The 110,851-nt window shown below is 63.1% G+C and carries 111 protein-coding genes and 5 pseudogenes; 65 read left to right on the top strand and 51 right to left on the bottom strand.

The genetic code is table 11. The annotated features are described in order from the left end of the window. The first annotated feature begins 33 nt into the window (after window positions 1-33). The 14 genes and pseudogenes from ACWTU7_RS00580 to ACWTU7_RS00515 all read left to right on the top strand — a co-directional run bounded on the left by ACWTU7_RS00580 (window position 34) and on the right by ACWTU7_RS00515 (window position 12,678). Window positions 34-414 carry a VOC family protein gene (locus ACWTU7_RS00580; RefSeq protein WP_065009813.1) on the top strand — a complete coding sequence of 127 codons (381 nt, stop codon included), beginning with the start codon at window positions 34-36 and terminating at the stop codon, window positions 412-414. A 223-nt stretch (window positions 415-637) separates the two neighbouring features. Next, window positions 638-727: pseudogene (locus tag ACWTU7_RS00575) on the top strand (DUF2062 domain-containing protein); the annotation flags it as partial. A 44-nt stretch (window positions 728-771) separates the two neighbouring features. Beyond that, window positions 772-1,185, top strand: a complete 414-nt coding sequence (acpS, locus tag ACWTU7_RS00570) for a holo-ACP synthase (RefSeq protein WP_127313546.1) — start codon at window positions 772-774, stop codon at window positions 1,183-1,185. Window positions 1,186-1,262: 77 nt separating this feature from the next. After that, window positions 1,263-2,012, top strand: coding sequence for a signal peptidase I (gene lepB / locus ACWTU7_RS00565; protein ID WP_455837314.1), 750 nt, complete (start codon window positions 1,263-1,265; stop codon window positions 2,010-2,012). Between the two features lie 4 nt (window positions 2,013-2,016). Further along, the gene (gene rnc / locus ACWTU7_RS00560; RefSeq protein ID WP_455837313.1) at window positions 2,017-2,742 is read left to right on the top strand and encodes a ribonuclease III; all 726 of its coding nucleotides are present in this window, start codon (window positions 2,017-2,019) and stop codon (window positions 2,740-2,742) included. Beyond that, window positions 2,739-3,671: a GTPase Era gene (era, locus tag ACWTU7_RS00555; protein WP_455837312.1), complete on the top strand. Its 933-nt coding sequence runs from the start codon at window positions 2,739-2,741 to the stop codon at window positions 3,669-3,671. Before rnc ends, era begins: the two co-directional genes overlap by 4 nt. A 221-nt stretch (window positions 3,672-3,892) precedes the next feature. Beyond that, window positions 3,893-4,666 (top strand): DNA repair protein RecO, encoded by a 774-nt coding sequence (gene recO / locus ACWTU7_RS00550; protein ID WP_455837311.1) that lies wholly within the window; start codon window positions 3,893-3,895, stop codon window positions 4,664-4,666. Next, a pseudogene (locus ACWTU7_RS00545) lies at window positions 4,663-5,178 on the top strand (PaaI family thioesterase). The gene recO and the pseudogene ACWTU7_RS00545 overlap by 4 nt, the downstream one beginning before the upstream one ends. Window positions 5,179-5,343: 165 nt before the next feature. Continuing rightward, the gene (locus ACWTU7_RS00540) at window positions 5,344-8,097 is read left to right on the top strand and encodes a DUF2339 domain-containing protein (protein WP_455837310.1); all 2,754 of its coding nucleotides are present in this window, start codon (window positions 5,344-5,346) and stop codon (window positions 8,095-8,097) included. Window positions 8,098-8,251: 154 nt separating this feature from the next. Next, window positions 8,252-8,770, top strand: coding sequence for an RNA polymerase sigma factor (locus ACWTU7_RS00535; protein WP_065009856.1), 519 nt, complete (start codon window positions 8,252-8,254; stop codon window positions 8,768-8,770). Beyond that, window positions 8,767-9,558 (top strand): anti-sigma factor family protein, encoded by a 792-nt coding sequence (locus ACWTU7_RS00530; protein ID WP_455837309.1) that lies wholly within the window; start codon window positions 8,767-8,769, stop codon window positions 9,556-9,558. Before ACWTU7_RS00535 ends, ACWTU7_RS00530 begins: the two co-directional genes overlap by 4 nt. Window positions 9,559-9,817: 259 nt before the next feature. Then, window positions 9,818-10,924, top strand: a complete 1,107-nt coding sequence (locus tag ACWTU7_RS00525; RefSeq protein ID WP_029354463.1) for a peptidase C39 family protein — start codon at window positions 9,818-9,820, stop codon at window positions 10,922-10,924. Continuing rightward, on the top strand, window positions 10,921-12,384 hold the full coding sequence (locus ACWTU7_RS00520; RefSeq protein ID WP_455837308.1) for a RimK family protein: 1,464 nt from the start codon (window positions 10,921-10,923) through the stop codon (window positions 12,382-12,384). Before ACWTU7_RS00525 ends, ACWTU7_RS00520 begins: the two co-directional genes overlap by 4 nt. A gap of 21 nt (window positions 12,385-12,405) precedes the next feature. Continuing rightward, window positions 12,406-12,678 carry a DUF3303 domain-containing protein gene (locus ACWTU7_RS00515; RefSeq protein ID WP_455846481.1) on the top strand — a complete coding sequence of 91 codons (273 nt, stop codon included), beginning with the start codon at window positions 12,406-12,408 and terminating at the stop codon, window positions 12,676-12,678. Window positions 12,679-12,701: 23 nt separating this feature from the next. On the opposite strand, the gene ACWTU7_RS00510 is transcribed toward ACWTU7_RS00515, so the two are convergent. The 4 genes from ACWTU7_RS00510 to ygfZ all read right to left on the bottom strand — a co-directional run bounded on the left by ACWTU7_RS00510 (window position 12,702) and on the right by ygfZ (window position 16,206). Continuing rightward, window positions 12,702-13,889, bottom strand: coding sequence for a putative bifunctional diguanylate cyclase/phosphodiesterase (locus ACWTU7_RS00510; protein WP_455837627.1), 1,188 nt, complete (start codon window positions 13,887-13,889; stop codon window positions 12,702-12,704). After that, window positions 13,814-14,647 carry a PAS-domain containing protein gene (locus ACWTU7_RS00505; RefSeq protein ID WP_455837306.1) on the bottom strand — a complete coding sequence of 278 codons (834 nt, stop codon included), beginning with the start codon at window positions 14,645-14,647 and terminating at the stop codon, window positions 13,814-13,816. The genes ACWTU7_RS00510 and ACWTU7_RS00505 overlap by 76 nt, the downstream gene beginning before the upstream one ends. Before the next feature lie 66 nt (window positions 14,648-14,713). Continuing rightward, entirely contained in the window at window positions 14,714-15,346 is a 633-nt protein-coding gene (locus ACWTU7_RS00500) for a hydrolase (RefSeq protein ID WP_455837305.1), read from the bottom strand. Then, window positions 15,346-16,206 (bottom strand): CAF17-like 4Fe-4S cluster assembly/insertion protein YgfZ, encoded by an 861-nt coding sequence (ygfZ, locus tag ACWTU7_RS00495; protein ID WP_455837304.1) that lies wholly within the window; start codon window positions 16,204-16,206, stop codon window positions 15,346-15,348. The genes ACWTU7_RS00500 and ygfZ overlap by 1 nt, the downstream gene beginning before the upstream one ends. A gap of 83 nt (window positions 16,207-16,289) precedes the next feature. On the opposite strand from ygfZ, the gene ACWTU7_RS00490 reads away from it, so the two are divergent. Beyond that, window positions 16,290-17,621 carry a dihydroorotase gene (locus ACWTU7_RS00490; protein WP_455837303.1) on the top strand — a complete coding sequence of 444 codons (1,332 nt, stop codon included), beginning with the start codon at window positions 16,290-16,292 and terminating at the stop codon, window positions 17,619-17,621. Window positions 17,622-17,745: 124 nt separating this feature from the next. Here ACWTU7_RS00490 and ACWTU7_RS00485 read toward each other — a convergent pair whose 3' ends face one another. From ACWTU7_RS00485 to ACWTU7_RS00470, 4 genes are all read right to left on the bottom strand, one after another. Then, on the bottom strand, window positions 17,746-18,549 hold the full coding sequence (locus tag ACWTU7_RS00485; protein WP_455837302.1) for a hypothetical protein: 804 nt from the start codon (window positions 18,547-18,549) through the stop codon (window positions 17,746-17,748). A 102-nt stretch (window positions 18,550-18,651) separates the two neighbouring features. Beyond that, window positions 18,652-18,909, bottom strand: a complete 258-nt coding sequence (locus tag ACWTU7_RS00480; protein WP_029354447.1) for a hypothetical protein — start codon at window positions 18,907-18,909, stop codon at window positions 18,652-18,654. A 307-nt stretch (window positions 18,910-19,216) separates the two neighbouring features. Beyond that, window positions 19,217-19,594, bottom strand: a complete 378-nt coding sequence (locus ACWTU7_RS00475) for a TIGR02301 family protein (RefSeq protein WP_029354446.1) — start codon at window positions 19,592-19,594, stop codon at window positions 19,217-19,219. A gap of 48 nt (window positions 19,595-19,642) precedes the next feature. Further along, entirely contained in the window at window positions 19,643-20,062 is a 420-nt protein-coding gene (locus ACWTU7_RS00470) for an NUDIX hydrolase (RefSeq protein WP_455837301.1), read from the bottom strand. Between the two features lie 117 nt (window positions 20,063-20,179). Between ACWTU7_RS00470 and ACWTU7_RS00465 the strand changes: the two are divergent. After that, a pseudogene (locus ACWTU7_RS00465) lies at window positions 20,180-20,941 on the top strand (SOS response-associated peptidase). A 62-nt stretch (window positions 20,942-21,003) separates the two neighbouring features. Here ACWTU7_RS00465 and ACWTU7_RS00460 read toward each other — a convergent pair. After that, a complete protein-coding gene (locus ACWTU7_RS00460; protein WP_082982528.1) occupies window positions 21,004-21,159 on the bottom strand; it encodes a hypothetical protein in 156 nt (51 codons plus the stop codon). Window positions 21,160-21,546: 387 nt separating this feature from the next. Here ACWTU7_RS00460 and cysS point away from each other — a divergent pair, with 387 nt between their 5' ends. The 7 genes from cysS to rarD all read left to right on the top strand — a co-directional run bounded on the left by cysS (window position 21,547) and on the right by rarD (window position 27,962). Further along, window positions 21,547-23,019 carry a cysteine--tRNA ligase gene (gene cysS / locus ACWTU7_RS00455; protein ID WP_455837300.1) on the top strand — a complete coding sequence of 491 codons (1,473 nt, stop codon included), beginning with the start codon at window positions 21,547-21,549 and terminating at the stop codon, window positions 23,017-23,019. Further along, complete coding sequence (locus ACWTU7_RS00450; protein WP_128342453.1) at window positions 23,016-23,402, top strand: VOC family protein; 387 nt, start codon at window positions 23,016-23,018, stop codon at window positions 23,400-23,402. The genes cysS and ACWTU7_RS00450 overlap by 4 nt, the downstream gene beginning before the upstream one ends. Window positions 23,403-23,406: 4 nt before the next feature. Beyond that, a complete protein-coding gene (locus ACWTU7_RS00445) occupies window positions 23,407-23,898 on the top strand; it encodes a GFA family protein (protein ID WP_287091640.1) in 492 nt (163 codons plus the stop codon). Continuing rightward, the gene (locus ACWTU7_RS00440) at window positions 23,895-24,371 is read left to right on the top strand and encodes a GFA family protein (RefSeq protein ID WP_082982530.1); all 477 of its coding nucleotides are present in this window, start codon (window positions 23,895-23,897) and stop codon (window positions 24,369-24,371) included. Before ACWTU7_RS00445 ends, ACWTU7_RS00440 begins: the two co-directional genes overlap by 4 nt. Next, a complete protein-coding gene (gene pip, locus ACWTU7_RS00435) occupies window positions 24,368-25,324 on the top strand; it encodes a prolyl aminopeptidase (RefSeq protein ID WP_455837299.1) in 957 nt (318 codons plus the stop codon). The genes ACWTU7_RS00440 and pip overlap by 4 nt, the downstream gene beginning before the upstream one ends. A 2-nt stretch (window positions 25,325-25,326) precedes the next feature. Continuing rightward, on the top strand, window positions 25,327-26,943 hold the full coding sequence (gene cimA, locus ACWTU7_RS00430) for a citramalate synthase (RefSeq protein WP_455837298.1): 1,617 nt from the start codon (window positions 25,327-25,329) through the stop codon (window positions 26,941-26,943). Window positions 26,944-27,026: 83 nt separating this feature from the next. Continuing rightward, a complete protein-coding gene (gene rarD, locus ACWTU7_RS00425; RefSeq protein WP_455837297.1) occupies window positions 27,027-27,962 on the top strand; it encodes an EamA family transporter RarD in 936 nt (311 codons plus the stop codon). Here the strand turns inward: rarD and ACWTU7_RS00420 are convergent. Then, window positions 27,937-28,338 (bottom strand): hypothetical protein, encoded by a 402-nt coding sequence (locus ACWTU7_RS00420; RefSeq protein WP_455837296.1) that lies wholly within the window; start codon window positions 28,336-28,338, stop codon window positions 27,937-27,939. The genes rarD and ACWTU7_RS00420 overlap by 26 nt on opposite strands. A gap of 386 nt (window positions 28,339-28,724) precedes the next feature. Between ACWTU7_RS00420 and ACWTU7_RS00415 the strand changes: the two genes are divergently transcribed. Next, the gene (locus ACWTU7_RS00415) at window positions 28,725-30,077 is read left to right on the top strand and encodes a PQQ-dependent sugar dehydrogenase (protein WP_455837295.1); all 1,353 of its coding nucleotides are present in this window, start codon (window positions 28,725-28,727) and stop codon (window positions 30,075-30,077) included. A 56-nt stretch (window positions 30,078-30,133) separates the two neighbouring features. Here the strand turns inward: ACWTU7_RS00415 and ACWTU7_RS00410 are convergent, their stop codons facing one another. Next, entirely contained in the window at window positions 30,134-30,745 is a 612-nt protein-coding gene (locus ACWTU7_RS00410) for an LOG family protein (protein WP_029354434.1), read from the bottom strand. Window positions 30,746-30,892: 147 nt separating this feature from the next. Between ACWTU7_RS00410 and ACWTU7_RS00405 the strand changes: the two genes are divergently transcribed. The 3 genes from ACWTU7_RS00405 to ACWTU7_RS00395 all read left to right on the top strand — a co-directional run bounded on the left by ACWTU7_RS00405 (window position 30,893) and on the right by ACWTU7_RS00395 (window position 34,680). Continuing rightward, entirely contained in the window at window positions 30,893-32,302 is a 1,410-nt protein-coding gene (locus ACWTU7_RS00405) for an Ig-like domain-containing protein (protein ID WP_455837294.1), read from the top strand. Between the two features lie 63 nt (window positions 32,303-32,365). Further along, a complete protein-coding gene (locus tag ACWTU7_RS00400; protein ID WP_029354431.1) occupies window positions 32,366-32,692 on the top strand; it encodes an ArsR/SmtB family transcription factor in 327 nt (108 codons plus the stop codon). A 101-nt stretch (window positions 32,693-32,793) separates the two neighbouring features. Then, window positions 32,794-34,680, top strand: a complete 1,887-nt coding sequence (locus ACWTU7_RS00395; protein WP_455837293.1) for an ABCB family ABC transporter ATP-binding protein/permease — start codon at window positions 32,794-32,796, stop codon at window positions 34,678-34,680. A gap of 3 nt (window positions 34,681-34,683) precedes the next feature. Here ACWTU7_RS00395 and ACWTU7_RS00390 read toward each other — a convergent pair whose 3' ends face one another. Beyond that, window positions 34,684-35,550, bottom strand: coding sequence for an SMP-30/gluconolactonase/LRE family protein (locus ACWTU7_RS00390; protein WP_029354427.1), 867 nt, complete (start codon window positions 35,548-35,550; stop codon window positions 34,684-34,686). Between the two features lie 337 nt (window positions 35,551-35,887). Between ACWTU7_RS00390 and ACWTU7_RS00385 the strand changes: the two genes are divergently transcribed. The 3 genes from ACWTU7_RS00385 (at window position 35,888) to ACWTU7_RS00375 (ending at window position 37,920) form a co-directional block, all read left to right on the top strand. Then, window positions 35,888-36,586, top strand: coding sequence for a phosphatidylserine decarboxylase (locus ACWTU7_RS00385; RefSeq protein WP_287330597.1), 699 nt, complete (start codon window positions 35,888-35,890; stop codon window positions 36,584-36,586). 3 nt (window positions 36,587-36,589) lie between these two features. Next, the gene (locus tag ACWTU7_RS00380) at window positions 36,590-37,405 is read left to right on the top strand and encodes a CDP-alcohol phosphatidyltransferase family protein (RefSeq protein ID WP_455837292.1); all 816 of its coding nucleotides are present in this window, start codon (window positions 36,590-36,592) and stop codon (window positions 37,403-37,405) included. Window positions 37,406-37,656: 251 nt separating this feature from the next. Further along, window positions 37,657-37,920 (top strand): hypothetical protein, encoded by a 264-nt coding sequence (locus ACWTU7_RS00375; protein ID WP_095519623.1) that lies wholly within the window; start codon window positions 37,657-37,659, stop codon window positions 37,918-37,920. Between the two features lie 105 nt (window positions 37,921-38,025). On the opposite strand, the gene ACWTU7_RS00370 is transcribed toward ACWTU7_RS00375, so the two are convergent. Then, window positions 38,026-40,248 (bottom strand): AMP-binding protein, encoded by a 2,223-nt coding sequence (locus ACWTU7_RS00370; RefSeq protein ID WP_455837291.1) that lies wholly within the window; start codon window positions 40,246-40,248, stop codon window positions 38,026-38,028. Window positions 40,249-40,541: 293 nt separating this feature from the next. Next, on the bottom strand, window positions 40,542-41,456 hold the full coding sequence (locus ACWTU7_RS00365; RefSeq protein ID WP_095519621.1) for a DMT family transporter: 915 nt from the start codon (window positions 41,454-41,456) through the stop codon (window positions 40,542-40,544). Window positions 41,457-42,220: 764 nt separating this feature from the next. On the opposite strand from ACWTU7_RS00365, the gene ACWTU7_RS00360 reads away from it, so the two are divergent. Beyond that, window positions 42,221-42,727 carry an OsmC family protein gene (locus ACWTU7_RS00360; protein ID WP_029354416.1) on the top strand — a complete coding sequence of 169 codons (507 nt, stop codon included), beginning with the start codon at window positions 42,221-42,223 and terminating at the stop codon, window positions 42,725-42,727. A 15-nt stretch (window positions 42,728-42,742) separates the two neighbouring features. Here the strand turns inward: ACWTU7_RS00360 and ACWTU7_RS00355 are convergent, their stop codons facing one another. The 14 genes from ACWTU7_RS00355 to ACWTU7_RS00290 all read right to left on the bottom strand — a co-directional run bounded on the left by ACWTU7_RS00355 (window position 42,743) and on the right by ACWTU7_RS00290 (window position 57,002). Further along, complete coding sequence (locus ACWTU7_RS00355) at window positions 42,743-42,946, bottom strand: hypothetical protein (protein WP_029354411.1); 204 nt, start codon at window positions 42,944-42,946, stop codon at window positions 42,743-42,745. Window positions 42,947-43,069: 123 nt separating this feature from the next. Further along, window positions 43,070-43,699, bottom strand: a complete 630-nt coding sequence (locus tag ACWTU7_RS00350; protein ID WP_455837290.1) for a hypothetical protein — start codon at window positions 43,697-43,699, stop codon at window positions 43,070-43,072. Window positions 43,700-43,780: 81 nt separating this feature from the next. After that, complete coding sequence (locus ACWTU7_RS00345; RefSeq protein ID WP_455837289.1) at window positions 43,781-44,527, bottom strand: SDR family NAD(P)-dependent oxidoreductase; 747 nt, start codon at window positions 44,525-44,527, stop codon at window positions 43,781-43,783. Window positions 44,528-44,637: 110 nt separating this feature from the next. Then, complete coding sequence (purF, locus tag ACWTU7_RS00340) at window positions 44,638-46,107, bottom strand: amidophosphoribosyltransferase (RefSeq protein ID WP_029354408.1); 1,470 nt, start codon at window positions 46,105-46,107, stop codon at window positions 44,638-44,640. Window positions 46,108-46,185: 78 nt separating this feature from the next. Further along, window positions 46,186-46,839 (bottom strand): CvpA family protein, encoded by a 654-nt coding sequence (locus ACWTU7_RS00335; RefSeq protein ID WP_455837288.1) that lies wholly within the window; start codon window positions 46,837-46,839, stop codon window positions 46,186-46,188. 27 nt (window positions 46,840-46,866) lie between these two features. Then, window positions 46,867-48,270, bottom strand: coding sequence for a DNA repair protein RadA (gene radA, locus ACWTU7_RS00330; protein ID WP_455837287.1), 1,404 nt, complete (start codon window positions 48,268-48,270; stop codon window positions 46,867-46,869). Window positions 48,271-48,500: 230 nt separating this feature from the next. Continuing rightward, the gene (locus tag ACWTU7_RS00325) at window positions 48,501-49,991 is read right to left on the bottom strand and encodes a replicative DNA helicase (protein WP_065009846.1); all 1,491 of its coding nucleotides are present in this window, start codon (window positions 49,989-49,991) and stop codon (window positions 48,501-48,503) included. A gap of 248 nt (window positions 49,992-50,239) precedes the next feature. Beyond that, window positions 50,240-51,202, bottom strand: a complete 963-nt coding sequence (locus ACWTU7_RS00320) for a small ribosomal subunit Rsm22 family protein (protein ID WP_455837286.1) — start codon at window positions 51,200-51,202, stop codon at window positions 50,240-50,242. Between the two features lie 3 nt (window positions 51,203-51,205). After that, window positions 51,206-51,529 (bottom strand): YnfA family protein, encoded by a 324-nt coding sequence (locus tag ACWTU7_RS00315; protein WP_455837285.1) that lies wholly within the window; start codon window positions 51,527-51,529, stop codon window positions 51,206-51,208. A gap of 85 nt (window positions 51,530-51,614) precedes the next feature. Next, window positions 51,615-52,904: an SAM-dependent methyltransferase gene (locus ACWTU7_RS00310; protein WP_095519615.1), complete on the bottom strand. Its 1,290-nt coding sequence runs from the start codon at window positions 52,902-52,904 to the stop codon at window positions 51,615-51,617. Window positions 52,905-53,181: 277 nt separating this feature from the next. After that, window positions 53,182-53,766 carry a 50S ribosomal protein L9 gene (gene rplI, locus ACWTU7_RS00305; protein ID WP_127313498.1) on the bottom strand — a complete coding sequence of 195 codons (585 nt, stop codon included), beginning with the start codon at window positions 53,764-53,766 and terminating at the stop codon, window positions 53,182-53,184. A 266-nt stretch (window positions 53,767-54,032) separates the two neighbouring features. Then, on the bottom strand, window positions 54,033-54,281 hold the full coding sequence (gene rpsR, locus ACWTU7_RS00300) for a 30S ribosomal protein S18 (RefSeq protein WP_006203718.1): 249 nt from the start codon (window positions 54,279-54,281) through the stop codon (window positions 54,033-54,035). Then, window positions 54,281-54,775, bottom strand: a complete 495-nt coding sequence (gene rpsF, locus ACWTU7_RS00295; protein ID WP_029354402.1) for a 30S ribosomal protein S6 — start codon at window positions 54,773-54,775, stop codon at window positions 54,281-54,283. The genes rpsR and rpsF overlap by 1 nt, the downstream gene beginning before the upstream one ends. 301 nt (window positions 54,776-55,076) lie before the next feature. Next, window positions 55,077-57,002, bottom strand: coding sequence for an LTA synthase family protein (locus ACWTU7_RS00290; RefSeq protein WP_455837284.1), 1,926 nt, complete (start codon window positions 57,000-57,002; stop codon window positions 55,077-55,079). A gap of 267 nt (window positions 57,003-57,269) precedes the next feature. Between ACWTU7_RS00290 and fabD the strand changes: the two genes are divergently transcribed. The 7 genes from fabD to gmk all read left to right on the top strand — a co-directional run bounded on the left by fabD (window position 57,270) and on the right by gmk (window position 63,819). Next, on the top strand, window positions 57,270-58,211 hold the full coding sequence (fabD, locus tag ACWTU7_RS00285) for an ACP S-malonyltransferase (RefSeq protein WP_455837283.1): 942 nt from the start codon (window positions 57,270-57,272) through the stop codon (window positions 58,209-58,211). A 59-nt stretch (window positions 58,212-58,270) separates the two neighbouring features. After that, window positions 58,271-59,008: a 3-oxoacyl-[acyl-carrier-protein] reductase gene (gene fabG / locus ACWTU7_RS00280; protein WP_352955456.1), complete on the top strand. Its 738-nt coding sequence runs from the start codon at window positions 58,271-58,273 to the stop codon at window positions 59,006-59,008. Between the two features lie 189 nt (window positions 59,009-59,197). Beyond that, window positions 59,198-59,434, top strand: a complete 237-nt coding sequence (locus ACWTU7_RS00275) for an acyl carrier protein (RefSeq protein ID WP_006203723.1) — start codon at window positions 59,198-59,200, stop codon at window positions 59,432-59,434. A 34-nt stretch (window positions 59,435-59,468) separates the two neighbouring features. Continuing rightward, window positions 59,469-60,731, top strand: coding sequence for a beta-ketoacyl-ACP synthase II (gene fabF, locus ACWTU7_RS00270; RefSeq protein WP_455837282.1), 1,263 nt, complete (start codon window positions 59,469-59,471; stop codon window positions 60,729-60,731). 102 nt (window positions 60,732-60,833) lie between these two features. Next, window positions 60,834-62,072: an endolytic transglycosylase MltG gene (gene mltG, locus ACWTU7_RS00265; RefSeq protein ID WP_287338161.1), complete on the top strand. Its 1,239-nt coding sequence runs from the start codon at window positions 60,834-60,836 to the stop codon at window positions 62,070-62,072. Window positions 62,073-62,248: 176 nt separating this feature from the next. Next, window positions 62,249-63,139 carry a YicC/YloC family endoribonuclease gene (locus tag ACWTU7_RS00260; protein ID WP_455837281.1) on the top strand — a complete coding sequence of 297 codons (891 nt, stop codon included), beginning with the start codon at window positions 62,249-62,251 and terminating at the stop codon, window positions 63,137-63,139. A 5-nt stretch (window positions 63,140-63,144) separates the two neighbouring features. Further along, complete coding sequence (gene gmk / locus ACWTU7_RS00255; protein WP_029354386.1) at window positions 63,145-63,819, top strand: guanylate kinase; 675 nt, start codon at window positions 63,145-63,147, stop codon at window positions 63,817-63,819. A 16-nt stretch (window positions 63,820-63,835) separates the two neighbouring features. On the opposite strand, the gene rsmA is transcribed toward gmk, so the two are convergent. From rsmA to lptF, 6 genes are all read right to left on the bottom strand, one after another. Next, window positions 63,836-64,675: a 16S rRNA (adenine(1518)-N(6)/adenine(1519)-N(6))-dimethyltransferase RsmA gene (gene rsmA / locus ACWTU7_RS00250; protein WP_455837280.1), complete on the bottom strand. Its 840-nt coding sequence runs from the start codon at window positions 64,673-64,675 to the stop codon at window positions 63,836-63,838. 22 nt (window positions 64,676-64,697) lie between these two features. After that, a complete protein-coding gene (gene pdxA, locus ACWTU7_RS00245) occupies window positions 64,698-65,732 on the bottom strand; it encodes a 4-hydroxythreonine-4-phosphate dehydrogenase PdxA (RefSeq protein WP_455837626.1) in 1,035 nt (344 codons plus the stop codon). Beyond that, window positions 65,729-66,661 (bottom strand): peptidylprolyl isomerase, encoded by a 933-nt coding sequence (locus ACWTU7_RS00240; protein ID WP_455837279.1) that lies wholly within the window; start codon window positions 66,659-66,661, stop codon window positions 65,729-65,731. The genes pdxA and ACWTU7_RS00240 overlap by 4 nt, the downstream gene beginning before the upstream one ends. A 235-nt stretch (window positions 66,662-66,896) precedes the next feature. Next, complete coding sequence (locus tag ACWTU7_RS00235) at window positions 66,897-69,185, bottom strand: LPS-assembly protein LptD (protein ID WP_455837278.1); 2,289 nt, start codon at window positions 69,183-69,185, stop codon at window positions 66,897-66,899. A 128-nt stretch (window positions 69,186-69,313) separates the two neighbouring features. Continuing rightward, the gene (lptG, locus tag ACWTU7_RS00230; protein WP_029354377.1) at window positions 69,314-70,396 is read right to left on the bottom strand and encodes an LPS export ABC transporter permease LptG; all 1,083 of its coding nucleotides are present in this window, start codon (window positions 70,394-70,396) and stop codon (window positions 69,314-69,316) included. A 16-nt stretch (window positions 70,397-70,412) separates the two neighbouring features. Next, a complete protein-coding gene (gene lptF, locus ACWTU7_RS00225) occupies window positions 70,413-71,615 on the bottom strand; it encodes an LPS export ABC transporter permease LptF (RefSeq protein WP_455837277.1) in 1,203 nt (400 codons plus the stop codon). Between the two features lie 338 nt (window positions 71,616-71,953). On the opposite strand from lptF, the pseudogene ACWTU7_RS00220 reads away from it, so the two are divergent. The 3 genes and pseudogenes from ACWTU7_RS00220 to ACWTU7_RS00210 all read left to right on the top strand — a co-directional run bounded on the left by ACWTU7_RS00220 (window position 71,954) and on the right by ACWTU7_RS00210 (window position 74,950). Continuing rightward, window positions 71,954-72,868: pseudogene (locus ACWTU7_RS00220) on the top strand (NAD(P)-binding domain-containing protein). Window positions 72,869-72,969: 101 nt separating this feature from the next. Next, complete coding sequence (locus tag ACWTU7_RS00215) at window positions 72,970-74,481, top strand: leucyl aminopeptidase (protein ID WP_455837625.1); 1,512 nt, start codon at window positions 72,970-72,972, stop codon at window positions 74,479-74,481. A 19-nt stretch (window positions 74,482-74,500) separates the two neighbouring features. After that, entirely contained in the window at window positions 74,501-74,950 is a 450-nt protein-coding gene (locus ACWTU7_RS00210; protein ID WP_065008935.1) for a DNA polymerase III subunit chi, read from the top strand. A gap of 129 nt (window positions 74,951-75,079) precedes the next feature. On the opposite strand, the gene ACWTU7_RS00205 is transcribed toward ACWTU7_RS00210, so the two are convergent. Next, window positions 75,080-75,802, bottom strand: a complete 723-nt coding sequence (locus ACWTU7_RS00205) for a haloacid dehalogenase type II (RefSeq protein WP_455846489.1) — start codon at window positions 75,800-75,802, stop codon at window positions 75,080-75,082. A 193-nt stretch (window positions 75,803-75,995) separates the two neighbouring features. Then, window positions 75,996-76,484 (bottom strand): RidA family protein, encoded by a 489-nt coding sequence (locus ACWTU7_RS00200; protein ID WP_287113472.1) that lies wholly within the window; start codon window positions 76,482-76,484, stop codon window positions 75,996-75,998. A gap of 196 nt (window positions 76,485-76,680) precedes the next feature. On the opposite strand from ACWTU7_RS00200, the gene ACWTU7_RS00195 reads away from it, so the two are divergent. The 10 genes from ACWTU7_RS00195 to ACWTU7_RS00150 all read left to right on the top strand — a co-directional run bounded on the left by ACWTU7_RS00195 (window position 76,681) and on the right by ACWTU7_RS00150 (window position 86,060). After that, window positions 76,681-77,373, top strand: a complete 693-nt coding sequence (locus ACWTU7_RS00195) for a TetR/AcrR family transcriptional regulator (protein ID WP_455837275.1) — start codon at window positions 76,681-76,683, stop codon at window positions 77,371-77,373. A 232-nt stretch (window positions 77,374-77,605) separates the two neighbouring features. Continuing rightward, window positions 77,606-78,346, top strand: a complete 741-nt coding sequence (locus ACWTU7_RS00190) for a FadR/GntR family transcriptional regulator (RefSeq protein ID WP_455837274.1) — start codon at window positions 77,606-77,608, stop codon at window positions 78,344-78,346. Further along, the gene (locus ACWTU7_RS00185; RefSeq protein ID WP_455837273.1) at window positions 78,343-79,518 is read left to right on the top strand and encodes a PLP-dependent transferase; all 1,176 of its coding nucleotides are present in this window, start codon (window positions 78,343-78,345) and stop codon (window positions 79,516-79,518) included. Before ACWTU7_RS00190 ends, ACWTU7_RS00185 begins: the two co-directional genes overlap by 4 nt. A 27-nt stretch (window positions 79,519-79,545) precedes the next feature. Further along, window positions 79,546-80,805, top strand: coding sequence for an ABC transporter substrate-binding protein (locus tag ACWTU7_RS00180; RefSeq protein ID WP_455837272.1), 1,260 nt, complete (start codon window positions 79,546-79,548; stop codon window positions 80,803-80,805). Window positions 80,806-80,908: 103 nt separating this feature from the next. Then, complete coding sequence (locus tag ACWTU7_RS00175; protein WP_455837271.1) at window positions 80,909-81,844, top strand: carbohydrate ABC transporter permease; 936 nt, start codon at window positions 80,909-80,911, stop codon at window positions 81,842-81,844. Between the two features lie 19 nt (window positions 81,845-81,863). Next, window positions 81,864-82,697 (top strand): carbohydrate ABC transporter permease, encoded by an 834-nt coding sequence (locus ACWTU7_RS00170; RefSeq protein WP_455837270.1) that lies wholly within the window; start codon window positions 81,864-81,866, stop codon window positions 82,695-82,697. A gap of 10 nt (window positions 82,698-82,707) precedes the next feature. After that, a complete protein-coding gene (locus tag ACWTU7_RS00165) occupies window positions 82,708-83,808 on the top strand; it encodes an ABC transporter ATP-binding protein (RefSeq protein WP_455837269.1) in 1,101 nt (366 codons plus the stop codon). Window positions 83,809-83,999: 191 nt separating this feature from the next. Continuing rightward, entirely contained in the window at window positions 84,000-84,623 is a 624-nt protein-coding gene (locus ACWTU7_RS00160) for a hypothetical protein (protein WP_029354356.1), read from the top strand. 7 nt (window positions 84,624-84,630) lie between these two features. Next, window positions 84,631-85,476: a 23S rRNA (adenine(2030)-N(6))-methyltransferase RlmJ gene (locus tag ACWTU7_RS00155; RefSeq protein ID WP_455837268.1), complete on the top strand. Its 846-nt coding sequence runs from the start codon at window positions 84,631-84,633 to the stop codon at window positions 85,474-85,476. Between the two features lie 131 nt (window positions 85,477-85,607). Further along, a complete protein-coding gene (locus ACWTU7_RS00150) occupies window positions 85,608-86,060 on the top strand; it encodes a hypothetical protein (protein WP_095519595.1) in 453 nt (150 codons plus the stop codon). Here ACWTU7_RS00150 and ACWTU7_RS00145 read toward each other — a convergent pair. The 3 genes from ACWTU7_RS00145 to ACWTU7_RS00135 form a co-directional block, all read right to left on the bottom strand. Continuing rightward, window positions 86,030-86,371, bottom strand: a complete 342-nt coding sequence (locus ACWTU7_RS00145; RefSeq protein ID WP_029354350.1) for a transcriptional regulator — start codon at window positions 86,369-86,371, stop codon at window positions 86,030-86,032. The genes ACWTU7_RS00150 and ACWTU7_RS00145 overlap by 31 nt on opposite strands. A 122-nt stretch (window positions 86,372-86,493) precedes the next feature. Then, window positions 86,494-86,754 carry a hypothetical protein gene (locus tag ACWTU7_RS00140; RefSeq protein ID WP_455837267.1) on the bottom strand — a complete coding sequence of 87 codons (261 nt, stop codon included), beginning with the start codon at window positions 86,752-86,754 and terminating at the stop codon, window positions 86,494-86,496. A gap of 56 nt (window positions 86,755-86,810) precedes the next feature. Next, entirely contained in the window at window positions 86,811-87,326 is a 516-nt protein-coding gene (locus ACWTU7_RS00135; RefSeq protein WP_455837266.1) for a hypothetical protein, read from the bottom strand. A 452-nt stretch (window positions 87,327-87,778) separates the two neighbouring features. Here ACWTU7_RS00135 and ACWTU7_RS00130 point away from each other — a divergent pair, with 452 nt between their 5' ends. Continuing rightward, window positions 87,779-88,375: a glutathione S-transferase family protein gene (locus ACWTU7_RS00130; protein ID WP_128343046.1), complete on the top strand. Its 597-nt coding sequence runs from the start codon at window positions 87,779-87,781 to the stop codon at window positions 88,373-88,375. A 157-nt stretch (window positions 88,376-88,532) separates the two neighbouring features. Here ACWTU7_RS00130 and ACWTU7_RS00125 read toward each other — a convergent pair whose 3' ends face one another. Beyond that, window positions 88,533-89,183, bottom strand: coding sequence for an outer membrane protein (locus ACWTU7_RS00125; RefSeq protein WP_455837265.1), 651 nt, complete (start codon window positions 89,181-89,183; stop codon window positions 88,533-88,535). Window positions 89,184-89,590: 407 nt separating this feature from the next. On the opposite strand from ACWTU7_RS00125, the gene ACWTU7_RS00120 reads away from it, so the two are divergent. The 5 genes from ACWTU7_RS00120 (at window position 89,591) to ACWTU7_RS00100 (ending at window position 93,894) form a co-directional block, all read left to right on the top strand. Continuing rightward, window positions 89,591-90,367: an SDR family oxidoreductase gene (locus ACWTU7_RS00120; protein WP_455837264.1), complete on the top strand. Its 777-nt coding sequence runs from the start codon at window positions 89,591-89,593 to the stop codon at window positions 90,365-90,367. Then, entirely contained in the window at window positions 90,364-92,451 is a 2,088-nt protein-coding gene (gene uvrC / locus ACWTU7_RS00115; protein ID WP_455837263.1) for an excinuclease ABC subunit UvrC, read from the top strand. The genes ACWTU7_RS00120 and uvrC overlap by 4 nt, the downstream gene beginning before the upstream one ends. A gap of 97 nt (window positions 92,452-92,548) precedes the next feature. Beyond that, window positions 92,549-93,145 (top strand): CDP-diacylglycerol--glycerol-3-phosphate 3-phosphatidyltransferase, encoded by a 597-nt coding sequence (gene pgsA, locus ACWTU7_RS00110; RefSeq protein ID WP_455837262.1) that lies wholly within the window; start codon window positions 92,549-92,551, stop codon window positions 93,143-93,145. A gap of 1 nt (window position 93,146) precedes the next feature. Beyond that, the gene (gene moaD / locus ACWTU7_RS00105) at window positions 93,147-93,404 is read left to right on the top strand and encodes a molybdopterin converting factor subunit 1 (RefSeq protein ID WP_292482847.1); all 258 of its coding nucleotides are present in this window, start codon (window positions 93,147-93,149) and stop codon (window positions 93,402-93,404) included. Window position 93,405: 1 nt separating this feature from the next. Further along, complete coding sequence (locus ACWTU7_RS00100; protein WP_455837624.1) at window positions 93,406-93,894, top strand: molybdenum cofactor biosynthesis protein MoaE; 489 nt, start codon at window positions 93,406-93,408, stop codon at window positions 93,892-93,894. Window positions 93,895-93,956: 62 nt separating this feature from the next. Here ACWTU7_RS00100 and ACWTU7_RS00095 read toward each other — a convergent pair whose 3' ends face one another. From ACWTU7_RS00095 to ACWTU7_RS00080, 4 genes are read right to left on the bottom strand one after another with little or no spacing between them, the layout of a single operon-like run. Beyond that, window positions 93,957-94,454: a DoxX family protein gene (locus ACWTU7_RS00095; protein ID WP_455837261.1), complete on the bottom strand. Its 498-nt coding sequence runs from the start codon at window positions 94,452-94,454 to the stop codon at window positions 93,957-93,959. A gap of 2 nt (window positions 94,455-94,456) precedes the next feature. After that, a complete protein-coding gene (locus ACWTU7_RS00090; RefSeq protein WP_455837260.1) occupies window positions 94,457-95,257 on the bottom strand; it encodes an HvfC/BufC N-terminal domain-containing protein in 801 nt (266 codons plus the stop codon). Then, on the bottom strand, window positions 95,244-96,167 hold the full coding sequence (gene bufB, locus ACWTU7_RS00085) for an MNIO family bufferin maturase (protein ID WP_455837259.1): 924 nt from the start codon (window positions 96,165-96,167) through the stop codon (window positions 95,244-95,246). The genes ACWTU7_RS00090 and bufB overlap by 14 nt, the downstream gene beginning before the upstream one ends. 32 nt (window positions 96,168-96,199) lie before the next feature. Then, window positions 96,200-96,523: a BufA1 family periplasmic bufferin-type metallophore gene (locus ACWTU7_RS00080; protein ID WP_164759703.1), complete on the bottom strand. Its 324-nt coding sequence runs from the start codon at window positions 96,521-96,523 to the stop codon at window positions 96,200-96,202. Between the two features lie 281 nt (window positions 96,524-96,804). Here ACWTU7_RS00080 and ACWTU7_RS00075 point away from each other — a divergent pair, with 281 nt between their 5' ends. Further along, window positions 96,805-97,569, top strand: coding sequence for a YbaY family lipoprotein (locus ACWTU7_RS00075; RefSeq protein ID WP_455837258.1), 765 nt, complete (start codon window positions 96,805-96,807; stop codon window positions 97,567-97,569). 136 nt (window positions 97,570-97,705) lie between these two features. Here ACWTU7_RS00075 and ndk read toward each other — a convergent pair whose 3' ends face one another. The 4 genes from ndk to ACWTU7_RS00055 all read right to left on the bottom strand — a co-directional run bounded on the left by ndk (window position 97,706) and on the right by ACWTU7_RS00055 (window position 100,040). Beyond that, window positions 97,706-98,128 carry a nucleoside-diphosphate kinase gene (gene ndk, locus ACWTU7_RS00070; RefSeq protein ID WP_029354318.1) on the bottom strand — a complete coding sequence of 141 codons (423 nt, stop codon included), beginning with the start codon at window positions 98,126-98,128 and terminating at the stop codon, window positions 97,706-97,708. 129 nt (window positions 98,129-98,257) lie between these two features. Further along, a complete protein-coding gene (locus tag ACWTU7_RS00065) occupies window positions 98,258-98,554 on the bottom strand; it encodes a DUF1905 domain-containing protein (RefSeq protein WP_029354315.1) in 297 nt (98 codons plus the stop codon). A gap of 57 nt (window positions 98,555-98,611) precedes the next feature. Continuing rightward, on the bottom strand, window positions 98,612-99,247 hold the full coding sequence (gene bluB / locus ACWTU7_RS00060) for a 5,6-dimethylbenzimidazole synthase (RefSeq protein WP_455837257.1): 636 nt from the start codon (window positions 99,245-99,247) through the stop codon (window positions 98,612-98,614). Between the two features lie 97 nt (window positions 99,248-99,344). Then, the gene (locus ACWTU7_RS00055) at window positions 99,345-100,040 is read right to left on the bottom strand and encodes a glutathione S-transferase family protein (protein WP_455837256.1); all 696 of its coding nucleotides are present in this window, start codon (window positions 100,038-100,040) and stop codon (window positions 99,345-99,347) included. A gap of 91 nt (window positions 100,041-100,131) precedes the next feature. On the opposite strand from ACWTU7_RS00055, the gene ACWTU7_RS00050 reads away from it, so the two are divergent. Next, the gene (locus tag ACWTU7_RS00050; protein WP_455837255.1) at window positions 100,132-100,644 is read left to right on the top strand and encodes a DinB family protein; all 513 of its coding nucleotides are present in this window, start codon (window positions 100,132-100,134) and stop codon (window positions 100,642-100,644) included. Window positions 100,645-100,744: 100 nt separating this feature from the next. Next, a complete protein-coding gene (locus ACWTU7_RS00045) occupies window positions 100,745-101,533 on the top strand; it encodes a GGDEF domain-containing protein (protein ID WP_455837254.1) in 789 nt (262 codons plus the stop codon). 86 nt (window positions 101,534-101,619) lie between these two features. Here the strand turns inward: ACWTU7_RS00045 and ACWTU7_RS00040 are convergent, their stop codons facing one another. From ACWTU7_RS00040 to ACWTU7_RS00030, 3 genes are all read right to left on the bottom strand, one after another. Continuing rightward, window positions 101,620-101,922, bottom strand: a complete 303-nt coding sequence (locus ACWTU7_RS00040; protein WP_029354304.1) for a DUF982 domain-containing protein — start codon at window positions 101,920-101,922, stop codon at window positions 101,620-101,622. 157 nt (window positions 101,923-102,079) lie between these two features. Then, a complete protein-coding gene (locus tag ACWTU7_RS00035; RefSeq protein WP_455837253.1) occupies window positions 102,080-104,161 on the bottom strand; it encodes an ATP-dependent helicase in 2,082 nt (693 codons plus the stop codon). A 101-nt stretch (window positions 104,162-104,262) separates the two neighbouring features. Then, window positions 104,263-104,433, bottom strand: coding sequence for a hypothetical protein (locus ACWTU7_RS00030; RefSeq protein WP_084831665.1), 171 nt, complete (start codon window positions 104,431-104,433; stop codon window positions 104,263-104,265). A 150-nt stretch (window positions 104,434-104,583) separates the two neighbouring features. Here ACWTU7_RS00030 and ACWTU7_RS00025 point away from each other — a divergent pair, with 150 nt between their 5' ends. From ACWTU7_RS00025 to ACWTU7_RS00005, 5 genes and pseudogenes are all read left to right on the top strand, one after another. Beyond that, window positions 104,584-104,769, top strand: a complete 186-nt coding sequence (locus tag ACWTU7_RS00025; protein WP_029354302.1) for a hypothetical protein — start codon at window positions 104,584-104,586, stop codon at window positions 104,767-104,769. Window positions 104,770-105,164: 395 nt separating this feature from the next. After that, complete coding sequence (locus ACWTU7_RS00020) at window positions 105,165-107,042, top strand: ATP-binding cassette domain-containing protein (protein ID WP_455837252.1); 1,878 nt, start codon at window positions 105,165-105,167, stop codon at window positions 107,040-107,042. A gap of 48 nt (window positions 107,043-107,090) precedes the next feature. After that, the gene (locus ACWTU7_RS00015) at window positions 107,091-109,199 is read left to right on the top strand and encodes a molybdopterin-containing oxidoreductase family protein (protein ID WP_455837251.1); all 2,109 of its coding nucleotides are present in this window, start codon (window positions 107,091-107,093) and stop codon (window positions 109,197-109,199) included. Window positions 109,200-109,325: 126 nt separating this feature from the next. Then, window positions 109,326-109,954, top strand: a pseudogene (locus ACWTU7_RS00010) (DUF2270 domain-containing protein). Window positions 109,955-110,318: 364 nt separating this feature from the next. Further along, complete coding sequence (locus ACWTU7_RS00005) at window positions 110,319-110,588, top strand: DUF680 domain-containing protein (RefSeq protein WP_128344974.1); 270 nt, start codon at window positions 110,319-110,321, stop codon at window positions 110,586-110,588. Window positions 110,589-110,851: the final 263 nt, after the last annotated feature.

The raw sequence follows: 110,851 nt of genomic DNA, 5'->3' as shown, positions 1-110,851 counted from the left end.
CATGCATAAAACAACGTTAACTGAGGCGCAGCCGTGATTGCAGGCATCGATCATTTCGTGCTGACGGTTCGCTCCGTCGAAGACACCTGCGCCTTCTATCAGCGCGTGCTCGGCTTCAGGCGCCTCGACGAGCCGGACCGGCCGACGGCGCTGCTGTTTGGAACGCAAAAGATCAATGTGCATGACGTCGGGCGCACCTTCGAGCCCAAGGCCAAGGCGCCGACTCCGGGCTCCGCGGATTTCTGCCTGGTCGCCGCTCGTCCGCTCTCGGAGATATGCGCCAGCCTGGCGGCCAATGGCGTTGGCGTTGAAGTCGGGCCGGTCGAGCGGATCGGCGCCCGTGGCCCGATGATGTCGGTCTATTTCCGCGACCCGGACGGCAATCTCGTCGAGGTCAGCGAGTATGGGCCGTAGATAGCTGGAGTTGCTGCCGATTCTGCGGCGAACTCTCCTCCTCAAATCCGTCGCGATTACACTGTGTCCGGAGTGGCGAAACGCCGGTCCCGCAGGCGACAGCAGCGGACGGCATGCAGCTACGGTTGTTCTGCGGCCAGCGTATCGCTATATCAAGGTCGTTATTGCCTTTCGACGGCCCGGTGGTCGGAGCGGCAGCTTTGGATATCAGGACAGGAACAGAGTGCTTTTTCGACGCCGCAAGCCTGATGGTTTTCTCGAGCGGATGCGTATCTATCTGTGGCCACGCCGCTCTTTCTCGCGCTCGCTGCGTCTGGCGGACAGAGCTGGAACCGCCGGACGGGAAGTTCCCGCCGAATGATCATTGGCATCGGCAGCGACCTGATCGATATCAGACGCATCGAAAAATCGCTGGAGCGCCATGGCCAGCGCTTCATCCAGCGCATCTACACCGAGGTCGAACAGGCCCGCTCCGAAAGCCGCGGCGCCCGCGCCGCCTCCTATGCCAAGCGCTTCGCCGCCAAGGAAGCCTGCGCCAAGGCGCTGGGCACCGGTATGGCGCAAGGGGTGTTCTGGCGCGACATGGGCGTCGTCAACCTGGCCAGCGGCAAGCCGACCATAGCGTTGACCGGCGGGGCGGCGGCGCAGCTGGACAAAATCCTGCCTGAAGGCCACAGAGCGGCGATCCACCTCACCATCACCGACGATTTTCCGCTTGCTCAAGCCTTTGTGATCATCGAGGCGTTGCCCGTCGAAGAAGCGCCATATTGATTGCATCTGACCACCGGCATGACGTTGCCCAGCGCGCGCCGAGACTCTATACCAACCAACGCATAATCGAGGACGACATGAGCGTGGCTGAAAAATCTCAGAAGAAATCCGGCGGGCTTGGCGAAACCGTCAGCGTCATCGTCCAGGCGCTTTTGCTCGCTCTGGTCATCCGCACGCTCCTTTTTCAGCCATTCTCTATCCCGTCAGGGTCGATGCGGCCGACCTTGCTCGAAGGCGACTACCTCTTCGTCACCAAGTGGTCCTATGGCTTCTCGCGCTATTCGCTGCCGTTCGGGCCGGACCTCTTTTCGGGCCGCATCTGGGGCGCCGAGCCGAAGCGCGGCGACGTGGCGGTGTTCAAGTTCCCGCCGGACCCTTCGGTCGACTACATCAAGCGCGTCATCGGCCTGCCGGGTGACAAGATCCAGGTCAAGGATGGCCAGCTCTTCATCAACGGCGTCGGCGTGCCGCGCCAGAAGGTCGGGCAGATCGACAATCGCGACATCACCGAGGAGAGCGGGCCGGTCGACGTCTATCGCGAGACATTGCCGAACGGCGTCAGCTATGACACGCTCGACCTGACACCCAGCTCGATCGGTGACAACACCCGTGAATTCGACGTGCCGCCCGGCCACTATTTCATGATGGGCGATAACAGAGACAATTCCTCGGACAGCCGCTTCACCGTCGGTTTCGTGCCCGACGAGAATCTGGTCGGCCGCGCCAACCTCATCTTCTTCTCGATCGGTGGCAGTGCCAGCCCGCTCGAAATCTGGAAATGGCCGTCGCTGATGCGCGCGTCGCGCCTGTTCCATTTCGTCAATTAGGATCATGGCGGCGACAAAACGGCTGACCGTCGACGCGCTCGCCGAAGCGCTCATGGAGCGCACCGGCCACGCCTTTGCCGACCGCCAGCGCCTGCAGCGTGCGCTGACCCATGCCAGCGCCCGCAGCAGCCATGCCGGCATCGACTATGAGCGTTTCGAATTCCTGGGCGACCGCGTCCTCGGCCTGGTCGTCGCCGACATGCTTCTGGCGGCGTATCCGGACGCTGCCGAAGGTGAGCTGTCGCTCCGGCTCAACGCGCTGGTCAACGCAGAGGTGCTGGCGGAGATCGCCGAGGAGATCGGCCTGCCGGAGCTGATCCGTGCCGGCTCGGACGTGCGCGGCCTCGACGGGCGCAAGCGCGTCAATCTGCGGGCTGATGCGCTGGAATCGCTGATCGCCGTGCTCTATCTCGACGGCGGGCTGGAGGCGGCCCGCGCCTTCATCCACAAGTACTGGCGGCCGCGCTCGCAGGCCATCGGTGCCGCCCGCCGCGATGCCAAGACCGAACTGCAGGAATGGGCGCATCAGGCCGCAGGCGCCGTGCCGGTCTACATAATTGACGGCCGCGAGGGACCGGACCACGATCCGCTGTTCACCGTCAGCGTCAAGGTCGGCGCCTATCCGCCGGCGACCGGCAGCGGGCGCTCCAAGCGCGAGGCCGAGCAAGCCGCCGCTACTGCACTGCTGTTGCGCGAAGGCGTCTGGCTAAATAAGGGGAGCGCGACATGACCGCCACCGAAGACGTCCCGCCGGCAACAGAAGCCGCCACCACGCATTCTGGCTTCGTCGCGTTGATCGGCGCGCCCAATGCGGGGAAATCGACGCTGGTCAACCAACTGGTCGGCGCCAAGGTGTCGATCGTCACCCACAAGGTGCAGACGACGCGCGCCATCGTGCGCGGCATCGCCATCCACAATAACGCACAGATCGTCTTCGTCGACACGCCGGGCATCTTCAAGCCGAAGCGGCGGCTGGACACGGCGATGGTGACCACCGCCTGGGGCGGCGCCAAGGACGCCGACATCGTGCTGTTGCTGATCGACGCCGAGCGCGGCATCAGGGGCGACGCCGACGCGATCCTCGAACGGCTGAAGGATGTCCGCCAGCCGATGGTGCTGATCCTCAACAAGGTCGACCGGGTCAAGCCCGAGGCGCTGCTGGCCCTGTCGGCGGCAGCCAACGAAAAAGTGCCCTTCGAGCGCACTTTCATGGTCTCGGCGCTAACCGGGTCGGGCTGCAAGGACCTGCTCGACTATCTCTCGGAAACCCTGCCTACCGGCCCCTGGTATTACCCGGAAGACCAGATCTCCGATCTGCCGATGCGTCAGCTGGCGGCCGAGATCACCCGCGAAAAGCTCTATCTCAGGCTGCATCAGGAACTGCCCTATTCCTCCCACATCGAGACCGAGAAGTGGGAAGAGAAGAAGGACGGCTCGGTCCGCATCGACCAGACCATCTATGTCGAACGCGACAGCCAGAAGAAGATCGTGCTCGGCCACAAGGGCGAGACGATCCGTGCCATCGGCCAGGCCGCACGCATGGAGATATCAGGTATCCTCGATCAGAAGGTGCACCTGTTTCTGTTCGTCAAGGTGCGCGAGAACTGGGGCGACGACCCCGAGCGCTACCGCGAGATGGGGCTGGAGTTTCCACATTAACGTCACTATCGACACAGCTCTCGTGAGTCAGTTGGTCGCCACCCAATTCCTTGCTGGAAGGATCTGGCCGTCAGGCCGGTAGCATCAGGCGGATGGGACAACAGGACCTTTCGCCTCGGAGACCACATGCTCGTGAGGTTTCCGAGTGCTTGCCGATCACCAGCGCGCGGCCCAAAAACCCAATCTTGATTTCGCCACCGAACCGGTGACAAGCTCCGTTGATGGAGTGGCGCGACGAGGGAATCATTCTCGGCACCCGCAAGCATGGCGAAACCAGCGCCATTCTTGAGGTCATGACTCGTGCGCATGGCCGCCACCTCGGCCTTGTGCGCGGCGGCCGCTCGCGCAAGCAGCAGCCCGTTCTGCAGCCCGGTAACCGTGTCGACCTGTTGTGGCGGGCGCGGCTCGACGAACATCTTGGCACCTTTCAGGCCGAGGCGCTCGAGATGAACGCCGCCCGGCTGATGGACAGCGCCGTCGCCATCTATGGGCTGCAAACCATGGCTGCGCATCTGCGCCTGCTGCCCGAGCGCGACGCTCATGGCGGCCTCTACGAGACGTTGGCCGTGATGATCGCCCACCTCGACGATACGGACGCCGCTGGCGAGCTGGTGGCGCGCTTCGAGTTGCTGATTCTCGACGAACTCGGCTTCGGCCTCGATCTCAGCCAGTGTGCTGCGACCGGCGCCAGGCAGGACCTTGCCTATGTCTCGCCGAAATCCGGGCGCGCCGTGTCACGCGCCGCAGGCGCGCCATGGCGCGACAAGATGCTGGTGCTCCCCGCATTCCTGCAGCGCGGCTCCGGGCTGCGCGCCGATCCGGCGGCGATCGAGGATGCCTTCCGGCTGACCGGCTTCTTTTTTACCCGCCATGTCTACGAGCCGCGCGGGATCGAGGCGCCCGGTGCCCGCGCCGGCTTCCTCGCCGCCGTGCGCAAGCACCACGCGGCGGGCAAGGAGATTGGCGCCGAGGCCGCCGGAGAAAACATTACATGAGCGAAGTGGAACTCTATCCCGGCCGGGTCTCGCCGCTCGGCCTCGGCACCATTCCGCACGGCGACACCTCTAGATATACCGGCCTGGAATTGCTCCAGCGCATCATCGACAACAAATACCCGGCGCCGCCGATTTCGTTCCAGCTCAGTTTCGACCTGACCGAAGTGTCGAAGGACGCGCGGTGTTCCGCGGCCTGCCGAGCGAGCGCTATCTCAATCCGCTGGGTGGGTGCATGGCGGCTGGGCCGCGACGCTGCTGGATTCGGCTCTTGCCTGCGCGGTGCAAACGCTGCTCGACAAGGGCGAGGCCTATACGACGGCGGAGTTCAAGGTGAACCTGACACGGCCGATCACGCGAAGACCGGCGAGGTGGTGTGCGAGGGCAGGGTGGTGCACAAGGGCCGCACATTGGCGGTTTCGGAAGCAACGCTGAAGGATGCCAACGGCAAGCTGCTGGCTTTCGGCACCGAAACGTGCTCGATCTTTCCGGCCGCCAATCTGGCGGCGCGCTGACTGCCGCATGACCCCGAAAATCGAATAGATTTTCGGAAAGGATCATGCGGAAAATTAAGGCGCTACAGCGTCCTTTGCGCGTCCGAAAGGATGCGCGGCGCTGTAGTGTGGCCGTCTGGCCGCCGTATTTGTCAGTAACTACTGGCTTGGTTTGGGGGAACCGCCATGTTCGAAAGCCTGATCGGCCTGGTCGCGATCATCGCGCTGTTCGTCATTATCTCGCGCCAGCAGAGCCGCATCGGCCTGATCGAGCGCGAACTTGGTGCGCTGCGCAGCCTCGTGCTTTCGGGCGCGCATGTGGCCCCACCGCAGGCCAAGCCGGTAGAACCGGCCGCAAACGACAGCAAGCCAGCAGACGCGGCAGTTGTGGCCGTGACCGATATTGTGCCGTCATCGGCGGGCGAGCCTGAGAAAAAGCCGTCCACAGAGGTTGAGGCCGCGGAGATTGCATCCGGACCGTGGGCTGCGGGCGAAGCGGCGCCGGCTGGATCTGCACCTGCGCAACCGGCCGCCGTGACGGCGAAAGCGACGCAAAAGCCTGATATTGAAACGGCGCTCGGCACCCGATGGGCGGTCTGGGTCGGCGGCATCGCGCTAGCGCTGGGCGGCCTGTTCCTGATTCGCTATACCATCGAGGCCGGCATTTTCGGTCCTGGCGTGCGGCTGAGCATGGCAGCAATGCTCGGGCTGGTGCTGGTAGCCGTTGGCGAGTTCATCCGCCGCACCGGCTTCAGGGTGCCGGTGCAGGGCGTCGCCGGCGCCTATATTCCGGCGATCCTGACGGCGGCCGGTGCTTTCATCCTGTTCGGCACGGTTTATGCCGCGCATGGCGTTTACGGCTTCATCGGGCCGGCGCTCGCCTTCACGCTGCTCGGCGCCATCGGTGTGGCGACCATCGCGGCCGCCCTCGTCCACGGCCAGGCGCTGGCCGGCATCGGCCTGCTCGGCGCGGTGGTGACGCCGATGCTGGTCGCCTCGCAGGCGCCGAATCCTTGGGCGCTGTTCGGCTATTTGGCGATCGTGCTCGCCGCCACCGGCGTCATCGCCCGCCTGCGCGACTGGAAATTGCTGATGGCGGCAGCGTTCGTCGGCACCGGCCTCTGGACCATTCTTTACATGACTGATGCGCCGGGCACGAACCTGCCTGTCATCCTCTTCATCAATGCGGTGACCCTGGCCGTGCTCGCCTTCGTCTGGCTCGGCCGTCGCGGTGGCGAAGCAGAGCCCGCCAGGGGCTTCGACTGGCCGTCGATCGCACCTGGCTTCTTCGTCGGCCTTTCGGCGATGGCGCTGTTCGTCGACCCGGCATTCGCTGCCGGCGATGCTCTGCCGGGAGCAGCCCTTATCGCAGCCCTGGTCGCGATAGCGCTCTACCGGCCGCTGGCGCTGGCGCTTCTGCACGCCGCAGGGCTGGCGACGGTGCTGGTCTATCTCGGCATCATTCCGCCAGCCTCCGTCGCTTCAGACTTTTCAGGTGGCGTTCTCGACGTCGAAGGTCTGCCGGCTGCAGTTGCCGATACGCTGATGCTCAGGATCGGTATCTTTCTTGGACTTATGTTTATCGGCGCCGGATTCTGGGCTGCGCGCAAATCTGCCGCATCGGCTCACATCCGAGCCGCCTCATGGGCGGCATGGGGCATTGTCGCACCGCTGGTCATTCTGTTGGCGCTCTGGTTCACTTTCGGCAATCTCGACCGCGATCCTGTCTACGCGGCGTTTGCAGCCCTTCTGGTCGTGGTCTTCGCCACCGGCGGCGAGTGGATCGCGCGCGGTGAGGAGCCGCCGCTAAGGGGCGGTGCTGCCGTCTCGTTCGCGCTTGGTGGGGCAGCAGTCGCCGCCTTGCTGATGGTCTATATGGCCTTCGGATCCGGCTGGACCACCATCCTCCTGGGTGCCGCGGCCATTGTGCCGGCGCTGGCCACCCGCTGGCGCGCCTATCCGGTGCTCGGCTGGATTTCGGTCGGCGCGGTCATTGCCGTACTCGGCCGCGTCGCCTTCGATCCGACAATCGTCGGCGCCGAATTCCTGTCGACGACGCCGGTATTCAACTGGCTGATGCCGGGATACGGCGTGCCGGCGCTCGCCTTTGGCTTTGCAGCGTGGCAGCTCGCCCGCACCACCAATGGCCGGCCGCGCCTCGCCATGGAAGCGGGCGCAGCACTGTTTGCGCTGCTCACGATTGCCATATTGGTGCGCCACGCCATGCATGGCGGCGTCATCGACACGGGTGCTGCGACCCTCGCCGAACAGGCGATCTACACGCTGATCGCCATCGGCGCCGGCGCGATCCTGGTCGCCATCGACATGCGCTCGCCAAGCTCGGTGCTGCGCTATGGTTCGCTTGCCGCGGGTGTTGTCTCGGTCGCCTTCATCGTCATCCAGCATTTCCTGGCGCTGAACCCGCTGTTTACGGACGAATCGACCGGCGAGATCTCGGTGTTCAACCTTTTGTTTCTCGCCTATCTCTTGCCGGCCGTGGCTGCTGGGGGGCTCGCGCTCTATGCCAGAGACGTCAGGCCGAAATGGTATGCCGCGATGCTGGCGCTGGTGGCGGCACTGCTCGCTTTCGTCTATGCGACGCTGTCGGTGAGGCGGCTGTTCAAGGGCGAGTTCATCGGCCTGTGGAGCGGCCTTGGCCAGCTTGAAACCTACACCTATTCCGCGCTGTGGCTGATCATTGGTGTGGCCCTGCTTACCGCCGGCGTCTGGCTCAAGTCGCAGGTGCTGCGCATCGCGTCGGCCGCGCTGATCTCGGTCGCCGTGTTGAAGGTCTTCCTCTTCGACATGTCGGAACTGGAAGGCGTGCTGAGGGCGCTGTCCTTCATCGGCCTCGGCGCGGTGCTGATCGGCATCGGCCTGTTCTATCAGCGGCTGCTGACAAGAGCGGCGAGGGAAAAGCTTCAGACGAGCAATAGCTAACAGTTTTCAATTTAACCGGGAATAAATCGCCCGCCGGCCGCGTTATCTTGTTGCTTGGGTGACCAGGGCGGCGGACCGCTTCGCGCTGGCCGCTTGCGCCGCGCCGCGAAGGCGCGTTCAATCGGATGAACAAGGCACCTCAGAACCAGCGGTCATGGACGAAAAGAAGGCAGCAATCCTGGGCGAAATACCGCGCCTGCGCCGATATGCGCGCTCGCTGCTGCGTGACCGCGATTCCGCCGACGATCTCGTTCAGGACTGTCTCGAGCGGGCGCTTGTGCGGCTCGACAACTGGCAGACTGGAGAAAGCCCCAGGAGGTGGCTGTTTACGATCATGCATCATTTATTCATCGACCAGATGCGCAAGGTGAACCGGCGTGGCGAAGCCGCGATGCTGCCGCTGGAAGCGGGCGAAGCGCAGGCAGCACCCGCCGAGCAAGTGGAGAGCATCGCCTCGCGCGAGATTATCGACGCATTGCAGGCGATCAGCCCCGACCGGCGCGCGGCACTGGTCATGGTCGCCATCGAAGGCTTTTCCTATGCCGAGGCCGCGACCATCCTCGGCGTGCCGGCCGGCACGCTGATGTCGCGCATCGCGCGCGGGCGTGATGAGTTGCGCGGCCTGCTGGATGACGCCGCGCGCCGTCGGGCGATAAGGATCGTCGAGAAATGACCCGGCGCGATTTTTCCGAACGCGACATCCACATGGCGCTCGACAGCGAGTTGCCGGGCGATGAGCGCGTGGCGTATGACGCCTGGCTCGATGCCAATCCTGAATTGAAGGCGAGAAGCGCCCGCTACGTCGCCGACCGCGCAGCCCTTCGTGCCGCTTTCGCCGGCGTGCTCGACGAGCCGGTGCCGGCGCGGTTGCAAAAGATCGTGTTCGGCGAGGCGCCGGTCAAGACGGCGGCATCGCGCTCGCGCTGGTGGCTGGCGGCTGCGGCGGCGGCGGTGCTGGCCATCGGCGGTGTTGGCGGTTATGTCGCCGGCATCGACCATCTCGGTCTGGAAGAGCCGGCCGAGGACCAACTCGCCGAGCAGGCGATCGCAGCCCATGTCATCTATGCCGCCGAGCAGCGGCATGCGGTGGAAGTGCCCGCCAGCGACAAGGATCATCTGCAGACCTGGCTGTCCAATAGGGTCGGCCTGAAGCTGGTCGCACCGGATCTGGCGGCGGAAGGGTTCCAACTCGTCGGCGGCCGGCTGCTGCCTGCTGGCGAGAGCAAGGCTGCGATGCTGCTTTATGAGGACGACAAGGGCGAGCGCATCTCGCTGTTCGTCACGGCTGAATCGGCCGAGAAGGCCAAGGGCACCTACGGGTCGGAAGAGAACGGCCCCGAGGCCGTCTACTGGCTGGATAAGGGCTATGGCTGCGCCGTCGTCGGCTCGCTACCGCGCGCGCAGCTGACTGCGGTGGCGAAGAGCGCCTACAGCCAGCTTCTGGCCGGGCTGGCCAGCTGAAGACCCAAATTTTCAAAGCTTGCGTCTACAGCGGCGCGCGTCCTTTGGACGCGCAAAGGACCACTGTAGCACTTTAATTTTGCGCATGATCCTTCCGAAAATCGATTTCGATTTCGGCGTCATGCGCCCGCCGAAACTGTCACAATTCGGCCCGAATCGAAGTGCGATAGCGCTTGACGGATGCTGGCGCTTCGGCTGTGTTGTCGACACTTCTGACCAGGGTCTTTTCCACAACCCAATCGAGGTTTTCCGAGCCCGCATGCCTGCCGAGATTCGCAAGGCCCGCGCGTCAGACGTCGATGACCTCGCCGTCATCGAGAAGGCTGTTTTCTCGAGCGACCGCATATCCCGCCGCTCCTTTCGCCAGCTGATCGAACGCGAAAGTGCCGAGCTGCTGGTTGCCGAAAGCGACGGCCGCGTCGCCGGCTATGCGGTCGTGCTGTTTCGCAAAGGCAGCGGCGTCGCGCGGCTCTATTCCATCGCCATCGGTCCCTTTTTCGGCGGGCTCGGCATTGGCCGCATGCTGCTGGCATCGGCGGAGGAGACCGCCTTCGAACACAACCGCATGATGCTGCGCCTCGAGGTGCGCGAGGACAACAGCCGAGCCATTCGCATCTACGAGCAGAGCGGCTACCGCAAGATCGGCCGCGAACCGGGCTATTACGAGGACGGCGCCACGGCGCTGCGCTACGAAAAGACTTTGCGCGGCGACATTCCAGTCGCCACCAAGGTGCCGTTCTACCAGCAGACCTGCGAATTCACCTGCGGCCCGTGCTGCCTGATGATGGCAATGGCCAATTTCGAGCCCGGCTTCGTGCCCGACCCGGTCATGGAAATCCGTTTGTGGCGCGAGGCGACCACCGTTTTCATGATGTCGGGGCCTGGCGGCTGTGAGCCGTTCGGCCTCGCCGTTGCCGGCCACGAAAGCGGGCTCTCTGCCGAGATATATGTCTCCTTCCATGGCGCGCTGTTCCTGCAGTCGGTGCGCAGCCAGGACAAGCGCCGGGTGATGGAACTGGCGCAGGTCGACTTTCGCCGGCGCGCGGAACTTTACGGCATCCCGGTGAATTACCGTCCATTCGCCATAGACGATATCCGCACCGCGATCGCCGAGGGGAAACTGGTGTTGGTCCTGATCAGCGGCTTCCTGATGTTCGGCAAGAAGGTTCCGCACTGGGTGCTGGCCATCGGCGACGACGGCGACCATATCCTGATCCACGATCCCTGGGTCGAAGACGAGAGACAGGAGACCATTCTTGATGCCGCCAATATTCCCGTGCCTTACGGCATCTTTATGAACATGGCGCAGTTCGGCCGCGACGGATTGCGTGCCGCCATTACCCTCGGAAAGCGCGACAGACAATGACCTGGGTCATCCTTACCGGCCGGCAGAACGATCTCGATCAGGTGGCGACACCGCACAAGATCATCACCAATCGCGACTACCTTGCCCATCCGGCGCTGTTTCGCGGCCAGCGGCCGAAGGTCATCAACCTGTCGAACAATTACGGCTATCAAAGCCGCGGCTACTATGCCTCGCTGCTCGCCGGCTCGCGCGGACACAAGGTCATCCCGACGGTCGAGACGATGATCGACCTGTCCGAGCGCAAGCTCTACGATCACGCGCTGCCGGAGCTGGAACTCGCGCTCAACAAGTGCCGCAAGGATCTGGGCGGCGCCTTTCCGCAAAAAGTCTGCATCTTCTTCGGTATCGGCCCGTCGAGGATATGGGATCGCTTTGCCAAGCTTTTGTTCGATTGGTTTCGCGCGCCGGCACTGGAAGTCCACATCACGGACAGCTCCGAATGGGCGTCGATCCGCAAGATCGGCTTCCATCCGCTGGCCAGGATGACCGAGGAGGAAGAAAAGCGCTTCCTTCAGTGCCTCGAGACCTACACCAACCGCGAGTGGCGTGACACCAAAGGCCGCACGCCGGCGCGCTACACCTTCGCCACGCTGGTCGATCCGCACGAGGAGTTGCCGCCATCGGAGATCTCGTCGCTGCGCTACTGGGCCAAGATCGCCGAAAAGATGGGCGTCGAAATCGAGCCGATCACCAAAAAGGATTTGGCCAAACTCGCCAACTACGACGCGCTGTTCATCCGCGAGACCACTTCGATCTCCAACCACACTTATCGCTTCGCGCGCCGCGCCCAGCAGGAAGGCATGCCTGTCATCGATGATCCGCTGTCGATGATCCGCTGTACCAACAAGGTCTATCTTAACGAGCTGATGACCTACAACAAGGTTCCGGTGCCACCGACGGTGATGATCGCCGGCACCTCGGATCTCGAAGTCGCGGCGCAGACGCTGGGCTTTCCGCTGGTGCTGAAGATCCCGGACTCGTCGTTTTCACGCGGCGTCAAGAAATGCGCCACCTTCGAGGAGCTGAAGACGCTAGCCACCGAATGGCTGGAGGATTCCGATCTCTTGATCGCGCAGAAATTCATTCCGACCGATTATGACTGGCGCGTCGGCGTGCTCGGCGGCCAGCCTCTGTTTGCCGTCCACTATCTGATGGCCAAAAAGCACTGGCAGATCGTCAACCACAAGGCCAACGGCAAGCCCGACCAGGGCGGCATCAAGACCTTTACCTTGAAAGAGGCGCCGGCCCATGTCATCGAGACGGCGGTGAGCGCCGCGCGCTGTATCGGCGATGGCCTCTACGGGGTGGACCTCAAGGAGACCAAGGACGGTGTCTTCGTCATCGAGGTCAACGACAATCCCAACCTCGACCATGGCTGGGAGGATTCCGGCGAAAAAGATGAGGTCTGGGTGCGGCTGACGCAGTGGTTCCTGGAGCGGCTCGACCGGCCGGGGCGATAATCATCCGAGAGGGGGGCAGAGATGCTGTTTTTTGTGACCGAGGATTTTCGCGGCTGTGATCGCAAGGAGGTCTACCGTCGCTTCCGCGACCAGGGCCGCCTGAAGCCGGACGCGCTTCTTGTGCACCACAGCTGGATCGCGGCGGATATGAGCCGCTGCTTCCTGCTGGTGGAGGCCGATGACGTCACGCTCCTGCAACAGTGGGTCGTCGAATGGGCGGATCTGGTCGAATTCGAGATCGTTCCTGTGGCGACGAACAAGGACATGGTGGAGGCATTGAGCGGACACCTTTGACTGGCTCGTCTGGCCTGTCGCACTTAGCCGGATTGCCTGATCGCGGCGCGCGACTTCGGCAGGGGATTGATGTCCGCCGCCTTCGACGGTGCGCCGATCAAATAGCCCTGGGCCTCGACGCAGCCTTCCCTGCTCAGGAACTCCAGCTGGGCTTCGGTTTCGACGCCCTCGGCGGTGACGGTGATCCCAAGTTGGGCACCGAGGCCGATGACCGTCAGCACGATCGCGGCCGTGTCGCGCTTGTCGATGTCGCGAATAAAGGAGCGGTCGATCTTGATCTTGTCGACCGGGAAGCGGCGGAGATAGCTGAGCGACGAATAACCGATGCCGAAATCGTCCAGCGCGATACGGATGCCGAGGTCGCGCAACTGGCTGAGCGTCTTGAGCACGGTATCGCTCTCATCCATCAGCACCGTTTCGGTGATTTCCAGTTCAAGCCGATCGGCCGGCACGCCGGAAAATGCCAGCGCGGAGATCACGCTGCGGGCAAAGGTGCCGCTTTTGATCTGCACAGCCGAGACATTGACCGCGATACGCAGCCCATGCGGCCAGCCCGCCGCAACTGTGCAGGCGTTCCTCAGCGCCCATTCTCCCAGCGGCACGATCAGCCCAATCTCTTCGGCGACCGGGATGAAGTCGTCTGGCGGCACCAAGCCGCGTGCCGGCGAGTGCCACCGCATCAGGGCTTCGGCGCCGACGATTTCGCTGGAAGCGATGTTCATGATTGGTTGGAAGTCGAGCTCGAATTCCTGCCGCCGCAGCGCTGCTTCCAGATCGGTTTCGAGTGCGCGTCGTGCCCGCACCATCGCATCCATGCCTGGCTCGAAGAAGCGATAGACGTTGCGTCCTTCGCTTTTCGCCCTGTAGAGGGCCATGTCGGCGTTTTTCAGCAGCGTGTCGGCATCCCTGCCGTCATTGGGGAAAAGGGCGATGCCAAGGCTGATGCCGATATGCATGTCGCGACTTTTGTCGCGAAACGGCCTTCCGATGATGTCGACAATGCGTCTTGCCAGTTTTTCCGCGTCGCCGGCACCTTTGGTATTGGACTGGATGATGACGAACTCATCGCCGCCGAAACGAGCGACTACGTCCGTTTCGTTGCGTAGGCAACGTTGCAGCCGCTCGGCCACGCATTTCAGCAGCCAGTCGCCGGCCGGATGCCCCCAGGTGTCGTTGACGGCCTTGAAGCGATCGAGGTCGAGCGAGAATATCGCCAGGTCCGTGGCCTCATCCGGTAGGTCGACCGCATTTCTCCGGCTTGAAGGCAGGCCGCGGTTTTCGAGATTTCGCTGTCGATGTCGATCTCTGCATAGAGACCCAGGCGGACGAGTTGCTCGAGCGCGTCGCGGTGGCCCATGCCAAGTGGAATGTCGGCCGGCGTCACGTGGTAGAGTTCCAGGAAACGTTCGTTGCGTACGATCAGCCTGCCGTCCGAGTCATACATCAAAAGGCCTTGCGACATGTTGGCGAGTGCTGCGTCGAAACGGCGGTGCTGCTCCTTCAGTTCCTGTTCGGCACGCCGTTGCTCGGTGATGTCCTCATAGATCGACACCCAGCCCCCTGAAGCAAGCGGCCGGTGCGAGATGTTAACTATGCGCCCATCCGACAGCGTTTCCTCATAGGTCGAAGGTTTCGCCTGGTCGATATAGGGCTTGCGGATGGCATAAAGTTCTTCGGCGCTGTGCGAGGCGACGCCGATGTCGACGCTGTGCTGGAGAATGTCGAAAAACCGGATGCCGGGCCGCACGATCTCGGCGTCGAGGCAGAAGATGCTGATATAATTGCCGTTGCAGATGATCATGTGCTCGTCGGCATCGAACATGGCCAAGCCATGCGACATGTTCTCGACGGCGGCCGAAAAACGATCATTCTGTTTGCGCAGTTCGTTTTCTATCCGTCGCGGCAGGCCTATGCCTTCGGCCCTCCGTCCGCGGACGGGCGAACCAGCCTTGGCATGAGTGACGGACATGAGGCGCGCCTGCAGACCGTGATCGAACACGGTACTGTTGTCCTTTCCGGTTAATTTACCGTTTTTTCAGTCGGCCGGCTGCACCGTTTGGCGCCGCGATTTCTCGATCGCCGCATACCGTTCGAGGAACGCGTTTTGCGCCCAGGTCACCGAACGCGGTGTGAGGTCGAAGCGGTCGGCATTGAAGCCGCGCGGCCGGCCGAAGAATTCGGTCGCCTCGGCGGTCGAAAAGCCGGCAAGCAGCGTCGCCTCGAAATAGGCGGCGATCTGGTCGGCGCGCTTGATCTCCTTGCGCAGGCCCGCGCTAGGTTCGACCGGCAGCGAAAACCGCAGATGGATGGCGCGCTGCAGCCTCAGCTCGCACTCCTTGTAGCTGCCGCCCATCACCGATTTGAACGGTGAGATCATGTCGCCGATGACATATTCCGGCGCGTCGTGCAGCAAAGCCGCCAGCCGCGCGTCGGCCGGGGCGTCTGGCACCAGCTCGCCGAAAAGCGCCTCGACCAGCAGCGAATGCTGGGCGACGGAAAAGGCGTGGTCGCCGCTGGTCTGGCCGTTCCAGCGGGCGACGCGGGCAAGCCCATGGGCGATGTCCGAAATCTCGATGTCGAGCGGCGAGGGGTCGAGCAGATCGAGCCGCCGGCCCGACAGCATGCGCTGCCAAGCGCGCGGCGGCGCGCCGGCACGGTCGGCCGCCATCAGGTCTCCTCCGCGCCGACAGGTTGCTGCGGGAAGGTGAACTTCGCCCAGGCAGGGATGGCGAGCGACACAGGGACGTCTTCCGCCATGATCGGCTGGCCGGCGTCGAGCGCTGCCTTGACGCGGTCGATACGGGCTATGGCGAGGCCTGCCGTGCCGGCGGCAGTGCCAAGCGTGCCGACCGGTCGCCCGGAAACTGTCAGTTCGGCGCCAGGAGCGGGCAGGGGCCGTTCGGCCGAAACGATCAGCACCCGCCGTCTGGCGGTGCCGCGATGCTGCATGCGCGAGACCACCTCCTGGCCGACATAGCAGCCCTTCCTGAAGCCGACGCCGCCGGTCTCGTCGAGCAGCACATCATGGGGGAAGGCGTCGCCGAGCGGGTAGTCGCAGCCGCTTTCGGCAATCCCATGGGCGATGCGCAGAGCCTGCCATGCGGCCGGGTCGCCGCCCTCACCCGTGCAGCCATAACAGCGCGTCACGGACGCGTCGCGGAACCGTGCATCGGCAACCGGCGTTGAATCAGATTGCGAAGTGGTTGAATCACTTCCCCACGCGACGGTGACAAGCCCCTGATCTAACTTGGCGATCTCGACCTTGGCGCGCAATTTGTAGAGCATCAGCCGGCGCATGAAATCGTCTGATATATCGGCTCGGCATTCTAGGCGGAAGGAATTCTCGCCAGCGCGGGAGATCAGGAAGTCGAACAGGATCTTGCCTTGCGGCGTCAGCAAGGCGCCAGGTTTTGCTTCGCCCGCAGCCAGTGCGTCGAGGTCGGTGGTCAGAATGTTCTGCAAAAAAATCTCGGCATCCGGGCCTGACACGGAAATGAGGGCGCGGTCTTTCAACTGGGCAAAGGGCATGGGCGGAAAAAGAACCTGATCTTGCAAAACAGTCGGCCATTACGTAAGCCGCTGACACTCCCCCCGCAAGAGACCGGATCTGCATGGCCACGACCTACAACCTCATCCTGACAGGCGGCACGGTGGTCAACCACGATGGCGAGGGCCGGCGCGACATCGGCATCAACGGCGGGCGCATCGCCGCCATCGGCGATCTCGGCCAGGCATCAGCCGGCGAGACGGTCGACTGTCGTGGCCTGCACATCCTGCCCGGCGTCGTCGACAGCCAGGTGCATTTCCGCGAGCCAGGGCTGGAGCACAAGGAAGATTTGGAGACAGGCTCGCGGGCAGCGGTGCTGGGCGGCGTCACCGCCGTCTTCGAGATGCCCAACACCAACCCGCTGACCACCAGCGAAGCAGCCCTTGCCGACAAGGTTCGGCGCGCCACCGGCCGCATGCATTGCGACTTTGCCTTCTGGGTCGGCGGCACCCGCGACAATGCCGGGGATGCCGGCGAACTGGAGCGGCTACCCGGTGCTGCCGGCATAAAAGTATTCATGGGCTCGTCCACCGGCGACCTTTTGGTCGAGGACGATGAGGGCGTCGCCTCGATTCTGAGGAATACGCGCCGTCGGGCCGCCTTTCATTCCGAGGACGAGTTCCGGTTGCGCGAGCGGCTGAGTGAGCGCATCGAGGGCGATCCGTCCTCGCATCCGGTGTGGCGCGACGAGATCGCCGCCTTGCGCTGCACCGAGCGCCTGGTGCGCATCGCGCGCCAGGTTCGCGCCCGGATTCACGTGCTGCACATCTCGACCGCAGAGGAGATCGCCTTCCTCGAACAGCACAAGGACGTCGCGACCTGCGAGGCGACGCCGCATCACTTGACGCTGAGCCTGGACGATTATGCGCGGCTTGGCACGCTGATCCAGATGAACCCACCGGTGCGCGGATCGCGCCACCACGACGGCATCTGGCACGGCATTGCACAAGGCATTGTCGATGTGCTGGGTTCCGACCACGCCCCCCACACGCTGGCGGAGAAGGCAAAACTCTATCCTGCCTCGCCGTCCGGCATGACCGGCGTGCAGACACTGGTGCCGATCATGCTGGATCACGTCAATGCCGGCCGGCTGACGTTGCAACGTTTCGTCGACCTATCCAGCCACGGCCCGCAGCGTATCTTCGGCATGGCCAGGAAAGGCCGCATCGCCGCCGGCTACGACGCCGATTTCACCATCGTCGATCTGAAGCGCCGCGAAACCATCACCAATGCGCAGGCCGGCTCCAAGGCCGGCTGGACACCCTATGACGGCAGAGAAGTAACCGGGTGGCCGGTCGGAACAGTCGTCCGCGGCCGCCGCGTGATGTGGGAAGGCGAGATCGTCACGCCAGGGCAGGGCGAGGCTGTGGAGTTTTCCGAGGCGCTGCCGGTCTAGAGCGGCGGACTTTCAAACCGATCGGACCGCCGGTCTATCTCTTTCTTTGAGCATCGGCTTTCCCGAAGCGGGGACCCACTCCGATGCTCTAAGCGGGCTTGAGGGTAGGAAAGGGAAATGCCGCTCAATCCCCGGCGACGAAGAATGTCCACTGTCCGTCCGGCGTGATGCCGACGCGGTAGAAGATGTAGGCGCCGAACTGCTTCATGCTGTCATAGTCGCCGGCGGTGACGATCTTGAACAGCTCGACCCGCTGCCTGGCGTCGAGCTTGTCCAGCGGCAGCGCGAAGAAATATGGCCAGACATAGAGCTCCTGCGGCGTGCCGGCATCGACATGGACATAGCCGGCACTGAGCACCTCTTCCAGGATGGCGAGGATCTCCTGGCCTTCCGTGTCGCCCGAAAGACCTTTCAGGAAGGTGATCGGGTCGCCTTCGATCTCGCTCAGCGACAATTGGGTCATCGTATCGCCCTGGCCGATCAACGGCCGGAGCTTTTCGATGTCGCCGCTCTTGCAGGCCTCGAGGATCAAATCGTGCATGCGCCTGACCGGCTCCGGCAGCTTGCCGAGATCGTAGACGACCTCGGGCAAGGGTTCATCCGGATCGGCTTGCGGATTGGCCATGCCACCATCGCCTTTTGGGCCCTCCGGTTCGACCTGTTCCCGCTCGTCGGGGGGCCTCGGCTGGTTGGTCGCAGGCGGTGTCGTGCCGAGCGGATCGGGCATCGGCACCTCGGTTCTGGGCGGCGACATGTCGTCATCGGCGGGCGGCGTGACTGGCGAGGGCAGGTCCTCGCGCTTGATTTCACTCAGCGCATAAGCAGGGCTGCTTGCGAGGCAAAAAGCCAGAGGGAGCGCGGCGCAAAAAGCGACGAGCCGGATGCTGAGGGCCAAGCCACGCGGCTGGCCTGACGTCGAAAAAGTCACCGCCTGCCTCTCCATGATTCCGTCCAGATGCCCAGGCCCGCCCAGGTGCTCGGGGCATGACCGCCCAAGCGGCACACCGTCGTCAAAGAGCCTGATGCCGGTTCAGTGCCGCAGCCGTCCTGGTTCGAAAGCCCCGGCTATCACCTTTTCACGCATGCGGTCGAGCAGGGCAAGGGCCGAGGTCTCGCCATTGGCGCGCAGCATTTCACCGAACGCCGTTTCAAGGGCCGCCTCGGCGATGATTTCCGGCTCGATTCCAGCCGAAAGCCCTTCCGCCCAGGCCTCGCTGTGGCTTTCCACGGCGGTCAGGCGCTTTTCTTCCCTGACCAGCGCGTCGATGTCGTTGACGGCATGTTCCATTGCGATGTCCACCCTTTTCAAGCGGCGATCCGGCAGATGCGGATCAGGCTTGGGCTGTCCTTTTTACACGCAGGTTAAGTAAGTACTTGTAAATACGACATTTCTAGGGTCGTTTCGACAAGGGCTCGTCACGTTTTGCAAACCTGCGTTCGATCCGATTCAAACTTAGCCGATTAGGCCGGCGAGCGGGATGAAAACCTTCAGTTTGAGTTAATTCCCGATCCGCGCCGTAACGTTTCGTTAATACCGTTGCAAAAGTGCAACACAAGGATTAAGGCGCCACCGGACAAGCAGCGAGGTGTCAAGGTCAGTTGCCGTAGCGCGAGGCGATGTCGCGCGAGAGCGTCTCGCCCTCCTTCATATAGCGGCTGATGGCTTCGGTCGCCGAGGCGGTACACTGCGTGTAGGTGCCGCCGAAGGAGCGGTAGCCGCGGTTGAAGCTGGCGATGAAGCGGGCGCGCCGCTCCGAGTCCGGATTTTCCGAAGCAATCAGCTTCTCCATCTCGACCCGCCACTGGTCGCCCTTCTCGCCGCACAGATTACGCAGGAAATGCAGCGATCCAAGCACCTCCGCCAGCCGCATCAGCCCCGGCTCGAACGGCGACTCGGCGGCCAGAGCCGGCCGCGCCCCGAATGCCGTACTGGCGGCGAGGCAAGCTGCAAGGAAAAGCGATGCGCGGATCATGAGTCTATGTGGCCAAACAATCTGTCGCCTGCAAGGCGATTTTGGAGGTTACGCCCCTGCATTCCTGAGCAATTCTTCGGCAACGGCAAACACCGAAGCGGCAAGCGGCAGCGCCGTCATTTCGCTGAGTGTATAGAAGGCGGCGTTCTCGGCGTCGTCGCTGGCCACGGGCTCGCCGCCGGCATAGGTAGCGCCGAACACCGTCAGCAGATAGTCGACCGGGTGCCCGTCGCTGCCGCCGTCGATGCGGATTTCCCGAAGTGCGCGGTAGTTGTGCGCATGCAACCCGGTTTCCTCCAGCAATTCGCGTTGCGCGGCTTGTTCCAGCGTTTCGCCGACCTCGACCTTGCCGCCTGGAAACGCGTAAAATCCTTGCGAAGGCTGCCGCGCCCGCTTGACCAGCAGCACCGTGTCGCCGCGGACAATGGCGACCGAGACAGCCGGCAGAATCTTGCGCATTTCGTCCATGGATCTCCCATTCGCTGCAGTCGGTTGTGGACCGGTCGGCGTGAAGAAGCATTAGCGGTTGCGCAACGCCGGTTCCATCGCCACCTTCGCATCCGACCGTTTCAACGAGTTTAGCTTATGTGCGGACGCTTTGCCTTGACCGCCACGCCGGACCAGACTGCCGCTTTTCTCGGTCTGGCGGAGCTGGAGGATTTTCCGGCCCGCTACAACATCGCGCCGACGCAGCCGGTCCTGATGGCGATTGCAGGCTTGCCGCAGGCGCCAGGCTCGAACCAGCCCGACCGGCAGTCGATGTTGGTGCGTTGGGGGCTGATCCCGGCCTGGGTGAAGGACACGCGTGAGTTTCCGCTGCTGTTCAACGCGCGCTCGGAGGGAGCAACGGAAAAGGCCTCGTTTCGCACCGCCATGCGCCATCGCCGCGCTTTGGTGCCGGCTTCCGGCTTCTACGAATGGCGTCAATCAGGCGGCAAGAGGGGGCAGCCCTATTGGGTGCGGCCGAGGCATGGCGGACTTGTCGCCTTCGCCGGGCTGATCGAGACCTATGCCGAGCCGGGCGGTTCCGAAATGGACACCGGCGCCATCCTGACCGTCAACGCCAATACCGACATCGCCCATAGCCATGACCGGATGCCGGTAGTGATAGATCCGCAGGATTTCGCCCGCTGGCTGGATTGCCGCACCCTGGAGCCGCGCGACGTGGCGGACCTGCTCAGACCGGCACAGCACGACTTCTTCGAGGCTGTCCCGGTTTCCGACCTCGTCAACGAGGTCGCCAACACCGGACCGGAGATTTAGGAAAGGGGCGTCGTGGGGCCGGAGCCCGAGAAGGCCTGGCGCCAGAATCCCGGCGCGGACGACAGTCAGATGACCTTGTTCTAGCAGCTATTTTCCTGGCACATTCGGCGCCTCATTGCCGGCGCATGGCGTCGGCTGACGTCGCATCAGGCAGCGCGCGGCGATGTGATCTTTTGCGCCGGCTTTTTCTTCTTCGCGGTATGGAGAAGGGCGGCGACGATCGCGGCCGGGCCGATCGCCCGGTATTGGCTGGCGAGCGCCGGTTGCTTCGCGCTGCTGGAGTCCTGCTTGGTTCGGGGCATTTTTCTCTTCCCTGGTAACGTCTTCGTGTCCGCGTTTGCTGGTCGAATCCGACCAAATCGTGACATCTGGTGATCTAGCCGGCGAATGTTTCATGACTGTGCCGAGATGTTTAATAAAATGTTTCACTGCGTCATTACCTGTGATCCGGCGACTCTTTTGCCGAAAGTTGCGACTTGACGGCAACACTGGGTGAGGCGATAAAGCCGCTCATGAGAACGTCTTTCGCCATTTGTGGCATTTGCATTATTGGCTAGCTTCGCGCTGGTCCGGACGTTTTCGCCTATCTTCCTTCTAGAGTGGACAAACGCCCCGGCCAGCAGGCTGGTGCCTGATTTGCGTCTCAGCGCAAGTGGCCCCACCAAAAGTAACGCACCGGGAAGGCACGAATGTCTGACGCATCGAAGGGCCTGCGCCTCTACAACACGCTGACGCGGACGAAGGAGGATTTCTTCCCGATCGATCCGCGCAATGTGCGCATGTATGTCTGCGGCCCGACGGTCTACGACTTTGCCCATATCGGCAACGCGCGGCCAGTGATCGTCTTCGACGTGCTGTTCCGTCTGCTGCGCCATCTCTACGGGCAAGCGCACGTCACCTATGTGCGCAACATCACGGATGTCGACGACAAGATCAACGACCGCGCACTGCGCGATTTCGGCGGCGAAATTGCCTCGGGAAAGCTGTCGCTGAACGAGGCGATCCGGCGCGTCACCGAAAAAACCGCCGACCAATTCCACAAGGATGTGGCGACGCTCGGCTGCCTGGAACCGACGGTCGAGCCGCGCGCCACCGAATTCGTCGAGCCGCGCGCCGATGGCAAAGTCGACATGATCTCCTTGATTCAACGGTTGATCGAACGGCGCCATGCTTATGTTGCGGCAGGCGAAGTTCTGTTCGACACGGCCTCGATGCCGGACTACGGCCAATTGTCGAATCGCAATCTCGACGAACAGCAGGCCGGCGCTCGCGTCGCCGTCGATCCCCACAAGAAGAACCCTGGCGATTTCGTGCTGTGGAAGCTGTCCTCGCCGGAAGAGCCGGGCTGGGACAGCCCGTGGGGCAGAGGCCGGCCGGGCTGGCACATCGAGTGCTCGGCGATGTCGGCCGCCTATCTCGGCGAGGTCTTCGATATCCATGGCGGCGGGCTCGACCTGATCTTCCCGCACCACGAAAACGAGATCGCCCAGTCGCGCTGCGCCCACGGCACTGACGTGATGGCCAAGGTGTGGATGCACAACGGCTTCCTGCAGGTCGAGGGGCAGAAGATGTCCAAGAGCCTGGGCAACTTCTACTCGATCAACGAGTTGATGGAGACGGATACCTTTGGCGGCCGCAAATGGCCGGGCGAGGTGCTCAGGCTGGCGATGCTGATGACGCATTATCGCGAGCCGATCGACTTTTCCGTGCGCAAGCTGGAAGAGGCGGAAAACACGCTGCGCAAATGGAAGCGGGCGGCGGATCTGGCACCGGCGGCGGCAAAGCGATTGCCGGTGGAAGTGGTGGAAGCCCTGTCGGACGATCTCGCAACCTATTCTGCGTTCCAGGTGCTGACGCAGTTGGCCGGTGAGGCTGTAGATTTCAGTGCTGCCGGTGGCGGCAAGGCTGCCGCAGCGGGCAACGATGCTGCCGCTTCGCTGAAGGCGGCGTTGCTGTTTCTCGGCTTCGACGTCACGCCGACCAAGGTCGATGAAGACGCCATCACCAGGGCGATCGCCAAACGGCTCGCACTGATCGCCGCCGGAAATTGGGCCGAGGCCGACCGCATCCGTGCCGACTTGCTGGCGCAAGGTATTCAGTTGAAGGACGGCAAAGACCCCGTCACCGCTGCCCGCATCACCACTTGGGAGGTAAAAAGATGATCGATCATCTTGGCATCACCGTTTCCGATTTCGACGCTTCCAAGGCGTTCTATGACAAGGCGATGGCGCCGCTCGGTGCCGCGCTCCTCTATATGGTGCCGCAGGAATATACCGGCGGCGCCAAGGTCGGCGGCTATGGCCGGGACCGGCCGGTGTTTTGGCTGCATCAAGGCAAGGACAAGCCGAAGGACCGTCAGCACGTCGCCTTCACTGCTCGCAGCCGCGCCGAGGTCGACGCCTTCTACGCAGCCGCAATCGCCGCCGGCGGCAAGGACAATGGCGGGCCAGGCCTGCGTCCGCACTATCACGCGAACTACTATGGCGCCTTTGTCTTCGACCCCGACGGCAACAATATCGAAGCCGTCTGCCATGCCGCGGAGTGAAGCAATGAGTCTAGACAACAGACCGGTCTACACAGGCGGTTGCCAGTGCGGCGCTGTGCGCTTCCGTGTCGAAGGCGCGCTGGGTGATGCCTCCGTCTGCCATTGCCGCATGTGCCAGAAGGCAAGCGGCAATTTCTACCTGCCGCTGGTGTCGGTGCGTGGCGCAAAATTCGACTGGACGCGCGGCGAGCCCAAACGCTTCCGCTCGTCCAACGCCGCATTGCGCGGCTTCTGCGCCGATTGTGGCACCCCGCTGACCTTCGAGGCGCCCGAGGGTATCGCGCTCGCCATCGCCGCCTTCGACGCTCCGCAGGAGATCGCGCCGACCATCCAGTGGGGTACCGAAGCAAAGCTCCCCTACGTCGACCGCATCCACGAATTGCCCGGCGAGGACACGATGGCCGATATCTCGTCAGCCTCCTATCTCGCCGATCTCGTCTCCTACCAGCATCCCGACCACGACACCGAACAATGGCCGCCGGAGGAAAGATCATGACCGAAACCGTTCGAACCGGCGGCTGCCAGTGCGGCGCCGTGCGTTTCCGCATCCGTGGGGCGCTTGGGCGCCCGTCCATCTGCCATTGCCGTATGTGCCAGAAGCAGTTTGGTTCCTTCTTCGGCGCACTGGTGACGGTGCCCAAGGACGGCGTCGAATGGGTCCGTGAGGAGCCGAGCTATTTTCAGTCGTCGGTCAATATCGATCGCGGGTTCTGCGCCCGCTGCGGCACGCCGCTGACCTATCGGCAGCCCGGCGGGCTTGAGATCGCCATCGGCGCTTTTGACGATCGCTCCGACCTCGCGCCGCAGATCCAGGTCAACTACGCCGCGCGGCTGCCCTGGGTGGAGAAGATCTTCGAGGCGCCGGTCCATGACGATCCTGACTACTACACCCGCCAGGAGCAGATCATCTCCTTCCAGCATCCGGATCACGAGACGGCCAACTGGCCGCAGCAGGGCCTGAAATTATGAGCAGTGAACTCCGCACCCTCTACCCAGAGATCGAGGCTTTCGAGTCAGGCATGCTCAATGTCGGCGACGGCCATCAGGTCTATTGGGAGCGGTCCGGCACCAGGGGTGCCAAGCCGGCTGTGTTCCTGCATGGCGGACCGGGCGGTACCATCTCGCCAAAGCACCGGCGACTGTTCGATCCGAAGCTTTACGATGTCATACTGTTCGATCAGCGCGGCTGCGGAAAGTCGACGCCCAACGCCTCGCTCGAGGCCAACACCACCTGGCATCTGGTCGCCGACATCGAGCGCCTGCGCGACATGTGCGGCTTCGACAAATGGCTGGTGTTCGGCGGCTCGTGGGGATCGACACTGGCGCTGGCCTATGCCGAGACACACCCCGAACATGTGAGCGAGCTCGTCGTGCGCGGCATCTATACGCTGACGCGTGCGGAACTCGAATGGTATTACCAGTTTGGCGTCTCCGAAATGTTCCCCGACAGATGGGAGCGCTTCCTGGCGCCGATCCCCGAGGCCGAGCGCGGCGACATGATGGCCGCCTATCGCAAGCGGCTGGTCGGCAGCGACCGCAAGGCGCAGGTCGAGGCCGCCCGCGCCTGGAGCCTGTGGGAGGGCGAGACGATCACGCTATTGCCCGATCCGGAAACCAGCAGCCGGTTTGGCGAAGACGACTATGCCGTGGCCTTCGCCCGCATCGAGAACCACTATTTCGTCCATGCCGGCTGGCTGGAGGAAGGGCAACTGCTGCGTGATGCCTTCAAGTTGAAGGACATCCCCGGCACCATCGTTCATGGCCGCTACGACATGCCGTGCCCGGCGCGCTATGCCTGGGCGCTGCACAAGGCGTGGCCGAAAGCGGATTTCCACCTGATCGAGGGCGCCGGCCATGCCTATTCGGAGCCGGGCATCCTCGACCGGTTGATCCGGGCGACGGATCGGTTTGCGGGGAAATGATCATGGGCCGCGAGCGCCTCTATCTCTTCGACACGACACTGCGTGATGGCCAGCAAACACCGGGTATCGACTTTTCAGTCGAGGACAAGATCGCCATCGCCGGGCTGCTCGACGAGTTCGGCATGGACTATGTCGAGGGGGGCTATCCCGGCGCCAACCCGACCGACACCGCCTTCTTCGCCGAGCCCCGCACGGCCAGTGCCAAATTCGTCGCCTTCGGCATGACCAAGCGGGCTGGGGTCTCGGCTTCGAACGATCCAGGCCTTGCCGCATTGGTCCAGTCGAAGTCGGACGCCATTTGCTTTGTCGCCAAGAGCTGGGACTACCATGTCCGCATCGCGCTGGGCTGCACGAACGAGGAAAACCTCGAAGCGATCAAGGCCTCGGTCGAAGCGGCGATTGCCTCGGCCAAGGAAGCACTGGTTGATTGCGAGCATTTCTTCGACGGCTTCAAGGCCAATCCCGATTATGCGCTGGCCTGCGCTAGGACCGCCTACGACGCCGGCGCGCGCTGGGTGGTGATGTGCGACACCAATGGCGGCACGCAGCCGTCGGAAGTGCGCGCCATCGTCGAGAAGGTCATCGCCTCAGGCATTCCCGGAGACCATCTCGGCATCCATGCCCATGACGACACCGGCCAGGCGGTGGCGAATTCGCTGGCCGCCGTCGAGGCCGGCGTGCGCCAGATCCAGGGCACGCTGAACGGCATCGGCGAGCGCTGCGGCAACGCCAATCTGATCTCGATCGTGCCGACGCTGGCGCTGAAGCCGGCCTTTTCCGACCGCTTCGAGACAGGCATTTCGGCCGAAGCGTTGGCCGGAATATCGCGCCTTTCCCGGGCCTTTGACGAATTGCTGAACCGCGCGCCGGAAGCGCAGGCGCCCTATGTCGGCGCTTCCGCCTTCGCCACCAAGGCCGGCATCCATGCCTCGGCGCTGGCCAAGGAGCCGGCCACCTACGAGCATGTGCCGCCGGAAGCAGTTGGCAACCGCCGCCGCGTCATGGTCTCGGACCAGGGCGGCAAGGCCAATTTCCTCGCCGAGCTGAAGCGGCGCGGCATCGACATGCCGAAAGACGACCACCGGCTCGACGCGCTGATATCAGTGGTCAAGGAGCGCGAGGCCGAAGGCTATGCCTATGAGGGCGCCGATGCCAGCTTCGAGCTTCTGGCGCGCAAGATGCTGCACGGCCTGCCGGAATTCTTCAGCGTCACCTCGTTTCGCTGCATGGTCGAGCGCCGCTTCGACGCCAACGGCCAGCTGAAGACGGTCTCGGAGGCGATCGTCAAGGTGATGGTCGACGGCGAGGAGAAGATGTCGGTGGCCGAAGGACACGGCCCGGTCAATGCGCTCGACATCGCGCTGCGCAAGGATCTCGGAAAATTCCAGAACGAGATCGCCGACCTCGAACTTGCCGACTTCAAGGTGCGTATCCTCAATGGTGGCACCGAGGCGATCACCCGCGTGCTGATCGAATCGCATGACGCAACCGGCGCCCGCTGGTGGACGGTCGGCGTCTCAGAAAACATCATCGACGCCTCGTTCCAGGCGCTGATGGATTCGATCGTCTACAAGCTGATGAAGAACCGCGAGATGGCCGGGCTGGTCGCGGCGGAGTAGGATTGAACCATCAGCGAAAGTCCATTGATCCATCAGAACTTTGCGATGGTCTTGGCCCGGCGGCTGGCGCATAGCGTTGGGCCATGCCCACGCAAGCAATCCAGCTCGAAGCAGACTCAAAGGCCCGGCGTGGCTTTCTGTTGGCCCTGGGCGCCTATCTCCTGTGGGGGTTGCTGCCCTTTTACATGAAAGCTGTCGCGCATCTGCCGCTGGCCGAAGTCATCGCGCACCGCATCGTCTGGTCGGTGCCGATTGCCGCCGCCGTTTTGGTCTGGGCCGGCCGCACCGCGGACTTCAAGGCCGCAATCCGTTCGCCGCGCATCATTTCGATGGCGGCGCTGACGGCGGCGCTGATTTCGGTTAACTGGGGCATCTATGTCTGGGCGATCGCGGTCGACCGCACCATCGAGACCGCGCTTGGCTATTACATCAACCCGCTTGTCAGCGTCGTTGTCGGTGCGCTGCTGCTTGGCGAGCGGCTCGACAGGCTGCAAATCGCGGCGGTGCTGCTGGCGGCCATCGCGGTCGCGGTGCTGACGATCGACGCCGGCAAGCTGCCCTGGGTGTCGCTGGTGCTGGCGTTTTCCTTTGCCGCCTATGCCTTTTTCCGCAAGACGCTGCCAATCGGTCCCAGCCAGGGCTTTTTGCTCGAGGTGCTGTTGCTGTCGGTGCCGGCGCTCGGCTACATCATCTTGCTCATCGTCACAGGGCAGGACCATTTCGTCTCCAGTTCCCTGAACGATACCGCATTGCTGATCGGCTGCGGCCCGGTCACCGCCATACCGCTGCTGCTGTTTGCCTTCGGGGCCAAGCTGTTGCGTCTCTCCACAATCGGCATCATGCAGTATATCGCGCCGACTATTGTATTCCTGATCGCCGTGCTGATTTTCGGCGAACCCTTCGGCAGCACCCAGGCCATCGCCTTCGGCCTGATCTGGACGGCGCTGGCGATCTATTCCTGGTCAATGTTTTCTTCGGCGCGCAAGGCCGGCGCTACACCCCGCGCCCCAGCCGCCTGACGAACAGATAGACGACCGCCGCGACGCAATGCGTCGCAGACGATGCGGTCCTCGATGCCGTCGAGCGTATCGCCCACGTCGCCATGCCGTCGGGCGACTGGCCCATGACAGCCTCGATCAGCTCTGCCGGAGAGCGGAACTTGCGCGAACCGTTGTCGATCGCCTTGCGGATATTGTCGACCAACCGTAGCGGTTGCTTGCGGCCGCGGATCAGCATCGTGTCGTTGAAGGCGAAACGGAAATGGCCGAGCCCGCGCGCCTCCGCCGAATAGTCGTGGCGCAGGTCCGGCAGGTCGCCATGGAGCCAGTCGCCCTCGAGGTCGATATGGCAGCCATGGCCGACCGACAGGAAGGCATCGCGCACCGGCGGCGGCAAAGCCGGCTCGGTGGCGATCTCGTGTCGGAAAGCTGGTAGCTGCGCTAGGTCCAGTGTGTGGCGGCCGGGTCTTTGGTTCTCGCGCCTTCGGCGGTGAAGTGATAGACGAAGAACAGCCCGTGCTCGTCTGGCAGATAGGCGACAGGTCGCTGCCTTCCGGGTTGAGAGTGATGTTCATGGTCGCGTCCCCAGTGTCTCGAATACGCCGCCGCGCGGCGACGACCAGACTGTGATCACTAGCACGGGCGAACCGGTTTCGTGTGACGGTTTTGACGGTTACCCGAGGCGCGCCTGCGAACGCCGTTATTGGAGCCAGTTTGGAATAATACGTCGTTGACTCGCGTTTACGTAAAGAGCACGACGCAAATCCGTGCGGAGGACGTCCGATGCATGCCGGCTTCCCTCGAAGCGTACTCATAGCTGTATTAGGAGCCGTCATGGCGAGCTGCGCTGGCTTTTCGGCGCAGAAAACGGGGGCAATGACCGGCTATGGCCCCAACCCCACTTTACCGAAACCAAGACCGACGCTGATCCCGACCATCAACATCGCCGAGGCGAAGGGTTGGCAGAAAGGTGGCATGCCAACCCCGGCTCGGGGGCTGATGGTGAACGCCTTCGCCACCGGCCTCGACCATCCGCGCTGGCTGCACGTGCTTCCGAACGGCGACGTGCTGGTCGCCGAAACCAATGCTCCTGCCAAGGATGACCAAGGCTTCAGCCTTAGAAAGGTCTTCATGGACCTGGCTATGAAGCGCGCCGGGGCCGCGACCAAAAGCGCCAACCGCATCACGCTCCTGCGCGACACCAATGGCGACGGCATTGCGGATGTGCGCAGGACGTTCGCAGAAGGCCTCAATTCACCGTTCGGTATGACGCTGTCCAAAGGCAGGCTCTATGTAGCGAATACCGACGCGCTCGTCGCTTTCCCCTACTCCAATGGCCAGACCCGAGCCACAACGCCGCCGGAAAAGATCGTCGACTTACCGGCCGGAGATCTCAACCATCATTGGACCAAGGACGTGATCGCAAGTCCGGATGGACGCAAGCTCTATGTCACCGTCGGCTCCAACAGTAACGTTGGAGAAAACGGCATGGCCGCGGAGAAGAACCGCGCCGCCGTCCTTGAAGTGGACCGGTCGACCCGCCGCACCCGGGTCTTCGCGTCAGGGCTGCGCAACCCGAACGGGCTGTCCTGGAACCCTGAAAGTGGCGAGCTTTGGGTCGCCGTGAATGAGCGGGACGAGATCGGCGACGATCTCGTCCCGGATTACATGACCTCGGTTCGTGACGGCGCTTTTTACGGCTGGCCCTACAGCTATTTCGGGCAGAACATCGACGAACGCGTCAAGCCCCAGCGCCCCGATCTCGTGGCGAGGGCGGTCAAGCCCGATTATGCGCTGGGTTCCCATACCGCCTCGCTGGGACTGACCTTCTCCAAAGGCACGTCGCTCGGCCCGGCCTACGGCAACGGCGCCTTCGTCGGCCAGCATGGCTCGTGGAACAGAAGCGTGTTCAGCGGTTACAAGGTGATCTTCGTGCCGTTCCGCGATGGTAAACCGAGCGGTCCTCCAAAAGATGTGCTCGCTGGCTTTATCGGGCGTGATAGCAAGGCGATGGGCCGTCCGGTCGGCGTTGCTATCGATCGGACCGGCGCACTGCTCGTCGCCGACGATGTCGGCAATGTCATCTGGCGGGTCCGTCGGGCAAGTCGCCGACTTGCGGGGGGAGTAGGGGAGTAGGATCGCGCTTCATAAGCGCGGCATTCACTACCTACTGCCCTACTGCCTTTACTCCCCTAAAGCTTGTCGATTACCGACTGCACACCTTCGGTCGGTGCGTCGACCGATGATCCGGCGACTATGATGGCGGCGACGATCGCTTCCGGATCGTCGACCACCAGCGGCTTGACCCGCTGCGCGGTGTGGATGAAGCCTTCGGCCATCATATGGTCGAGCAGCGCCAGCATCGGGTCCCAGAATCCCCCGACGTTGCCGAAGACGATCGGTTTGCGATGATGGCCGAGCTGGCCCCAGGTCATGATCTCGATGATTTCCTCGACCGTGCCGATGCCGCCCGGCAGCGCCACAAAGGCGTCGGATTTCTCGAACATCGTATGTTTACGCTCGTGCATGTTGTCGGTGATCACGAGCTCGTCGAGCCGGTTAAGCGCGGTTTCGGTGGCCTCCCTGTTGATCAGGAAGCGCGGTATGATGCCCGTCACCTTTCCGCCGGCCCGCAACGCCCCTTCAGCAACGGCTCCCATGATGCCCCTGGTGCCACCGCCATAGATCAGACGCAGGCCGGACTTGGCGATCGAACGCCCAAGCAGGTGTCCGGCCTTGGCATAGGTTTCATCGCGGCCTGGAGACGAGCCGCAATAGACGCAGATGGATCGAATCGTGTTCATGAGATGATTGGTGATTGGGTCTTTATTCGCGGTCAAGCCCGGGCGGGCTTTTTCTTGCTGGCCTCCTTTTTCTTGTCGGCCCCCTTTTTCTTGTCGGTTTGGGCAAAACAGGCTAGACCGGCATTAGGTGGCTAAGGGCAGGGAAATATGACAATTAATCCAGTAAAGGCGCTTTTGTTCGCCGTCGGCGGCTCCGTCGCCGCGGCCGGAACCGCCTATGTGTCGGGCGCGCTCGACCCGTATCTCAATCGCGCGCCACCGGCGGAAGTGGCATCGCTGACGCCGCTGGCGGAGAAGCCGGCCGAGCCGGGGACCGATGGATCGGTTTCTCCCGCGCCGGCCACAGATGCGGGGGCACCGGCAGCGCCGGCCACTGCCGATGCGATCGCGCCGACCTTCGATATTGTTCGGGTCGAGATCAAGGGCTCTATCGTCGTCGCCGGCAATGCCGCACCCAACGCCAAGGTCGAGATTCTCAACGGTTCGACGGTTCTCGGCTCGACGGTCGCCGGCGCCGATGGTGCTTTTGCCATCGTTCTCGACGATCCGCTGAAACCCGGCGATTACACGATCGCGCTGCGCTCAATGACCGGCAATGTCGTGACCCCCTCGGCGCAGACAGCCATCGTCTCGATTCCCCAGAGTCCTGCTGGCCAGGTGCTGGCGATGATCGAGGAGCCGGGCAAGGCCTCCGAATTGCTCACCGTTCCTACACCCGAGAAGAAGCCTGATGCGCCTGTTGGCGACAAGGCGGCCGCCCCGGCTGCCGAGGACTCCGCTGCCGGGGACCCCGCTGCCGCAGCACCGGCCCCAGGCGCACCGGCTGCCACGGCGCCGGCCACTGCCGAAGTCGCCCCCGCGCCGGCTCCGGACATGGCTGTCGCACCGGCGACACCAGCTGCAGGGCCAAAGATCGTCGTCGAAGCCATCGAGATCGACGGCAACAAGATCTTCGTCGCCGGGCTCGCCGATCCCGGCCGCAAGGTGCGCGCCTATGCCAACGATATCTTGCTCGGCGACGCGAAAACTTCGCCAGACGGCCACTTCCTGGTCGAGGCGACGCGCAGCATTCCCGTTGGCACCTACACCATCCATGTCGACGCACTCGATGCCGACGGGGCAAAGGTGCTGGCCCGCGCCGCCGTGCCGTTCGAGCGCGAGCCGGGCGAGTCGGTCGCCGCCGTGGCGCCCGTCGAGCAGAAGCCTGCCACGCCATCCTCCGCCGCTGGCGCGCCTGCTGCAATCGGAGCCGAAGCGCCCGCAGTTGCCGCCACATCGGCTGAAATTCCCGAGACCGCGGCGCCGAAGCTCGAACACGCCGACAGCGCCGTTATTATCCGCCGCCACGATACGCTGTGGCAGATCTCGCGGCGCGTCTATGGCCAAGGCGTGCGCTATTCGACCATCTACCTCGCCAATCAGGATCAGATCAGGAATCCCGACCGCATCTGGCCGGGGCAGGTGTTCAAGGTCCCGGAAAAATCGCAGGAAGGCGAAGCCGCCAACCTCAAGGCGATGGGCGACCAGATGACGACGGCGCCGACGAAGGCTGATTAGAAATCTTTTTCTTCTTTCCGCCCTCTTGCGGAAAGCTCGTTCATCGTCTATCGCCGATAAACGATGAATGCTCCCTTGACCGAGAAGACTTGCGGCTTCGCCGACAGCCAGTCCGTGGCCGCGAAGCTCGCCGCGCTTTCGCATCCGGCCCGGATCGAGATCCTCAGGCACCTTTCGGCCAGCCGCTCCTGCTGCTGCCGGGAGGTCGTCGACCATCTCGACCTGGCGCAGTCCACGGTTTCACAGCACCTGAGGGTATTGGTCGACGCCGGGCTCGTCCGCTACAAGCCGGACCGGCAACGCTCGCGCTATGAAGTCGACAGCGATGCGCTCGCCAATGTTTCCGCATCGCTGGCCGCGCTCGTCAATTCGTGCTGCTCCGGCCGCTAGATCATGGTCCCGAATCGAAGGACCGCGTCAGCGAAAAGTGGAAGCCGGTTTTCGGAAAAGATGGCGGTCAAGCAGTAAGATATAAGAAAAAGGCGATAAAAATGGCCGAAAAAACCGTTTCCGCTGAATCCGGTTCGACCTTCAAGACATTGCGCAATCTTTGGCCATACATGTGGCCGGCCGACCGTGGTGACCTCAGGGCACGGGTGGTGTGGGCGACCGTGCTTTTGGTCGTCGCCAAGCTGACATTGGTTGCCGGCCCCTATTTCTTCAAATGGGCAACCGATGCGCTGGCTGGTGACGCCAAGTCGGTGCCGCCGCTGCCGGCTTTCCTGCTGGCGCCGGTCATGCTGGTCATCGCCTACAATGTCGTGCGGCTGGTGCAACTCGGTTTCAACCAGTTGCGCGACGCGCTGTTTGCCCGCGTCGGACAGTATGCGGTGCGCCAGCTCGCCTTCCGCACGTTCATCCACATGCATCAACTGTCGCTGCGCTTCCATCTCGAGCGCCGCACTGGCGGCCTGTCGCGCATCATCGAGCGCGGAACCAAGGGCATCGAGACGATCGTCCGCTTCACCGTGCTCAACACCTTGCCGACCATCCTCGAATTCGCGCTGACAGCGGGCATCTTCGCCGTCACCTATGGATGGAAATACGTGGCTGTGGTGGCGGTGACGGTCTGGCTCTACATCTGGTTCACCATCAGGGCGAGCGACTGGCGCATCGTCATTCGCCGCGACATGAACGACAGCGACACCGACGCCAGCACCAAGGCGATCGACTCGCTGCTCAATTTCGAGACGGTTAAATATTTCAACAACGAGAGCATGGAAGCCGAGCGCTTCGACCGTTCAATGGCGCGCTACGAGGCCGCCGCCACCAGGATATGGACCTCGCTCGGCTGGCTGAACTTCGGCCAGGGCGTCATCTTCGGTCTCGGCACGGTTATCGTCATGTCCCTTTCGGCGCTGGAGGTGCAGGCTGGTACGCAGACGGTTGGCGACTTCGTCTTCATCAACGCCATGCTAATCCAGCTTTCGGTTCCACTCAACTTTATCGGCTTCATCTATCGCGAAATCCGCCAGGGCCTGACCGACATCGAGCAGATGTTCGATCTGCTCGATGTGCCGCAGGAGATCGTCGACAAGCCGGGTGCCAAGCCGCTGGTCGTCGGCGCCGGCAAGGTCGAGTTCCGCGACGTGCACTTTTCCTACGATCCCAACCGCAAGATCCTGAAAGGCATCAGCTTCGAAGTGCCGGCCGGCAAGACGGTTGCCATTGTCGGGCCATCGGGCGCCGGCAAGTCGACCATTTCGCGGCTCCTGTTCCGCTTTTACGACATCCAGGGCGGCAAGATTCTGATCGATGGCCAGGACATTCGCGACGTGACGCAGGAGAGCCTGCGCGCGGCGATCGGCATGGTGCCGCAGGATACCGTGCTGTTCAACGACACCATCGCCTACAACATCCGCTACGGCCGCGTCGATGCCAGCGAGGAGGATGTGCGCAAGGCGGCAGAACTCGCTCAGATCGGGCCGTTCATCGAACGTCTGCCCGACGGCTACCGGTCGATGGTCGGCGAGCGTGGGCTGAAACTGTCCGGTGGCGAGAAGCAGCGTGTGGCGATCGCCCGCACCATTTTGAAGGCGCCGCCGATCCTGATGCTCGACGAGGCGACCTCGGCTCTCGACAGCCATACCGAACAGGAGATCCAGGCGGCGCTCGACCTCGTCAGTAAGGGCCGCACGACCATCGTCATCGCCCATCGGCTGTCGACGGTGATTTCGGCCGACGAGATCATCGTGCTGCAGGACGGCCAGATCGCCGAGCGCGGCACGCATGCCGCCTTGATGCGCAAGGCTGGTCTGTACGCGTCGATGTGGGACCGCCAGCGTGAGGCAACCGAGGCCGAGGAGCGGCTGCGCATTGCTCGCGAGCGCGACGAGTTCGGCGTCGTTGTCCGCCGCCGCCCCTCCGAGGTGTCGTAGCCCTTATGGCCAGCCGGCGCCCGGCGCGGAAGCCTCGATGCTGAGCACCTGGCCGGTGCGGGCATCGCTGATCATGTGTTCGAAGCCGCGCCATTCGGCGGCGACGATGAACAGTGTCTTGCCGTCGGCACCGCCGAGCATGCAGGCAAAGCAGCCGCGATCGGCATCGACGCTGTCGAGCATTGCGCCGCCTTCGCGCACGCGCACGCAGTGCCGGTTGGGGACGTCGGCATACCAGACCGCGCCCTCGGCATCGAGGCAGATGCCGTCGGGAAAGCCGTTGCCGAGGTCGGCCCATCGCCGCCGGTTGGCGAGGCTGCCATCGGCGGCGATGTCGAAGGCGGTTAGCCTGTTGGCGTGCGATTCAGCGACGATCAATGTTTTGTTGTCAGGCGTCACCGCCATCCCATTGGCGAAGGCGATCTTGTCCGCCACCTGCCGCACCGACCCGTCCGGCGCAATGAGCACGATGGTGCCGGGGCCGAAATGCTGGCCAGGAGCCGGCGCCGGTCCGCCGCCATTGACGTAGATGTTGCCGCGCCCGTCGACGACGATCTCGTTCCAAGGGCTCGTTGAAAGACCTCGCAGATCGGCGTGGGTGGCCAGCGTACCGTCTGGTTCTTGCCGCAGCACCAGCCCCTCACGCCCGCTGACGACGACCAGGCGGCCGTCCGGCAGCCAGTCGATCGAATAGGGCAGGGTGGCCGGCACGGTGAGCATGACTTGACTGTTGCCGTCGGCATCGACGGCGACGATCTGGCCGGTCCCCCAGTTGCAGAACCAAAGCCTGTCGTCATGCCAGCGCGGCGACTCGCCGAATGCCAGACCGTTCATCACGACATTTACTTCTTTGGCTGCTGATTTCTGCATGGACCGAGAACCTCCAGGTTGCGCGAATCGTCACGGCTAACGGGCTGTCCTGCCAAGGACGGGCGAGAGTGCTCCGTCCCGACAGGTGGGGGCCGGCGACGGCGGTTTTTTGCGTGACCAGATTAGGATTGGCCGCGTGAACCGGCTCAATGCGCCGTACGCGTCGATCCACCTCTCTCATCGTCCGCGTAACGGCGGCGTCGTCCTCGGCTGTTATGCGTCCCATCGACGGTGAACGGGATCAATAGCCGAGCCGGCCTTTCTCCATTGTTGCGTTGCGGCCACAGGGTGTTTCCGCTATTGAAGCCGGACCTGAAACTAGGGCTGTTCCCATCCCATGGACCTCGTCGACACGATCAAGAAAACGTTCGTTCCGATCCATCGCGAAGGCTTTCCGTTTATCGCTGCGTTCGCAGCGGTGACGCTTTTCCTCGGCTATTTCTCGTCGATCCTGTTCTGGGTCTGCCTCATCCTGACGGCCTGGTGCGTCTATTTCTTCCGCGATCCCGAGCGCGTCACGCCTGTCGACGACCGGCTGGTGGTGAGCCCGGCCGACGGCATCATCACGGCGGTCGGGCCGGCAGTGCCGCCGCGCGAACTTGGCCTCGGTGGCGGCGAGATGACCCGCATCTCGGTGTTCATGGACGTCTTTTCCTGCCACGTGAATCGGGCTCCGGTGCGCGGCCGCATCACAAGGATAGAGCATCGGCCAGGCCAGTTCCTCAACGCCGCACTCGACAAGGCCAGCGCCGACAACGAGCGCAACGGTCTGGTCATCGAAAGCCCCAACGGCACGGTGGCCGCAGTGCAGATCGCCGGTCTGGTGGCGCGGCGCATCGTCTGCTGGGCCGAAACCGGCGGCACGATCGGCATCGGCGAGCGCTTCGGGCTGATCCGCTTCGGCTCGCGTGTCGACGTATTCCTGCCCTCGACCGCAACGCCGCGTGTCGCCGTCGGCCAGACCGCAGTCGGCGGTGAAACCATACTGGCCGAATTCGGCGGCATTGCTGCAACGCCGCTCGTGCGGGTGTCCTGAGCCGTGGGCGCGCCGTTCAAAAAATTCGAGGCGCATGGCAGCGGCGGTCCGCGCATCCGTGAAATTTCGATGCGTATGGTGCTGCCCAATCTCGTCACAGTGCTCGCCATCTGCGCCGGCCTGTCCGGCATCCGCTTCGGCTTCGAAGGCCGTTTCGAGCCGGCAGTGGTGATGGTGTTGCTCGCTGCCTTCCTCGACGGCATCGATGGCCGCCTGGCGCGGATGCTGAAGGCGACGTCCAAATTCGGCGCGCAGATGGATTCGCTGGCCGACATCGTCAATTTCGGCGTCGCACCCGCGCTGGTGCTCTATGCCTTCCTGCTCGACCAGGCCGGCTCGCCGGGCTGGATTGCCGCGCTCCTGTTCACCATCGCCTGCGGGCTGAGGCTCGCTCGCTACAACGTGCTCGACGAAGAAACTGATCGCCCGCAGTGGCAGACTGAGTATTTCGTCGGCGTGCCGGCGCCGGCGGGCGCCGTGCTGGTGATGCTGCCGCTTTATCTCTTCTTCCTGCGGCTTGGCGTGGAGCCGTCCCGCCCTGCCGCCTTCATCGCCGCCGGTTTCACCGTTCTGGTAGCCTTCCTGCTGGTCAGCCGGCTGCCGGTCTATTCCGGAAAAAGCCTGAAAGTCCCGGGCGACAAGGTGCTGCCGATCATCCTCGGCGTCGTTCTCTACATCCTGCTGTTGATGACCTATCCCTGGTACACGCTGACGGCGTCGGTTGCCGGCTATCTGCTGTTCCTGCCGTTCAGCATCCGCGCGTATTCAAAGCGCGCCAAGCGCGAAGGCGAGAAGGTGCCGCCTTCAGACATCGGCTGACAGACCTGCCGCCAATTCGCTCCGACGGTCACCGCAAGCATTTTGCAGCAAGTGGAATCACTTGGCGTCGCAGAAATGCGGCTAAAACAAATAAATGGAGCGGGATTTCCAGTTCAATTTGGACGCATCCCGCTTTAGCGGGAACCTGCCGGGTATCTTGACCGTTCTGTCTCAGCGGGCGACCTCGCGAAACGTCTCGCTACCAACCAGTTGCTGTGCCCGGCGCAGGAGCCGAAGAAGAGTGAGGAGAAATGGCTGTCGTCCTCATTGGTGCGTTGCTCATTGTCGCTGGCGTTGTGTACATGGCTGGCGCGGCCTTAAGGCGTGGGCGGCTCAGCGATCCGGCACCTGTTCGCGCGGCGCCGGATCGCTCGACGCCAGAGCTCGCAACGCCAGGTCCGACACTTGAGCCGCGGCGGCGCGGGCTCGGTTTCCTCGGCCTGTCGCAGAACTGGCCGGGCCTGCTGATGATAGCGGTCGGGTTCATCCTGCTGTTGTCGGTCGTGGTCCTCTAGAGATTTGCAGCCAAACGTGTTCGTTTGGCGTCCGGTAAACGCGTTAAAACAAAGAGTTAGAGCGCGGTTTTGGGTCCACCACCAAAACGCAAAGCGCTCTAAGCGTTAAGCTGCCGCGCTGAGCCCCAGTCGTTCAATCGCCAGTTTACGGGTCGCGACATAGTCGGTCTTGCCTGAACCCAGCACCGGGATTTCCTCGACCTTGACGATGTCGTTCGGCACCATCAGATCGGCGGCACCGGCTTGTCTGCCGAATTTGCGCAATTCATCGGGATCGGCCTCATCAGCGGTGGTGACCAGCACGATGCGCTCGCCGCGGCGCCTGTCCGGCACCGCCACCACAGCGTGGTGCTCTTCCGGCCATAGCGACTGCACCAGCATCTCGACTGCGCCCAGCGACACCATCTCGCCGGCGATCTTGGCGAAGCGCTTGGCCCGGCCGCGAATGGTGATGAAGCCTTCGCGGTCGACCGAAACGATGTCGCCGGTATCGTGCCAGCCGTCGAGCGGTTGCAATTCGCCGGGCCGATCTGATGTCATGTAGCCCATCATCAAATTCGGCCCGTCGAGCCACAACCGTCCGGCGCCGCTAATGCCCTCGACCGGCTCGAGCTTCATGCGCATGGCCGGCAACAGCCGCCCGACCGTGCCGTCGCGGCCGTGGATGGCGGTATTGACGGCAACGACTGGTGACGCCTCGGTCAGCCCGAAACCCTCGATGATCTCGGCCTGAAAGCGCTCCCGATAGACGCGGCGTGTCTCCGGTTTCACCGCCTCGGCGCCCGCGACAATGAAGCGCAGGCTGGAAAAATCGCCGTCCTTGGCGGTGCGCGCATAGTTGGCGAGGAACGTGTCGGTTCCGAACATGACGGTCGGCCTTGCTTTGCGTGCGACCTCGGGGATCAGCTTGTAGTGGAGCGGCGAGGGATAGAGGAATAGTTTCACTCCGGTGACCAGCGGCAGGATGGTGCCGCCGGTGAGCCCGAACGAGTGGAACACCGGCAGCACGTTGAGCAGGATATCGGCCGGCGAGATAGTGATGCGGGCTTCGGCCTGCATGGCGTTGACAAGAAGGTTCCTATGCGACAGCACCACCGCCTTCGGCGTGCCTTCCGAGCCTGAGGTGAATAGGATCACTGCTGGCTTGGCCGCATTCTGCGGCTGCAGCGGCCAGCGCCATAGCAAGGCGGCAGCGAGCTTGTCCAGCACGGTTACGCTGGCCCGCACGTCCTCCAGCCATAACAGTTTGGCGCCGCCTTCTTCCACCGCCGCGACGATGTCAGCGAGGTTGGCCTTGTCGATAAAGGCTCGCGACGAGACCACGGTGCGGACTTCCGCCGTGCGCACGGCGGCGGTGACGCTGGCCCGGCCTGCGGTGTAGTTGATCATCGCCGCCACCCGGCTCGCCGACAACAGGCCAATGAGCGACAGCACGACACCGTTGGCGTTGGGCAGCAGCACTCCAACCGCTTCGCCCGGCGCCGTCACCGCCTCGAAGCGGCGGCCCAGCACCCGCGCGCCGATGAACAGCTTTCTGTAGTTCAACGTGCCGCTGACCACGTCTTCGACGATAGGATGCGAGGCGCCGACTCGGTCGGCGGCGTCGCGCATGGCGAGGAACAGGCCGCGATTAAGATCGCTGCCGAAAAGCCGGGCTTCCGCGAAACGGTCGAACAGCGCATTGGTGTTCGAGGACTGATCAGGGTTTCGCGCCACCAGCTCGGCGATGGTCATCGGCTCCAGCACGCTGATCGACAGGCGCGGAAACCAGCGCCGCGGCGCCTTGTCCGCCGGCGTCAGCGACACCGGCAGAGTGCGCGCGCCGGCGACAAAGATCGGCACGATGCGGGCATCGGCCTGCATGGCAATGCGGGTAACGGCGCGAAACAGGCGAAATGTCTTGATATCCGGCTCGACCGCGTCCGGCAAATAGACGGCAAGGCGGCCCTTGCCCTTGAGCACCCGCACCAGCCGGCGGCTGACGAAGATATGCTCGGCGTTGAAGGCGATGGTGCGGCCAAGCTCGCGCCATGGTTCGAGCCAGGGTGACTTGGCGGAGGCCTGGTCGAGAATGTGCAGCGTATCTTCCGGCAGCAGTGACAGCATCAGCGCCGGTTCGAGGCGCGACTGGTGCGAAATGACGTAGATGACCGGGGCGGCTGTGTTGCGGGCGATGTTGATGCGGCCGTCGGCAACCCGATAGGCGAGCTTGAACGGTACGTAAAGCAGCGCCTGCGTGAAGCGCAGGCCGCGGCGGAATTTTTCCACCACGCCGATCAGCAGCCAGGCCGCGACGAGCCCCGCAAGCAGCGCCAGTGTCAGGATCATGCCGCGTCTCTCCCAACAGATTTTCACGTCGCGGCTCTTTCTGACCGCTTCGATGAGAACCTAGACGAAGTGGGCTCAACGTCAATGCGGAGGTATTTTTGGCGCTACTAGAGCCGCAAGATCTGGCCGAGCCGTTTCAGTGAGGATCTCTCTTCCGTCGTACCAAAAGAACTCTCGCAAAAGAAAAGCCGACCTTGCGGTCGGCTATAGGTTAGACGGGCCGAGGGGTTTGGGGGACTTGGGATGACCCGTCGGCCTAAACAATGCCTGAACCCGATGATGGTTCCATGACTTTATAAATTTATTTCAGGGGCAGATTTTTCACCCGCAGAACGCTGCCTCGCCGCCTGCCAGTCGCGCCCGGCATGGGCGAACACCGCGCAGAGCACGATGGCGCCGCCGATCATGCTGGCGGCAGGCGGGACCTCGGCCAGGAACGCGAAGGCGAACAGGATCGCGAACGGTACCTCAGCCGAGCCCAGCAGGCCGGATTCGGCGGCCGGGATGAGCCTCGCGCCCTCGGTCCACAGAATAGAGGCCAGCGCGAACGACATGCCGAAGGCGACGAGCAGCGCTGCGTCTCTGGCTGAGACCGCCAATGGATCGGTGACGAACCAGCCGAGCACGAACAAAAGGAATGCCGACACTGCCCCGGCCCACACCACAGGCGTGTCGCGGAAAGCGCGCACCATGATCATGTAGAGCGCGCTGCCGATTGTCATCAGCAGCGCCAGCCCGTCGCCGAACAGATGGCCGGTGCCGAAGCCGGACCAGACCATGATCGCCACACCGCAGAGCGACACGGCGGCGGCGGCAAGCGTCTGCAGCCGGAAGCGCTCACGAACCAGCACGAAGGCAAGCAGCGCGGTGACAAACGGTGCGGTGGCGTAGATGATCGCGACATTGGCGACGAAGGTGAACTTGAACGCCGAGATGAAGGCGATGCTGGCGAGCGCGCCCTCGACCGCCAACAGCCAGCCGCGCCAGCCGAGGCGCAGGCTTTCACGCCTGCCGGAGCGGCGGCGCCGCCAAAGCACATAGAGGGTGATCAGGATCGAGCCGACAAAGCCGCGCCAGCAGGTGATGGTCAGCGGGTCGGCATGGATCGACTTGGTCAACACGCCGGTGAGGCCGAACACTGCCGCCGACGCCGAGACCAGGATGATGCCAAGGGTGCGCTCGGCGGCGGTGTCGGTGGTGCCTGGCATGCTTAGGGATCCCGTCATTTCGCCAGACTATGCTGCCTTGTCCTGACACCGTACCGTCAGTAGTGGTTGCCGCATCGTTGCCGATGATCAGCACGGCGGCCGCGACGATCAGGGCCACGGCGTACGCTACACGGGCGAAACCCTGCGCGGCGCTACGCCAGCGGTGAGCTTGCGTTAGGGCAGGGTTGGCGGCTGGGTATCCCGTCCGGCCAATGCGGCTGAACAGGACTTAGTTGCGCAACTCGATTCATCTCATCAAGCCGATGCGTCAGTTCGATACGAAGTGACTATCGCACGGCTCCCGGCGGAGCACGCCGTGAACATCACTGTTGACTCGGCCCCTGAGTCAGCCCCGATAGAAAGGCGGTCAAAAGCAACAAGGTGATTCATGGGCTCTTCCGCCCAGTTCCTGAACGCATCCGAAGCCGCCGGCCGGCTCGGTGTGTCGGCCATTATCGCGCAGGCGCGTGCCATCCTCTGCCCGCCAATCACAGTCCTCCAACGTACGTTGCCCTGTACCCCGGCACTCTCGGCTATGAGGCCGTCGCCACGTGCCTGGCCTCACCCGAGGTACGGGCTCGGACGGACGGCGTCATCGCGTGGGCGCCCCCAGGTCGCATGAAAAGTCATCAGGTCTGACGACGCAGCAATGTCTGGACAGCTTGTCACTCCGATCCAAATGTCATGAAATCGAGGTTTAGCCCGTACCGGTTCCATTCGAGTATCGTGACGAGCGATGAAAATGACGGTCGAAAGGATTCGAGATGGACGCCACGGGACTGAAGGCCATGCAGGCGCCGCTCAAGGAGGCCTATCGCGATGACGCATCGCGCGCGCTGATCACGCTTCGGGCCAAGGGCTCGATCGACGACCAGTCGATCGCCTGTAAGGTCGAGACGGGCAGGGCGCTCGCCGTTGCCGGTCTGCATCCGGCTACCGGCGGTTCGGGGCTCGAATTGTGCTCGGGCGACATGCTGCTGGAGGCTCTGGTCGCTTGCGCCGGCGTGACGCTGAAGGCAGTGGCAACGGCGCTGGAGTTCAAGCTCGGCGCCGCCACGGTGGAGGCCGAAGGCGATCTCGATTTTCGCGGCACCTTAGGTGTGGCAAGAGATGCGCCGGTCGGTTTCCGCGCCATCCGGCTGAATTTCGGCCTCGACACCGACGAGCCACAAGAGCGCGTCGACTCGTTGCTCAAGCTGACCGAACGCTACTGCGTGGTGTTTCAGACCATCAATACCAGGCCGGAACTGACGGTCAGTGCGAAGTGCTGAAACGCGCGCCGCCGGCTACTCACTTTCGCCCTCGTCGGCGAACGGCGAGGCGCTCGGCACACACTGCACCGACCAGCCGGCCGGCGTCGGCTGCTTCTGATATTCGGTGATGGCGGAGGTGCACTGTTCGCGGGTGTCGAACGTGCTGGGCAGCACCACCATGCCGCCTTGCGGACCGGCAATCACCAGATACCAGACCAACGCTACGCTCGAAGCCATGGAAATTTCCTCGCTTATTGTGGCAGTCGGGCGATCCTATCAACTCCGGGCGATCGGCGAAAGCGCGGCCGGGGCGGTGGTTCGCATCACAGCCGTGCGATGTCCTGTGTTTGTTGGAACAGCTCAGTTCACGGCAAAGCAGTAGAACAGGCCATCGCCGCCGGTGCTCCTCAGCGCCTCCTGACTGCACCCGCCGCGTGAAGCGTGCGAGGAATTCCACGATTTGGCGGCGGCCGAATCGTCGAGACCCATGCGGTCGTGATGGCCCGTCATTGCCGCACCTTCTGCTCCGCTGAGCATCCAGTCGCCGCAGGTTTGGTCGGCGATTTTCGTGCCGTCCGGATTGGAGCCGGTCAGCACGTCGTGCCGGTTGGGCTTATCGCCGCGGCCGTTGACCACTTCACCCTTTTCGTCGAGCGCGGTCTGCTTGGTGATGGCGTTGGCATCGCTATGCAGCGAAGCGATATCGTTGGCGATCTTGACGCCCTTGGCGTTGAACCACGGTCCCTTGCCGATGCGATCGCGTGCGTCGGTGTCGCTGGTCGAGAGATAGGCGCGCCATGTTTTACCGGTAATGCCGGCCGCTTCGGCCAGCGACCCGCAATGCGCATCGGCACCCGCAAGGCCGCCGAGATCTGCGCCCTTGCCGGAGCCGACGCTGGTGACGAAGAAGCTCATTGTCGCATCCTGCGAGGATGCAACGCCGATGGCTGCTAGCGATGCAGCGGCGGTGACGAGAAGCAGCTTGCGCATGGTGGTCCTCCGTTTGCGAACGTTTGGCATTCCAACAACGTCGGTGGCGGTGCAATTCTTCCGCCAAATTGCGCGATGCGTCTACTCCGGCTGCCGGTAGGCAACAAAGCGGTTGTGCCTGGCCTGGAAGATCAGCCCGGTTTCCCTAAGCGCAGGGCTGGCCAGCGGCACGATGCGTTTGGCGATCTCCTGGGGATGCGGCAGCGTTTCCGGGTCCTCGCCGGGCACTGCCTGCGCCCGCATGGCGGTGCGGGTGGCGCCGGGGTCGGCGGCATTGACCCTGAGGGCCAAGTTTTCGGTCTCATGCGCCCAGGAACGCATCATGGTCTCGACCGCCGCCTTCGACGCCGCATAGGGCGCCCAGAAGGCTCGCGCCGAATGGGCGGCGTTGGAGGAAAGCACGATGGCGCGGCCGGCATCGGAGAGCCTGAGCAACGGATCGACCGAGCGGATCAGTCGCCATGTCGAGGTGACGTTGATGGTCATCACCTTTTCGAAGGTCTTGGCCTCGACATGACCGATCGGCGAGATGACGCCGAGCACCGCCGCGTTGGCGACCAGGACATCGAGCTTGCCCCAGCGCTCGTGGATGGCGCCGCCCAGCCGGTCGATGCCGGCCATGTCGGCGAGATCGAGCGGCACAAGGGTGGCTTGTCCGCCCGTTGCCTTGATCTGGTCGTCGAGTTCCTCTAGTCCGCCGACGGTGCGGGCAACCGCGATGACATGCGCTCCGGCGGCGGCAAGTTCCAGGGCGATGAAGTAGCCGATGCCGCGCGAGGCACCGGTGACGACCGCGACGCGGCCGGAAAGGTCGAGGGCAGGGGTCACCGGGCAGCTCCGAAGGTTAGCGCTCTATGATGTCCAGCAGACAGAGGGGCGCGACACAGCAATCGCGACGAAATTTGCAAACCGGCGAAATTCGCGGGTTCCAGCTAGACCTACGCCCCGCCCGCCGCCAGCAGCGACAGCGTGCGCACATTGTCCGAACCTTCGAAGTCGGCGAGCCGGGTCGGATATTGCCCGGTGAAGCAGGCGTCGCAGAATTGCGGCTGCTCATTGTCGCGACCGGCCTCGCCGACGGCGCGGTAAAGCCCGTCGATCGACAGGAATCCAAGCGAATCGACGCGGATAAACTCGGCCATCTCTTCCACCGACATGCGCGACGCCAGCAGCTTTGACTTTTCCGGCGTGTCGACGCCGTAGAAGCAGGAGGCGCGCGTCGGCGGCGAGGCGATGCGCATGTGCACTTCCTTGGCGCCGGCATCGCGCACCATCTGCACGATCTTCTGGCTGGTGGTGCCGCGCACGATCGAATCGTCGACCAGCACCACGCGCTTGCCTTCGATCATGCGGCGGTTGGCGTTGTGCTTGAGCTTGACACCCATGTGGCGGATCGAATCGCCAGGCTGGATGAAGGTGCGGCCAACATAGTGATTGCGGATAATGCCGAGCTCGAACGGGATGCCCGCGGCCTGCGAAAAGCCGATCGCCGCCGGGGTGCCGCTGTCCGGCACCGGCACGACGATGTCGGCATCGACTGGGCTTTCCAGCGCCAGCTCCGCGCCGATGCGCTTGCGCACCTCGTAGACGTTGCGGCCTTCGACCGATGAATCCGGGCGTGCGAAATAAACATATTCGAAGATGCAGAAGCGGGTCTTCTGCGGCTCGAACGGAAACAGGCTCTCGATGCCCTTTGTGGTGACGACGACCATCTCGCCGGGCTTCAGGTCGCGCACGAAACGGGCGCCGATGATGTCGAGCGCGCAGGTTTCGGAAGCCAGGATCCAGGCGCCGTCGAGATCGCCGAGCACCAGCGGGCGAATGCCGAGCGGATCACGGCAACCGATCATCTTCTTGGAAGTCATCGCCACCAGCGAGAAGGCGCCTTCGACTTGGCGCACCGCATCGATGAAGCGCGAGTTGAGATCGCGTTCCCTGCTGGTGGCGACCAGATGCAGCAGCGTCTCGGTGTCGGAGGTCGACGAGAAGATCGCGCCTTGTTTCTGCAGCGCGCGCTGCACCGTCATGGCGTTGGTGAGGTTGCCGTTGTGGGCGACGGCGAAGCCGCCGTCGGCGAGCTCGGCGAAAAACGGCTGGATGTTGCGCTGGCCGGCGCCGCCTGTGGTGGCGTAGCGCGTGTGGCCGATCGCGCGGTTGCCTTGCAGGCTGTCGATGACGCGCTGCTTGGTGAAGGTGTCGCCGATCAGGCCGACATGATGTTCGACATGGAACTGGGTGCCGTCATAGGAAACGATACCGGCCGCTTCCTGGCCGCGATGCTGCAACGCATGCAGGCCGAGCGTGACGATAGCCGCGGCGTCCTGCCGGCCAAAAATACCGAAGACACCGCATTCGTCATGGAAATGATCGTCAGCTTCGGCGGAAAGCACGTCGTCTGCGTCTGCCATCTTCAGCTCCGCTAAAGTCGCTATATAGTGTGATGACTGCCCGAGAGCAACGTAGAGTTTGCGGCTTTCACATGATCGTCAGTTTGCCGGCGCCGGATTGGCCGGTGCATTGTCGGCCGGTGGCGCGTCGGTCGCGCTCCCGTCGAGCGCCGGAGCATCGTCGCCGGCTGCCGGTGCGTCCGCCGCCGGAGGCGTCTCGGCTCCGGTCTCGGGTGCCGGCTGATTCGGATTGAGCCTGTTGAGGATCGCGTTCTCCGGATCCTCGGGCAGCAGGCTTTCGAGCTTGGCGCCGATCGATTCGAGCAGCGGCCGCGACTTGGCGTTTGCGACCCAGCCCGGAGCCTTGGGGCCGGCCAGCCAGTTGAAGAACAGCAGGGCCACCGCGACGACCAGGATGCCGCGCGCCGCGCCATAGAGGAAACCGAGCGTGCGGTCGAGCGCGCCGACCCTGGAATCGATGATCCAGTCGGCGAGTTTCATGGTGATGACGGAGACGACAATCAGCGCGACAATGAAGACGATGCCGGCGGCCACCACCATGGCAATCTTCTCATTGTCGACATAGGGCTGAACGTAAGGCAGGACCGGTTGGTAGAAGAAGAACGCCGCAGCCGCCGCCGCTATCCAGGAGACGACGGAGAGGATCTCGCGCGAAAGGCCGCGAACCATGGCGAGCATCGCCGAGACCAAGGTGAAGCCGACGAGAATTCCGTCAAGCAGCGTAATCGGCATGTCTTTTGCCCCACTTCATGAGCCGCGTCACTCTTGCTCGTCGGCGCGGCTGCGCCGTGAGCCGGCTATGCGCGCCACGAGATCGGCAAGCTCGGTGGGCTGGAAAGCGCCGGCCCCTATCCCCCCGGCAAGTTCCTCGCTGCCCAAGGGCAGAACCGCGCTTCCAAAACCCAGCTTTTCGGCTTCCTTCAGGCGCTGCTGCGCGTGCGCAACCGGCCTCACGGCGCCCGAAAGGCTGATTTCGCCGAAATAGACGCAATCGGCGGGAAGGGCAAGACCGGTGAGCGAGGAAACCAGTGCGGCCGCTACCGCCAGATCGGCAGCCGGCTCCGAGATACGGTAGCCGCCGGCGACGTTGAGATAGACGTCATGGGTGCCAAAGCGGACGCCGCAATGAGCTTCGAGCACGGCGAGGGTCATCGACAGCCGGGCGCCGTCCCAACCGACGACGGCGCGGCGCGGCGTGCCCAGCGACGACGGCGCCACCAGCGCCTGGATCTCGACCAGCACCGGCCTTGTGCCTTCCATGCCGGCGAAAACCGCGGCGCCCGGCGCTTTCGCGTGGCGTTCGCCGAGAAAAAGCTCGGACGGGTTGGCGACCTCGCGCAGGCCCATATCAGACATTTCGAAGACGCCGATCTCGTCGGTCGGTCCGAAGCGGTTCTTGACCGTGCGCAGGATGCGGTAGTGGTGGCCGCCTTCGCCCTCGAAATAGAGCACTGCGTCGACCATATGCTCGACGACGCGCGGCCCGGCGATCTGGCCTTCCTTGGTGACGTGACCGACGAGCACGATCGCCGCACCCGTGGATTTCGCATAGCGGATCATCGCCTGGGCGGCGGCACGCACCTGGGTGACGGTGCCGGGAGCCGAATCGGCCATGTCGGTCCACAAGGTCTGGATCGAATCCAGAATCACCAAATCCGGCCGCTTGCCGTCGGCGATGGTGGCGAGAATGTCCTCGACATTGGTTTCGGCGGCAAGCTCCACCGGAGTATCGGCGACGCCGAGCCGCTGCGCACGCAGCCTGATCTGGGCAACCGCCTCTTCGCCCGAGACATAGACGATGCGGTGGCCCTTGGACGCCAGCGCTGCGGCAGCCTGAGTGAGCAGCGTCGACTTGCCGATGCCGGGATCGCCGCCGACCAGCAGGGCCGAGCCGCGCACGAAACCGCCGCCGGTGGCGCGGTCGAGTTCGCCGATGCCGGAGACGATGCGCGGCGCATCCTCGATATCGCCGGACAAAGTCGTCAGCACCACGGCACGGCCCTTGCGCGCATTGCGGGTGTTGGCTGGACCCGAGCCGATGCCGCCGGACGTGCCTTCCTCGACCAGCGTATTCCACTCGCCGCAGGCATCGCATTTGCCGGCCCAGCGCTGATGCACCGAACCGCAATTCTGGCAGATGAACTGGATGCGCGATTTGGCCATCAGTCTGATGACGCTCCAAAGCGGCCGGAGGCTGGTGATCCTGCCCACCCCCCTCTGTCCTGCCGGACATCTCGCCCGCAAGGGGGGAGATTGGATGTCGCCATCGCTTTGGCCAATCGCTGACGTTGCAGGAAGAGCAACGCCGGCAAAGCTGCCGATCTCCCCCCTTGCGGGGGAGATGGCCGGCAGGCCAGAGGGGGGTGTGACGGAGCGCGGCGGTAAGTCAAAAACTACTCAAACCTCTCCGCAATATGATGCTCCTCGGCGAGGTCGGAGAAGCGGGTGAACTCGCCCTGGAAGGCGAGGCTGACTGATCCGGTCGGCCCATGACGCTGCTTGGCGACGATGACCTCGGCCTTGCCGCGCATCTCGTTCATCTCGTTTTCCCATTTGATGTATTCGTCGGTGCCGGGCTTCGGCTCGCGGTTCTTCAGATAGTATTCCTCGCGGTAGACGAACATCACCACGTCGGCGTCCTGCTCGATCGAACCGGATTCGCGCAGATCCGAGAGCTGAGGGCGCTTGTCGTCACGGCTTTCGACTTGGCGCGACAGCTGCGACAGCGCGATGATCGGCACGGCAAGCTCTTTGGCCAGCGCCTTCAGGCCGGTGGTGATTTCGGTGATCTCCTGCACGCGGTTCTGTGAGGATTTGGCGCTCGATCCCTGCATCAGCTGGATATAGTCGATGACGATGACGTCGAGGCCGCGCTGGCGTTTCAGCCGCCGCGCGCGCGCTGATAGCTGGGCGATCGAGATGCCGCCGGTCTGGTCGATGAACAGCGGGATCTTCTGCATGGTCTGCGAACAGGCGACCAGCTTTTCGAAGTCCATCTCGCTGATCTCGCCGCGGCGGATTTTCGACGACGGGATTTCGGTCTGTTCGGAAATGATGCGGGTGGCGAGCTGTTCCGACGACATTTCGAGCGAGAAGAAGCCGACGACGCCGCCATTGGCCGCCTTGAACGAGCCGTCGGCCTGTTGTGCCGGCACATAGGCTTCGGCGATGTTGAAGGCCATGTTGGTGGCAAGCGAGGTCTTGCCCATGCCGGGGCGGCCGGCGATGATGATCAGATCGGATGGCTGCAGGCCGCCCATGCGGCGGTCGAGATCGCGCAAGCCCGTGGCGACGCCCGACAAATGCCCGTCGCGCATATAGGCGGCGTTGGCCATGTCGACGGCGGTTTTGACCGCATCGGTGAAGCTCTCGAAGCCGCCATCGTAGCGGCCGGTCTCGGCCAGTTCGAACAGGCGCCGTTCGGCATCCTCGATCTGCTCGGACGGCGACATATCGACCGGCGCATCGTAGGCGATGTTCACCATGTCCTCGCCGACGGTGATCAGTGCGCGTCGCGTGGCGAGATCGTAGATGGCGCGGCCGTAGTCGGCGGCGTTAACCACGGTGACCGCCTCGACGGCCAGCCGCACGACATACTGCGCAACCGTCATGTCGCCGACCTTCTCGTCGGCAGGCAGGAAGGTCTTCAGCGTGATCGGTGTCGCAATCTTGCCCATACGGATGAGTTCGGCGGCGACTTCGAATATTTTTCTATGCAGCGGCTCGTAAAAATGGCCGGATTTCAGGAAATCCGAGACGCGGTAGAAAGCATCGTTATTGACGAGGATGGCGCCGAGCAGCGCCTGCTCAGCTTCGATGTTGTTCGGTGCCTCGCGATAGAGCGGTGTTTCCGCCACGCCGAATTTTCGTGCTGCCTCTGCCATGATGTCCCCGATTTCGATCCCGGCTCCTCGATATCAGAATGGGAAAAATCAGTGCTGACTTATCTGCAACAGTCCCTGTCCAACCGGCTTTGATGCCCGCTGTTCACAGGAACGATAAACCATCCACAGGACGGAATTCCGGGGTTCTGATTCTATTTGACTCGGCAAGGTCGCGATTCTACGCAATGCATTGAACAAATCAAGAACAAAATTGAAGAAAGAAGCTGTGCCGAGAATCGACGCTGATCTTAGCCGGTGTCGCCCCAGTCGAGCCGTCGCGCCAGCCTGAACGCATCGCCGTCGCGCTTGGTGAACAGTTTTTCGCCAGCGCTGCCGTCCTTTTCGCAAAGCTTGAGCAGAACTTTACCGGAACCGGATTTCGGCGGCGCGATCACCCGCGCGGCGCGGGATGGGGCAGCTTGCCGTGAGGCAGCGATGTAGATGAATTTCTCATCCTCCCATGGCACGTCGGCGTCTTTGGCCAGCCGGTGCAGGCGCGAACGCGCGACACGGCGCGAAAAATGGCACCAGTCGGGCGGCACGAGCGGGCAGGGAGCCTCATGCGGGCAAGGCGCAAGCACATGCGCGCCCGCCTCGACCAGCTGCCGGCGCACGGCAAGGATGCGCTGCCATCCGGCCGGCGTGCCCGGCTCGACGACCAGCAGCGTGTCGTCGGTCAGGTGCCAGAGCCGGTCGATGAGTTTTGGCAGCGACGCCGGTCCGATCTCGTCCAGCACATAGGCGCAGGTGACCAGCTCGGCCGGCTTGAGATCGGCGAGATCGAGGGTGACATCGCCGGCCAGCCAGGCGACCCTGGCCGTCATCGCCTCAGTGGCAAGCGCCTCGCCGACCCGGCGCACCGCGGCGCTCGCCTCGATGAGCACCGCCTGCTGGAGGTCGGGCCAGATATCGAGCGCGGCCCAAAGCACCGTACCAGGGCCGGCGCCTATATCGAGCAGGGTTTTCGGAGCATAATCGGGTCTTGCCTCGCTGAGCGCATCGAGGCTGGCACGGACGGCGGCATAGGTCGCCGGCAGCCGCGTCGCCAGATAGGCCTTGACCGCCATCTCCTCGGCCATGTGCAGACGGCCGTCGCGCAGTTCGGCGCGGTAGCGGTCCGACAGCGTTTTTGCCGCTTGCTTCAGCGTCGGCAGCGGTACTTTTTCGAGGAGGCGCTCGACGCCCTGTCGAAGTGGGATAGGCAGTTCCATAGCTCACGCCCCCCGAGGCGCAAGCAGGATGACCGAGGCGCCAAGGATGCAGAGCGCGGAACCGGCAAGGTCCCAGCGGTCGGGGCGCACGCCTTCCACCAGCCACAGCCATCCGAGCGAGGCAGCGATGTAAATGCCGCCATAGGCGGCATAGGCGCGACCCGCCGCGCTGACGTCTACCAGCGCCAGCAGGAAGCCGAACAATGCGAGCGAGGCCAGGCCTGGCGCCAGCCACAACGGCGACTTTTCCAGCCGCCACCACCCCCAGACCGAAAAGCAGCCGGCGATCTCGGCAAGGGCAGCAACGATGTAGATGAGATAGGTCATGAAAAAAGGTCTCGCGGCGACGACGAGACCTTTTTCAGCGTGCGGGCCGGCAAAGGCAAGCCGCAATGGGGCGATCGCCGGCGGTCTATTCCATATCCGCTACCTTGCGCCGCCGCGCGGGCTTGGCGGTAACGGCTTTTGGGCGATGTCCCATGTCGCGCATCTCCAGCGCCTTCTCGCATTTGGCCATATAGTCGCGAGACATCGGCAGCGTGTCGTTCTTCTTGGCGATCTGGATTTGGAAGATCACCAGATCCTGCCAGCGGAAGGCGGCTTCCGAGGCTGCTAGGTAGAACTCCCACATGCGGCAGAAACGCTCGTCGTAAATCGCCTTGGCCTTGTCGCGGTTGGCGGCGAAGCGCTCGCCCCAGTGTTTCAGCGTGTCGGCATAATGCAGCCGCAGGATTTCGATGTCGGTGACGATGAGGCCCGACTTTTCGATCGCCGGCATCACTTCCGAGAGCGAGGGGATATAGCCGCCCGGGAAGATGTATTTGCGGATGAAGGCGCTGGTTGCCCACGGCACGCCGGAGCGGCCGATCGTGTGCAGCAGCATGACGCCGTCCGGCTTCAAGAGCGTCGCCGATTTGTCGAAGAAGGTGCGGTAGTGATTGACGCCGACATGCTCGAACATGCCGACCGAGACGATGCGGTCGAAGCGCTCGTTGAGCTCGCGGTAATCTCTCAATTCGAAATGCACGCGGTTTTCCAGGCCTTGCGCATGGGCGCGGTCGGTGGCGACGCCATGCTGCTCGGTCGACAACGTCACACCTTGCACGTCTACGTCGAAGGACTTGGCGAGATAGAGGCCGAGCCCGCCCCAGCCGGAGCCGATGTCGAGCACCGTCTGACCGGCCTTCAGCCTGAGCTTGGCGGCGATGTGGCGTTTCTTGGCGGCCTGCGCCTCATCGAGCGTCATGTCCGGCTGCTCGAAATAGGCGCAGGAATACTGCATGTCCTCGTCGAGGAAGAGCCGGTAGAGCTCGCCCGATAGATCATAGTGGCGCTGCACGTTACGGCGCGCGCGCGCCGCCGTGTTGATCTGCTGCAGGCGGCGGAAGGCGTGGCGCAGGCCCTCGATTGCCTTCGACCAGGTGGCATCGATGCCGCCGCTACCCATGTTCTGGAAAGCGATACGCATCACCCCCAGCACGCCACCCTCGAGTATGTCGAGTTCGCCGTCCATGTAGGCCTCCGGCACCGCCAGCATCGGATCGAAGGTGATGGCGCGCTCGGCATGCGCGGTCTTGATGTGCATGTGCACCGGATCGCCAGTGCCATCGCCGAAAATCACCGAGAGGCCTTTCGGTCCGGTGACTTTGAGATTGCCGGTGCGCACCAGGCGGTCGAGAATGCGTTTCAGCAGAATATTCATGACCAATATCCCCTCTCGGCCAGACACGCTGTCTCGGCGCACGACCCCGAAAATCGGATTCGATTTTCGGAAAGGATCATGCGCCAAACCGAAGTTCTACAGCTTCATTTGCGCGTCCAAAGGACGCGCGGCGCTGTAGTCTGCCTCAACATATAGGGGTTCGAAAAGTTCCTTTTGGCACAAAAATGCCCAGGCGAGGGGCCCGGGCATTGGTCCAGAAATGACTGGAAGCCGACGAAACGTTTTAAAGCGCCGCTCTGACGCCTTGTGAGTGCAATCAGCCGTTGTCTTCGCCGCCTTCGAACTCGGCATTGGGATCGAAGAAGTTGTCCGGGCGCGCATTGTCGTTGATGTCGTCGCCATAGATAGCTTCGGCTGTGGTCAGCGTCTCGCCCTTGGCCTGGCGCTCGGCTTCGTCGGCGGTGCGGGCGATGTTGAGCGTAATGGTGACCTCGACTTCCGGATGCAGCGCGATCGCCACATTGGTAAGGCCGATGGTCTTGATCGGCTGGTTGAGCAGGATCTGGTTGCGGTTGACCGAAAAGCCTTCCGCCGTCAAAAGCTCTGCGATGTCGCGGGTCGACACCGAGCCGTAGAGTTGGCCGGTTTCGCCGGCCGAACGTACGGCGATGAAGCTCTTGCCGTCGAGCTTTTCCGAAATCTGCATGGCCTCGGACTTGCGCTCGAGGTTGCGGGCTTCGAGCTGGGCGCGCTGGCCTTCGAATTTCTTCTTGTTGGCTTCGTTGGCGCGCAGCGCCTTGCCCTGCGGCAGCAGGAAATTGCGGGCGAATCCATCCTTGACCTTGACGGTATCGCCCATCTGACCGAGGCGGGAAACGCGCTCGAGAAGAATGACGTCCATAGTTTTGTTCCTTCGTTTGGGCGCCAATCACTGGGATCGACGCCGAATTGTCTGGAACAGGTCAGGAAGCTGAGGGCGTTGCCGCCTATGTCGCTGTCCTGCCTGTCGCGGCAGTTAGAGGTCTTCACCTCAACCCGGGATTTTCAATGCATGTCGCCCAAAAGTGGCCCCGGTTTTGGGACAACGACATGCATCAATCAAGTTCAACCCTGCGGCGCCCGTCGCCGTTGGGAAGAGCGGGCGGCGAACCGCCCGCTGAAAGAGTGTTAGCGAACCACGTAGGGCAGCAGTCCGAGGAAGCGGGCGCGCTTGATCGCCTTGGCGAGTTCGCGCTGCTTCTTCTGGCTGACGGCGGTGATGCGCGACGGCACGATCTTGCCGCGCTCGGAAATGTAGCGCTGCAGAAGACGTACGTCCTTGTAGTCGATCTTGGGCGCGTTGGCTCCGGAGAACGGGCAGGTCTTGCGGCGGCGATGGAACGGGCGCCGGGTCGGGATCTGGTTGATGTCGACCATTATTCTGCACCCCCTTCAACACCTTCGCGCGGACGGCGCGGACCACGATCTGCACCGGCATCGCCACCGAAGCTGCGCGGCGGGCGATCGCCACGGTCGCCGCGATCGCGGTCGCCGAACGAGCGTGGGCCGCGGTCACGGTCGCCGAAGCCGCCGCGTTCCGAGCGCTCTTCGCGCTTCTGCATCATCGCCGACGGGCCTTCCTCATGTGCATCGACCTTGATGGTGAGGAAACGCAGCACATCCTCGGACAGGCCCATCTGGCGCTCCATCTCGTTGAGCGCGGCCGGCGGGCAGGTGATGTCCATCAGCGTATAGTATGCCTTCCGGTTCTTGTTGACCCGGTAGGTGAGGGACTTCAGTCCCCAGTTCTCGACCCGGCCGACGGACCCGCCATTCGCGGAGATGACGCCCTTGTACTGTTCGACAAGCGCATCGACCTGCTGCTGCGAGAGGTCCTGCCGGGCAAGAAACACATGTTCGTAAAGAGCCATATTGTTCTTTGCCTTTCTTCGTTTCTCTCCCGGTTCCCGCGGCAAAAGCCTCTGCAACTTCTCTGACCCGCCGATCCTAGAAGGGGGCGGGGAAGAAAGGAGCATGACGAGACGGTCGAGAGCGGAGACACGGGAGGCGGAAGCGCTTCTGGCTCCACACGAAGGTTTTCGAAAAACCTCCGGCCCTCCGTTCAGCCCCCAGCAAGGACCGGCAGATTGCGGGCGTCTATACAGGAATTTGACCGCAAGGCAAGGGCGAGCCGAAAACCCGCCGCTCCAAGGGCGATACGTCGCGGCATCTTCAGCTTGTATGCGGGACGCGCTTGTTCACCGTTTCCGGGAAGAAATCGGGCGCCGCATGGCGCTTGCCGAACATCATGTCGTATTGCAGCAGACGGAAATCGCGAATGGCCGGATCGATCTTCTTCTGTCGCGCCCAGTCGGGCGTGCCCTCGCCCGTCGGCGTCATCAACAAATTACGATCGACGACGCTGTAGCGCTCGCGCATCTGGCCGAGGAAGCCGGTGTAATAGGGATGGCTGATCCCGGCCGTGGTCAGGATATGGTAGGGCAGGAAAGCCGGACTTACCGCGCCCATGTCCGCGGCCGGCCCAGTGCGGTTCGACCATACGACCAGCGGCGTCTGGTGATGCAGCAGCATCTGGTCAGGCGGCTCTTTGCGCGGCGCGACATTATCTTTAAGGAAGCCGGTCTCGACATAGACCGGGCCGAGCGGCGGCAGATGGTCGCCGAAGAAGGCGATGACTGTCGGCCGTTGGCGGTTCTTCGCCCATTCGACAAGGCGCTCGAGGCTCTTATCGGCGTCGGATGCACCCTCGGTGAAGCTCAGCAGTGAATCCTTTGCCCACTGGCTGGTCGGCGCCTGCACCTTGTGGGTCGGATTGTAGTAGCGATTCGGCTCGTAGGGTCCGTGATTCTGCAGGCTGACGGCGAAGAAGAAGAGCGGATCGTCGGTGGCATCGGCCTCGCGGATGATCTCGTCGGTCATCGCCGCGTCCGAGGCCAGCGGGCCGCGCTTTTCGAGATATGGCATATTTTCTTCCGACTTGAAGTCGTCGAAGCCGAAATCCGCATAGACCGGCGTGCGGTTCCAGAACCAGCTCGTGCCCGGATGGATGGCGCGCGTCTCATAGCCCTGGCTCTTCAGGAACGTCGCCATCGACGGCACCGGCGCGCGGACATATTGCTGGTAGGGGATGCTGCCGGCCGGCAGGAAGGCGTTGGAAAAGCCGGTCAGCGCCTCGAATTCGACATTGGCGGTCATGCCGCCGAATTCGGGTGAGAACATGTAGCCCGAGCGCAGCGCCCGCACAGTGGGAATCGGATCGGGCGTGATGTTGACGCCGGGCAGTTCGGTCGGATCCCAGAAGGATTCGCTCATGACGATGATGATGTCGGGCTTCTCGGCCGGCACCGAGGCCGTCACGTCAGGCCTGTCGATCGCTGCAATCGACTTGTCGGAGTAGCCGGCAGGCGCCGAGACATGCGCCATCGGTACGTTGAGCGCGAAGGCGAGCGCGAAGCCATTGGAGGCGTAGTTTTCCTTCTGGTCCCACATGATCGGGATGATCTGCAGCCGGTCCCGCGTCCACGAGAAGGTCGCGTAATCCATGATCGAGACGAAGAAGGCGAGCAACGGCACGGTCAGCGTCAGCCGGGCCAGGCGACCCTTGCGGCTGAGCGCCGGTACCCGGCGGCGCCAGAGCCGCCAGCCATAAACGAGCAGCGACAGGCTGCCAACGATTCCGATCGCCAGAGCGATGGCGGTTCCCGGACGTTCGCGCACCAGCAGCGGCATCAGCGCCACGATCTGGCGTGAATAGAGGAAATCGGTCGGATAGAGCGGATCGCCGAGATAGAGCGATTTCTGATGGCCGACAAAGGCCAGCGCCAGCGTCAGCGGCGCGACGATCATCAGGCTCTGGTGGCTGCGGCCGAGCACGGCGTCGAGGCCGATCAGGATGAGCGCGAAGATGATGATGGTGGTCCAGCCCGGCTTGAAGGGCTGCAGGAAGAAAGCGACGGTGCCGGCAAAGTCGCCGCGCACGATCAGTTCGATCGCAAAAACCAGGATGGTGGCGGCGAGAAGGCTGACGAGGCCATAGCGGATAACAGGCCATTTCCGGCCCGGCAGATAGCCGGTGGCCGGATCGCCTTCCAGAAACTGTGGCGCGGCTTTGCCAACGCCTTTCCTAGTCCTTGCCACCTTACAACTCCCCCGACCATACACAAAAGTGTCATTGAGCTGTCATCGATATGTCACGAAAAGCTAACGCCTGTGGCTGAAATAAGAAGAGCCAGCAAACGAATCGTGAGCGATTTTCATCATGAGTGATCGAAAAAAAGCCTTTTGGAACAGGTACTCGGCCAGCGGTACCGAGCCGGAGCGACCCGCGTCGGGCTGCCAGCGGACTTGACTTGCCCGCCCGCCTTGCGTCACAGGCAGGAAAAATCAGCCGCTTGGGAGCCACACATGGCCGTCGCATTCACCTTTCCGGGACAGGGCAGCCAGGCTGTCGGCATGGGCAAGGACCTCGCGGACGCCTTTCCGGAATCGCGGAATATCTTCGAAGAGGTCGACGAGGCGCTTGGCGAAAACCTGTCGAAGCTGATCTGGGAAGGGCCGGAAGAGAGGCTGACGCTGACCGCCAATGCCCAGCCGGCGCTGATGGCTGTGTCGCTCGCCGCGATCCGGGCGCTGGAATCGCGCGGCCTCTCGCTGAGGGACAAGGTCGCCTATGTCGCCGGCCACTCGCTCGGCGAATATTCGGCACTTGCCGCCGCCGGTTTCGTTTCGGTGGCCGATGCGGCCCGGCTCTTGCGTATCCGCGGCAATGCCATGCAGGCGGCTGTGCCGGCCGGTGAAGGCGCCATGGCGGCGATCATCGGGCTGGAACAGGCCGATGTCGAAGACGCCTGCGCTGAAGCGGCCAAAGGTTCAGTTTGCCAGATCGCCAACGACAATGGCGGTGGCCAACTGGTGATCTCCGGTGCCAGCGCGGCGGTCGAACTGGCGGCGAGACTGTGCATGGAAAAGGGCGCCAAGCGGGCGCTGATGCTGCAGGTCTCGGCGCCCTTCCATTCGGCGCTGATGGCACCGGCGGCCGAGGTCATGCGCGAAGCATTGGCCGAAGTCACGAAGAACGCGCCGTTCGTGCCCGTGGTCTCCAACGTGTCGGTCACTCCGTCCAGCGATCCGGACGCAATCGCCCGCCGTCTGGTCGAACAGGTGACCGGCCGCGTGCGCTGGCGCGAAACGGTGGAATGGTTCGGCGCGAATGGCATTGCGACGCTTTACGAGGTGGGCGCCGGCAAGGTGCTGTCGGGACTGGCGCGGCGCATCAACCGCGATATGGCCACCGGCGCCGTCGGCACGCCGGCGGATGTCGACGCAGCGCTGGCGGCGCTCGCATAACCAATCGAGATTCGACCCCGCCCGTGGAGGGTGTTCTCTCTTAGATCAGGAGACAAGACATGTTCGAATTGACCGGCCGCAAGGCCCTCGTCACAGGCGCATCGGGAGGCATCGGCGAGGCGATCGCCAGGGTGCTGCATGCGCAGGGCGCCATCGTCGGCCTGCACGGCACCCGCGTCGAAAAGCTGGAGACGCTGGCGGCCGAACTCGGCGACCGGGTCAAGCTGTTCCCGGCGAACCTTTCCAATCGCGACGAGGTCAAGGCGCTCGGCCAGAAGGTCGAGGCCGATCTCGAAGGCGTCGACATTCTCGTCAACAATGCCGGCATCACCAAGGACGGTCTGTTCGTACGCATGGCGGACGCCGACTGGGATACGGTGCTCGAGGTCAATCTGACCGCCGTGTTCCGGCTGACCCGCGAACTCACCCATCCGATGATGCGGCGCCGGCATGGCCGCATCATCAACATCACCTCCGTGGTTGGCGTCACCGGCAATCCCGGCCAGACCAATTACTGCGCCTCCAAGGCCGGCATGATCGGCTTTTCCAAGTCGCTGGCGCAGGAGATCGCCACCCGCAATATCACGGTCAACTGCGTCGCCCCCGGCTTCATCGAATCGGCGATGACCGACAAGCTCAACGACAAGCAGAAAGAGGCGATCATGGCGGCGATCCCGACACGGCGCATGGGCACCAGCGCCGAAGTCGCTTCGGCCGTCGCCTATCTCGCTTCCAACGAAGCTGCCTATGTCACCGGCCAGACCATTCACGTGAATGGCGGCATGGCGATGATTTGACAGTTGCGGGAAAACACCCCTTTTCGCCTTGGACCCAGGCCGATTTTCGTGTAATGCGGCCCGCAACCCGGCGGTTCGGGCAAAAACCGGTCCGGTGCCGTTGCCTTTCCGACAGGACCATCTTTCAGCTTGATTAGCGGCATTCCGCCCGCTAACGAAGACAGACAAACAAAAGACGAGGATGCCCAAATGAGTGACACCGCAGAGCGCGTCAAGAAGATCGTTATCGAGCACCTTGGCGTCGATGCCGACAAGGTGACGGAGCAGGCGAGCTTCATCGATGATCTGGGCGCGGACAGTCTCGACACGGTCGAACTCGTCATGGCGTTCGAAGAAGAATTCGGCGTCGAGATCCCGGACGATGCGGCCGAAACCATCCTGACTGTTGGCGATGCGGTGAAGTACATCGATAAGGCTTCGGCCTGACGCTATTTGCAGTCACCAGCGAGGAGGACCTGCGATGAGGCGTGTCGTCGTCACGGGCCTTGGGCTGCTTTCGCCGTTCGGCGTGGGTTTCGAGCATGGCTGGAAGGAGCTTCTGACCGGCCGCAGCGCAGCCAAGCGCATCACCGAGTTCGAGGTGGAGGATCTTGCCTGCAAGGTCGCCCACGTCGTTCCCCGCGGCAATGGTGAGAACGCCACCTTCAATCCCGAGGCCGTTCTCGAGCCGAAGGAACTGCGCAAGATCGGTGACTTCATCCTCTACGGGATCGCGGCCGCCGACGAGGCGCTGCAGGATTCGGGGTGGGCGCCGAAGTCCCATGAGGAGCAGTGCGCCACCGGCGTGCTGATCGGCTCCGGCATCGGCGGCATCGAAGGCATCGCCGAGAACGCGATGATCCTGAAGGAGCGCGGTCCGCGCCGCATCAGCCCGTTCTTTATCCCCGGCCAGATCATCAATCTCGTCTCCGGTCAGGTTTCGATCCGGCATGGGCTGAAAGGCCCCAACCACGCCGTCGTCACCGCTTGCTCCACTGGCGCGCATGCCATCGGCGATGCAGCTCGGCTGATCATGTGGGGCGATGCCGACGTGATGGTCGCAGGCGGCGCGGAAGCGCCGGTGACCCGGCTGTCGATCGCCGGTTTCGCCGCTTGCCGGGCGCTGTCGACCGACCGCAACGAAGCTCCGGAAACGGCCTCGCGTCCCTATGACCGTGACCGCGACGGCTTCGTCATGGGCGAGGGCGCCGGCGTCGTCATTCTGGAGGAGCTGGAACACGCCAAGGCGCGCGGCGCCAAGATCTATGCCGAGGTCATCGGTTACGGCTTGACCGGCGATGCCTATCACATCACCGCGCCGGCCGAAGATGGCGACGGCGCCTTCCGCTGCATGGTTGCGGCGCTGAACCGGGCCAAGCTGACGCCCGCAGACGTCGACTACATCAATGCGCACGGCACCTCGACCATGGCCGACACGATCGAGCTCGGCGCGGTCGAGCGGCTGGTCGGCAATGCTGCGTCGAAAATATCGATGTCGTCGACCAAGTCGTCGATAGGCCATCTTCTGGGTGCAGCGGGCGCCGCCGAGGCGATCTTTTCGATCCTCGCCATTCGCGACAACATCGCGCCGGCCACCATCAATCTCGACAACCCGGAGCGAGAGACGGCGATCGACCTGGTGCCGCACAAGCCGCGCTCCCGCCAGATCGACGTGGCGCTGTCCAATTCCTTCGGCTTCGGCGGCACCAACGCCTCGCTGGTCTTCCAGCGCTACAATGGCTGACCGGTCCGCCGGCCGGCATGGCGTATGCGTGCCGTCAATTTTGCCATATTCGCCCCTACTCTGCCCAAGGGGATTCGTTGCAAGACCAAACGGTAGGGCGCCATGAACACGAATGCGGCGGACAACGGGGAATTCGGGCAACGGTCCACACCGTCGAGTCCGATTGTGCCGAAGACGGCCAGCGAGGCATTGCGGCCCGAAGCCGGCACGCCACCGCCCAAGCGCTCGCGCGCCTCGCGCAGCCAGTTCGTCGTGTTCATGAACTTCGTCATCTCCTTGGTGATGCTGTTGATTCTGGCGGCCGGTTTTGCATTGTATTTCGGCAAGCAGGAATTCAACGAGCCCGGCCCGTCTGCCAATGCCGACACCTTTCTGGTCAAGCCGAACACCGGCGTCCAGGAAATTGCAGAGCAGCTCGAGCGGCGCGGACTGATCAGCGACGCGCGCATCTTCCGCCTTGGCGTGCGTGCCTTTGGCAATGATTCTGCCCTGAAGGCCGGCGAATACGAGATCAAGCCGCAGGCCTCCATGCGCGACATCATGGAGTTGCTGAAGAGCGGCAAGTCGGTGATGTATTCGCTGACCGTCCCCGAGGGACTGACGGTCGAGCAGGCGCTGCAGCGCATCGCCGAGCAGGCAGCGCTCGACGGCGATATGCCGGCGACCATTCCACCCGAGGGCAGCCTTGCTACCGACACGCTGCGTTTCACCCGCGGCGCGACACGCCAGCAGATGGTCGACAAGCTTTTGGCGGATCAGAAGAAGCTGGTCGAGGAAGTCTGGCAGCGGCGCGCCCCCGATCTGCCTCTGGCCAGTGTGGATGACTTCGTCACCCTGGCTTCGATCGTCGAGAAGGAGACGGGCAAGGGCGACGAACGCTCACGGGTCGCCGCGGTCTTCCTCAACCGGTTGGCCAAGGGCATGCGGCTGCAGTCCGATCCGACCATTATCTACGGCCTGTTCGGCGGCAAGGGCAAACCCGCCGACCGCCCAATCTATCAGTCGGACATCAAAAAGCCGACGCCCTACAACACTTATCTGATCAACGGCTTGCCGCCGACGCCGATCGCCAATCCCGGCCGTGCGGCACTGGAAGCCGTCGCCAATCCGTCGAAGACCGACGACCTGTATTTCGTTGCCGACGGCACCGGCGGTCATGTCTTTGCCGCGACGCTCGCCGAGCACAACGAGAACGTCGCCCGCTACCGGGCGCTGCAGAAGAAGCTGGCCGATGACGCTGCCAAGGCCGGAACTGCCAAGGCCGACGCCGCCAAGGTGGAAGGTCAGACCGATGCGCCGGTGGACGGCGGCGACGATGGCGACGCGGGAGCGGCGCAGTAGCGCCGGACGGTTCTGGGATCGTCCCTCCGATTCGTTTGACGGCAGGGACGTGCTGATTTTGTGATCAGGAGCGCCTTGCGTCCGATTCGGCGCGAAGGGCGCTCCGGCATTTTGAAGCCGCGCATGTCTGGCCGGAACCGCTTCCGGGACCATGCGCCAGGGGAAGCAAGGGCATCATGAATTTGCAGAGCATGACCGGTTTTGCACGGGCCGTCGCCGAACATGACGGCACGTCGATCGCCTGGGAGGTCAAGTCGGTCAACGGCAAAAGTGTCGAGGTCAGGCTGCGGCTGCCGCAGGGCCTCGAGCGGCTGGAGCCGGCCGTCAGGCAGACAGTGCAAAAGCGCTTTGCGCGCGGCAATTTCCAGGCAACGCTGACCGTCAGCCGTGCCGCCGGCCAGCAGGCGCAGCCCGTGGTCAACGAGGCCTTCCTGAGGGATCTGGCCGGGTTGGCGAAGCGGCTGCAGGAGCAGTTCGGCGCAGCGCCTGCGACAGCCGATGGGTTGCTTTCGCTACGCGGCGTGCTCGACATCCCCGAAACCACCGAAACCGAAGAGGCGCGGGCGGCGCTCGACAGCGCGATTTTCTCGGCGCTCGAAGTGGCGCTGGGCGGGCTGGAGCAGGCACGCCAGGGCGAGGGCGCCGCCCTACGCTCGCTGCTGTCCGGCCATATCGACGCTATCGAGGCGCTGACGGTGCGCGCCGAGGCCGATCCGTCGCGCGAGCCGACGGTGATTCGGGAACGGATTGCCGAGCAGGTTCGGCTGCTGATGGATGCCTCCGCCAATCTCGACGCCAGCCGGTTGCATATGGAGGCGGCGTTCCTAGCCAGCAAGGCCGACATCCGCGAGGAGATCGACCGGCTGAAGACGCACGTGGCGTCCGGTCGGGTGCTGCTGGCAGGCGGCGGCGCCATCGGCCGCAAGCTCGATTTTCTGGCGCAGGAATTCAACCGCGAATCGAATACGCTGTGTTCGAAGTCGAACGCCGCTGCGATCACCGCCATAGGGCTGGAGCTGAAGGCGGTCGTCGACCAGCTTCGCGAACAGGTCCAGAATCTGGAGTAACCCTGATGGTCGCCAAGGAGCCTATGGTTCCCAGGGATTTGGGTTCCCGCATTCGCCGCCGGGGCCTGATGCTCGTGCTGTCTTCGCCGTCCGGCGCCGGTAAGTCTACGATCGCGCGTAATCTTCTGGAGAGCGATTCCAGTCTCGAACTGTCGGTCTCCGTCACCACGCGGCCGCGCCGCGGCAGCGAGATCGAAGGCGTCCACTATCATTTCCGCACCATGCGCGAGTTCGAGCGGCTGCGCGATTCAGACGAACTGCTCGAATGGGCCGAAGTGCATGGCAATTGCTATGCGACGCCGCGTGAACCGGCCGAACTGGCGCTGGCACAGGGCCGCGACATGCTGTTCGACATCGACTGGCAGGGTGCCCAGCAGCTCAAGGAGAAGATGCGCGCCGACATCGTCTCGATCTTCATCCTGCCGCCCTCGATGAAAGAATTGAAGGCGCGGCTGAAGCGCCGCGCCGAGGACCAGGAATCGGTGATCGAGACGCGTCTGAAAAACGCCCGCAACGAGATCGAGCACTGGAAGGAATATGATTTCGTCATCATCAACGACGATCTCGACCGCGCCTTCGCCGAAGTGCGTGGCATCGTCATCGCCGAACGGCTCAGACGCGACCGCCGGCCCGGTCTATTCGATTTCGTCTCGGGGCTGCTCGACGAGAAGACGGATTAGGGGCGCGCCCGCGCAGTTACACTGCGTTGGCCAGTCGTACGAACTCCTCGACGTCAAGCGTTTCGGCGCGCCGGGTCGGATCGATGCCGGCGCGGGTGAGCAGGGCTTCGCCGCCGAGGCTCTTGACGCTCTGCCGCAGCATTTTGCGGCGCTGGCCGAAGGCCGCTTCGGTGACGCGGCCGAGCTTCTTGACCTCGGCGGGCAGGGGACTTGCCCGCGGCACCAGATGCACCACCGACGACACCACCTTGGGCGGCGGCGTGAACGCTTGCGGCGGCACGTCGAAAGCGATTTTTGCCTCCGTCCGCCAGCCTGCCAGCACGCCCAGGCGGCCATAGGCGTCGCTGCCGGGGCGGGCGACGATGCGCTCGGCCACCTCGCGCTGGAACATCAGCGTCATCGATGCGTAGAAGGGCGGCCACTCGGCGCCGGTCAGCCAGCGTATCAAGAGTTCGGTGCCGATATTGTAGGGCAGGTTGGCGACGATCCTCACAGATCCATTGCCCCCATGTGGCCCTTTGGCAAGCGCCGCAAAATCCGTCTTCAGCGCATCGCCGGCAATGATCTCGAGCCCGCCCGGATAGTGGTCCGACACCTCCGCAAGCGCTGCGAGGCAACGCTCGTCGCGCTCGATGGCGATGACCCGAGCAGCGCCGTGGGACAGCAGCGCCCGGGTCAGGCCACCGGGACCCGGACCGACCTCGATCACCGTGGCGCCCGTCAGGTCGCCGGCGACGCGCGCGATCTTGCCGGTCAGATTGAGGTCGAGCAGAAAATTCTGACCGAGCGCCTTTTTCGCCTGCAACCCATGGCGTTCGATCACGGCACGCAACGGCGGCAGCCCGTCGATGCTCATGCGGCCGCTCTCATGCAAAGCCTCATGCGGCGGCAGCCTTCGTCCCGATGTCGGCAAGCCTGCGGGCGAGCCTGAGCGCCGCGATCAGACTGTCGGCACGGGCTATGCCCTTGCCGGCGATATCGAAAGCGGTGCCGTGATCCGGTGAGGTGCGGATGAAGGGTAGGCCGAGCGTAACGTTGACCGCCTCGTCGAACGCCAGCGCCTTGGCCGGGATCAGCGCCTGGTCGTGATACATGCACAGCGCCACATCGTAGCCGGCTCGGGCGCGGGCATGGAACAGCGTGTCGGCCGGCAGCGGCCCGAAAGCGTCGATCCCCTCCGCCGTCAGCCTGTCGATCGCCGGGCGGATGATGCGCTCGTCCTCGGCGCCCATCGCACCGCCTTCGCCGGCATGCGGATTGAGGCCGGCAACGGCAAGCCGCGGCTTGGCAATGCCGAAGCGATGTTCGAGGTCGGCGGCGGTGATGCGGGCTGTCGCGACGACCAACTCCGTGGTCAGCGCTTTCGGCACCTCGCGCAGCGCAATGTGGATGGTGACCGGAACCGTGCGCAACTCGGGACCGGCAAGCATCATCACCGGCATCGCTTCTGCGCCGGTGTGGAGTGTCGCCAGATGCGCCAGATATTCGGTATGGCCGGGGAAACGGAAGCCGGCATCGTAGAGCGGCTTCTTGGCGATCGGGCAGGTGACGACTGCCGCCGCGCGGCCGCCAAGACAGTCGTCAACAGCGCGGTCGATGGCCTCGATGATGCCGGCGGCGTTGGCTGGGTCCGGCCGGCCGGGGCCGTCGACGAGGCGGGCGACAAGGGGCACGACGGGCAGGGCGCGTGCAAAGACGCGCGCCGCTTTGGCTGGTATCGTCTCCGTGATTGGCACATCGGCGCCGAGCAAGCGCGCCCGTGCGGCAATCAACGCCGGATCGGAAATAAGATAGAAGGGCGGCACACCGGCGCTGTCGCGCCCTCGCCAGGCGGCAATGGCGATTTCCGGCCCGACGCCGGATGGATCGCCGACGCTCAGCGCCAGCGGCAGCTCTGCCTCTGGCGACTTCAGCGCTCGACGATGCGGGCTTTCTTCCGCAACTCCTCGACATACTTCTTGGAGAGCTCGTCGGCGTCCTTGCCGCTCGAGCCTTCACTCTGGAACACCATCTGGGCGGCCTTGTCGTCGGACACTTCGCGCGACGAGCAGATGCCGATGAACTCGACGCCGCGGTCTGTCTCGCGCGTGGGGGTGGCGCCGCCGACCTTGGTGGCCTTGATCTGGTCGGCCCAGTCCGGCGGCAATTGCGGCGCCAGTATCCGGCCGAGATCGCGAACGGTGACGTCGATCAGGCCCTTGGCAAATTCGCGCGAGGTGTTGCAGCTGTTGAAGCGGGCGCGCATGGCATCGGCTTCGCGCTTGCGCTTGGACAGCGTAGCGCTGCGCTCGGCCGCCGGCACGACGAAAATGACCTGCTGCAGCATGTACTCCATGGCGGTCGGCTTGGTGCCGCCATTGTCGAGCATGCGCCTGACCACGTCCTGCTCGCTCAACGCGCCGCCGCTCTTGGAGCGATGGCGCGCGGTCAGCGCCTGGTTCCAGGCCATCTGGGAGCGGATGAACTCCTTGAAATGTTCCTTGCCGACGCCGGACTGCGCCATGACGCCATCGAGTTGTTTGAGCTGCATCTTGTTGGTCGTGGCAAAGCGCTGATAGGCGGCGTCGACCTGGGCGTCGCTGATGCGGATGCCGAGACGCCTGGCTTCGGCGACGCGCAGCGTCTGCTCGATCATTTCCTCGGCAGCGTCGCCTTTCTTGCGCTGCAGGCGCAGGAAGGCAGCGCGATGCTGGATGTCGCCGGTGGTGATCGGTACGTTGTTGACGACGTATTTGATCTGGCTGGCGAAGGCCGGCGGCGTCATCACTGTGATCGAGGCCGAGGTCGCCGCCACCAGCAGCGCGAACCCTGCCGAAAAGAGGTATTTCCTCATCGAAAGCATCCCAATTTTATCTCGGTTCCGGCCGAATTCTATCCCATTTTGAGGGAGCTGGAATCCGTGCCTGCCCTATGCGGCGAAACGATGTCGTTAGACGCGATGTGGGTCCACGTGGACGCACAAGATACGCTCTAACACTTTGAATCTACGCACCGTGCTTTCCGAAAATCAATTCCGATTTCGGGCCGATGCGTTCGCCGGCCGCCGTTCCGCCCGTCTGTTGTTGGCCAGTCGCCTGCTACTGGACAGTGTTGAAGGAGCTTTGTGTCGAACCGAAATCGCCGAGCGTGCGGAACGACAGGTTGAAACCGATGTTCTGCGACACTTCCTTGGTGCTCAGATCGCGGGATTCCGAGAATGTCATCAAGTAGGTGAAACATGAATCGCTATAGGCAAAGCCGACCCCGTCCTTGACCAGGACACTTTGCTCCAGATCGTAGGTGCCGGTACCGAAGACACGCCAGTTCTCTGCAAGTTGCGTCGAGGCACCGAGCGTGACCTCGTGACGATCGGTCGTGAAGCCATAGAGCGGCTGCGCCTGGATGAAGGCGTATTTGGCGCTGAACGAAATCGGCAGGCCGGAATAGGCTGCCTTCACCTCGGCGCGGCGAACCTCGAAGCTTTGCTCGTCGAAACGGCCGCTGACCGAGCCGGAAAGCCCGCTGGGGCTGTTGAAGCCGACGAGACCGACATAATCGGAGGTCGCGGTCTCAAGGCCCGAATCGGCGCCGACGTTGACCAGGTCCGGCGCGGCGAAGGAGTTCTGGCCGTCAAGCTGGTAGGATTGGCCGAACAGCGCGTTGGTGCTCCAGCCATTGTCATAGGCGCCGGAATAGCGCAGCCCGACATTGGCGCGCGTGCCGCCTTCCAAGCGGTCGTAACCGGAGAACTTGTCGCGCTCAAACAATGTTGTGGCATCAAAGACGAAGCTCTGCGCGTCCTCGTTGGGAACAGCGAGGCCGCCGACATATTGCTCGTTCGGACGCACGAACACCTGCGCCATCGGCTCGAAGATGTGGCTGGAACTGGCCGACGAGAACAGCACCGGCCAACGCATTTCCAGCCCGGCGGTCGCCATGAAGCGGGCGAGCGACGATCGCATATCGTCGTCGACGCCGAGGTTAGACGCCATCTGATTGATGGCATTGAGCGATCCCGAAGAGGCATTGACATAGCCGGCGTCGCCGCGCAGCGCCAGCAGCGGCGTCAGCAGCAGCCCGCCATCGGTGGTGAAGGTGCGCTTCCATTCCGCTTCGGCGGTGAGACGGCCCGACTGGCCCTCGATGCCGCGTACACTGGTCACGGACGCAGCGTTGTTCGGATCGGCAAGGACCCTGTCCAGCCTGTCGCGGCTGATGGCCTGCGCGTTGACATTGAACGACAACTGCCCGCCGCCCAGCGCCATGTCTGGGATGTAGGCGTAGTCGAGCGAGGGCAGCACCCAGGGCTGCTTGCCGGCGCGAGCGGTCGGATCGTCAGAGAGCGTCTCTTCCTGGACCTCGAAGCGCATGGCGCGCACGTCGAAATAGTTGCGGCCGTTGAGGCCGGTCAGGTAGATCGAGGAGTGATGCACGCTGTCGTTGAAGTCTTCGATGGCGTAGGTGCGCGAGAAGTTCTTGTCGGTCTGCAGCAGGACATCCCAGCCGAAGTCCCAGCGCGAATTGATGGCGAACTGGCCCTTGGTGCCCATCATGCCGCGGAATTTGTTCGGGTCGCCGGCCGCTCCCGAATCGACATTGTGCCCGTCGCTGTCGATGAACTCGTCGGGATCTACTTGCCGGATGCCGGCGATCTTCAGGCTGTACTGGCCGTTGTTGAAGCGCTGACGCCACTCGGCTTCGCCGAGAAAGCCCTGCTTGGTGTAGCCGCTGCCGGTGACGGTGAGATCGTAGGTTGGTGAGAGAGCGAAATAATAGGGGACTTTGACGCCGACGCCGAGATCGCTCTTGTAGGCGATGCCAGGGATCAGGAAGCCGCTCTTGCGCTTGACGGTCGGGTCGGCAATCTCGAAAGCCGGCAGATAGGCGAGCGGAAAGCCGAAGAACTCGAAATTCGAATTCTCGAAGCGAACCGTCTTCTTCTCGCCGTTCCAGATGATTTTTCTGGCCTTGATGCGCCAGGTCGGCGCTTTGTCGGGTTTGTCCTCGCACGGCTCACAGGCCGTGTAGACGCCGTTGTGGAACGTCGTCAGCACGCCCCCCATGCGTTCCGCGCTTTCGGCGGCGAAATAGGCCTTGTCGACGGTTTCGACACGCAGCGCGTTGACGAAGCCGTCGGCGAAATCGTCGGTGATATCGACGTGCTGCGAATAGATCTTGGTGCCGTCGCTGTTGACGACCTCGACATTGCCGCTGGCGACGAGCCGCTTGGTGTTGCGATTGTATTCGACCCGCTGGGCGACGAGGCGGTTGCCGCCATAATCGATCTGCACGCCGCCGACGGCCGTCACTGTCTGGTTGTCGTTGTCATAGACCAGCGTATCTGCCGCCAGCAGCATTTGCGAGCCGGCGGGGACGTCGGCTGCCATGTCGCTGATATCCTGGGCAAAAGCCGGAATACTCGGGACGACACAAGCGAGCAGGCATGCCAAGGCGCTCGCCCCATAGAGGCGCGCCGAACCGGCCTGCCTATGGATGCGCAAAACCGCCCCCCTCACTAGCCGTCTTCCTTGTACAGCAAGAAAGTCACCCCGAAGAACATAGCCACGACAACCGGAACCCATGCAGCCACGACTGTGGGTACGAATCCCGCCACGCCGAATGCCTTGACCAGCACTGTCACGACATAAAGCAGAAACCCGGCCAGGACGCCACCCAGAATCATCGTCGCGGATTGTCCCATCCTCGCAAATCTCATCGACACCGTTGCGGCGATCAGCGTCATGGCGACGAGAAGGAACGGCAGCGCCACCAGCGAATCGAACTGCATGGCAAACGCATTTGCCTTGAGGCCGAAGGAGCGGGCAACCTCGATCTTGCCGGGCAGATCGTAGAAAGGGATGGTTTCCGGGCGCGCCAGCCGCTCTTGCACGAATTCGGGTTTGAGATTGGTCGGCACCCGGTCGCTTGCCACCGATTGGATATTGCCGTCCCGGAAAACCTTGACGTCCTGCAGTTCCCAGTAGCCATCCCGCAAAAAGGCGTGCGCCGCGTCCTTGCGTTCGACGATGTCGCCTTGCGGGTTGAGGACGAAGAAGACGGCATCGGCCATCTCCAGGCCCTGATTGAGAATGGCGCGCGCGCCGATGATGGTATCGCCGGAACTGGTCTTCTGCCGGATCCAGGGCTCGGCGTCGGCCGAGACGGTGTTCGACTTGCCGGAGCGGAGCTGGGTTTCGATTTTTTCGGACCAGGAAAACGCATGCGCGGCGATCGGATTGATGACGCCGACCGACAACACCCCGAACAGCAGCGCCCCGATGCAGCACGGCAGCAGGAATTGCCAGGCGGACACGCCGGCGGAACGCGCGATGACCAGTTCATACCTGCGATTGAGCGAGACCAGTGTCGCCATCGCCGAGAACAGGCCGACGAACGGCACCGTCTGCAGCATGATCATCGGCGTCCGCAGCCCTGAAATGGCGAACGCCGTGCCGTAGGTGAAGCCCGGCAAGCCGTTCGTGCGGCCGGAAAGTTCGGTGAAGTCGATCAGGAACACAAGCGCCAGCAGGCCGATGAAGAACCAGATGGTGATCGTCACGTAGCGGAAGAAGAAGTATCTACCCAGAGTCCAGCCCATTAGCGTATCCAGCCCATTAGCCGGCCCGTTGGCCAGAAGCGCCGCGCCTGGCGAAGCGGAGCTTCAGGGCGCTCCAGCCGTCACTGAAGCGGCCAGCGAAATTCGTCATCCAGTCGGCCCAGGCGACCGGCAGTTCCATGGTCCGGTTGGAGACGATGAACCATGTCGAGACCGCGGACGCCACGATAGGAACGCCGTAGACCATATAGGCGTATTGCGGAACGTTGTCGGCATTGCCGGCGGCAAAGAAACCGAGCCAGCGCACGAAAAACGCAATCGCGATCGATGTGATCAGCGGATGAATGCGCGCCTCGCGATGGGAGCGCGCGTCTCCCGCGACCGCAAGCGCGATCAGTGCGAAGACGAGTGAATAGGACCATTCGGAAAAACGCTGGTTGAGTTCGGCCAGGTACTTGTTCGGCTTTTTCTGGAACACCTTGTCGTTCGGACTAGGATTGAGCAGGTACTGGGTCGTCCGGTCCTTCGGCAAAAGCAATACGTCCGATGAGGCCGACATGAAGGCGGACAGGTCGAAGGCATAGGAGGTGAACCGGATGACCGAAAGATCGCCGGCCAGCGTTTCGCGATGGATGACGCCGTCATTCATCATCAGCACTTTCTCGTCGCCGTTTTCGATGATGGCGCCGGTCTTGGCATAGTAGATGAGGTTGGCGCCTTCTTCGCGCGAATCGGCGACGAAGATGCCGCCGAGGCGGTTGTCCGGAAGCCGCTCACCGATCTGCAGGAACAGGCCGTCGTCGATCTTGCGGAAGGTGCCTTCCTGGATGATCAGCGACAACAGATCGGCGCGCGACGACGCCACCAGCTCGCGGTTTTTCTGTCGTGCATAGGGATCGACGCCGTTGTCGACGGCGAACGAAAAGACGCTGGCCGCCAGCGCCAGGAACATGATCGGCCTGACGATGGTCCAGCGCGAAGCGCCCGCTGCGTTCAAGACGGCAAGCTCAGAATCGGAATTCATCGCGCTCAGTGTCTGAGCGACCGCGACCACCAGGGCGAAAGGCACGACGATCGGGACGATCGACGGAATGATCAGCGCAGCGAACTCGAAGAAGGTCAGCGCCGACTGCCCGCTGTCGGTGACGAGGTCGATGCGGGCGAGCACCTGCGTCGTCCACACGATCGCCAGCGTCCAGATGAGCGCTGCCAGGAAGACCGCCAACGCACGACGCATGATGTAGCGTTCAACGACCTTCATGAAGGCTTTTCTCGATTTTGCCGAACGGCATCATGCCTCCAGACAAGGTAGTCGCCCGGCGACGCCTGTACAACCGGTCCGTTGGCGGTTCGATCTGGTTCCGTCCCACATCGATATTTCCGGTGGGCCGGAGTGTCGGCGGCAATGGATAAGAAAGGGCGAACATCAATGGTTAACAACACGTTGCGGCAGGAAAGCGGGGCCGTGCCGCGACGAATCGCCATCGATTCCACCGCCATATGGGATCGGATTCCGGCAAAGTCTTGCCAAATGCCGGAAAACGACCAAATGTCGCGCCGATCACGGTTATGGCCGCCGTGGCTGCGACAGGTACAGGCATGGAAGCAGAAGTAACAGAATTGCGCAGCCAAACCGGCCAGATTTTTCACGGTGTGATCGTGATCGGCGCCGGCGCAGCGGGGCTGGCCGCCGCCCATGCGCTGATAAAGGCCGGCGTACCGACACTTGTTCTGGAAAAGGAAAGCCGGCTTGCCGAACCCTGGTATCGGCGGCACGAACGGTTGCATCTCAACTCGCATCGCGATCTCTCGACACTGCCTGGCGTCGCCTATCCCGCAGGCACACCCGCTTTTCCCCACAAAAACGCCGTCGTCCGCCATCTGAACGAGTTCAGCCAGGCGCATGGTCTGCCGGTCCGGCTTGGCGTGGCCGTCGAGGAGATCGCGTTCAACGGCGATTACTGGACCGTTAAGACCAGTGCCGGGCCGCGGCTGGCGCGTCAAGTCGTCATTGCCACCGGGCGCGACGTTGGCGCGATTGCCGCTTTGGCTCGCCGATGCGGTGATGGCGGCAACGCAGCGCCTGGTTTTCGGCGACTTGACGAAGTTTGGCCTGCCGCCCGCCTCCTCGGGAGGTGCAAGCCGCCTGACTGTCGACTATACCGCGATCGCCACCGACGACGGGCCGTCCGCGCCATCAAGGCCGGCAAGATTGTGGTACTGCCGCAGGTAAGGGAATTTACCCGCGACGGCGTTTTCCTCGACAACGGCAACCGGATCGCTCCCCGAGATCGTCATCGCGGCGACCGGCTACCGCACCGGGCTCCAACGCATGGTCGGCAAGCTCGGCGTCCTCGATGGCAAGGGGTTCCGCTATTCAACGGCGGCGAGGCCGACCCGAAATTGCCCGGCCTGTGGTTTACCGGCATGCGGCCAAGCATTCGCGGTTGCTTCGCCAATGCCCGAATTCAGGCCAACGCAATCACGCAGCAGATCGTCAGGCAGGGGCGATGATTGAAAATTGGGGTGGTGCTTCCGGTCGGAAACAGCCAAATATCTAGTTTCATCAAGGCACTCTCCCAAAAACCCAACGCCGTTCCCGAAAGCAGGACATGATGACTTCGAGACCTTCGATCGCCTTCGCCAAATTCGCAGCGCCTAAAAAGGGCAGTGTCTTCGTGCTGGCGGCCAACGATGGCGGTCTCGGCGACGCGGCAAAGGCTTGCGATCCGGCAAAGACCCTGGAGCGGGCGTTCCCGGTGGCCGACTTTTCCGGCAAATTCGCCGGCCTGGTCGAAGTGCTGGCGCCCGAGGGCACATCGCTCGACCGGCTGGTGGCGGTCGGCGCCGGCAAGGTCTCGGGGCTCGACGATCATGCCTGGCTCAAGCTTGGCGGCACGATCACGACATCCTTTCGCAAGGCGACGGAGGTGGCCGTCGTGCTCGACCTGCCCGGTGCTGACGTCGGCGGCAGGCAAGCGGCACAGCTTGCCGCGGGCATTCTTCTGCGCAGCTATGCTTTCGACAAGTACAAGACGAAAAAGGACAATGGCGACGGCCAGCGCGACGGCAACAAGGCCGAGCCCAAAAAGCCGGTCAAGGTGACCATCCACACCACCGATCCGGGGGCGGCGAAAAAGGCCTTCGCCGACGAGGTGGCGGTGATCGACGGGGTGCTCCTGGCGCGCGATCTGGTCAACGAACCGGCCAATATACTCGGGCCGGTGGAATTCGCCGCCCGCGTCAACGAACTGGAAGCGCTCGGCGTCATGGTCGAGATCCTGGTCGAGAAGGAGATGAAGAGGCTCGGCATGGGCGCGCTGCTCGGCGTCGCGCAAGGCTCGCCGCGTGGCGCGCGCCTGGCCATCATGCGATGGCACGGCGGCAAGGCCAAGGACAGCCCGATTGCTTTCGTCGGCAAAGGCGTCACCTTTGACACCGGCGGCAATTCGATAAAGACGGCCTCCGGAATGGAGGACATGAAGGGCGATATGGGCGGCGCTGCCGCGGTCACCGGGCTGATGCACGCGCTGGCCGCCCGCAAGGCCAAGGCCAATGTCGTCGGCATCGTCGGGCTGGTGGAAAATGCCGTCGACGGCCATGCGCAGCGCCCCGGCGATATCGTCACCTCGATGTCGGGCCAGACCATCGAGGTGCTCAATACCGACGCCGAAGGCCGCCTCGTTCTGGCCGATGCGCTGTGGTACTGCAACGATCGCTTCCAGCCGAAATTCATGGTCAATCTGGCGACGCTGACCGGCGCCATCATGGTCGCGCTGGGCCAGCACTATGCCGGCCTGTTCTCCAACAATGATGAACTGGCGAACAGGCTGACGAGCGCCGGGCAGGCGACGCAGGAACGAGTGTGGCGGATGCCGCTCGGCACCGAATATGACAAGCTGATCGACTCGAAAAATGCGGACATGAAGAATATCGGCGGCCGCTATGGCGGCGCCATCATCGGGGCGCAGTTCCTGCAACGATTCGTCAAGGATACGCCCTGGGCGCATCTCGACATCGCCGGCACCGCAATCGGCGCGCCGTCCAGCGAGATCAACCAGTCATGGGCCTCCGGCTTCGGCGTCAGGCTGCTCGACCGGCTGGTGCGCGACAATTACGAGGGGTGAGGCCTTTCAAGGCGCGATCATGGCCGACGTCCTGTTCTATCACCTGACCGAATCGACGCTGGAGGATGCGCTGCCCGGCCTGCTCGAGCGCAGCGTCGATCGCGGTTGGCGCGCCGTGGTGCAGACCGGCACCGAGGAGCGGCGCGACGCGCTGGACCAGCATCTTTGGATTTTCAGGGACGATTCGTTCCTGGCGCATGCGACCGACCGCGAATCCCATCTGGCCGAGCAGCCGATCCTTTTGACAACCGGCCAGGACAATCCGAACGAAGCGCAGATCCGCTTCCTGGTCGACGGCGCCGTGCCGCCGGAGCTTACCGGTTATGAGCGCGCCGTGTTCCTGTTCGACGGCCACGATGCGGCCCAGGTCGAGGCGGCGCGCACGCACTGGAAGACGATGAAGGAAGCCGGCCACGTGGTCACCTACTGGCAGCAGACTTCAGACCGGCGCTGGGAACGCAAGGCGTAAAGCTGCCGTCTTGGCTATCCTCGACCTGGGGATCAGATCGCTGCGCAATTGGGTCATGACTCCGAGAGAGCATCGGACCGAAATGTGGAAGAACCCTGAAGGGGGTGGTTTGCTGATCGTTGAGAGGCGCTACAACTGAAGCCGTTCAGCCAAGTCAATGAAGTCGCTGGCCACCAGGTCCCAGGCCTGATCTGGGTGCAAGTCCGTGGTCTGCGCTAACCCGTGCTCGGCCGGACGCGGGACAAAGGCTGTCCGTAGTCCGCATGCCCGAGCCGCTGCAAGGTCGCCATTGTGGGCGGCCACAAGACAGATCTCATCCGGCTTCATTGCCAGCACGTCAGCGGTGCGAAGATAAGCTTCCGGCATCGGCTTGTACGCTTGCACGAGTTCGGCGCCGAGGATCGCATCCCAGGGGATACGACTACGCTTCGCCATGTTGAGCATGAGGACGATGTTACCGTTCGAGAGCGGCGCGATGATATAGCGGGCCTTCAGCCGCGTGAGGCCGGCCACCGCGTCCGGCCATGGCTCCAATCGGTGCCATGCCAGGTTCAGTTCGTCCAGTTCGGAGGCTGGCACCGAAGCCGGGTCGATCCCGAATTCCGGCAAAACAGCTTCCAGATTCTCCCGATGCAGCACGTCGAGACGTGTAAAGGGCCGCCGGCCGCTGCGCACCTCCTCCATCGCTGGCGAGTAACGGCGGCGCCACGCATCCGCGAAAGCGGTAGGAACGGCCGTTCCGGCTCCATACCGCTTCAGGAACGGTTCAGCTTCGCGCGCCACGCCGCTGCGCCAATCGACGACAGTGCCGAATACGTCGAACACCAAGGCACGTACACCATCCAAGACCATCACATTCGGCTCCTCGATCCGCACAACTGCATGACCGTCGCATTCGGGTGGCGAGCACCCCTTGCGGCTGTCGCAAAAATCGGTCGCGAAAGGCCACTTTTGCGAGGACATTTGCGACAGGCAAACCATTGACTGGATGGACAGGGTGAAACTGTCGCGAAGCTTACAATATTTGCGAAAGGCGATCGGACCACTACTCCAGAATGACGACGGCTTCCACCTCGAAGAGCATGGGGTCAATTGCAAGCTTGGGCACGGGAATCAGGGTCTGCGCCGGCAGCGCCTCGCCGAACATTTTCTTGATGTTCTTGGTCAACACCTCAAGCTTGGACATATCGTGATCGACCACGAAGACCGTAAGCTTTGCGACCTGATCCGGCCTGGCACCGAGCGCATCGAGGGCGGTACGCAAGTTTGCGTAGGCCTGCTCGACCTGGACAGCGAAGTCGGGCGACAAGGCTCCCGTACTGTCTTGGCCGCCCTGTCCGGAGATGTAGGCCACCCGGGCTTCGCGGGGCGTGATCACCGCCGTGCTGTAGCCGTTCGGCGACGGGTCGTAGAGGTTTTGTGGATTGACGATGGTCAGCTTGAGATCGTTCTCATTCGCTGTCGTCGCGGTGGGAACTCCCATGGTCATGATGATTAGCCCTCCGGTAAGCAGATGCTTGATTTCGTGTGACATGATTTTCTTTGGCTTTGCGGACTGCGAGCAACGTACCCTCGCGGCCGGTATGATTGAACTTTAACCGTATCGCTCATACGATGACTCGTGCGACGTACGAGTCATCGTATGGTACATCGTACGAGTCAATCGTCCAAGATCGACATTCCTTGCGTTGCCGGTCAAAATCGACGTTCTCAACAGCGAGGAAGAGCGGATGGCAGCCAAACGTACCGGCGCCCGGAGCAAACGGTCTCAACCGACAAGTGAGTGGCTCCGGCCAATGCAGGCGCGCAGTGAACCGCCGCTCTCTCGGGAACGCATCGTGGCGACCGCGGTAGAACTGCTGGACGCCCAGGGAGTCGACGGATTGACCATGCGTCGGCTGGCCGATCGCCTCAGCTCGGGCGTGATGAGCCTATATTGGCACGTCGACAACAAAGAGGGTGTCTTTGATCTGGCGCTCGACTCGGTGCTCGAATATCGCGGACCGCCACAAATGGGTGAGTCTCAAGACTGGCGCGGAGAAGTCGTTCATATGCTTGAAGACTGGCGCGCCAGCATGCTGCGCCATCCTTGGTCGGCGTCGCTGTTGCCGCGCCGGGCGCTCGGGCCGAACATGCTCAGCCGCCTAGAACTGCTAAGCAAGACCTTGTCCAGAGCCGGTGTAGCGGACGCAGATCTGAACGTCGCGATATGGTCACTCTGGAACTATGTGATGGGCGCCACCATCACCCGGGCGAGCTTCGACCTCTCGGACGACGACAGGGTCGCCGCACAGCAGCGCCTTACACGTCTCAGCGAACGCTACCCGACAATCGAACGCTCTCGTCTGCTGTTGGACAACGATTGGGACGGCGCTTTCCGGAAAGGCCTCGGCTTTCTGCTCGATGGCCTCTCTCCAAGATGAGGCTGAACGGTAGCTTTGGGACTCAAAGCGACTGTCGCAAAATCCCGATTAGAACGACAGTTTTGCACCTGATTTTTTGCGACGTCGCAGAAGAAGCCTTTGCGCCAAGGTTTAAGGTTCCACAGTGGGTCGTGAGCCGAAATGCAAGCTGAGACACTGCCCGGGCACTTGACGAAAGGTCGGCCGCGCGCAATTCTGCTAAGATGTCAGACCAATTTTCGGCGTAGGCACCATGCGAGCGCGCGGCGAACTGCCCGGGGCACCTGTCACGCGTGTGGCAATCGCCACGCTCCCGCCGTTGGACCGGGGCAAGCAGGTTATGGAAGCGCTGGCCGACTATGTCGAGCGCGCTGCGCTGAAGAGCGGTGACCGGCTTCCGACCGAACGCGAATTGATGGCCGCGCTTTCCGTCGGGCGCTCGACGATACGCGAGGCGATGGGGCGTTTCGAAGCGCTCGGCGTCACCGAGACCCGCAAAGGCAGCGGCACCTATCTGCTCAAGCCGATATCCGCCGGCACGATCCATTTGCCGCTGTCGCTCGATACGGCAGAGCTGCGCGATGGCCTCTTGCACACCCTCGAGGTACGCCGCGGCATTGAGGCCGAGGCAAGCATGGTCGCGGCGCGGCGGCGGACAGTCGACGATCTGCGGACGATCGAGGAAAAACTCATCGAGATGGAGCGCGTCCATCTCGCCACCGGCACGTCGGGTCCGGAAGACTTGGCCTTTCACCTGGCCGTCTACGACGCCACGCACAACCCGCTTTTCCGCCAACTCCTGGGGCAGATGCGTGAAGCGTTCGAGCGCTTCTGGGACCATCCTTTCGACCGGCAGGATTTCGCGCGGCGATCGTTTCCGTATCACCGCGAGCTGTTCGATGCCATCGTCGCCAGGAACGCGGAGCTGGCGCGCGGAAAAACGCTGAAGATCCTCGAGATCGTGGAAGAGGATATCGAGGAAATGTCGAAATGAACGGTGCCGATTTTTTCGACCAGGCGTCGCTGATCGCCGCCCATGATGAGGGCAACGCCTTCGACGCCGTCGTTCCGCCGATCGTGCAGACCTCGCTCTTCACCTTCCCGAACTATGACGAGATGCTCGAGACATACCGCGGCGAAAAAGTGCGGCCGACCTACACGCGCGGGCTGAACCCGACCGTGCGCATGTTCGAGGAAATGTTGGCAAAACTGGAGGGTGCTGAGGACGCCATCGGTTTTGCGAGCGGCATGTCCGCCATCTCATCGGCAGTGCTGAGCTTCGTCGAACCGGGCGATCGCATTGTCGCGGTCAGGCATATCTACCCGGACGCGTTCCGGCTGTTCGGGACGCTGCTCGCGCGCATGCGCATCGAGGTGACCTACGTCGACGGGCGCGACGAGGCGGCTGTCGCGAGCGCCCTGCCTGGCGCCAAGCTGTTCTATATGGAAAGCCCCACCAGCTGGGTCATGGAAACGCATGACATCGGTGCGCTCGCTGCGCTGGCAAAGTCCAGCGGCATCCCGACCATCATCGACAACAGCTGGGCCAGCCCGGTTTTCCAGCGTCCGCTGTCGCTCGGCGTCGACGTTGTGGTCCACTCCGCATCCAAGTATCTGGGTGGCCACAGCGATGTCGTGGCCGGGGTGGTCGCGGGCTCGAAGGACTTGATCGGCCGCATCCGCGGCGAAGCCTATCCATATCTCGGCGGCAAGCTGTCGCCATTCGACGCCTGGCTCTTGATCCGCGGCTTGCGCACGCTGCCGATCCGGATGCGCGCGCATCAGGCCTCCGGCCTCGAAATCGCACGGCGCCTGCAGGATCATCCGATCGTGGAGAAGGTCTGTCATCCGGGGTTGGCCAACCAGCTTCCTGCGGGGCTCACCGGCACGTCGGGCCTGTTCTCATTTGTCTTCCGCGACGGCATCGATATCCGCACGTTTGCCGACCGCCTCAAGCTGTTCAAGCTGGGCGTGTCCTGGGGCGGCCACGAAAGCCTCATTGTGCCCGGCGAGGTCGTGCTGCAGCAGAAGGCCCAACCCAATTCCGCGATGGCGTTCGGTGTCCATCCGCGGTCCGTGCGTCTCCATGTCGGCCTTGAGGGAACCGAGGCGCTGTGGAGTGACCTGGAAACGGCGATCGACGCCGCGTCCGAAGAAAAGACCTGAAGCAACCAGACAAGAAGGGAACGGAAAATGAAGAAGCTTCTTATCGCCGCATTCGCCACCGTACTGATGTCGGGTGCTGCACTCGCCGACACGACGCTGAAGCTCGTGGAGGTGATCACCAGCCCCGAGCGCACCGAAACCCTGAAATCGATCGTCTCCAAATTCGAGGCTGCCAACCCGGGCACGAAGGTCGAAATCATCTCGCTGCCCTGGGGCGAGGCGTTCCAGAAATTCGCGACCATGGTGTCCGCCGGCGAAATCCCCGACGTCATGGAGATGCCGGACACCTGGCTCTCGCTCTATGCCAACAACGGCCTTCTCGAAAGCCTCGAACCCTATCTTGCCAAATGGGAGCACACCTCGGGCCTCACCGATCGCGCGCTTGAACTCGGCCGCGACGTGAACAACACCGCCTACATGCTGCCCTACGGCTTCTATCTCCGGGCGATGTTCTACAACAAGAAGCTGTTCCAGGAGGCTGGTGTCGCCGAGCCGCCCAAGACGATGGACGAGTTCGTGGCGGCGTCGGAGAAAGTTTCCAAGCTTCCGGGCAAATATGGCTACTGCCTGCGCGGCGGACCGGGCGGCCTCAACGGCTGGATTATGTTCGGCGCAACGATGGCCGGGTCCAACAAATTCTTCAACGACGACGGCACCTCGACGATGAACAGCGAGGGCTGGATCAAGGGACTGACCTGGGTCGTCGATCTCTACAAGAAGGGATTGGCACCGAAGGACAGCGTCAACTGGGGTTTTAACGAAATCGTCGCCGGATTCTACACCGGCACTTGCGCAATGCTTGATCAGGATCCGGACGCACTGATCGCGATAGCCGAGCGGATGAAGCCGGAAGACTACGGCGTCACGACCATGCCGAAGGGGCCTGGCGGCAAGACGTTCCCGACCATCGGCTATGCCGGTTGGTCGATGATGGCGGCCAGCCAGAGCAAGGACCTGTCCTGGAAGCTGATCGAAACGCTCGAAGGGCCCGAGGGCAACGTCGAGTGGAACAAGCGCACAGGAGCGCTGCCGGTCCACAAGTCGGCCGAAAAGGATCCCTTTTACTCAAGCGAGCAGTTCAAGGGCTGGTTCGCCGAACTCGAGGACAAGGATGCAGTTCCGACGGTCATGCCGACCTATCTCGAGGAGTTCGCCTTCTTCAAGGACTCGATGGTCATCAAGACCAGTCAACAGGCCCTGCTCGGCGATATCACACCCGAGGAAATGGCCAACCAGTGGGCCGACTATCTGACCAAGGCGCAGCAGAAACACCTGGCCAAGAAATAAACGGCGGACCGAGAGCATCGGAGCCGCCCATCGTGGGCGGCTCCGATAGATCTCGTCCATGGTCGACTGGAAGCATGGCCAATTGGAACGAAAGCGTTAGCTGATGGTTTTTGACGCCACCGCCGGGTTCACGGAATCGCGCCGCCGGTCGCTGGTCGACCGGATCACGCGCCATGCCGAGCCGTATCTTTACACCGCCCCGGCGCTGATTCTGATCGTCACCATCATGCTGGCGCCGCTGGTGCTAGGCCTGTCCTACGCCTTCCGCGACGTGCACTTGCTCAACCCCTTCTCTGGCGGCTATGTCGGGCTCGATCATTTTCGCACCCTCTATGACGACGAAAATTTCTATCGGGCGCTGCGCAACACGCTGTGGTGGACCGGCGCATCCGTCTTCCTGCAATTCGTGTTCGGCCTGGTCCTGGCGCTGTTGCTCGACCGGCCGTTTGCCGGCCGCGCCATCGCGCAGGCGCTGGTGTTCCTGCCTTGGGCGGTGCCGACCTTCCTCACCGGGCTCAACTGGGCGTGGCTGTTCAACCCCGTCATCGGACCGCTGCCGCATTGGCTTTATGCGTTCGGCCTGATGAGTGAGCCGGCCAACATCCTTTCCAATCCGCAGCTCGCCATGTGGGGACCGATCATCGCCAACGTCTGGTGGGGCATTCCCTTCTTCGCCATCACGCTGCTGGCGGCGCTCCAGGCCATCCCGCGCGACCTCTACGAGGCGGCGGCGATCGACGGCGCCGGTGCGGTCAGGCGGTTCACGTCGATAACGTTGCCATTCCTTGCGCCGACCATTGCGATCACCGTGCTGTTGCGCACGGTCTGGATCGCGAACTTCGCCGACCTGATCATCGTCATGACCAGCGGCGGCCCAGCCGACCGCACGCAAATTGTCGCGAGCTACATCTTCACGCAGGCCTTCAGGGCCCTTGATTTCGGCTATGCCTCGGCCATTGCGCTGGTGCTGCTCATTCTGCTGCTCGCCTATTCGATGCTGATCGTCATGCTTCGGCAAGTCCTGATGGATCGGGCTTGATGGATCGGGCGGTGACCAGATGAACAGGTATTCGATTTTCGGCACCGGGCTGCACCGCCTGGCGATCCTCTGCTACGTGGTCTTTGCGCTGTTCCCGCTGTTCTGGCTGTTGAAAGTATCGGTGACGCCGAACGACCTGCTCTATTCGGAGGGCGTGCGGATGTGGCCGTCGCGGATGAGCTTTGAACATTTCCGCTTTGTGCTCGCCCACAGCGCATTCCCGGTCTTCTTCAGGAACAGCATGATCGTTGCCGGCGCAACGGCCGTGATCGTGACGCTGCTCGCGTCTCTCTCTGGCTATGCGTTGTCGCGCTTCACCTTCCGCGGCAAATACTGGCTGGTCGCGCTGATGCTGCTCACCCAGATGTTTCCATTGGTGATGCTGGTCGCGCCGATCTTCAAGATGCTCTCGCCGCTCGGGCTGACCAACAGCCTGACCGGGCTGGTCGTCGTCTACACCGCCTTCAACATCCCTTTCGCGACGTTCCTGATGCAGTCGTTTTTCGACGGCATTCCCAAGGAGCTGGAGGAGGCGGCCAAGATCGATGGCGCTACGCAGTTCATGGCATTTCGCCAGATCGTCCTGCCGCTGACGCTGCCGGGCATTGCGGCGACGCTGGGTTTTGTGTTCACCGCAGCATGGAGCGAACTGCTGTTCGCGCTGATGCTGATTTCGGGCAACAGCGCCGCCACGTTTCCGGTTGGTCTGCTCACCTTCGTGTCGAAGTTTTCGGTCGATTTCGGGCAGATGATGGCGGCCGGCGTGCTGGCACTGATCCCGGCCTGCCTCTTCTTCCTGTTCATCCAGCGCTATCTGGTCCAGGGCCTGACGGCCGGCGCGGTCAAGGGCTGAGTGAGGTTTCATGGCATCGATCGACATCCGCAACGTCCGCAAGAATTTCGGCATCGTCTCCGTGCTGCACGGCGTCGATCTGGCGATAAAGAACGGCGAGTTCGTGGTGCTGGTGGGCCCGTCGGGCTGCGGCAAGAGCACGCTGCTGCGGATGATCGCCGGGCTCGAGGAGGTGACCGAAGGTGAGATCCGGATCGACGGCATGCGCGTCAATGAGCGGGCGCCCAAGGACCGCGACATTGCCATGGTGTTCCAATCCTACGCGCTCTACCCACACATGAACGTCGCCGAGAACATGAGCTATGGCCTGCGGATCCGGAAGGCCGCCCACGAGAAGATCACAGCCGCTGTCAGCAATGCCGCCCGGAAGCTTGAGCTGCAGCCGCTGCTTGCGCGGCGGCCGAAGGCACTGTCGGGCGGTCAGCGCCAGCGCGTCGCGATGGGCCGCGCGATCGTGCGCCAACCCAAAGCATTCCTGTTCGACGAGCCGCTGTCCAATCTCGACGCGCGCCTGCGTGAGCAGATGCGGGCAGAGATCAAGAAGCTGCACCGCGATCTCGGCGCGACCTCGATCTATGTCACCCACGACCAGATCGAGGCGATGACACTGGCCGACCGGATCGTCGCCATGCATGAGGGCGTGGTGCAGCAGGTCGGCAGCCCGCTGGAGCTTTACGACCGCCCTGCCAACCTGTTCGTGGCCGGCTTCATCGGATCGCCGGCCATGAATTTTCTGTCGGCACGCTATGAGGTCGGCGCAGGCACGGCCGGCGCACGATTGCCTGACGGAACGCTGATTGGGCTTTCGTCTGGTTATCAACTGGAGGAAGGCGCGGCGGTGACGCTCGGCATCCGGCCGGAGCACGTCGAGATGTCGCCGGCCTCGGAGAGCAGCCTGAGGGCGACGGTCGACCTGATCGAGCCGACCGGCTTCGGCATCATCCTGCATCTCGGCCTGCACGGCCTGCCATTCAACGTCTTCACGCTCGACCGGGCGGCGCTGACGGCCGGCCCGACGGTGACGGTGGCGTTCCCGCCGCAGCATCTGCATTTGTTCGATGAGACGGGAAAGCGCGCATTGGAATCGATCCTCCAGAAGGGGAAGGGCTGATCCTCCTTACGATCGCTCAGATCATTCGGATTCTCCCAAAACCGGTTTCCACTTTTAGGTCCCATGTTATTGTCTATCTTGGCACCGCCGAATTCGATACAACGTCCGAGCTCGGCCTCGACATGCTCCTGGACGAAATGGAACGCGCCCGCGGCGGCGCTAAATAATATCCGGGCAAGGTAGTCGAGCGCATGCGCTTTCTGTTTTTTCTGATCCTGCTCGCCGGCACCGGCATCGGCGTCGTCTATCCCTGGGCGATGAGCAATTTCTCCGGCCATGAGATCGGCACCTGGCGGGTCTACGAGCAGGGCCGGTTCAAGCCGGTGACGGTACCACTCGCCGCTCGCGACGCGCCGGTGCGGGTGCTGGTCGACCTCACCGCGAGGGCCGAACGCATCGTCGTCTCGCAACAGCGCACCGTGCTGACGCTGACCGCCGCCACCGGCGGCAGGACGGTGCTCGCCTCGACGCTGCAATTCAACCATTCGGAAAATCCGCGCCAGGTCAGCCCGCAACTGCCGGACAAGATCTTTCGCGACGAGGCAGGCCTGATCCCGACGGTTAGCCCCGGCCCCTACATCTTCACCGTCGGCCCAGGCGACGCCGAGGGCATCGAGATGCGGGCGGTGGACCTAGTGCTGCGCTCCGGCGTTGGCGAGGTCGATCAACGGGCGCAGCCGGTCGGCTTCTCGTTGATGGCAGTCGGCCTGATCGGGCTGGTGCTGGCGTTTCGTTTCGGTGGCGGCGGCCGGCCGCAAAATCCGAATTCGCAGCCGCCACCGCCGCGCTGGGGCAGGGGCGGGTCGTCGAATTGAGTATCGTATGAACTACCGCCACGCCTATCACGCCGGAAACTTCGCCGATGTCGTCAAGCATGTCGTGCTGAGCCGGCTCGTCGAATATCTGAAGCAGAAGGACAAGGCGTTTCGCGTCATAGACACCCATGCCGGCATCGGCCGCTACGACCTGTCATCGACTGAAGCGCAAAAGACCGGCGAATGGCAAGGCGGCATCAGCCGGCTTTTCGATGCCGCGCTCGACGCGCCGGCGGCAGCACTTCTGGCGCCTTATCTGGAAGCCGTCCGTTCGCTCAATTCTGAAGGCGGCCTGAAAAAATATCCGGGCTCGCCGCTGATCGCGCGTCATCTTATGCGCAAGCAGGACCGGCTGTCGGCGATCGAGTTGCATCGTCAGGATGCCGCGAAGCTGAGAGCACTATTCGCCGGCGATTTCCAGACCCGGGTGATCGAGCTCGATGGCTGGCTGGCGCTCGGCGCGCATCTGCCGCCGAAGGAAAAGCGCGGTCTCGTGCTGGTCGATCCGCCGTTTGAGGAGGAGGGCGAGTTCGACCGCCTCGTCGACGGGCTGCGGAAAGCCCACAAGCGCTGGCCGGGCGGCATCTATGCGCTGTGGTATCCGGTCAAGGACCGCAAGGCGGTCATCGCCTTCCGGAAAGCGCTGGTGCAGTCAGGCGTCCCGAAGCTGCTCGACATCTGCTTCGAGATCAGGCCGCCATCGGCCGAGCCCAGCCTCGACGGCAGCGGGATGGTGGTGGTCAACCCGCCGTTCACGCTGGAGCGCGAGCTGCGCACGCTGCTGCCGGCCTTGCACAAATTGCTTGTCGTCGGAAAACCGGCGCACTGGACGCTGGAATGGCTGGCGGCGTAGGGCGGCAGAGGTATCCGCGCGCCTGCATTGGCCGAAGGCGATTTCAAACTAAGAAACCATCGTCTCTACAACCGCTTGACCGCGCGCAAGCGAATCCGCACAGTGCGCGCAGTCGACCATAAGAGGCTGCCATGACTCGCTTCGCCCAATCCGCACTTGCCGCACTGATCGCCCTTTGCACGCCGCTAGGCGCGTCCCTCGCCGTCACCCAGGCAGCAAAGGCGGCCGACCTTGCCGTCTATACCGAAGAAGACAGCGGCGTTTGCGGTGAGGCCTGGGTGCTGAACAAGATCACCAGCCGCTTCTCCTACCAGGTGCGCCACGTGCCGAATCTGCCCGATGTCGAGATCACCGATTTCCAGGGGATCCACCAGCACCGCTATCTGCCAGCCAATGAAACCTGGCCGATCGGGCGTCGCTATTGCGGCGCCACCGTCAGCCTGTCCGACGGCCACGCCCGCACCATCTGGTATCTGATCGAGGAAGGGCAGGGCTTTGCCTCGATCGGCGATAATGTCGAATTCTGCGTCGCGGGCTTCGACCGCTGGATGGTCTACAACGGCCGCTGCCGCGTCCTGCGCTGAACGCGTTTACCTGGCTGCTCCGCCTCATCGAGGATGGCGCGAAGGAAGGCGGCGTGACCGCGAAAGGCGCGCCGTCCGATTGATGTTGCCTTGACCCGCGTTTGCGGCCGGCGTCCGACAAACAGCTTTTCGACATCGACATATCCCGCCTTGGCAAGCGTATCGATATGCGCGCCGAGATTGCCGTCGGTGGCATTGACGATGGCCTTCAATCGGGTGAATTCCAGCGCTTCGCGCCTTTCCAGAGAATTCAGCGCCGCCATGATCATGAGCCGCACGCTCTGGTGGATGATTTCGTCGGCAGCCATCATTGGGCCTGCTATGGTGTCAGGCGTTCAGTCTCACTGATCTGGGACAGCGCTAGATCTTGCGCGAATGACATTACGCTTCGCCCGCATACCAGAATACTCTGTCGGATCGAGTAATCTGTCAACTAGCAAAAAGGTTGCCTTCTCAAGCCCCAGACAAGGTCATGGCGCAGAACGAGCCGGGCTTTGCTTTTGTAGCTTGTGTAGATCGTCTCGTTGGACAAGACGATGAGATCGATGAAGCAGCCCATCATGATGTTGCCGGTCGATGATCGACGAGCAAAACGCTTGCTAACCTTCAGCACTTTGTAGTGCGATTGGTTCCGGTTAAGCGCGCAGAATGTCTGTCGCAAACCCTCGGCAAGCTCGAAGAGCAGCAGCGACATTTTGCGAAATCAGGACGAGCGTGTGTCGCCGGTAATCAAAATTTAAACTGAAAAATTCATGCTAATGCTTCGCTGGCTAGACAAGCGCGAGTCAGATATGCATTACGCGCCGGGTCATTAACGGCCGTCGGCACAACGAAGGGGCATGATATGGCTAAACAGTCATCCAAAGCGCCGGCATCCAAGTCTCCGGCAAAGAAAGCACCAGTAAAAGCTGTGGCGGAAAAGGCCGCAGCAGCTGTGAAGAAAGCAGCACCTGCTGCCAAGCCGAAGGCCGCCGCGGCCGAGGCAAAAGCAGCGCCGGCCAAGAAGCCGGCCGCGAAAGCCGCGGCAAAGCCGGCAGTGAAGAAAGCAGCACCAGCCAAGGCCAAAGCAGCACCAGCCAAGAAGCCGGCTGCAAAGGCCGCGGCGAAGCCGGCAGCGAAGAAAGCAGCACCTGCCAAGGCTGCACCGGCCAAGAAGGCTGCGCCCGCAAAGCAAGCGGCTGCAGCGAAGTCTTCAGTGGCAGTGAAGAAAGCAGCGCCGGCGGCCAAGCCGAAGGCGAAGGCAGCGCCCGCGAAGGCGAAAGCCAAAAAGTAATCGCGCTTCTTAGCTCGCGGAGGACAGTGCTGAAGACCGTGGAGGGCGGGTGCCGGACAGGCGCCTCGCTCGCAGGGTCAGTGCTCGGGCAAGAATAGAGGCGGAGGGAAGACAGCTTTTCGCAACTCCCAGGACTTCGCCGTACGGCGAAGTCCGGTGGGGCATTTCTCTGTGCCCGGAGAGAAATTCTCGGTGCAAGACCGGGTTGGCTAGGTTCGGATCTGTTTGACCTGTTCAGATCCTCTTGGGCTGCAACTGCCGTACCGCTCATTGCCTAAGATCGCGGAGGAGGACGTCGTTCTCCGTGGCGCCCGGTTTTTCGGCCTGTGGTTGTTGATCATGCCGGCATGTCCAGTCAACAGTGCACAAAAATCAAAGCGCTACGGCGTCCTTTGCGCGTCCAATAGGATACGCGGCGCTGTAGCCGGCAACCAGGAACCCGATCATGCCCAGACTGCTCTACGCCTCCACATCACCCTACAGTTCCAAGGTGCGCATGGCCGCGCGTTATGCCGGCATCGCAGTCGATCTCGTGCCGATAAAAACCGAAGACAAGCCGGCCGAGCTGATCGACGCCAATCCGCTCGGCAAGATCCCGGTGCTGGTGCTCGACGACGGCCGCTCGATCCACGACAGCCGCGCCATTACCCAGCATCTCAACCGCATGTCGAAGAACGCGCTGTTCCCGCGCAATCCCGACAAGCGCCTCGAGGCAGAAGTGCTGGAGGCACTGGCCGACGGCATCTGCGACTGCGCGCTGTCGATGGTTTATGAGCGGCGCACGCGCCCCGAAGACATGGTCTACCAGCCTTGGCTCGACCGCCAGTGGGCGAAGATAACCGGTGCGCTCGATCTGCTCAACGCCAATCCGCCAAAGCTGCCGAAGAAGATCACCGCCGGCCAGCTGGCGCTGCGCGCCTGCCTTGGCTATCTCTCGCTACGCTTTGCCGGAAAATGGGAAAAGGGCCGCAACCGGCTGGTCCGCTGGGCAGCGCGCTTCGACGAGAAGTTTCCGGAGCTGAAACCCTGCGTCCCGGCGTGAGCTGGCTGGCACCCAGCTAGAGCATTTTTGCAGCCAAGTGGAATCACTTGGCGTCGTAGAAATGCGGCTTCAATCTGATGCATCCCGCTCTAGAGAAGGCGATCACAAAAAAAGCCGGGCACGAGGCCCGGCTTTTTCGTGCGTGGCTTGGACGATTTTAGAACTTCATACCGACGCCGAAGGTGACGCGGTTGTCGGTCGACTTGACCTTGCCGATACCGTCAAAGTCCTTGTCGCCGAAGTCGGTGTAGCGATACTCGACACGGCCGAATACATTGTCGGTGATCTTGATGTCGGTACCGACGCCGGCCGTCCAGCCGAGCATGGTGTTTTCATCGCTGGCGCCGGCCGCTTCGATCTCCTGGTTCTTGAGCGCGCCACCGGCGGTGCCGTAGAGCAGGATTTCCGGGGTGACGGCGTAGCCGAGGCGGGCACGCAGCGAGCCTTCGAAGCCGCCCTTGGCCTCGACGCCGCCATCGTCGCCCTCGATGCCGCTATAGCCGATATCGGCTTCAGCACCGTAGACGAAGTTCTCCGCCTGCCACTGATAGCCGCCGAAGACGCCGCCGACAAAACCATCGGTGTCGACGTCAGTGCCGATATCCTCGGCATCGGCGTGACCGCTGAAGCCGTAGCCGACGCTCACACCGGCATAGGGACCGGCCCAGGAAGCGACCGGAAGTTCGGCGATCGGGGCGGGGGCCGGCGGCTCTTCCGAGATGACGTCAGCAGCATAGGCGGTTCCGCCGAGGGCGAAGAGCCCGAACGCCACCGCCAGCGGTCGCGCAAATTTAAGATTGGCTTGCATTGTTCTTTACTCCTTAAGCCACAGGCACAGGCTTGCTTTTCACAAGCGCCCTCAACCCGCCGGGGGGATAAACGGGTCTGGCGCTCAACGGTTTCGAATGTCGTGTCGAAATGCGGCTGAAGCGAACCTGAACTTGGGTCATTACTGGGCACGAATGAGGCCGAACTTTGACGTTGCATCTGCGCAACAGATGGTGTCAGGAGGCCTTGCCGTGCCGCGCTGAACGACGCTTGGAGCAAGGGGTCCGGAGCCCTATATTGCGGCTGGCAGGCCGAGTCCCGGCCACAGTCGAAAGACCGATCCGGCCGCTTTGCCACAATGCTGCCCAAGGTCCGAACGGCATTTAACGCTTCGCCGGCCATATTTTGCCCGCTGGCTGAAATCGAGGCCCATTGAGGATTGACGAGATGAGCAAGGCCGCTGGAACGGCACTGGTGACGGGCGGGGGCCGGCGGATCGGCAAGGCGATCGTCGAGGATCTCGCCGCGAACGGTTTTGCCGTCGCCATCCATTGCAACCGCTCGCGGGCCGAGGCGGAAGCATTGGCCGCGCGGATCAACGACGGTCATTTTGGCCAGGGTGGCCGCGCTGCTGTGGTCGCCGCCGACCTGACCGACATGGCCGCGGTCGAGGACCTCGTTGGCCGCGCCGAAGCCGCGCTCGGGCCTGTTACGCTGCTGGTCAACAATGCGTCGCTGTTCGTGGACGATACGGTTCAGGACGTCGACTGGCTTGCCTGGGACCGTCACTTCGCCATCCACGTGAAGGCGCCTGCATTTTTGGCGCAACATTTTGCCCGCGCGCTGCCGGAAGGCGAGGAAGGGCTGATCGTCAATATGATCGACCAGCGCGTCTGGCGCCCGACGCCACGCTATTTCTCCTATGCGCTGTCGAAATCGACATTGTGGACGCAGACGCAGATGATGGCGCAGGCGCTGGCACCCCGCATTCGCGTCAATGCCATCGGTCCCGGCCCGACGCTGAAGAGCGCGCGTCAGCAAGACAGCGACTTTGCCGCGCAGGTCGACGGCCTGATCCTGAAGCGCGGCCCGGAATTGCCTGAATTCGGCGCCACCATCCGCTATCTCTGGGGCGCAAGCTCGGTCACCGGCCAGATGATCGCGCTCGACGGCGGCCAGCACCTTGCATGGCAGACGCCGGATGTGACAGGCATTATCGAATGAGTCCCATGGACCAGAAACACAAACGGGGCGCCGCCCCCGACGACCTGCCCCCCGATGTCGACCTCGAGGACGAGGCGGCGGAGGAGATCGTCGAAACGTCAGCTCCCGGTTCCGGCGGTCCTGACGTTGCCTTCACGGTCATCGATTGGACGCCGCATGCCGGCGATGCCGACGGCATGGTCGGCGCCGAAGTCATCCAGACGCTCGTCAAACGGCTGCCCAACGCGCCCGGCGTCTACCGCATGATGAATGCCGCAGGCGACGTGCTCTATGTCGGCAAGGCGCGCAGCCTGAAGAAGCGGGTGACCAATTACGCGCAAGGCCGTTTCCACACCAGCCGCATCGGCCGCATGGTGCGCGAGACCGCGACGATGGAATTCGTCGTCACCCGCACCGAGATCGAAGCGCTGCTGCTGGAAGCCAACCTCATCAAGCGCTTGCGGCCGCGATTCAATGTGCTGATGCGGGACGACAAGTCGTTCCCCTACATCCTGCTGACCGGCGATCACGTCTCGCCCGGCATCTACAAGCATCGCGGCGCGCGTTCGCGCAAGGGCGACTATTTCGGCCCCTTCGCCTCGGCCGGCGCCGTCGGCCGCACCATCAACTCGCTGCAGCGCGCCTTCCTGCTCAGGAGTTGCACCAACTCCTTCTACGAGAACCGCACCCGGCCGTGCCTGCTGTTCCAGATCAAGCGCTGCGCCGGCCCGTGTACCGGCGAAATCTCGCATGGTGACTATGCCAGGCTGGTCGCCGAGGCGAAGGACTTCCTGTCCGGCCGCAGTCAGAAGGTGAAGACCGATATCTCCGCTGCCATGCAGCAGGCTTCGGAAAATCTCGATTTCGAGCGCGCCGCCATTTATCGCGACCGGCTAGCGGCGTTGTCGCATGTGCAGAGCCATCAGGGCATCAACCCGCAGACCGTCGACGAGGCCGATGTCTTCGCCATCCACCAGGAAGGCGGCCAGGTTTGCATCCAGGTGTTCTTCTTCCGCACCGGGCAGAACTGGGGCAACCGCGCCTATTTCCCCAAGGCCGATCCGGCGCTGGACGCGGCCGAGGTGCTGGGCTCATTCCTGGCGCAATTCTATGACGACAAGCCGACGCCGCGTACCATCCTGTTGTCGCATGGCGTCGAGGACCAGGAGTTGCTGGCCGAGGCGCTCTCCACCCGCGCGGGCCGCAAGGTGGCTATCTCGGTGCCGCAGCGCGGCGAGAAGAAGAATTTAACCGACAACGCACTGCAGAATGCTCGTGAGGCGCTCGGCCGCCGGCTGGCCGAGACCTCGACGCAAGGGCGGTTGCTCACCGGTTTCGCCGAGACTTTCGGCCTGAAGAAACCGCCGGTGCGCATCGAGGTCTACGACAACTCCCACATCATGGGCACCAACGCCGTCGGCGCCATGATCGTCGCCGGGCCGGAAGGCTTCGTGAAGAACCAGTACCGAAAATTCAACATCCGCTCGACCGAGATCACGCCGGGAGACGATTTCGGCATGATGCGCGAGGTGATGGAGCGGCGTTTCTCCCGCCTGCTGAAGGAGCATGGCGAGGTGCCGCGGAGCGAACAGGCGGCGGGCGACATCCTGGCCGAACAGGGCGAAGATATCGAGGATGCGGGCGGCTTCCCGGCCTGGCCAGACGTCATCCTCATCGATGGCGGCCAGGGCCAGATGACGGCGGTGCGACAAATCCTCGGCGACCTCGGCATCGAGGACCGTGTCCAGGCCATCGGCATCGCCAAGGGCCAGGACCGTGACGCCGGCCGCGAACGCTTCTTCGTCAGGGGCAAGCCGCCGTTTTCGCTCCCCGTGCGCGACCCCGTGCTCTATTTCGTCCAGCGGCTGCGCGACGAGGTCCACCGCTTCGCCATCGGCTCGCACCGCGCCCGCCGCAAGAAGGAGATGGTCAGGAGCCCGCTTGACGAGATCAGCGGCATCGGTCCCGGTCGCAAGCGCGCGCTGCTCATGCATTTCGGCACCGCCAAGGCGGTCAGCCGCGCCGCGATCGAGGATCTGGTCAAGGTCGATGGGATATCCGAGCAGGTCGCCAAGCTGGTCTACAACCATTTTCACGAGAGCTGATGATTCGGCTATTTTCGGCTGGTCCATCGACTATCACCTGTTGACCCCCCACATTCGCTTCTGATTTGAGTAGGCAGGCAGAAAGAGTTCCAAAGATATGGCCCAGCGCGCATTCAACCTGCCCAACATGCTCACTTACGTCCGCATCCTCGCGGTGCCGCTGGTTGTGCTGTGTTTTTTTCTCGAAGGCCATCTGAAGTCGAGCGACTTCGCCCGCTGGTCGGCGCTGATCATTTTCCTGCTCGCCTCGGTCACCGATTATTTCGACGGCTATCTGGCGCGCGCCTGGCAGCAGACCTCGAATATCGGCAAGATGCTCGATCCGATCGCCGACAAGTTGCTGGTCGCCACGTGCCTGCTGCTGCTGGCGGCCGATACCGACAGGCATGCCGGCATCGCCGGCTGGTCGCTGTGGGCGGCAATCATCATCCTGTGCCGCGAGATCCTCGTCTCCGGCCTGCGCGAATATCTGGCGGCGCTGAAGGTATCGGTTCCGGTGACGCAGCTGGCAAAGTGGAAGACCACCATCCAGATGATCGCCATCGCCTTCCTGCTCGCGGGACCTGCCGGCGACAAGATCTTCCCGCTGACCACCCAGATCGGGCTTGTGCTGTTGTGGATCGCCGCGCTGGTGACGCTTTACACCGGCTACGACTATTTCCGCGCCGGCCTCAAGCACATCATGGACGAGTAGCATGTCGACGAGGCTCATCTATTTCGCCTGGGTGCGCGAGCGGATCGGCAAGCCTCAAGAGGACGTCGATTTGCCCGCCGGCATCGAGACGGTGGCCGACCTGCTGCGCTGGCTGAAATCGCGCGGCGAGGAGTACGAGCACGCGCTGCAATATCCTGACGTGATCCGCGTCGCCATCAACCAGGAACATGTCGAGCACCGCGAGAAGATATCAGGCGCGCGCGAGATCGCGCTGTTCCCGCCGATGACGGGTGGCTGAAATGCCCGGCGCGGTGGTGCCGACGGTGCGCATCCAGGCGGAGGATTTCGATGTCGCCGCCGAGATCGCCAGGATGACGCAAGGCCGCGCCGACATCGGCGCTGTGGTGACTTTCTCAGGTCTCTGCCGCGATGAAGCGGGCAGGCTGGCGGCACTCGAACTCGAATATTATCCCGGCATGGCCGAGGCCGAGATCGGCCGCATCGCCGCCGAGGCGGTTCACCGCTGGCCGCTGCAGGGGCTCACCGCCATCCATCGCCACGGCAGGATCGCGCCCGGTGAGAACATCGTGCTGGTGGTCGCGGCCTCCGCTCACCGGCAGGCGGCGTTCGAGGCGGCGAACTTCCTGATGGATTACCTGAAATCGCGCGCGCCGTTCTGGAAGAAGGAACACCATACCGACGGCTCGCAAGGCGACTGGGTCGATGCCAAGGAGGCCGACGACGAGGCCGCAAGCCGCTGGAAGCAGGCCGTTCCGAAACGAAATTGATGCTTCGCGCCACCGCCGGAGGGCGGGATTCACATCAACCCGATCAGCCCCTCGGCCTCCCATCAACCCTTGTCAGTGCCTATCCAGTGATCGAGGGCAATCCGGCCGGGTCCCCACGCCATGATGCCGAGCGCCATCGCCGCCCAGGTGATGTGCAGCGGCCAGCCGTCCGGCACAGTGAGTTGTATGACCAGCGTCATCACGAGCAGGCCGAATGCCGCCAGGCGTGTCGCCAGGCCGAGAACGAGAAGAATTGGCAGCAGGATTTCCGCAGATCCTGAGACGAACGCCACCAGCCCAGGTGCAGGAAAATCGTAAGGGCCGCCGGGCAGATGCAGCTTGAGCTCGGAACTGAAAAGCAGCACGGCGACCTCGTTCAGCTGCAGAAGACCGTCCCATTTGTTGACGCCGGACCGCCAGAACGGGACAGCGAGCGCGCAGCGCAGGACAAGCTGCGTCAGCGACGGTGTGGCAGTCGTGCGCAGCGCGGCATTCACTCTCTCGACGAGGGTGGCGATGCCTCGCGGCTCGGTGTTGGCGGTCCGCCCATGGTTCGTCATGCTCACCCTCCCTGGTGTGCCGCTGTGAAGGCGCCTGCCTGCAGCAGGCCGGCAATGTTGGCGGAAAGGTCGAATTCGGCACGCTCCGCAAACGCTGCCGCGGCCGCCGCGCCGAGCGGCTCACCCGCCATGAGGCGATCCAGAAAAACCGCGCTGCCAGGCGGCATATGGAGGACATAGACTTCGAGGCCGGGCCGCGTGATCAGCGCATCTTCACGGCCGTTTGCGTCGATCCGCCCGACAGGACCGTCGCTCCGGTTTGCCGCGAAGATCGTCACGACCGGATAGCGCGAACGTATGGCGCGCGTTGCCGGGTGCGGCACGAACACGGTATCGGCCAGTCGTTCGGGCGGGATGGACGCCAGTGCTCCGGAAGCCAACGGTTCCGCGTCGGCGGCATGATAGGCGTCGAGCCAAGCCCGCTCCATGCGCGCCACGTCGGCCAGCCACGGCATCGACTGCGCGTATTCGTAGCGCTCGATGAAATCGGGAAAGTCGCGCCCGTATTCGAATAGAAGCGGCGAGGTGGGCGGTGTTTCGCGAACGTGAAAGCGCGCCATTGCGCGAAAGAAGTCCGGGCCGGTGATGCGCAGCGTCGCTGGAAAGCTGGCGGCTAGCGCATCGATCAGGCTGACCGTGACGTTGTTGCGGTAGACGGCATATCGCTTGACCGCAGCCTTCCCGTTCGGCCCCGAGACAGCGTCAGGCGGGGCGCGGTCAGGATCGAGCAAACCGGCGGTGAATGCCGCGGCATAGTCAAACCGGTGGCCGAGATCGCCTGACTGGAGCTCATCCTGCGGCATGGGCTTTTCCGAATATGTAATCGCTGTCGGCGTGACGGTCGAGGATCGCTTGGGCGGCGGCCGCCTCCGCCTTGAGCACCGGCCAGTCGGGAATGTCGCTGTCCCATTCGATCAGCGTCGGAAGCGGCCCGCATCGGCCGATGACGACATCGAAGAGCTTCCAGACCGCGTCGGCGACCGGGCCGTCATGGCTGTCGATGAGCAGCACATCGCCCTCGTCATCCTCCTGCTCGGCGTGCCCGGCCAGATGGATTTCGCCGATATATTCGAGCGGGAAATCCGCGAGGTAGGAAAGGGCTGAATAGCCGTGATTGGTGGCCGAAACGAACACGTTGTTGACGTCGAGCAGCAGGCCGCAACCGGTACGCCGCACCAGCTCGCGAATGAAATCTGTCTCGCTCATCGTCGATTCCGGGAAAAGGACGTAGGTCGAGGGGTTCTCGAGCAGGATCGGGCGGCCGATCGCCCGCTGCATTTCGTCGATGTGATCCGCGACCCGCGAAACCGTTGCCGGCGTATAGGGCAGCGGAAGCAGGTCGTTGTAATAGGTGGTGTCGTGGGTCGACCAGGCGAGATGCTCGGAAACGAGCGCCGGCTCATAGCGGTCGACGAGCGCCCTGAGACGGCCGAGATGCGCTTTGTCGAGCGGCCGCGGTCCGCCGATCGACATGCACACCCCGTGCAGCGAAACGGGATAGTCGCGGCGGATCTTGGTCAACGCATCGTGAGGCGGGCCGCCGGCTCCCATATAGTTTTCGGCGTGGACCTCGAAGAAACCGTCCTTGCTGCCGCCGGCAATGATAGCGTGCGAATGTTCATGCTTGAAACTGGTGCCGGCAAGGCCGGCGACCGGGTGTGCCGGAAAGCGCGAGGTTTTCGACATGCGGAATGCTGGGGCTAGTCCGTTCATCTTCGTCTCCGCTTTCCGGGCAGTTGCATTGCTTACGACGGGATGTCGCGGGTCAGTTCCGTGGGCGAGCCCTTGCGGTCGCCGGGTAGGTCCATCGTCGTGCAAGTGCCGCCGTCGACAAACTTCCAGGCGTTGCCTTGGTAATCGACAGTCGAGGTGCCTTGGCAGGTAGTGCCCGGTCCTGCCGCGCAGTCGTTCTGCCCCTTCAGGGCGACGCCAAAGCACTTCTCCTTGCCGGCATCCATCGCCGCCTTGGCCTCTGCCTCGGATAGCGGCGCGGCCGTCGCAAAAGAAGCAAGAGCCGTGGCAACGGCGCCGGCCAGAAAGGCTGCGCTCACGGTTGATCTCGTTGTCATGATTTCACCTCCGGTTGGGTTGTTGCGCGCCCGTTCCTCAAGCGCGCATTGGTAAGTTCGGTCCGGAGGCCGCTGTGTTACATCTTTTGGGGAACACGACTTCGTGATCGCCTGGGACCTGGCTTGAGCATAATTTTGCCGGTCATGCCAAGGCGGCCGACGAACAAAGACCACAAGCCGGATGGCACCGCCGTGCGAACAGTGCGTGTGTGGGGCGCCACGGAACCACCGCAATCCTGCGAGACGTTGCGACCAGTTTGGTGCGCTGGGGGAGCAGGATCGTGCTGGGCAGGATCGCCAAGTTCTTCATCTTCGGTGTCATGCCGCTGGTCGTTGGTATACTGGTGCCTGAGTTGTCCGTCGCTGCCGAGAAGACCCTGAAGGGCGAGGTGACGTATCGCGAGCGCATCGCGCTGCCGCCCAACGCCGTGCTTTTCGTGCAGCTTGCCAATGTCTCGCAGGCCGGTGCGCCGGCCGCTGTCATCGGCGAGCGCAAGATGGCGCCGGCCGGCCAGGTGCCGATCAAGTTCGAGATCAGCTTCGATCCCCAGGTGATCCGGCCTGATATGACCTATGTGCTGCAGGCGCGCATCACCGTCGACGACAGGCTGTTGTTCATCTCCGATATGCGCCACCACGTCGATCCGCTGAGCGACGCGCCGCAGACCATCATGCTGAAGATGGTGACGTCGAGCGAGCAGCCGGCGTCGGCGCCGGTGTTCGGGCAGAGCTGGCTGATCGAGTATATCGACGGCATTGGTGTGATCGCCGAGCCGCAGGCGACGTTCAGGATCAGCGAGGCCGGCAAGGCCGGCGGCAGCGGTCCTTGCAACGTCTACTTCGCCATCGCCAAAGTCGAGGGTTCGACGATCGCCATCAATGACATCGGTTCGACCTTCAAAGCCTGCGCGCCCGAGATCATGGCCGAGGAAAAGGCGCTGTTCGAGGCGCTGGCCAAGGCCGCGTCGTACCATGTCGACGCCGGCAAGCTTGTTATCGCCGACAAGGACGGCCGCGTCATTCTGCGCTTCAACGCCGCGAGCTGATCGTTCAAACCGGTTTCGGTTTTGAGCATCATGCGCGGTTGGAGGCGTCGGCGTCCGGTGCAGGATCGCCGCAACGAAAAAAGGCCAGCATTGCGCCGGCCTTTTTTGCATGTGACGTGGTGATGGACTTATCGGCTCAGCCGACGATCTCTGTGTCCGAGAACCAGTATTTGATCTCCTGCGCGGCGGTCTCCGGTGCGTCGGAGCCGTGCACGGAATTCTCGCCGATCGACAGCGCGTGCACCTTGCGGATGGTGCCTTCGGCGGCGTTGGCCGGGTTGGTGGCGCCCATCACGTCGCGGTTTTTGGCAATCGCGTTCTCGCCTTCCAGCACCTGCACGACGGTTGGGCCCGACGACATGGACTCCACCAGCTCGCCGAAGAACGGACGATCCTTGTGGACGGCATAAAAGCCTTCCGCCTCGCGGCGGCTCATCCACACCCGGCGCGAAGCGATGACGCGCAGGCCGGCTTCTTCGAGCATCTGGGTAATGGCGCCGGTGAGATTGCGTCGGGTCGCGTCCGGCTTGATCATGGAAAAGGTGCGTTCGAGCGCCATGGGATGGTCCTTGTGATGGAGAGTGGAATTCAGGGTGGCGGGCTCTATACAAGCCGCCCGCCGGCTTGCCAAGGGGAGGCTGGCCCTAGCCGCCGCATAGCGTGTCGCCGTCAGCCAGAACCAATGTTGTCATAACTGCATCTCGATCGTCAGGTTGGCCGTGTCGCCAGCCCGAAGGCCTTCGCGGACCCGGACCGCCGTCTTGATCGGCAAGAGCAGGCTGCCGGACTTCTTGTCAGGAAACAGCGATGTCCGCCATCTGGTCTGGCCGATGATGGCTTCCACGCCAAGCGAGCCCCAGGGCCGTGCCATCCCCGCCGTCGCCGTCTTGATCCGTGCCCCAAGCTCCGGCGGCAGCGTCACGAAATGCCAGCCGCCCTTGCCTGGATAGACCCAGATCTCAGCCTGCACGTCGTAGCGAAACATTTTGGCCCTTCCTCAGATTAAGGCCGTCAAGAGGAGATTGGCAGCGTTGCCGTTGCACTACCGCCTTATCACGATCGAAGCGCGCCGAATTTCCCAGCCTTCCCGTTCCAGTTCCGGCACGCTGTGGTTCTCGCGGGGATAACCGACGCAGAAGTAACCGATCAGCGTCCACTCCGGCGGCGCGTCCAGGATCGTTGCCATTTCGGCCGGATCGAGAATCGAGACCCAGCCCATGCCTATTCCTTCCGCGCGCGCCGCCAGCCAAAAGGTGTGGATCGCCATCACCGCCGAATATTCGATGGTCGCGGGCATGGTCAGGCGGCCGAGCCCATGTCCCTGTTCTGTCGCGCGGTCGGCGAAAACCGCGAATTGACAGGGCGCCTCGTTCAAGCCGGCGAGCTTCAGGCGTGCATAGAGCGCGGCGCGTTCGCCGTCGAATGATGCGAGCGCCTCTGCATTGCAGCGCTCGAAGCATGTCCTGACCGCGGCGCGGCATTCCGCACTCTCGACCATGACGAAACGCCAGGGCTGGCTCAGCCCGACCGAGGGCGCAATGCTGGCGAGGTCGAGCAGCCGCTCCAGAGCGCCTTCCGGAAGCGGCGTCGGCTTGAATCGCCTGACGTCCCGCCGCCACAGGAAGAGGTTGCCCAACTCGGCGCGAAAATCGTCCGGGAATTCCGGGCCTGACGTCATGGGGTCGTGCTGCCTTTGTTAGGGGAGTAGGGGAGTAGGGGAGTAGGGGAGTAGGGCAGTAAGTCATGGCGCTGCGCATACCTACTGCCTTACTGCCCTATGCGGCAGCCGCCGCCACCTTGCGGCCGAGGCCGCCATGCAAATCGAGGCAGCGCTCGAACCACTGCGCCACCACATCGCTGTCGTCGAGCAACCGGTAGGGTGAGGCGATGCGCGCCCATTGCAGCGCGCCGAAGACGATGTAGTCGGCAAACAGCGGTGATTGGCCGCCGATGAACGGCTGATAGGCGAGCATCGAGCGCAACGGCTCCAGCGAGGCGCGGAAGGCGCCAAGGCCGAGGTCTCGCGCCGCCATCACCTCTTCCAGTCTCTTGCCGAAGCGCTGCTCGCGGCTCTGGCGGAAATAGGCGGCGTTCGGCTCATCCTGCATAGCGTGGAGGTCCATGATCGCCGCGGTGGTGACATAGGGGTGGATGGTCAGTTGCGACCAGCGTTCGATGAAGCGCGCCATCGCCTTGCCGCCGTCGCCGGAAAACAATGTCGGCCGCTCGGGATAGGCCTCATCGAGATAGAGCGCGATGGCGAAGGAATCGGCGACCACCTTCTCGCCGTCGCGGATCACCGGAACGAGTTTCGAAGCGCCGCCTTCGACAGTGGGCACTTCGAGAAAACGCGTCGGCACGGTTGAGATGTCGACCCCCTTGTGGGCAAGCGCCATCGTCGCCTTCCAACAATGTGGGCTGAACGGACGGGCGGCATCGCGTCCGACGAGGTCATAGAGCAGAATGGTCATTGGCGGCAGCTTCCTTGCGGTCTACTAGAGCGACGTTTCGGGCCGATGCGGTAGGCACCCGAAACGGGGTCTCGCGGGTCGGGAGAAAAAGATGAAACAGCACTTCATGATGTTTGCGGCCTACAATCAATGGGCCAATAGCCGCATCTACGATGCCGCCGCCGATCTCGACGAGGAAGAATTTCACCGCAATGTCGGGGTTTTCTTCGGCTCGATGATGGGCACGCTCAACCATGTTCTAACTGCCGATCGCATCTGGATGAGGCGCTTTACCGGCGAGGGGGACGCGCCGGCCAGGCTCGACACGATCCTGCACCGCGCCCTGCCGGGCTTGCGGCTGGCGCGCGAGGCCGAAGACAAAAGGATCATCGACTGGGTCGGGGCGTCAAGCGACAAGGCCTTGTCCGGCCGGTTCTCTTACATGACCGTCTCCGACATGCGCACCGTCTCGCAGCGATTGGCGCCGGCGCTTGATCATTTCTTCAACCACCAGACCCATCACCGCGGCCAGGCGCACGCGATCCTGACCGTTCTCGGCCGGCCTTCGGTGCCACTTGACCTCACGCTGTTCCAGCGCAGCGAAGAGGGCCGCGCCTTCGCCTGATTTGGATTATCCGGATCGATCACGATCGAATTGAAGCAAAGTCTTAGGACTTCATTCGTGTTCCCGCTTCAAAATAGCCTGCCATAGCGGGAGCAATGGCATGCGGATCGATTTTTCTCCCACGAGTTGGGGCAGGGTGGTGGCCGTCACCGTTGTCGGTACCGCGGTCTGCATCGCCGCCGCCTTCTTCGTCGATTCCTTCAATTTCCCGTATCTGTCGCCTGAAGCGCTGTGGCGGGCGAAACTCACCGATCTGCTGCTGCCGCTGGTGCTGGCCGGTTCGTTCCTGTCTTTCCTGATGTGGAAAATGCGTCAGCTGGCAATCGCGCAAAAGGAACTGACAATTGTCGCGGCGACCGACAGCCTGACAGCGGTGTTCAACCGCGGCGCGTTTTCAATGCTTGTCGAAGCCTATCTCGAGCAAGCTCGCAGCCATTCTGTCGCCAGCTCCGGCGCCTTGCTGATTGTCGACGCCGACCATTTCAAGTCCGTCAACGATCGCCTCGGCCACGACTGTGGCGATCAGGCCCTCAAGCTGATCGCCAAGACCATTCAAGACCAGCTGCGCGGCGCCGACATCGTCGGGCGAATTGGCGGTGAGGAATTCGCAGTCTTCCTTCCCGGCGCCGACCCATCGCATTCCTGGCTGGTCGCGGAGGGGATACGGCGCCGTATCCGCGAGGCGGATTTTTCCCCGGGCGGGCAACCCTGTCCCCTCTCGGTAAGCATCGGCGGCGTCGCCTTCAGCGGACCGACCACCTATGCCGACATGTTCGTTGTGGCGGATAAACACCTCTACAGGGCTAAATCAAACGGCCGCGACCAAGTCAGCTTCGAAGCAGCGGCATTGAGCGGTTTGCCGAACGGCGACCTGATGACGGTCCATTGAGGGCCGCGCCTGATACCCATGTCGGAAACCCGTCGAAGACGAATAGCATCTTCGGCGGGCCATAGTCGCAAAAGAGGCCTAGCCAGTCATGCGGCGTATCCGCCCTGGCCCCGCGCGACCGGCTTGACCGAGACTGCCGGTTGGGCCGAAGGCCAGAGAATGCCTGCCGCCGCCGCGAAGGTGATCATGGCATCGCGCGCCGCTTCGGGCGAGATCTCGCCGGCGCGTGCCGCCTCGCATGCCTTCACCGCCGCGCCATAGCTCAGGCGTCGCCGCGATGGCGGGAACTCGGTCAGGAACTCGTGCATGTCGAAGAGCGAAGCGATTATGCGCTTGTGGCCGGCGCCGACGGTAACGGCGACGGGGGTGAAGAGCATCGGGTCGTGCATTCTTGCCTCTCGAATTGGGCGGAGGTGACGGCGGACGCCGCTCTCCGATCTGAATCGGACGCCCAGAAACGCGGATTGCGGCATCAGGTTCCATGTTGCCGAGATTTGATTTTCGCCACCAAGCTCCGCCGCATGAGCGGCGTGCCGAAGAGGCAGCCTATTTCCACATGTCACGCATGCGGGCGCCAAGGTCGACGCGCACTTGCGGCTGGCGGCGCGGATCGTCCTTGGCCGGGACGCTCGCCCATGATGTCTGTTCGAAGGCGCCGAGGATCGAGGCCGGGATGAAGCGGGTGCGCGAGGCGTAAACGTGGCGATCGCCGCGCGCCGCCTGGCCGTGGACGAAAAAGCGCTGCGGCATGACCAGGTGCAGACCGTCCTTGGCCCGCGTCATCGCCACATAGAGCAGGCGGCGCTCCTCGTCGATATCCTCCTTCGAGCCGACGGCGAGATCGATCGGGATGCAGCCGTCGACGGTGTTGAGCACGAAGACGTTCTTCCATTCCTGGCCCTTGGCCGAATGGATGGTCGACAGGATCAGATAGTCCTCGTCGCGATGCGGTGGCCCGGCCTCGTCGCTGGTTGCATCCGGCGGATCGAGCGTCAGCTCGGTCAGGAAACGCTCGCGCGAGGCATAGCCCGAGGCGATCTGTTCGAGCTGCAGAATATCGGCCCGGCGCGTCGTTGCGTCCTCGTGGATGCGGTCGAGATGCGGCTCATACCAGAGCCTGACCTGTTCGAGATCAACAGGCCATTTTCCCGACCCGGTGCGAAGCTGCGAGAACAGCGCGACGAAGCCCGGCCAGTCGTCGGCGGCGCGTTGCGGCGGCCGGTAGCGCGCCAGCCCCATCGTTTCGTCGAGCGAAGTCGCCATGGTGTCGACGATCTGCGAAGCCGCCGAAGGGCCGATACCGGGCAAAAGCTGCAGCACGCGAAAACCGGCGACGCGGTCACGCGGGTTTTCGGCGAAGCGCAGCACCGCCAGCACGTCCTTGACATGGGCGGCGTCGAGGAATTTCAGCCCGCCGAACTTGACGAACGGGATGTTGCGGCGCGTCAGCTCGATCTCCAGCGGCCCGCTGTGGTGCGAGGCGCGAAACAGCACGGCCTGCGCTTTCAGCGCCGTGCCGGCCTCACGCTCGGTGAGGATAGCCTGGCAGACGTAACTCGCCTGCTCGGCTTCGTCGCGAACGCTGACCAGCCTCGGCTTTTCCGCCGATTTGCGCTCCGACCAGAGGTTCTTGGTAAAGCGCTCCGAGGCCTCGCCGATCACCGCATTGGCGGCGGCCAGGATGGTCTCGGTCGAGCGGTAGTTGCGCTCAAGCATGACGATCTCGGCCGGCTGCGCGAACTGTTTGGGGAAGTCGAGGATGTTGCGCACTTCCGCCGCTCGAAACGAATAGATCGACTGCGCATCGTCACCGACCACCGTCAGCCCGGAGCCGTCCGGCTTGAGCGCCGTGAGGATCGAGGCCTGCAGCCGGTTGGTGTCCTGGTATTCGTCGACCAGCACATGGTCGAAGCGCCCGCCCAGATGCGCTGATATCTCCGGCTCGCCGGCCATCTGCGCCCAGTAGAGCAACAGGTCGTCGTAATCGAGCACGTTCTGCGCCTGCTTGGTCTCGACATATCGGGCGAACAGCGTCTTAAGCTGTTCTGCCCAACTCGCGCACCAGGGAAACACCGAACCGAGAATCTCGCCGAGCGGCGCCTGCGCGTTGACGGCACGCGAATAGATCGCCAGGCACGTGCCCTTGGTCGGAAAACGGCCTTCGGTTTTGGAGAAGCCGAGTTCGTGCCGGGCGAGGTTCATCAAGTCGGCCGAATCCTCGCGGTCATGGATGGTGAAGGCCGGATCGAGGCCGATCTCCGGCGCATAATCGCGCAGCAGCCTGGCGCCGATGCCGTGAAACGTGCCGGCCCAGCTCAGCGCATCGGTGATGATGGAAGCGTCTCGGCCGAGCACCTCGCCGGCGATGCGTTCGACCCGCTTGGCCATTTCCGATGCGGCACGACGCGAAAACGTCATCAAAAGGATGCGCCTGGGGTCAGCGCCCCTGACGATCAGATGCGCGACGCGATGCGCCAGCGTGCTGGTCTTGCCGGAGCCGGCTCCGGCGATCACCAGTAGCGGCCCGGCGACCTTGCCGTCGCCATGCTCGACGGCAAGGCACTGCTCGGCATTCAGCTTCGCGAGATAGTCAGGCCGGAAGGTCGAATCACGGGCAGCGAGGTTCATTGCCCATCAAGCATCGTTTCCGCTTTGTTCGCAACGGTTTCGACGCGAAAGTTGCGATCGATGCGTCCGTTTCTACTGGCGCACCAGCCGATGAACTGGACTTAGCGCTCGGGCTCTACGCCCATTGCCGCCGACTGCCGCCGCAACGACTTGTCGTCATCGGGAGGCGGCAGCAACAGCGGATCGAAGTCGTCGGGCACCTCGTCAATGATTTCCCTGACTATACGGTAGGCCACGTAGACGGCGGCACCGGCTATGAGCAGACGGATCATGATTTTCTCCATTGGTGTGGACCAACCGAAGAGCCCGCGTTTTGTTCCTCGCTCTCTCGTTTTGTTCCCCGCTTTCCGAACGCCCCGAGCTCTGCCTGAGTGTGCAACCAAATCGGCACCGTCTCGTTTGCCCGATGACAGGAGGTTGCGATGAACAAGCTCTCAATTTTGCTGGCCCCGACCTGGCTCGTTTTGGCGGCAGCGCTGGCTGTCGCGGCTTGCGATAACAATATCCCACCGACAAAGGCCCCCGGCGCCGATCAAAACCCGCAAGTCGACCCTGCACCCAAGTCCACGTCAGGCGATGATCAACCCGGCACGCCGCCGGCGCAGTGATGGAACGCAGAAAAAGCGGCCGGCGCCGCTTGGGAGGGGGCGATGACGCCGGCCAGGCGGGTATCAGGTCCGCCGCATACATAGAGATAGCTGAGTCTTGCTGTTGCGTCATGGGGCGATCGCGGAAGACGACCGCGTTGGACAGTCAATCAACTGACAAATGTGACAAAACTGCCATTTTCAGATGCGAGAAGCCGCTGCTCGCAAGGCCGCGTCGTCGCAGCAGGTTCCCGGCCCAACCCGGGGCTGGCTCTCTGGTCCGGTGAGGCCGGCGATCGGATCTTTCCTCCCGCGGCATCAGGCAATCTGCCGCCGCCGGCCATTTTCATGCCTTATGCGGCCAACCGGCGCTCAAGCTCTTGCGAAGCGCTGACGTCCCGTGCAAAAGCGCGGCCATGCTGATCATTAACGACCTTTCGCTCCGCATGGCTGGACGCCTGCTTCTCGACCATGCCTCGCTGACCTTGCCGGCCGGCAGCAAGGCAGGCCTCGTCGGCCGCAACGGCACCGGCAAGACCACTTTGTTCAAGGCGATCACCGGCGACCTCGCCTCCGAGACCGGCTCGATCAGCCTGCCGAAGAACACGCGCATAGGCCAGGTGGCGCAGGAAGCGCCCGGCACCGAGGAGCCGCTGATCGAGATCGTGCTCAAGGCCGACCTGGAACGCTCCGCATTGATCGAGGAGGAAAAGTCGGCGACCGATCCGCACCGCATCGCCGACATCCACATGCGGCTGGCCGATATCGACGCCCATTCGGCCGAGTCGCGTGCCGCCACCATCCTCGCCGGCCTCGGCTTCGACGACGACGCCCAGCGACGGCCAGCCTCCTCGTTCTCCGGCGGCTGGCGCATGCGCGTCGCACTCGCCGCAGTGCTGTTTGCCGAGCCCGATCTGCTGCTGCTCGACGAGCCGACCAACTACCTCGACCTCGAAGGCACGCTGTGGCTGGAAAACTACGTGTCGAAATATCCGCACACCGTACTTCTGATCTCGCACGACCGCGACCTGCTCAACCGCGCCGTCAACTCGATCGTCCATCTCGACCAGAAGAAGCTGACTCTCTGGCGCGGCGGCTACGACCAGTTCGAACGCCAATACACCGAGCAGCGCGAATTGCAGGAGAAGGGCAGGGTCAAGCAGGAAGCCGCGCGCAAGCACATGGAATCCTTCGTCGAGCGCTTTCGGGCCAAGGCTTCCAAGGCGAGACAGGCGCAGTCGCGCATCAAGGCGCTGGAGAAGATGAAGCCGATCGCCGCAATTGTGAACGACAACGTGCGGCCGTTTTCCTTTCCCGAGCCGGTGAAGACGGTCGCCTCGCCGATCATCGCGCTGAACAACGTCAATGTCGGCTATACCGAGGGTCAGCCGATCCTGAAGAAGATGACGCTGCGCATCGACGCCGATGACCGCATCGCGCTGCTTGGTGCCAATGGCAACGGCAAGTCGACCTTCGCCAAGCTTCTGTCGGGCCGGCTGAAGCAGGAGACCGGCACCATGACGGTGGCGCCCGGGCTGAAGGTGGCGATCTTTGCCCAGCATCAGCTCGACGATCTCCGGCCGAACGAAAACGCCTATGAGCATGTCCGCCGGCTGATGCCGGAAGCGCCGGAATCGAAAGTGCGCGGCCGCGTCGCCCAGTTCGGCCTGACCACCGAAAAGATGAACACCGCCGCCAAGGACCTGTCGGGCGGCGAGAAGGCGCGACTGCTGATGGGCCTGTCGGCTTTCGAGGGCCCAAACCTGTTCATCCTCGACGAACCGACCAACCATCTCGACATCGACAGCCGTGAATCGCTGATCCATGCGCTGAACGAGTTTCCCGGCGCCGTCATCCTGATCTCGCACGACCGCCATCTGCTCGAGGCAACGGCCGACCGCCTATGGCTGGTCAAGGATGGGACGGTCAATCCTTTTGACGGCGACCTCGATGACTACAAGACGCTGGTCACCGGTGTTTCCGGCGACCGCCGCGGCAAGCGCGAAGCCGAAAAAGCCTCGAAGGCCGACCGCCGCCGCGACGCGGCCGCACGCCGCGCCATCTTCGAGCCACTGGCCAAGGAAATCCGCGCCACCGAAGCGCTGATGGACCGCATCCGTAAGCGCATCGACTTGATCGAGGACGAACTCGCCAACCCAGCGGTCTATGAAAAGGACCCGTCGACGGCGACACGGCTGGCCAAGGAGCGCTCGCAACTGGCCCAGACGCTGGCCGCCCATGAGGAAAAATGGCTGTCGATGTCGGCGGAATACGAGGAAGGCACGGCGGAGTAGCGCCATCTGGCCCTACACGCCGCCGCCATAAACGGCTAGTTTGGCCCTATGAATCAGCACGCCAAGCTCAGGATCGGCCATTCGGCCTGTCCGCATGATTGCCCTTCGACCTGCGCGCTCGAGGTCGAGCTACTCGACAGCAAGCGCATCGGCCGCGTCCATGGCGCAAAGGCCAACACGTATACGTCAGGCGTCATCTGCGCCAAGGTCGCCCGCTATGCCGATCGCGTCCATCACCCCGACCGCTTGTTGAAGCCACTGATCCGCGCCGGCGCCAAAGGTGAGGGCGTCTGGAAGGAAGCGAGCTGGGAGGCCGCACTCGACCTCGTCGCCGAAAAATTCATTGCGGCCGAGGCAAAATGCGGCTCGGAGACGGTCTGGCCCTATTACTATGCCGGCACGATGGGGCTGGTGCAGCGCGACGGCATCGAGCGGCTGCGCCACGCGAAAAAGTACTCCGGCTTCTTCGGTTCTATCTGCACCAATCTGGCTTGGACCGGCTGGATGATGGGCGCCGGGGCGTTGCGCGGTCCCGACCCGCGCGAGATGGCCAAGTCCGACTGCGTGGTGATCTGGGGCACCAATGCCGTGGCCACCCAGGTCAACGTCATGACCCACGCGATCAAGGCGCGCAAGGAACGCGGCGCCAAAATCGTCGTCATCGACGTCTACGAGAATGCGACGATGAAGCAGGCCGATCTCGGCCTGGTGCTGAAGCCCGGCACCGACGGCGCGCTGGCCTGCGCGGTGATGCATGTGCTGTTCCGTGACGGCATGGCCGACCGCGCCTATTTGGAAAAATACACCGACGACCCCCACGGTCTGGAAGCGCATCTTCGGACGAGGACGCCGCAATGGGCGGCTGATATTACCGGGCTTTCCCTCGACGAGATCGAGGCCTTTGCCCGTCTCGTCGGCACGACGAAGAAAACCTATTTCCGCCTCGGCTACGGCTTCTCGCGCCAGCGCAACGGCTCGGTCAACATGCATGCCGCAGCCTCGATCGCCGCGGTCACCGGCTGCTGGCAATATGAGGGCGGCGGCGCCTTCCATTCCAATTCGGGTATCTTCAAGCTGAACCAGGAACTGCTGGAAGGCGCGCGGATGCGCGACCCCGCGATCCGCCATCTCGACCATTCGCGCATCGGCCCGGTGCTGACCGGGGCGGCGGATGCGCTTTATGGCGGCCCGCCGGTGACGGCGCTGCTGATCCAGAACACCAATCCGGTCAATGTCGCGCCGGAGCAGCGGCTGGTGAAGCAGGGCTTTTTACGCGACGACCTGTTTTCCTGCGTGCACGAGCAGTTCATGACCGACACCGCAAAACTCGCCGATGTCGTGCTGCCGGCGACGATGTTCCTCGAGCATGACGATGTCTACAAGGGCGGCGGCAACCAGCACATCACGCTCGGTCCGAAGCTGATCGACCCGCCGGAAGGGCCGCGCACCAACCATTTCGTCATCGAGGAACTCGGCAAGCGGCTCGGTGTTGGCGACAGGCCTGGCTTTGGCATGACCGAGCAGCAGCATATCGACATCATTTTGGGCAAGCGCGGGCTCGGCAGTTTTTCGAGCCTGAAGGAAGAAAAGTGGCTCGATCTCCAGCCGGATTTCGAGGCGGCGCATTTTATTGACGGCTTCGGCCACGCGGACGGAAAATTCCGCTTCCGCGCCGACTGGACCGGGCAGGCGGCGCCTAACCGGCCGCCGAAAAGCATGGGCCTGTTCGGGCCGGTGGCAAGCCTGCCGGAATTCCCCGACCACGTCGACCTGATCGAGGTGGCGGATGCGGCGCATCCGTTCCGGCTGACCACCTCGCCGGCGCGCAATTTCCTCAACTCGACTTTTTCGGAGACGCCGGTGTCGAAGGCCAAGGAGGGCCGGCCGGAACTGCTTTTGCATCCGGATGATGCGGCAGCCTATCGGCTGGCCAATGGCGACCGCGTCGAGATCGGCAATGCGCGGGGCGAAGTCGTGCTGCACGCAAGATTGTTCGACGGCATCAGGCGCGGCGTCGTAATCGCCGAAGGTATCTGGCCGAACAGCGCCCACGAGCGTGGCGAGGGCATCAACGTCCTCACCGGCGCCGACGCGCCGGCGCCCTATGGCGGTGCTGCGTTCCACGACAACAAGGTCTGGCTGCGCGCGGCGAAGTGAAGCGTCGGAACCGACATATCCATCCGGTCGTTTTTGCGTGGGCGGGTGGAGGTATGGTGATGGCAGAAGCGTTGGCGGCGCCACCCCATCGGAAGGACACTTTCGTCCGGTGAACTCGTAACCACGATGTCGCACTTTCATCGCGCCGAGATTCTGCGCATGACGGGATGGCGCGACCGCCTGGACCGGACGAGCAATGGGCGATAACGGTCGTCGCGGCGATGTTGTCCGTCTCGCTTTCGACGGCCAGCGCGCATCACGGCGTGCTGCTTTTTGCCAAGCTGCTTGTCTTTGTTGCTGCTGTGGATAGAAGCGCGGCGGTATCGCCTCTTCGACGTTTACCGGGCCCGCGTGCGCCAGTTCGAACGGCACTATTTCGCGCAGATATTCTCGCCGCAGCCGGACTTCGCGTCCGATTGGCTGTTGGTCGTCGGCGAAAGCCTGCGCACTCCAAAATTCCTCATTTCGCAACGAGCGGCGTTGGCGCGCCGTCTGCGTCGAAACTACATCCGCATGCTGCTGATCCTGCTGATGGCCTGGATCCTGAAACTGTCGACTCCCGGTCTTCTAACCGAAGGTGTCCGCATCGGCTTCGTCGGTCGGTGCGCGAGGCCGTCACCAGCGCCGCCCTGAGGCCTATTTCGGGCGTGGTCATCGCCGTGCTGGTCGCCGCACTCTATGCCTGCCTGCTGGTCATCGCGTTCCTGGGTGCTCGCGACGATGGCGAACTCTCCTTTGGTGACGTGCACGTCTAGAGCAGCAAGGCAAAGCCGGTAGATCTGCGAATTACATTTGTGCATCAGCGGAAATCGAACCGATCGGTTCGTTTCCTGTTGACGCGCCGTGCAGGACGGTGTGAACGCCGGCTCAGCAAATACCGTGCACCCGCGGCAGGAAAATTCGCCTAACACATTGAAAAAGATGTCAAAGATTGTGGCGAAGGAAGCCTTTTGGCGGATTTCAAGCACCCGATTCACGGCATGGCCGGAACATCTTTGTGATTGGAAACCGCCCCAATGCCAACCCACCTTGGGGTAGTCCGAGCGACGCGAAATCCTCCCAAGGCACGCCACGAGACGGACACAACACTGAAAAATATGAAATACTGGAGTACCTGAAATGACCAAGATTGCTCTTACCGCTGCCGCCATCCTCATTGCCACAGGCAGCGCCTTTGCCGGCAGCGACCACTATGGTTCGGACGGCGTCAACCAGCCGGCAGCGCCCGCTGGCAATGCGCCTGTTGGAAATGTCGACGACACGTTCACGGGTTCGATCGGCAAGCTGCTCCCGACCGAGCACAACGCTGTCAACACCAATGCGACGCCCGAGTCCGGCACGGCCCAGTCCGTCGTGCCTCAATCAGGCCGGGGCAACTGGGGCCGCTAAGCCCTCAAGCTCCGGAGCGCAAAGTGCGGCGGGCCTTGGCCCGCCGTTTTGCTTCTGCCTATCAAGAAGTCTCAGCCTAAGCACCCGCCCCGTTTTTTGCACGCGCATAGGACGCTGCAGCATTTAATTTTGCGCATGATCCTTTCCGAACCGAAGGACAGCGAAGCAAAAAATCAATTTCGATTTTCGGGCCCATGCGCTAGAGCGGGATGAGATTTGTAAGAGTCGTGGGATTCCCAAATCATCGCAGTTCTGATTCAACA

It is taken from the genome of Mesorhizobium sp. BHscii (genome assembly GCF_053848065.1).
This window is presented reverse-complemented; position numbering and strand designations above follow the sequence as displayed.

Excerpts from the sequence above, each read along its gene's own strand:
- acpS (WP_127313546.1), top strand. The coding sequence starts at position 772 with ATGATCATTGGCATCGGCAGCGACCTGATCGATATCAGACGCATCGAA.
- lepB (WP_455837314.1), top strand. The coding sequence starts at position 1,263 with ATGAGCGTGGCTGAAAAATCTCAGAAGAAATCCGGCGGGCTTGGCGAA.
- rnc (WP_455837313.1), top strand. The coding sequence starts at position 2,017 with ATGGCGGCGACAAAACGGCTGACCGTCGACGCGCTCGCCGAAGCGCTC.
- era (WP_455837312.1), top strand. The coding sequence starts at position 2,739 with ATGACCGCCACCGAAGACGTCCCGCCGGCAACAGAAGCCGCCACCACG.
- recO (WP_455837311.1), top strand. The coding sequence starts at position 3,893 with ATGGAGTGGCGCGACGAGGGAATCATTCTCGGCACCCGCAAGCATGGC.
- ACWTU7_RS00540 (WP_455837310.1), top strand. The coding sequence starts at position 5,344 with ATGTTCGAAAGCCTGATCGGCCTGGTCGCGATCATCGCGCTGTTCGTC.
- ACWTU7_RS00535 (WP_065009856.1), top strand. The coding sequence starts at position 8,252 with ATGGACGAAAAGAAGGCAGCAATCCTGGGCGAAATACCGCGCCTGCGC.
- ACWTU7_RS00530 (WP_455837309.1), top strand. The coding sequence starts at position 8,767 with ATGACCCGGCGCGATTTTTCCGAACGCGACATCCACATGGCGCTCGAC.
- ACWTU7_RS00525 (WP_029354463.1), top strand. The coding sequence starts at position 9,818 with ATGCCTGCCGAGATTCGCAAGGCCCGCGCGTCAGACGTCGATGACCTC.
- ACWTU7_RS00520 (WP_455837308.1), top strand. The coding sequence starts at position 10,921 with ATGACCTGGGTCATCCTTACCGGCCGGCAGAACGATCTCGATCAGGTG.
- ACWTU7_RS00515 (WP_455846481.1), top strand. The coding sequence starts at position 12,406 with ATGCTGTTTTTTGTGACCGAGGATTTTCGCGGCTGTGATCGCAAGGAG.
- ACWTU7_RS00505 (WP_455837306.1), bottom strand. The coding sequence starts at position 14,647 with ATGTCCGTCACTCATGCCAAGGCTGGTTCGCCCGTCCGCGGACGGAGG.
- ACWTU7_RS00500 (WP_455837305.1), bottom strand. The coding sequence starts at position 15,346 with ATGGCGGCCGACCGTGCCGGCGCGCCGCCGCGCGCTTGGCAGCGCATG.
- ygfZ (WP_455837304.1), bottom strand. The coding sequence starts at position 16,206 with ATGCCCTTTGCCCAGTTGAAAGACCGCGCCCTCATTTCCGTGTCAGGC.
- ACWTU7_RS00490 (WP_455837303.1), top strand. The coding sequence starts at position 16,290 with ATGGCCACGACCTACAACCTCATCCTGACAGGCGGCACGGTGGTCAAC.
- ACWTU7_RS00480 (WP_029354447.1), bottom strand. The coding sequence starts at position 18,909 with ATGGAACATGCCGTCAACGACATCGACGCGCTGGTCAGGGAAGAAAAG.
- ACWTU7_RS00475 (WP_029354446.1), bottom strand. The coding sequence starts at position 19,594 with ATGATCCGCGCATCGCTTTTCCTTGCAGCTTGCCTCGCCGCCAGTACG.
- ACWTU7_RS00470 (WP_455837301.1), bottom strand. The coding sequence starts at position 20,062 with ATGGACGAAATGCGCAAGATTCTGCCGGCTGTCTCGGTCGCCATTGTC.
- ACWTU7_RS00460 (WP_082982528.1), bottom strand. The coding sequence starts at position 21,159 with ATGCCCCGAACCAAGCAGGACTCCAGCAGCGCGAAGCAACCGGCGCTC.
- cysS (WP_455837300.1), top strand. The coding sequence starts at position 21,547 with ATGTCTGACGCATCGAAGGGCCTGCGCCTCTACAACACGCTGACGCGG.
- ACWTU7_RS00450 (WP_128342453.1), top strand. The coding sequence starts at position 23,016 with ATGATCGATCATCTTGGCATCACCGTTTCCGATTTCGACGCTTCCAAG.
- ACWTU7_RS00445 (WP_287091640.1), top strand. The coding sequence starts at position 23,407 with ATGAGTCTAGACAACAGACCGGTCTACACAGGCGGTTGCCAGTGCGGC.
- ACWTU7_RS00440 (WP_082982530.1), top strand. The coding sequence starts at position 23,895 with ATGACCGAAACCGTTCGAACCGGCGGCTGCCAGTGCGGCGCCGTGCGT.
- pip (WP_455837299.1), top strand. The coding sequence starts at position 24,368 with ATGAGCAGTGAACTCCGCACCCTCTACCCAGAGATCGAGGCTTTCGAG.
- cimA (WP_455837298.1), top strand. The coding sequence starts at position 25,327 with ATGGGCCGCGAGCGCCTCTATCTCTTCGACACGACACTGCGTGATGGC.
- rarD (WP_455837297.1), top strand. The coding sequence starts at position 27,027 with ATGCCCACGCAAGCAATCCAGCTCGAAGCAGACTCAAAGGCCCGGCGT.
- ACWTU7_RS00415 (WP_455837295.1), top strand. The coding sequence starts at position 28,725 with ATGCATGCCGGCTTCCCTCGAAGCGTACTCATAGCTGTATTAGGAGCC.
- ACWTU7_RS00410 (WP_029354434.1), bottom strand. The coding sequence starts at position 30,745 with ATGAACACGATTCGATCCATCTGCGTCTATTGCGGCTCGTCTCCAGGC.
- ACWTU7_RS00405 (WP_455837294.1), top strand. The coding sequence starts at position 30,893 with ATGACAATTAATCCAGTAAAGGCGCTTTTGTTCGCCGTCGGCGGCTCC.
- ACWTU7_RS00400 (WP_029354431.1), top strand. The coding sequence starts at position 32,366 with ATGAATGCTCCCTTGACCGAGAAGACTTGCGGCTTCGCCGACAGCCAG.
- ACWTU7_RS00395 (WP_455837293.1), top strand. The coding sequence starts at position 32,794 with ATGGCCGAAAAAACCGTTTCCGCTGAATCCGGTTCGACCTTCAAGACA.
- ACWTU7_RS00390 (WP_029354427.1), bottom strand. The coding sequence starts at position 35,550 with ATGCAGAAATCAGCAGCCAAAGAAGTAAATGTCGTGATGAACGGTCTG.
- ACWTU7_RS00385 (WP_287330597.1), top strand. The coding sequence starts at position 35,888 with ATGGACCTCGTCGACACGATCAAGAAAACGTTCGTTCCGATCCATCGC.
- ACWTU7_RS00375 (WP_095519623.1), top strand. The coding sequence starts at position 37,657 with ATGGCTGTCGTCCTCATTGGTGCGTTGCTCATTGTCGCTGGCGTTGTG.
- ACWTU7_RS00370 (WP_455837291.1), bottom strand. The coding sequence starts at position 40,248 with ATGATCCTGACACTGGCGCTGCTTGCGGGGCTCGTCGCGGCCTGGCTG.
- ACWTU7_RS00365 (WP_095519621.1), bottom strand. The coding sequence starts at position 41,456 with ATGCCAGGCACCACCGACACCGCCGCCGAGCGCACCCTTGGCATCATC.
- ACWTU7_RS00360 (WP_029354416.1), top strand. The coding sequence starts at position 42,221 with ATGGACGCCACGGGACTGAAGGCCATGCAGGCGCCGCTCAAGGAGGCC.
- ACWTU7_RS00355 (WP_029354411.1), bottom strand. The coding sequence starts at position 42,946 with ATGGCTTCGAGCGTAGCGTTGGTCTGGTATCTGGTGATTGCCGGTCCG.
- ACWTU7_RS00350 (WP_455837290.1), bottom strand. The coding sequence starts at position 43,699 with ATGCGCAAGCTGCTTCTCGTCACCGCCGCTGCATCGCTAGCAGCCATC.
- purF (WP_029354408.1), bottom strand. The coding sequence starts at position 46,107 with ATGGCAGACGCAGACGACGTGCTTTCCGCCGAAGCTGACGATCATTTC.
- ACWTU7_RS00335 (WP_455837288.1), bottom strand. The coding sequence starts at position 46,839 with ATGCCGATTACGCTGCTTGACGGAATTCTCGTCGGCTTCACCTTGGTC.
- radA (WP_455837287.1), bottom strand. The coding sequence starts at position 48,270 with ATGGCCAAATCGCGCATCCAGTTCATCTGCCAGAATTGCGGTTCGGTG.
- ACWTU7_RS00325 (WP_065009846.1), bottom strand. The coding sequence starts at position 49,991 with ATGGCAGAGGCAGCACGAAAATTCGGCGTGGCGGAAACACCGCTCTAT.
- ACWTU7_RS00320 (WP_455837286.1), bottom strand. The coding sequence starts at position 51,202 with ATGGAACTGCCTATCCCACTTCGACAGGGCGTCGAGCGCCTCCTCGAA.
- ACWTU7_RS00315 (WP_455837285.1), bottom strand. The coding sequence starts at position 51,529 with ATGACCTATCTCATCTACATCGTTGCTGCCCTTGCCGAGATCGCCGGC.
- ACWTU7_RS00310 (WP_095519615.1), bottom strand. The coding sequence starts at position 52,904 with ATGAATATTCTGCTGAAACGCATTCTCGACCGCCTGGTGCGCACCGGC.
- rplI (WP_127313498.1), bottom strand. The coding sequence starts at position 53,766 with ATGGACGTCATTCTTCTCGAGCGCGTTTCCCGCCTCGGTCAGATGGGC.
- rpsR (WP_006203718.1), bottom strand. The coding sequence starts at position 54,281 with ATGGTCGACATCAACCAGATCCCGACCCGGCGCCCGTTCCATCGCCGC.
- rpsF (WP_029354402.1), bottom strand. The coding sequence starts at position 54,775 with ATGGCTCTTTACGAACATGTGTTTCTTGCCCGGCAGGACCTCTCGCAG.
- fabD (WP_455837283.1), top strand. The coding sequence starts at position 57,270 with ATGGCCGTCGCATTCACCTTTCCGGGACAGGGCAGCCAGGCTGTCGGC.
- fabG (WP_352955456.1), top strand. The coding sequence starts at position 58,271 with ATGTTCGAATTGACCGGCCGCAAGGCCCTCGTCACAGGCGCATCGGGA.
- ACWTU7_RS00275 (WP_006203723.1), top strand. The coding sequence starts at position 59,198 with ATGAGTGACACCGCAGAGCGCGTCAAGAAGATCGTTATCGAGCACCTT.
- fabF (WP_455837282.1), top strand. The coding sequence starts at position 59,469 with ATGAGGCGTGTCGTCGTCACGGGCCTTGGGCTGCTTTCGCCGTTCGGC.
- mltG (WP_287338161.1), top strand. The coding sequence starts at position 60,834 with ATGAACACGAATGCGGCGGACAACGGGGAATTCGGGCAACGGTCCACA.
- ACWTU7_RS00260 (WP_455837281.1), top strand. The coding sequence starts at position 62,249 with ATGAATTTGCAGAGCATGACCGGTTTTGCACGGGCCGTCGCCGAACAT.
- gmk (WP_029354386.1), top strand. The coding sequence starts at position 63,145 with ATGGTCGCCAAGGAGCCTATGGTTCCCAGGGATTTGGGTTCCCGCATT.
- rsmA (WP_455837280.1), bottom strand. The coding sequence starts at position 64,675 with ATGAGCATCGACGGGCTGCCGCCGTTGCGTGCCGTGATCGAACGCCAT.
- ACWTU7_RS00240 (WP_455837279.1), bottom strand. The coding sequence starts at position 66,661 with ATGCTTTCGATGAGGAAATACCTCTTTTCGGCAGGGTTCGCGCTGCTG.
- ACWTU7_RS00235 (WP_455837278.1), bottom strand. The coding sequence starts at position 69,185 with ATGGCAGCCGACGTCCCCGCCGGCTCGCAAATGCTGCTGGCGGCAGAT.
- lptG (WP_029354377.1), bottom strand. The coding sequence starts at position 70,396 with ATGGGCTGGACTCTGGGTAGATACTTCTTCTTCCGCTACGTGACGATC.
- lptF (WP_455837277.1), bottom strand. The coding sequence starts at position 71,615 with ATGAAGGTCGTTGAACGCTACATCATGCGTCGTGCGTTGGCGGTCTTC.
- ACWTU7_RS00215 (WP_455837625.1), top strand. The coding sequence starts at position 72,970 with ATGACTTCGAGACCTTCGATCGCCTTCGCCAAATTCGCAGCGCCTAAA.
- ACWTU7_RS00210 (WP_065008935.1), top strand. The coding sequence starts at position 74,501 with ATGGCCGACGTCCTGTTCTATCACCTGACCGAATCGACGCTGGAGGAT.
- ACWTU7_RS00205 (WP_455846489.1), bottom strand. The coding sequence starts at position 75,802 with ATGGTCTTGGATGGTGTACGTGCCTTGGTGTTCGACGTATTCGGCACT.
- ACWTU7_RS00200 (WP_287113472.1), bottom strand. The coding sequence starts at position 76,484 with ATGTCACACGAAATCAAGCATCTGCTTACCGGAGGGCTAATCATCATG.
- ACWTU7_RS00195 (WP_455837275.1), top strand. The coding sequence starts at position 76,681 with ATGGCAGCCAAACGTACCGGCGCCCGGAGCAAACGGTCTCAACCGACA.
- ACWTU7_RS00190 (WP_455837274.1), top strand. The coding sequence starts at position 77,606 with ATGCGAGCGCGCGGCGAACTGCCCGGGGCACCTGTCACGCGTGTGGCA.
- ACWTU7_RS00185 (WP_455837273.1), top strand. The coding sequence starts at position 78,343 with ATGAACGGTGCCGATTTTTTCGACCAGGCGTCGCTGATCGCCGCCCAT.
- ACWTU7_RS00180 (WP_455837272.1), top strand. The coding sequence starts at position 79,546 with ATGAAGAAGCTTCTTATCGCCGCATTCGCCACCGTACTGATGTCGGGT.
- ACWTU7_RS00175 (WP_455837271.1), top strand. The coding sequence starts at position 80,909 with ATGGTTTTTGACGCCACCGCCGGGTTCACGGAATCGCGCCGCCGGTCG.
- ACWTU7_RS00170 (WP_455837270.1), top strand. The coding sequence starts at position 81,864 with ATGAACAGGTATTCGATTTTCGGCACCGGGCTGCACCGCCTGGCGATC.
- ACWTU7_RS00165 (WP_455837269.1), top strand. The coding sequence starts at position 82,708 with ATGGCATCGATCGACATCCGCAACGTCCGCAAGAATTTCGGCATCGTC.
- ACWTU7_RS00160 (WP_029354356.1), top strand. The coding sequence starts at position 84,000 with ATGCGCTTTCTGTTTTTTCTGATCCTGCTCGCCGGCACCGGCATCGGC.
- ACWTU7_RS00155 (WP_455837268.1), top strand. The coding sequence starts at position 84,631 with ATGAACTACCGCCACGCCTATCACGCCGGAAACTTCGCCGATGTCGTC.
- ACWTU7_RS00150 (WP_095519595.1), top strand. The coding sequence starts at position 85,608 with ATGACTCGCTTCGCCCAATCCGCACTTGCCGCACTGATCGCCCTTTGC.
- ACWTU7_RS00145 (WP_029354350.1), bottom strand. The coding sequence starts at position 86,371 with ATGATGGCTGCCGACGAAATCATCCACCAGAGCGTGCGGCTCATGATC.
- ACWTU7_RS00140 (WP_455837267.1), bottom strand. The coding sequence starts at position 86,754 with ATGTCGCTGCTGCTCTTCGAGCTTGCCGAGGGTTTGCGACAGACATTC.
- ACWTU7_RS00130 (WP_128343046.1), top strand. The coding sequence starts at position 87,779 with ATGCCCAGACTGCTCTACGCCTCCACATCACCCTACAGTTCCAAGGTG.
- ACWTU7_RS00125 (WP_455837265.1), bottom strand. The coding sequence starts at position 89,183 with ATGCAAGCCAATCTTAAATTTGCGCGACCGCTGGCGGTGGCGTTCGGG.
- ACWTU7_RS00120 (WP_455837264.1), top strand. The coding sequence starts at position 89,591 with ATGAGCAAGGCCGCTGGAACGGCACTGGTGACGGGCGGGGGCCGGCGG.
- uvrC (WP_455837263.1), top strand. The coding sequence starts at position 90,364 with ATGAGTCCCATGGACCAGAAACACAAACGGGGCGCCGCCCCCGACGAC.
- pgsA (WP_455837262.1), top strand. The coding sequence starts at position 92,549 with ATGGCCCAGCGCGCATTCAACCTGCCCAACATGCTCACTTACGTCCGC.
- moaD (WP_292482847.1), top strand. The coding sequence starts at position 93,147 with ATGTCGACGAGGCTCATCTATTTCGCCTGGGTGCGCGAGCGGATCGGC.
- ACWTU7_RS00100 (WP_455837624.1), top strand. The coding sequence starts at position 93,406 with ATGCCCGGCGCGGTGGTGCCGACGGTGCGCATCCAGGCGGAGGATTTC.
- ACWTU7_RS00095 (WP_455837261.1), bottom strand. The coding sequence starts at position 94,454 with ATGACGAACCATGGGCGGACCGCCAACACCGAGCCGCGAGGCATCGCC.
- ACWTU7_RS00090 (WP_455837260.1), bottom strand. The coding sequence starts at position 95,257 with ATGCCGCAGGATGAGCTCCAGTCAGGCGATCTCGGCCACCGGTTTGAC.
- bufB (WP_455837259.1), bottom strand. The coding sequence starts at position 96,167 with ATGAACGGACTAGCCCCAGCATTCCGCATGTCGAAAACCTCGCGCTTT.
- ACWTU7_RS00080 (WP_164759703.1), bottom strand. The coding sequence starts at position 96,523 with ATGACAACGAGATCAACCGTGAGCGCAGCCTTTCTGGCCGGCGCCGTT.
- ndk (WP_029354318.1), bottom strand. The coding sequence starts at position 98,128 with ATGGCGCTCGAACGCACCTTTTCCATGATCAAGCCGGACGCGACCCGA.
- ACWTU7_RS00065 (WP_029354315.1), bottom strand. The coding sequence starts at position 98,554 with ATGTTTCGCTACGACGTGCAGGCTGAGATCTGGGTCTATCCAGGCAAG.
- bluB (WP_455837257.1), bottom strand. The coding sequence starts at position 99,247 with ATGACGTCAGGCCCGGAATTCCCGGACGATTTTCGCGCCGAGTTGGGC.
- ACWTU7_RS00055 (WP_455837256.1), bottom strand. The coding sequence starts at position 100,040 with ATGACCATTCTGCTCTATGACCTCGTCGGACGCGATGCCGCCCGTCCG.
- ACWTU7_RS00050 (WP_455837255.1), top strand. The coding sequence starts at position 100,132 with ATGAAACAGCACTTCATGATGTTTGCGGCCTACAATCAATGGGCCAAT.
- ACWTU7_RS00045 (WP_455837254.1), top strand. The coding sequence starts at position 100,745 with ATGCGGATCGATTTTTCTCCCACGAGTTGGGGCAGGGTGGTGGCCGTC.
- ACWTU7_RS00040 (WP_029354304.1), bottom strand. The coding sequence starts at position 101,922 with ATGCACGACCCGATGCTCTTCACCCCCGTCGCCGTTACCGTCGGCGCC.
- ACWTU7_RS00035 (WP_455837253.1), bottom strand. The coding sequence starts at position 104,161 with ATGAACCTCGCTGCCCGTGATTCGACCTTCCGGCCTGACTATCTCGCG.
- ACWTU7_RS00030 (WP_084831665.1), bottom strand. The coding sequence starts at position 104,433 with ATGATCCGTCTGCTCATAGCCGGTGCCGCCGTCTACGTGGCCTACCGT.
- ACWTU7_RS00025 (WP_029354302.1), top strand. The coding sequence starts at position 104,584 with ATGAACAAGCTCTCAATTTTGCTGGCCCCGACCTGGCTCGTTTTGGCG.
- ACWTU7_RS00020 (WP_455837252.1), top strand. The coding sequence starts at position 105,165 with ATGCTGATCATTAACGACCTTTCGCTCCGCATGGCTGGACGCCTGCTT.
- ACWTU7_RS00015 (WP_455837251.1), top strand. The coding sequence starts at position 107,091 with ATGAATCAGCACGCCAAGCTCAGGATCGGCCATTCGGCCTGTCCGCAT.
- ACWTU7_RS00005 (WP_128344974.1), top strand. The coding sequence starts at position 110,319 with ATGACCAAGATTGCTCTTACCGCTGCCGCCATCCTCATTGCCACAGGC.